The sequence below is a fragment of the Bacillus sp. MYb209 genome (assembly GCF_002975175.1).
GTDB lineage: Bacteria > Bacillota > Bacilli > Bacillales > Bacillaceae_G > Bacillus_A.
Genome location: NZ_PCNZ01000014.1, coordinates 1 through 115,343, shown reverse-complemented (window position 1 = coordinate 115,343; position 115,343 = coordinate 1). Strand labels below are relative to the sequence as shown.

General features: G+C 35.7%; 122 protein-coding genes and 10 pseudogenes (1 of these 132 running past the window's edge). 93 read left to right on the top strand and 39 right to left on the bottom strand.

The genetic code is table 11. From position 1 onward, the window contains the following. Positions 1-666 carry the 3' portion of a VanW family protein gene (locus tag CQZ94_RS19600; RefSeq protein WP_016119196.1) on the top strand. The gene continues 168 nt to the left of window position 1, outside the view, so the window shows 666 of its 834 coding nt (coding positions 169-834); its start codon lies beyond the left edge, outside the window; the stop codon is at positions 664-666. Between the two features lie 352 nt (positions 667-1,018). Here the strand turns inward: CQZ94_RS19600 and CQZ94_RS19595 are convergent, their stop codons facing one another. Continuing rightward, positions 1,019-1,381 carry a MerR family transcriptional regulator gene (locus CQZ94_RS19595; RefSeq protein ID WP_105586708.1) on the bottom strand — a complete coding sequence of 121 codons (363 nt, stop codon included), beginning with the start codon at positions 1,379-1,381 and terminating at the stop codon, positions 1,019-1,021. A 111-nt stretch (positions 1,382-1,492) separates the two neighbouring features. Between CQZ94_RS19595 and CQZ94_RS19590 the strand changes: the two genes are divergently transcribed. From CQZ94_RS19590 to CQZ94_RS19575, 4 genes and pseudogenes are all read left to right on the top strand, one after another. Next, a complete protein-coding gene (locus tag CQZ94_RS19590; RefSeq protein ID WP_105586707.1) occupies positions 1,493-2,254 on the top strand; it encodes an SDR family NAD(P)-dependent oxidoreductase in 762 nt (253 codons plus the stop codon). A 49-nt stretch (positions 2,255-2,303) separates the two neighbouring features. Beyond that, the gene (locus CQZ94_RS19585) at positions 2,304-3,149 is read left to right on the top strand and encodes a hypothetical protein (RefSeq protein WP_105586706.1); all 846 of its coding nucleotides are present in this window, start codon (positions 2,304-2,306) and stop codon (positions 3,147-3,149) included. Between the two features lie 190 nt (positions 3,150-3,339). Then, positions 3,340-3,837, top strand: coding sequence for a DinB family protein (locus CQZ94_RS19580; protein WP_105586705.1), 498 nt, complete (start codon positions 3,340-3,342; stop codon positions 3,835-3,837). 230 nt (positions 3,838-4,067) lie between these two features. Next, positions 4,068-5,155, top strand: a pseudogene (locus CQZ94_RS19575) (MBL fold metallo-hydrolase). 299 nt (positions 5,156-5,454) lie between these two features. On the opposite strand, the pseudogene CQZ94_RS32410 reads toward CQZ94_RS19575, so the two are convergent. Next, a pseudogene (locus tag CQZ94_RS32410) lies at positions 5,455-5,592 on the bottom strand (recombinase); the annotation flags it as partial. A 163-nt stretch (positions 5,593-5,755) separates the two neighbouring features. Here CQZ94_RS32410 and CQZ94_RS19565 point away from each other — a divergent pair. The 6 genes from CQZ94_RS19565 to CQZ94_RS19540 all read left to right on the top strand — a co-directional run bounded on the left by CQZ94_RS19565 (position 5,756) and on the right by CQZ94_RS19540 (position 10,622). After that, the gene (locus CQZ94_RS19565) at positions 5,756-6,208 is read left to right on the top strand and encodes a methylated-DNA--[protein]-cysteine S-methyltransferase (protein WP_105586703.1); all 453 of its coding nucleotides are present in this window, start codon (positions 5,756-5,758) and stop codon (positions 6,206-6,208) included. Between the two features lie 25 nt (positions 6,209-6,233). Then, a complete protein-coding gene (locus CQZ94_RS19560; protein WP_105586702.1) occupies positions 6,234-7,229 on the top strand; it encodes a DUF2628 domain-containing protein in 996 nt (331 codons plus the stop codon). 76 nt (positions 7,230-7,305) lie between these two features. Continuing rightward, complete coding sequence (locus CQZ94_RS19555) at positions 7,306-8,964, top strand: peptide ABC transporter substrate-binding protein (RefSeq protein ID WP_105586701.1); 1,659 nt, start codon at positions 7,306-7,308, stop codon at positions 8,962-8,964. Positions 8,965-9,024: 60 nt separating this feature from the next. After that, positions 9,025-9,441, top strand: coding sequence for a FosBx1 family fosfomycin resistance bacillithiol transferase (gene fosB / locus CQZ94_RS19550; RefSeq protein WP_105586700.1), 417 nt, complete (start codon positions 9,025-9,027; stop codon positions 9,439-9,441). Between the two features lie 11 nt (positions 9,442-9,452). Further along, the gene (locus CQZ94_RS19545) at positions 9,453-9,998 is read left to right on the top strand and encodes a short-chain dehydrogenase (RefSeq protein ID WP_105586699.1); all 546 of its coding nucleotides are present in this window, start codon (positions 9,453-9,455) and stop codon (positions 9,996-9,998) included. A gap of 12 nt (positions 9,999-10,010) precedes the next feature. Next, positions 10,011-10,622 carry a phosphoserine phosphatase 1 gene (locus tag CQZ94_RS19540; RefSeq protein ID WP_105586698.1) on the top strand — a complete coding sequence of 204 codons (612 nt, stop codon included), beginning with the start codon at positions 10,011-10,013 and terminating at the stop codon, positions 10,620-10,622. 46 nt (positions 10,623-10,668) lie between these two features. Here the strand turns inward: CQZ94_RS19540 and exsB are convergent, their stop codons facing one another. Further along, the gene (gene exsB / locus CQZ94_RS19535; protein ID WP_105586697.1) at positions 10,669-11,286 is read right to left on the bottom strand and encodes an exosporium protein ExsB; all 618 of its coding nucleotides are present in this window, start codon (positions 11,284-11,286) and stop codon (positions 10,669-10,671) included. 180 nt (positions 11,287-11,466) lie between these two features. Between exsB and cotH the strand changes: the two genes are divergently transcribed. From cotH to CQZ94_RS19495, 8 genes are all read left to right on the top strand, one after another. Beyond that, on the top strand, positions 11,467-12,543 hold the full coding sequence (cotH, locus tag CQZ94_RS19530) for a spore coat protein CotH (RefSeq protein WP_105586696.1): 1,077 nt from the start codon (positions 11,467-11,469) through the stop codon (positions 12,541-12,543). Positions 12,544-12,648: 105 nt separating this feature from the next. Then, positions 12,649-13,266 carry an NUDIX hydrolase N-terminal domain-containing protein gene (locus CQZ94_RS19525; RefSeq protein ID WP_105586695.1) on the top strand — a complete coding sequence of 206 codons (618 nt, stop codon included), beginning with the start codon at positions 12,649-12,651 and terminating at the stop codon, positions 13,264-13,266. A 264-nt stretch (positions 13,267-13,530) separates the two neighbouring features. Next, positions 13,531-14,133 carry an undecaprenyl phosphate transporter UptA gene (gene uptA / locus CQZ94_RS19520; RefSeq protein WP_105586694.1) on the top strand — a complete coding sequence of 201 codons (603 nt, stop codon included), beginning with the start codon at positions 13,531-13,533 and terminating at the stop codon, positions 14,131-14,133. A 97-nt stretch (positions 14,134-14,230) separates the two neighbouring features. Next, on the top strand, positions 14,231-15,610 hold the full coding sequence (locus CQZ94_RS19515; RefSeq protein ID WP_105586693.1) for a putative polysaccharide biosynthesis protein: 1,380 nt from the start codon (positions 14,231-14,233) through the stop codon (positions 15,608-15,610). A 185-nt stretch (positions 15,611-15,795) separates the two neighbouring features. Further along, positions 15,796-16,737: a magnesium transporter CorA family protein gene (locus CQZ94_RS19510; RefSeq protein ID WP_000932386.1), complete on the top strand. Its 942-nt coding sequence runs from the start codon at positions 15,796-15,798 to the stop codon at positions 16,735-16,737. 198 nt (positions 16,738-16,935) lie between these two features. Then, positions 16,936-17,832 (top strand): permease, encoded by an 897-nt coding sequence (locus CQZ94_RS19505; protein ID WP_105586692.1) that lies wholly within the window; start codon positions 16,936-16,938, stop codon positions 17,830-17,832. Positions 17,833-17,835: 3 nt separating this feature from the next. After that, positions 17,836-18,705, top strand: a complete 870-nt coding sequence (locus CQZ94_RS19500) for a TIGR03943 family putative permease subunit (RefSeq protein ID WP_105586691.1) — start codon at positions 17,836-17,838, stop codon at positions 18,703-18,705. Positions 18,706-18,824: 119 nt separating this feature from the next. Further along, positions 18,825-19,331, top strand: coding sequence for an acyl-CoA thioesterase (locus CQZ94_RS19495; protein WP_000141174.1), 507 nt, complete (start codon positions 18,825-18,827; stop codon positions 19,329-19,331). A gap of 131 nt (positions 19,332-19,462) precedes the next feature. Here CQZ94_RS19495 and CQZ94_RS19490 read toward each other — a convergent pair whose 3' ends face one another. Beyond that, the gene (locus CQZ94_RS19490) at positions 19,463-19,549 is read right to left on the bottom strand and encodes a YjcZ family sporulation protein (RefSeq protein ID WP_000505094.1); all 87 of its coding nucleotides are present in this window, start codon (positions 19,547-19,549) and stop codon (positions 19,463-19,465) included. Between the two features lie 159 nt (positions 19,550-19,708). On the opposite strand from CQZ94_RS19490, the gene cls reads away from it, so the two are divergent. From cls to CQZ94_RS19465, 4 genes are all read left to right on the top strand, one after another. Beyond that, on the top strand, positions 19,709-20,893 hold the full coding sequence (cls, locus tag CQZ94_RS19485; protein WP_142395875.1) for a cardiolipin synthase: 1,185 nt from the start codon (positions 19,709-19,711) through the stop codon (positions 20,891-20,893). Positions 20,894-20,927: 34 nt separating this feature from the next. Beyond that, positions 20,928-21,386: a spore coat protein gene (locus tag CQZ94_RS19480; protein ID WP_002118593.1), complete on the top strand. Its 459-nt coding sequence runs from the start codon at positions 20,928-20,930 to the stop codon at positions 21,384-21,386. A gap of 188 nt (positions 21,387-21,574) precedes the next feature. Continuing rightward, positions 21,575-21,754, top strand: a complete 180-nt coding sequence (locus tag CQZ94_RS19475; protein ID WP_105586690.1) for a hypothetical protein — start codon at positions 21,575-21,577, stop codon at positions 21,752-21,754. A gap of 102 nt (positions 21,755-21,856) precedes the next feature. Further along, positions 21,857-22,477, top strand: a complete 621-nt coding sequence (locus tag CQZ94_RS19465; RefSeq protein ID WP_105586689.1) for an NAD(P)-dependent oxidoreductase — start codon at positions 21,857-21,859, stop codon at positions 22,475-22,477. Between the two features lie 24 nt (positions 22,478-22,501). Here the strand turns inward: CQZ94_RS19465 and CQZ94_RS19460 are convergent, their stop codons facing one another. The 3 genes from CQZ94_RS19460 to CQZ94_RS19450 form a co-directional block, all read right to left on the bottom strand. Beyond that, entirely contained in the window at positions 22,502-22,984 is a 483-nt protein-coding gene (locus CQZ94_RS19460) for a DUF456 domain-containing protein (RefSeq protein ID WP_105586688.1), read from the bottom strand. A 1-nt stretch (position 22,985) separates the two neighbouring features. Further along, on the bottom strand, positions 22,986-24,293 hold the full coding sequence (locus tag CQZ94_RS19455) for a hemolysin family protein (protein ID WP_105586687.1): 1,308 nt from the start codon (positions 24,291-24,293) through the stop codon (positions 22,986-22,988). Positions 24,294-24,502: 209 nt separating this feature from the next. Then, the gene (locus CQZ94_RS19450; protein WP_105586686.1) at positions 24,503-25,390 is read right to left on the bottom strand and encodes a hypothetical protein; all 888 of its coding nucleotides are present in this window, start codon (positions 25,388-25,390) and stop codon (positions 24,503-24,505) included. A gap of 327 nt (positions 25,391-25,717) precedes the next feature. Between CQZ94_RS19450 and cbpA the strand changes: the two genes are divergently transcribed. The 4 genes from cbpA to CQZ94_RS19430 all read left to right on the top strand — a co-directional run bounded on the left by cbpA (position 25,718) and on the right by CQZ94_RS19430 (position 29,116). Beyond that, positions 25,718-26,365: a cyclic di-AMP binding protein CbpA gene (gene cbpA, locus CQZ94_RS19445; protein WP_105586685.1), complete on the top strand. Its 648-nt coding sequence runs from the start codon at positions 25,718-25,720 to the stop codon at positions 26,363-26,365. Positions 26,366-26,808: 443 nt separating this feature from the next. After that, positions 26,809-28,146: a branched-chain amino acid transport system II carrier protein BrnQ4 gene (gene brnQ4, locus CQZ94_RS19440; RefSeq protein ID WP_105586714.1), complete on the top strand. Its 1,338-nt coding sequence runs from the start codon at positions 26,809-26,811 to the stop codon at positions 28,144-28,146. A gap of 66 nt (positions 28,147-28,212) precedes the next feature. Beyond that, the gene (gene csaA, locus CQZ94_RS19435) at positions 28,213-28,542 is read left to right on the top strand and encodes a chaperone CsaA (protein WP_105586684.1); all 330 of its coding nucleotides are present in this window, start codon (positions 28,213-28,215) and stop codon (positions 28,540-28,542) included. Continuing rightward, positions 28,523-29,116: a DUF1572 domain-containing protein gene (locus CQZ94_RS19430; RefSeq protein ID WP_105586683.1), complete on the top strand. Its 594-nt coding sequence runs from the start codon at positions 28,523-28,525 to the stop codon at positions 29,114-29,116. Before csaA ends, CQZ94_RS19430 begins: the two co-directional genes overlap by 20 nt. On the opposite strand, the gene CQZ94_RS31805 is transcribed toward CQZ94_RS19430, so the two are convergent. Continuing rightward, positions 29,055-29,366 (bottom strand): permease, encoded by a 312-nt coding sequence (locus CQZ94_RS31805; RefSeq protein ID WP_105586682.1) that lies wholly within the window; start codon positions 29,364-29,366, stop codon positions 29,055-29,057. The genes CQZ94_RS19430 and CQZ94_RS31805 overlap by 62 nt on opposite strands. Positions 29,367-29,370: 4 nt before the next feature. Beyond that, complete coding sequence (locus tag CQZ94_RS19420) at positions 29,371-29,676, bottom strand: hypothetical protein (RefSeq protein ID WP_105586681.1); 306 nt, start codon at positions 29,674-29,676, stop codon at positions 29,371-29,373. Positions 29,677-29,765: 89 nt separating this feature from the next. On the opposite strand from CQZ94_RS19420, the gene spoIIP reads away from it, so the two are divergent. The 5 genes and pseudogenes from spoIIP to CQZ94_RS19395 all read left to right on the top strand — a co-directional run bounded on the left by spoIIP (position 29,766) and on the right by CQZ94_RS19395 (position 34,514). Further along, positions 29,766-30,920 carry a stage II sporulation protein SpoIIP gene (gene spoIIP, locus CQZ94_RS19415; protein ID WP_105586680.1) on the top strand — a complete coding sequence of 385 codons (1,155 nt, stop codon included), beginning with the start codon at positions 29,766-29,768 and terminating at the stop codon, positions 30,918-30,920. 210 nt (positions 30,921-31,130) lie between these two features. Further along, positions 31,131-31,628, top strand: coding sequence for a GNAT family N-acetyltransferase (locus tag CQZ94_RS19410; protein ID WP_105586713.1), 498 nt, complete (start codon positions 31,131-31,133; stop codon positions 31,626-31,628). Positions 31,629-31,639: 11 nt separating this feature from the next. Continuing rightward, positions 31,640-32,380 carry a M15 family metallopeptidase gene (locus CQZ94_RS19405; protein WP_105586679.1) on the top strand — a complete coding sequence of 247 codons (741 nt, stop codon included), beginning with the start codon at positions 31,640-31,642 and terminating at the stop codon, positions 32,378-32,380. A 23-nt stretch (positions 32,381-32,403) separates the two neighbouring features. Further along, positions 32,404-32,850 carry an NUDIX hydrolase gene (locus CQZ94_RS19400; protein ID WP_105586678.1) on the top strand — a complete coding sequence of 149 codons (447 nt, stop codon included), beginning with the start codon at positions 32,404-32,406 and terminating at the stop codon, positions 32,848-32,850. A 188-nt stretch (positions 32,851-33,038) separates the two neighbouring features. Next, positions 33,039-34,514, top strand: a pseudogene (locus CQZ94_RS19395) (amidase family protein). Positions 34,515-34,563: 49 nt separating this feature from the next. On the opposite strand, the gene CQZ94_RS19390 reads toward CQZ94_RS19395, so the two are convergent. Then, complete coding sequence (locus tag CQZ94_RS19390; protein WP_105586677.1) at positions 34,564-35,781, bottom strand: MFS transporter; 1,218 nt, start codon at positions 35,779-35,781, stop codon at positions 34,564-34,566. Between the two features lie 277 nt (positions 35,782-36,058). Between CQZ94_RS19390 and CQZ94_RS19385 the strand changes: the two genes are divergently transcribed. The 17 genes and pseudogenes from CQZ94_RS19385 (at position 36,059) to CQZ94_RS19305 (ending at position 49,903) form a co-directional block, all read left to right on the top strand. After that, on the top strand, positions 36,059-36,487 hold the full coding sequence (locus tag CQZ94_RS19385) for an NfeD family protein (protein WP_105586676.1): 429 nt from the start codon (positions 36,059-36,061) through the stop codon (positions 36,485-36,487). A 2-nt stretch (positions 36,488-36,489) separates the two neighbouring features. After that, complete coding sequence (locus CQZ94_RS19380; protein WP_105586675.1) at positions 36,490-37,452, top strand: SPFH domain-containing protein; 963 nt, start codon at positions 36,490-36,492, stop codon at positions 37,450-37,452. Positions 37,453-37,478: 26 nt separating this feature from the next. Further along, positions 37,479-37,872: pseudogene (locus CQZ94_RS19375) on the top strand (stage II sporulation protein P); the annotation flags it as partial. A gap of 247 nt (positions 37,873-38,119) precedes the next feature. After that, a complete protein-coding gene (locus CQZ94_RS19370) occupies positions 38,120-39,592 on the top strand; it encodes a 4-hydroxyphenylacetate 3-hydroxylase family protein (RefSeq protein WP_105586674.1) in 1,473 nt (490 codons plus the stop codon). A 149-nt stretch (positions 39,593-39,741) separates the two neighbouring features. Then, a complete protein-coding gene (locus CQZ94_RS19365) occupies positions 39,742-40,488 on the top strand; it encodes an IclR family transcriptional regulator (protein ID WP_105586673.1) in 747 nt (248 codons plus the stop codon). Between the two features lie 16 nt (positions 40,489-40,504). Beyond that, complete coding sequence (locus tag CQZ94_RS19360) at positions 40,505-41,053, top strand: FAD synthetase family protein (protein ID WP_105586672.1); 549 nt, start codon at positions 40,505-40,507, stop codon at positions 41,051-41,053. 28 nt (positions 41,054-41,081) lie between these two features. Next, positions 41,082-41,621 (top strand): 3-hydroxyanthranilate 3,4-dioxygenase, encoded by a 540-nt coding sequence (nbaC, locus tag CQZ94_RS19355; protein ID WP_105586671.1) that lies wholly within the window; start codon positions 41,082-41,084, stop codon positions 41,619-41,621. Beyond that, positions 41,606-42,643 (top strand): amidohydrolase family protein, encoded by a 1,038-nt coding sequence (locus CQZ94_RS19350; RefSeq protein ID WP_105586670.1) that lies wholly within the window; start codon positions 41,606-41,608, stop codon positions 42,641-42,643. The genes nbaC and CQZ94_RS19350 overlap by 16 nt, the downstream gene beginning before the upstream one ends. Further along, complete coding sequence (locus tag CQZ94_RS19345) at positions 42,621-43,079, top strand: RidA family protein (protein WP_105586669.1); 459 nt, start codon at positions 42,621-42,623, stop codon at positions 43,077-43,079. The genes CQZ94_RS19350 and CQZ94_RS19345 overlap by 23 nt, the downstream gene beginning before the upstream one ends. Positions 43,080-43,091: 12 nt before the next feature. Next, on the top strand, positions 43,092-44,561 hold the full coding sequence (locus tag CQZ94_RS19340; RefSeq protein WP_105586668.1) for an aldehyde dehydrogenase: 1,470 nt from the start codon (positions 43,092-43,094) through the stop codon (positions 44,559-44,561). 127 nt (positions 44,562-44,688) lie between these two features. Then, positions 44,689-45,462, top strand: a complete 774-nt coding sequence (locus tag CQZ94_RS19335; protein ID WP_105586667.1) for a 2-keto-4-pentenoate hydratase — start codon at positions 44,689-44,691, stop codon at positions 45,460-45,462. 29 nt (positions 45,463-45,491) lie between these two features. Then, on the top strand, positions 45,492-46,391 hold the full coding sequence (locus CQZ94_RS19330; RefSeq protein ID WP_105586666.1) for an acetaldehyde dehydrogenase (acetylating): 900 nt from the start codon (positions 45,492-45,494) through the stop codon (positions 46,389-46,391). Then, the gene (gene dmpG, locus CQZ94_RS19325; protein WP_105586665.1) at positions 46,378-47,403 is read left to right on the top strand and encodes a 4-hydroxy-2-oxovalerate aldolase; all 1,026 of its coding nucleotides are present in this window, start codon (positions 46,378-46,380) and stop codon (positions 47,401-47,403) included. The genes CQZ94_RS19330 and dmpG overlap by 14 nt, the downstream gene beginning before the upstream one ends. Before the next feature lie 3 nt (positions 47,404-47,406). Continuing rightward, positions 47,407-48,195, top strand: a complete 789-nt coding sequence (locus CQZ94_RS19320) for a 2-keto-4-pentenoate hydratase (RefSeq protein ID WP_105586664.1) — start codon at positions 47,407-47,409, stop codon at positions 48,193-48,195. 21 nt (positions 48,196-48,216) lie between these two features. Continuing rightward, positions 48,217-48,411 (top strand): 4-oxalocrotonate tautomerase, encoded by a 195-nt coding sequence (locus CQZ94_RS19315; protein WP_105586663.1) that lies wholly within the window; start codon positions 48,217-48,219, stop codon positions 48,409-48,411. A gap of 118 nt (positions 48,412-48,529) precedes the next feature. Next, on the top strand, positions 48,530-49,120 hold the full coding sequence (locus tag CQZ94_RS19310) for a histidine phosphatase family protein (RefSeq protein ID WP_105586662.1): 591 nt from the start codon (positions 48,530-48,532) through the stop codon (positions 49,118-49,120). 6 nt (positions 49,121-49,126) lie between these two features. Next, positions 49,127-49,903, top strand: coding sequence for a Cof-type HAD-IIB family hydrolase (locus CQZ94_RS19305; RefSeq protein WP_105586661.1), 777 nt, complete (start codon positions 49,127-49,129; stop codon positions 49,901-49,903). Positions 49,904-49,913: 10 nt separating this feature from the next. Here CQZ94_RS19305 and CQZ94_RS19300 read toward each other — a convergent pair whose 3' ends face one another. Continuing rightward, positions 49,914-50,375 (bottom strand): DinB family protein, encoded by a 462-nt coding sequence (locus CQZ94_RS19300; protein WP_105586660.1) that lies wholly within the window; start codon positions 50,373-50,375, stop codon positions 49,914-49,916. A gap of 171 nt (positions 50,376-50,546) precedes the next feature. Between CQZ94_RS19300 and alr the strand changes: the two genes are divergently transcribed. Continuing rightward, the gene (alr, locus tag CQZ94_RS19295) at positions 50,547-51,722 is read left to right on the top strand and encodes an alanine racemase (RefSeq protein ID WP_105586712.1); all 1,176 of its coding nucleotides are present in this window, start codon (positions 50,547-50,549) and stop codon (positions 51,720-51,722) included. Positions 51,723-51,757: 35 nt separating this feature from the next. Here alr and CQZ94_RS19290 read toward each other — a convergent pair. From CQZ94_RS19290 to CQZ94_RS19280, 3 genes and pseudogenes are all read right to left on the bottom strand, one after another. After that, positions 51,758-52,463: pseudogene (locus CQZ94_RS19290) on the bottom strand (class I SAM-dependent methyltransferase). Continuing rightward, positions 52,456-53,343, bottom strand: coding sequence for a GNAT family N-acetyltransferase (locus tag CQZ94_RS19285; RefSeq protein ID WP_105586659.1), 888 nt, complete (start codon positions 53,341-53,343; stop codon positions 52,456-52,458). Before CQZ94_RS19285 ends, CQZ94_RS19290 begins: the two are co-directional and overlap by 8 nt. Before the next feature lie 23 nt (positions 53,344-53,366). Next, positions 53,367-54,245 (bottom strand): aminoglycoside phosphotransferase family protein, encoded by an 879-nt coding sequence (locus CQZ94_RS19280; RefSeq protein ID WP_105586658.1) that lies wholly within the window; start codon positions 54,243-54,245, stop codon positions 53,367-53,369. Positions 54,246-54,653: 408 nt separating this feature from the next. Here CQZ94_RS19280 and CQZ94_RS19275 point away from each other — a divergent pair, with 408 nt between their 5' ends. Continuing rightward, positions 54,654-55,862 carry a macrolide family glycosyltransferase gene (locus tag CQZ94_RS19275; RefSeq protein ID WP_105586657.1) on the top strand — a complete coding sequence of 403 codons (1,209 nt, stop codon included), beginning with the start codon at positions 54,654-54,656 and terminating at the stop codon, positions 55,860-55,862. Positions 55,863-56,195: 333 nt separating this feature from the next. Then, complete coding sequence (locus CQZ94_RS19270) at positions 56,196-57,053, top strand: YitT family protein (RefSeq protein ID WP_002148483.1); 858 nt, start codon at positions 56,196-56,198, stop codon at positions 57,051-57,053. Between the two features lie 46 nt (positions 57,054-57,099). Here CQZ94_RS19270 and pdxR read toward each other — a convergent pair whose 3' ends face one another. Beyond that, positions 57,100-58,500, bottom strand: a complete 1,401-nt coding sequence (pdxR, locus tag CQZ94_RS19265) for a MocR-like pyridoxine biosynthesis transcription factor PdxR (protein WP_105586656.1) — start codon at positions 58,498-58,500, stop codon at positions 57,100-57,102. Between the two features lie 284 nt (positions 58,501-58,784). Here pdxR and CQZ94_RS19260 point away from each other — a divergent pair, with 284 nt between their 5' ends. Together CQZ94_RS19260 and CQZ94_RS19255 are read left to right on the top strand one after the other, a co-directional pair. After that, entirely contained in the window at positions 58,785-59,207 is a 423-nt protein-coding gene (locus tag CQZ94_RS19260; protein WP_105586655.1) for a GNAT family N-acetyltransferase, read from the top strand. Positions 59,208-59,357: 150 nt separating this feature from the next. Continuing rightward, the gene (locus CQZ94_RS19255; RefSeq protein WP_105586654.1) at positions 59,358-60,485 is read left to right on the top strand and encodes a metallophosphoesterase; all 1,128 of its coding nucleotides are present in this window, start codon (positions 59,358-59,360) and stop codon (positions 60,483-60,485) included. A 58-nt stretch (positions 60,486-60,543) separates the two neighbouring features. Here CQZ94_RS19255 and CQZ94_RS19250 read toward each other — a convergent pair whose 3' ends face one another. Beyond that, complete coding sequence (locus CQZ94_RS19250; protein ID WP_105586653.1) at positions 60,544-61,170, bottom strand: DUF1648 domain-containing protein; 627 nt, start codon at positions 61,168-61,170, stop codon at positions 60,544-60,546. 136 nt (positions 61,171-61,306) lie between these two features. Between CQZ94_RS19250 and CQZ94_RS19245 the strand changes: the two genes are divergently transcribed. The 5 genes from CQZ94_RS19245 to CQZ94_RS19225 are packed head-to-tail and all read left to right on the top strand — an operon-like array spanning position 61,307 to position 63,732. Further along, a complete protein-coding gene (locus CQZ94_RS19245; protein ID WP_105586652.1) occupies positions 61,307-61,873 on the top strand; it encodes a GNAT family N-acetyltransferase in 567 nt (188 codons plus the stop codon). Positions 61,874-61,879: 6 nt separating this feature from the next. Then, a complete protein-coding gene (locus CQZ94_RS19240; protein WP_105586651.1) occupies positions 61,880-62,440 on the top strand; it encodes a 2'-5' RNA ligase family protein in 561 nt (186 codons plus the stop codon). Further along, a complete protein-coding gene (locus tag CQZ94_RS19235; protein ID WP_105586650.1) occupies positions 62,437-62,922 on the top strand; it encodes a GNAT family N-acetyltransferase in 486 nt (161 codons plus the stop codon). Before CQZ94_RS19240 ends, CQZ94_RS19235 begins: the two co-directional genes overlap by 4 nt. A 12-nt stretch (positions 62,923-62,934) precedes the next feature. Next, positions 62,935-63,300, top strand: coding sequence for a cupin domain-containing protein (locus CQZ94_RS19230; RefSeq protein ID WP_105586649.1), 366 nt, complete (start codon positions 62,935-62,937; stop codon positions 63,298-63,300). A 3-nt stretch (positions 63,301-63,303) separates the two neighbouring features. Then, the gene (locus CQZ94_RS19225; RefSeq protein ID WP_105586648.1) at positions 63,304-63,732 is read left to right on the top strand and encodes a GNAT family N-acetyltransferase; all 429 of its coding nucleotides are present in this window, start codon (positions 63,304-63,306) and stop codon (positions 63,730-63,732) included. A 64-nt stretch (positions 63,733-63,796) separates the two neighbouring features. On the opposite strand, the pseudogene CQZ94_RS19220 reads toward CQZ94_RS19225, so the two are convergent. After that, positions 63,797-64,030, bottom strand: a pseudogene (locus tag CQZ94_RS19220) (GNAT family N-acetyltransferase); the annotation flags it as partial. A gap of 223 nt (positions 64,031-64,253) precedes the next feature. On the opposite strand from CQZ94_RS19220, the gene CQZ94_RS19215 reads away from it, so the two are divergent. From CQZ94_RS19215 to CQZ94_RS19155, 11 genes and pseudogenes are all read left to right on the top strand, one after another. Beyond that, a complete protein-coding gene (locus tag CQZ94_RS19215; protein WP_105586647.1) occupies positions 64,254-64,502 on the top strand; it encodes a polyprotein in 249 nt (82 codons plus the stop codon). Positions 64,503-66,280: 1,778 nt separating this feature from the next. Next, positions 66,281-66,475 (top strand): hypothetical protein, encoded by a 195-nt coding sequence (locus CQZ94_RS19205; RefSeq protein ID WP_105586646.1) that lies wholly within the window; start codon positions 66,281-66,283, stop codon positions 66,473-66,475. Beyond that, entirely contained in the window at positions 66,475-67,305 is an 831-nt protein-coding gene (locus CQZ94_RS19200) for a hypothetical protein (protein ID WP_105586645.1), read from the top strand. Before CQZ94_RS19205 ends, CQZ94_RS19200 begins: the two co-directional genes overlap by 1 nt. 60 nt (positions 67,306-67,365) lie before the next feature. Next, positions 67,366-67,593 carry a hypothetical protein gene (locus CQZ94_RS19195; RefSeq protein WP_105586644.1) on the top strand — a complete coding sequence of 76 codons (228 nt, stop codon included), beginning with the start codon at positions 67,366-67,368 and terminating at the stop codon, positions 67,591-67,593. Then, positions 67,578-67,886 carry a hypothetical protein gene (locus CQZ94_RS19190; RefSeq protein ID WP_105586643.1) on the top strand — a complete coding sequence of 103 codons (309 nt, stop codon included), beginning with the start codon at positions 67,578-67,580 and terminating at the stop codon, positions 67,884-67,886. Before CQZ94_RS19195 ends, CQZ94_RS19190 begins: the two co-directional genes overlap by 16 nt. Before the next feature lie 483 nt (positions 67,887-68,369). Continuing rightward, complete coding sequence (locus CQZ94_RS19185; protein WP_105586642.1) at positions 68,370-68,615, top strand: hypothetical protein; 246 nt, start codon at positions 68,370-68,372, stop codon at positions 68,613-68,615. Positions 68,616-68,864: 249 nt separating this feature from the next. After that, positions 68,865-69,766, top strand: a pseudogene (locus CQZ94_RS19180) (phage major capsid protein). A gap of 69 nt (positions 69,767-69,835) precedes the next feature. Then, positions 69,836-70,396, top strand: a complete 561-nt coding sequence (locus tag CQZ94_RS19175; protein WP_105586641.1) for a hypothetical protein — start codon at positions 69,836-69,838, stop codon at positions 70,394-70,396. A gap of 14 nt (positions 70,397-70,410) precedes the next feature. Further along, the gene (locus CQZ94_RS19170) at positions 70,411-70,608 is read left to right on the top strand and encodes a hypothetical protein (protein ID WP_105586640.1); all 198 of its coding nucleotides are present in this window, start codon (positions 70,411-70,413) and stop codon (positions 70,606-70,608) included. A gap of 1 nt (position 70,609) precedes the next feature. Beyond that, positions 70,610-71,029, top strand: a complete 420-nt coding sequence (locus tag CQZ94_RS19165) for a hypothetical protein (RefSeq protein ID WP_105586639.1) — start codon at positions 70,610-70,612, stop codon at positions 71,027-71,029. 510 nt (positions 71,030-71,539) lie between these two features. After that, positions 71,540-71,878: a hypothetical protein gene (locus CQZ94_RS19155; RefSeq protein WP_105586637.1), complete on the top strand. Its 339-nt coding sequence runs from the start codon at positions 71,540-71,542 to the stop codon at positions 71,876-71,878. A gap of 84 nt (positions 71,879-71,962) precedes the next feature. Here the strand turns inward: CQZ94_RS19155 and CQZ94_RS19150 are convergent, their stop codons facing one another. The 5 genes and pseudogenes from CQZ94_RS19150 to CQZ94_RS19130 all read right to left on the bottom strand — a co-directional run. Next, on the bottom strand, positions 71,963-72,184 hold the full coding sequence (locus CQZ94_RS19150; RefSeq protein WP_088009087.1) for a hypothetical protein: 222 nt from the start codon (positions 72,182-72,184) through the stop codon (positions 71,963-71,965). A gap of 303 nt (positions 72,185-72,487) precedes the next feature. Beyond that, the gene (locus tag CQZ94_RS19145; protein ID WP_232308403.1) at positions 72,488-72,685 is read right to left on the bottom strand and encodes a hypothetical protein; all 198 of its coding nucleotides are present in this window, start codon (positions 72,683-72,685) and stop codon (positions 72,488-72,490) included. 446 nt (positions 72,686-73,131) lie between these two features. Further along, positions 73,132-73,831: pseudogene (locus CQZ94_RS19140) on the bottom strand (helix-turn-helix domain-containing protein). Positions 73,832-73,989: 158 nt separating this feature from the next. Continuing rightward, positions 73,990-74,907, bottom strand: a complete 918-nt coding sequence (locus CQZ94_RS19135) for a tyrosine-type recombinase/integrase (protein WP_105586636.1) — start codon at positions 74,905-74,907, stop codon at positions 73,990-73,992. Positions 74,908-75,069: 162 nt separating this feature from the next. Beyond that, positions 75,070-75,669, bottom strand: a pseudogene (locus tag CQZ94_RS19130) (GNAT family N-acetyltransferase); the annotation flags it as partial. Positions 75,670-75,802: 133 nt separating this feature from the next. Between CQZ94_RS19130 and ytfJ the strand changes: the two are divergent. The 4 genes from ytfJ (at position 75,803) to CQZ94_RS19110 (ending at position 77,819) form a co-directional block, all read left to right on the top strand. Next, positions 75,803-76,228, top strand: a complete 426-nt coding sequence (gene ytfJ, locus CQZ94_RS19125; protein WP_070142179.1) for a GerW family sporulation protein — start codon at positions 75,803-75,805, stop codon at positions 76,226-76,228. A 160-nt stretch (positions 76,229-76,388) separates the two neighbouring features. Next, the gene (locus CQZ94_RS19120) at positions 76,389-77,165 is read left to right on the top strand and encodes an oxalate:formate antiporter (RefSeq protein ID WP_105586634.1); all 777 of its coding nucleotides are present in this window, start codon (positions 76,389-76,391) and stop codon (positions 77,163-77,165) included. Positions 77,166-77,216: 51 nt separating this feature from the next. Next, on the top strand, positions 77,217-77,537 hold the full coding sequence (locus tag CQZ94_RS19115; RefSeq protein WP_105586633.1) for a hypothetical protein: 321 nt from the start codon (positions 77,217-77,219) through the stop codon (positions 77,535-77,537). A 69-nt stretch (positions 77,538-77,606) separates the two neighbouring features. Then, positions 77,607-77,819 (top strand): hypothetical protein, encoded by a 213-nt coding sequence (locus tag CQZ94_RS19110; protein WP_002012518.1) that lies wholly within the window; start codon positions 77,607-77,609, stop codon positions 77,817-77,819. Between the two features lie 31 nt (positions 77,820-77,850). On the opposite strand, the gene CQZ94_RS19105 is transcribed toward CQZ94_RS19110, so the two are convergent. Continuing rightward, a complete protein-coding gene (locus CQZ94_RS19105; protein WP_001253195.1) occupies positions 77,851-78,189 on the bottom strand; it encodes a hypothetical protein in 339 nt (112 codons plus the stop codon). Between the two features lie 360 nt (positions 78,190-78,549). On the opposite strand from CQZ94_RS19105, the gene CQZ94_RS19100 reads away from it, so the two are divergent. From CQZ94_RS19100 to CQZ94_RS19080, 5 genes are all read left to right on the top strand, one after another. Beyond that, complete coding sequence (locus CQZ94_RS19100) at positions 78,550-79,230, top strand: class I SAM-dependent methyltransferase (RefSeq protein WP_105586632.1); 681 nt, start codon at positions 78,550-78,552, stop codon at positions 79,228-79,230. A 94-nt stretch (positions 79,231-79,324) separates the two neighbouring features. Continuing rightward, positions 79,325-81,013 carry a formate--tetrahydrofolate ligase gene (locus CQZ94_RS19095; RefSeq protein ID WP_105586711.1) on the top strand — a complete coding sequence of 563 codons (1,689 nt, stop codon included), beginning with the start codon at positions 79,325-79,327 and terminating at the stop codon, positions 81,011-81,013. A 90-nt stretch (positions 81,014-81,103) separates the two neighbouring features. Next, the gene (locus tag CQZ94_RS19090) at positions 81,104-81,631 is read left to right on the top strand and encodes a hypothetical protein (protein WP_142395873.1); all 528 of its coding nucleotides are present in this window, start codon (positions 81,104-81,106) and stop codon (positions 81,629-81,631) included. A 19-nt stretch (positions 81,632-81,650) separates the two neighbouring features. Then, positions 81,651-82,820 (top strand): DEAD/DEAH box helicase, encoded by a 1,170-nt coding sequence (locus CQZ94_RS19085; RefSeq protein ID WP_105586630.1) that lies wholly within the window; start codon positions 81,651-81,653, stop codon positions 82,818-82,820. 170 nt (positions 82,821-82,990) lie between these two features. Continuing rightward, positions 82,991-83,374, top strand: coding sequence for a VOC family protein (locus CQZ94_RS19080; protein ID WP_105586629.1), 384 nt, complete (start codon positions 82,991-82,993; stop codon positions 83,372-83,374). A gap of 44 nt (positions 83,375-83,418) precedes the next feature. Here CQZ94_RS19080 and CQZ94_RS19075 read toward each other — a convergent pair whose 3' ends face one another. Both CQZ94_RS19075 and CQZ94_RS19070 read right to left on the bottom strand, forming a co-directional pair. Then, positions 83,419-84,057 (bottom strand): zinc dependent phospholipase C family protein, encoded by a 639-nt coding sequence (locus tag CQZ94_RS19075; protein WP_105586628.1) that lies wholly within the window; start codon positions 84,055-84,057, stop codon positions 83,419-83,421. Positions 84,058-84,086: 29 nt separating this feature from the next. Then, entirely contained in the window at positions 84,087-85,073 is a 987-nt protein-coding gene (locus tag CQZ94_RS19070; protein ID WP_105586627.1) for a quinone oxidoreductase family protein, read from the bottom strand. 206 nt (positions 85,074-85,279) lie between these two features. Between CQZ94_RS19070 and CQZ94_RS19065 the strand changes: the two genes are divergently transcribed. Next, entirely contained in the window at positions 85,280-85,858 is a 579-nt protein-coding gene (locus CQZ94_RS19065; RefSeq protein ID WP_105586626.1) for a sigma-70 family RNA polymerase sigma factor, read from the top strand. Beyond that, positions 85,855-86,535 carry a DUF3600 domain-containing protein gene (locus CQZ94_RS19060; protein WP_105586625.1) on the top strand — a complete coding sequence of 227 codons (681 nt, stop codon included), beginning with the start codon at positions 85,855-85,857 and terminating at the stop codon, positions 86,533-86,535. Before CQZ94_RS19065 ends, CQZ94_RS19060 begins: the two co-directional genes overlap by 4 nt. Positions 86,536-86,642: 107 nt before the next feature. Here CQZ94_RS19060 and CQZ94_RS19055 read toward each other — a convergent pair whose 3' ends face one another. The 3 genes from CQZ94_RS19055 to CQZ94_RS19045 all read right to left on the bottom strand — a co-directional run bounded on the left by CQZ94_RS19055 (position 86,643) and on the right by CQZ94_RS19045 (position 88,434). Then, the gene (locus CQZ94_RS19055; RefSeq protein ID WP_105586624.1) at positions 86,643-87,077 is read right to left on the bottom strand and encodes a hypothetical protein; all 435 of its coding nucleotides are present in this window, start codon (positions 87,075-87,077) and stop codon (positions 86,643-86,645) included. A gap of 85 nt (positions 87,078-87,162) precedes the next feature. Further along, on the bottom strand, positions 87,163-88,128 hold the full coding sequence (locus CQZ94_RS19050; RefSeq protein WP_142395872.1) for an MBL fold metallo-hydrolase: 966 nt from the start codon (positions 88,126-88,128) through the stop codon (positions 87,163-87,165). Positions 88,129-88,224: 96 nt separating this feature from the next. After that, a complete protein-coding gene (locus CQZ94_RS19045; protein WP_002085972.1) occupies positions 88,225-88,434 on the bottom strand; it encodes a DUF3925 family protein in 210 nt (69 codons plus the stop codon). A gap of 224 nt (positions 88,435-88,658) precedes the next feature. Here CQZ94_RS19045 and bsaA point away from each other — a divergent pair, with 224 nt between their 5' ends. Next, positions 88,659-89,141, top strand: a complete 483-nt coding sequence (gene bsaA, locus CQZ94_RS19040; protein ID WP_105586622.1) for a glutathione peroxidase — start codon at positions 88,659-88,661, stop codon at positions 89,139-89,141. Here the strand turns inward: bsaA and CQZ94_RS32580 are convergent. The 4 genes and pseudogenes from CQZ94_RS32580 to CQZ94_RS19025 all read right to left on the bottom strand — a co-directional run. Further along, a pseudogene (locus CQZ94_RS32580) lies at positions 89,142-89,276 on the bottom strand (site-specific integrase); the annotation flags it as partial. A 126-nt stretch (positions 89,277-89,402) separates the two neighbouring features. Continuing rightward, positions 89,403-91,631 carry a transglutaminase TgpA family protein gene (locus CQZ94_RS19035; RefSeq protein ID WP_105586621.1) on the bottom strand — a complete coding sequence of 743 codons (2,229 nt, stop codon included), beginning with the start codon at positions 91,629-91,631 and terminating at the stop codon, positions 89,403-89,405. Further along, positions 91,628-92,842 carry a DUF58 domain-containing protein gene (locus CQZ94_RS19030; protein ID WP_105586620.1) on the bottom strand — a complete coding sequence of 405 codons (1,215 nt, stop codon included), beginning with the start codon at positions 92,840-92,842 and terminating at the stop codon, positions 91,628-91,630. The genes CQZ94_RS19035 and CQZ94_RS19030 overlap by 4 nt, the downstream gene beginning before the upstream one ends. After that, positions 92,842-93,804: an AAA family ATPase gene (locus CQZ94_RS19025; protein ID WP_105586619.1), complete on the bottom strand. Its 963-nt coding sequence runs from the start codon at positions 93,802-93,804 to the stop codon at positions 92,842-92,844. Before CQZ94_RS19025 ends, CQZ94_RS19030 begins: the two co-directional genes overlap by 1 nt. A gap of 853 nt (positions 93,805-94,657) precedes the next feature. Here CQZ94_RS19025 and CQZ94_RS19020 point away from each other — a divergent pair. The 4 genes from CQZ94_RS19020 to narI are packed head-to-tail and all read left to right on the top strand — an operon-like array spanning position 94,658 to position 101,063. Further along, positions 94,658-98,341, top strand: coding sequence for a nitrate reductase subunit alpha (locus tag CQZ94_RS19020; protein WP_105586618.1), 3,684 nt, complete (start codon positions 94,658-94,660; stop codon positions 98,339-98,341). Beyond that, positions 98,331-99,806 carry a nitrate reductase subunit beta gene (narH, locus tag CQZ94_RS19015; protein ID WP_105586617.1) on the top strand — a complete coding sequence of 492 codons (1,476 nt, stop codon included), beginning with the start codon at positions 98,331-98,333 and terminating at the stop codon, positions 99,804-99,806. Before CQZ94_RS19020 ends, narH begins: the two co-directional genes overlap by 11 nt. Before the next feature lie 19 nt (positions 99,807-99,825). Beyond that, the gene (gene narJ / locus CQZ94_RS19010) at positions 99,826-100,356 is read left to right on the top strand and encodes a nitrate reductase molybdenum cofactor assembly chaperone (RefSeq protein ID WP_105586616.1); all 531 of its coding nucleotides are present in this window, start codon (positions 99,826-99,828) and stop codon (positions 100,354-100,356) included. A gap of 17 nt (positions 100,357-100,373) precedes the next feature. Further along, a complete protein-coding gene (narI, locus tag CQZ94_RS19005; protein WP_105586615.1) occupies positions 100,374-101,063 on the top strand; it encodes a respiratory nitrate reductase subunit gamma in 690 nt (229 codons plus the stop codon). Positions 101,064-101,213: 150 nt separating this feature from the next. Here the strand turns inward: narI and CQZ94_RS19000 are convergent, their stop codons facing one another. After that, positions 101,214-101,906 (bottom strand): Crp/Fnr family transcriptional regulator, encoded by a 693-nt coding sequence (locus tag CQZ94_RS19000; protein WP_105586614.1) that lies wholly within the window; start codon positions 101,904-101,906, stop codon positions 101,214-101,216. 395 nt (positions 101,907-102,301) lie between these two features. Between CQZ94_RS19000 and moaA the strand changes: the two genes are divergently transcribed. The 7 genes from moaA (at position 102,302) to CQZ94_RS18965 (ending at position 108,250) form a co-directional block, all read left to right on the top strand. After that, a complete protein-coding gene (gene moaA / locus CQZ94_RS18995; protein ID WP_105586613.1) occupies positions 102,302-103,315 on the top strand; it encodes a GTP 3',8-cyclase MoaA in 1,014 nt (337 codons plus the stop codon). A 17-nt stretch (positions 103,316-103,332) separates the two neighbouring features. Next, the gene (locus CQZ94_RS18990; protein ID WP_105586612.1) at positions 103,333-104,346 is read left to right on the top strand and encodes a molybdopterin-synthase adenylyltransferase MoeB; all 1,014 of its coding nucleotides are present in this window, start codon (positions 103,333-103,335) and stop codon (positions 104,344-104,346) included. 42 nt (positions 104,347-104,388) lie between these two features. Next, a complete protein-coding gene (locus CQZ94_RS18985) occupies positions 104,389-105,678 on the top strand; it encodes a molybdopterin molybdotransferase MoeA (RefSeq protein ID WP_105586611.1) in 1,290 nt (429 codons plus the stop codon). A gap of 62 nt (positions 105,679-105,740) precedes the next feature. Further along, positions 105,741-106,211 carry a molybdenum cofactor biosynthesis protein MoaE gene (locus tag CQZ94_RS18980; RefSeq protein ID WP_105586610.1) on the top strand — a complete coding sequence of 157 codons (471 nt, stop codon included), beginning with the start codon at positions 105,741-105,743 and terminating at the stop codon, positions 106,209-106,211. Further along, positions 106,208-106,441 (top strand): molybdopterin converting factor subunit 1, encoded by a 234-nt coding sequence (gene moaD, locus CQZ94_RS18975; protein ID WP_105586609.1) that lies wholly within the window; start codon positions 106,208-106,210, stop codon positions 106,439-106,441. The genes CQZ94_RS18980 and moaD overlap by 4 nt, the downstream gene beginning before the upstream one ends. Positions 106,442-106,521: 80 nt before the next feature. Then, positions 106,522-107,691, top strand: coding sequence for a nitrate transporter NarK (narK, locus tag CQZ94_RS18970; RefSeq protein ID WP_105586608.1), 1,170 nt, complete (start codon positions 106,522-106,524; stop codon positions 107,689-107,691). Between the two features lie 151 nt (positions 107,692-107,842). Beyond that, positions 107,843-108,250 carry an STAS/SEC14 domain-containing protein gene (locus CQZ94_RS18965; protein ID WP_258166033.1) on the top strand — a complete coding sequence of 136 codons (408 nt, stop codon included), beginning with the start codon at positions 107,843-107,845 and terminating at the stop codon, positions 108,248-108,250. A gap of 226 nt (positions 108,251-108,476) precedes the next feature. Here CQZ94_RS18965 and CQZ94_RS18955 read toward each other — a convergent pair whose 3' ends face one another. From CQZ94_RS18955 to ric, 6 genes are all read right to left on the bottom strand, one after another. Then, the gene (locus tag CQZ94_RS18955; RefSeq protein ID WP_105586607.1) at positions 108,477-108,950 is read right to left on the bottom strand and encodes a precorrin-2 dehydrogenase; all 474 of its coding nucleotides are present in this window, start codon (positions 108,948-108,950) and stop codon (positions 108,477-108,479) included. Beyond that, positions 108,943-109,653 (bottom strand): sirohydrochlorin chelatase, encoded by a 711-nt coding sequence (locus CQZ94_RS18950; RefSeq protein WP_105586606.1) that lies wholly within the window; start codon positions 109,651-109,653, stop codon positions 108,943-108,945. The genes CQZ94_RS18955 and CQZ94_RS18950 overlap by 8 nt, the downstream gene beginning before the upstream one ends. After that, entirely contained in the window at positions 109,650-111,074 is a 1,425-nt protein-coding gene (locus tag CQZ94_RS18945) for a uroporphyrin-III C-methyltransferase (RefSeq protein ID WP_105586605.1), read from the bottom strand. Before CQZ94_RS18945 ends, CQZ94_RS18950 begins: the two co-directional genes overlap by 4 nt. Positions 111,075-111,133: 59 nt before the next feature. Continuing rightward, positions 111,134-111,451, bottom strand: coding sequence for a nitrite reductase small subunit NirD (nirD, locus tag CQZ94_RS18940; RefSeq protein WP_105586604.1), 318 nt, complete (start codon positions 111,449-111,451; stop codon positions 111,134-111,136). 14 nt (positions 111,452-111,465) lie between these two features. Continuing rightward, a complete protein-coding gene (nirB, locus tag CQZ94_RS18935) occupies positions 111,466-113,871 on the bottom strand; it encodes an NADPH-nitrite reductase large subunit (RefSeq protein ID WP_105586603.1) in 2,406 nt (801 codons plus the stop codon). A 524-nt stretch (positions 113,872-114,395) separates the two neighbouring features. Then, the gene (ric, locus tag CQZ94_RS18930; RefSeq protein ID WP_105586602.1) at positions 114,396-115,103 is read right to left on the bottom strand and encodes an iron-sulfur cluster repair di-iron protein; all 708 of its coding nucleotides are present in this window, start codon (positions 115,101-115,103) and stop codon (positions 114,396-114,398) included. Positions 115,104-115,343: the final 240 nt, after the last annotated feature.

Below are 115,343 nucleotides of genomic sequence, written 5' to 3'. Positions count from 1 at the left end.
ATACTACTTCGTAAGCTCAAGGATGTAGATATGTGGTATCAACAGAATAAAGTTGTTAATTTAAAGATTGCCATTAAACAGCTAGATGGTATCGTCATTAGACCGGGAGAAACATTCTCTTACTGGCGTTTAATAGGTAAGCCTACTAGGAGAAAAGGGTATGTAGAAGGTATGATATTACACTATGGATCTTTTCAAGCAGGCATTGGAGGGGGACTTTGTCAGCTTTCAAATTTAATATATTGGATGACCTTACATACACCACTGACAGTAACAGAGCGATATCGTCATAGCTTTGATGTCTTTCCTGATTCCAAGCGGACCCAGCCGTTTGGAAGCGGAGCGACTTGTTCCTATAACTATTTGGACTTGCAAATTAAAAATGAAACGGACCAATCGTATCAACTTCACCTTTATATCACAGATAAACATTTAGTTGGTGAATGGAGAACAGCCTATCCGCAGCTTTATCAATATGAAGTTTATGAAAAAGAACACTCAATCCAATCTGCATACTGGGGTGGTTATATACGACACAATGTTATTCAACGTAGAGTATATAGCCAACAGAAACAGTTTGTAGAAGATCAATATGTAACGGAGAATCACGCTATAATGATGTACGAACCATTATTAGCTTGTAATAACGAGGAAAGTGGAGATTAATATAGCACACCAGTAGTTTATCCGGTTCTGGTGCAAAAAATAATGTCATTGTGTACACTGAAATTATGCATAAAAAGTACGTCACTCTTTCTCGTTAATATAAAAGAATAGTAACGTGCTTTTAACGTCAAGAATAGTCTAAATCCTTAAGTTGATGGATGTGGGGTCACCATATCAAAAAAAGAAAATTGTACGTTTAGACACAATTTAGACACAAAACAACCGATTCCTTGTACGTTAAGGAATCGGTTGTTTTTATTTTTATATTTATTGGACAGATGATTACTCCAAAATTGACGGATGCCCATTCTACCCCATGGAGATGTGGCGATCGCCCTTATAGAGCCTGCATCTAATCTCGTTTACTGATGAAATCTTTGTAAGCCGCAATTTTATATTCAAGCATCTCATCCGCAGCTTTTAACGTTCTGATTTGTTTCTTAATAGAGTGTTTATGTTCTTCTAAAAGGCTTAACCGCTCTAGTGCGGTATGTTCTCCTTCTAAAACTAATGAAGCATACTTCTTTATTTTCGCAATAGGCATTTGTGTTTCTTTTAACTTGATAACAAATTGCAGCCATTTAATATGAGAATCGTTATATCGTCTGTCTCCGCTGGCATTACGACCAGGAATTATAATTTTTTCCTTTTCGTAATACCGCAATGTATGTGTACTTATCTCTAAAATTTTAGCCACTTCACCAATGGTGTGCATAAGAAACCTCCACATTAATTTTTCTTGACTTAGAGTTTACTCTAATCATTATAATCAACTCATAGTTCATTCACAATCAAATCAATTGGATAAAATTCAGGAGGAATTTATATGAAATATACAGTTATTACAGGTGCCAGTTCAGGAATTGGGTATGAAACGGCTCTTGCTTTTGCGGCTCGCGGAAAAAACTTAATCGTAGCAGCTCGCAGAACGGAGGAATTGGAAAAGCTAAAATCAAAAGTGGCTGACATTAACGCAGACCTGGATGTTGTCATTCGGAACGTAGACTTATCTGTTACTGCAAATGTTTATGAATTCTACGAAAGTCTTCATGATTATCAAATTGAGACCTGGATTAACAATGCTGGGTTTGGAAACTTTGCTTCGGTTGGGGAACAAAATTTAAATAAAATTGAGACGATGCTTCACTTGAATATTGAAGCATTAACCGTTCTGTCCTCTCTTTATGTACGTGACTATGCAAATGTTGAAGGAACGCAAATTATCAATATTTCTTCAGGAGGAGGATACCTGATTGTTGCCGATGCTGTGACATACTGCGCGACAAAGTTCTATGTAAGTGCCTTTACAGAAGGTCTAGCACAAGAATTGACAGGAAAAGGGGCAGCAATGCAAGCAAAAGTCTTGGCTCCTGCTGCAACTGAAACGGAATTTGCTAAACGTTCTGTGGATGCAGAGGAATTCCAATATGAAGGTGTAATTCCTAAATTTCATACGGCAAAAGAAATGGCTGGATTTATGTTAGATCTGTATGATAGCGAGAAGGTTGTTGGAATTGTGAATGGAGAAACGTATGAGTTCCAATTAAGAGATCCAATTTTTCCGTATGTGACGAGAACAAGAAAATAATTTTGTGTACCCAACTTGAAATTTTAGACCTTAAAGGAGCGTAAAAAACATGGGGAAATTTAAAGACATTCAAAATAATCATTTGGCATTCACACAATACTATCGTTGGTATCAAGTATATGAAGTCCCATTTAACAAAGCTCGTCTAGAAAACCAGTTAGACATTTTAGGGGATGAAATTGAAATTTCATCTCAAGCTGGAACTACTAAAGGTAAAATTGGTTTAGAAGATAGATTAAAAATGTTTGAAGGATGGCAAAATGCGCATCATGTTGAAAACACATCAATCAAACAGTTGAACGATGAAGAACTTTCATTAGAAGCAGATATTCTTTATCAAAATATACGCCCAGATGATAGTAGATACAGCTACAGAATTCATTATTCGACAATCCTGAAACTTAGGGGGAATGACTTACCTCTTTTTACAAAGGTCCATATAGAGCCAATCGGTAATGTAGAAAATCCACAATTTACATCTGCCTATGTAGACAATAGAGCCAAATCATTTATGCATTATTGGTTATATTTAATGGAAACAGCATGTGTGAACGGTGACAAATTCAAAGAATTACTAGCAGAACAATTTGAGTTGAATTTAAGTACAGGTTCTAAAATCGATACATTAGAAGGATTTAACGAATGGTTGGTAACTGCTTCGAATCAAGTGAAACAAAGTGGACATTATCCGAAAAATCTCTCAGTTACAGAAAATGCGGATAATACAATAAATGTTTCCGTAGATTTTGAATGGGAAGGTATTTCTGTTGATGATAAGCCGATGGTTGCAGAAACACATCATGAATGGGTACTTGAAAATAATTTAGATGAGCGATTTGCTCGTATGAAAATGATGAAAGTATCTCAAACAAAGCCATTTCAAATAGTAGAATAATTTAAAACATAGCCTTTTTCTTTTATGATAGATAAAAGAAAAAGGCTATAGGCTTGATACGAATAAAAAAAGAAAATTGTACGTTAAGAAATCGGTGATTCTTGATATTTTTTTCTCGTAATGTTCATAAAAGAAACGGAGCAATTAACTAAGCAAATTAGAAAATAAAACAGGATGTGAGTCGATTATTATGGAGCAATCAAATAAAGCGTTTAGCGCGGCATTAGTAAAATCGTTAAGGGGAGAACGAGGACATCTTCCCATCAAGAATGCTTTGTCGGATATAGACGTGGTTCTTGCGGGAAAACACAGAGTGGAGCTGCCTTATTCTATTTATCAATTAGTGAAACACATGACCTATTGGCAAGATTTTCTCTTATTAGCCGCTCAGGACAAAAAACCTACACTGCCTGTCCATGTGAGAGAGAGCTGGCCTGAAGAAGAATGTCCTAGCAGTGAGGAAGAGTGGAAACAGACTATTCAGTATTTCCTTCAGGGGATTGAACAGGCATGCACGATTGCCCAAACTGTTCAAGTGGACAAACCATTGGAGAGCTGGCCTGGTGAAACCCCAGGCGGTGTGCTACGCAATATTGCATCTCACAACTCCTACCATTTAGGAGAAATTGTACTGATTCGCAGATTATTTAGTGCTTGGCCACCGCCAACAGGCGGATATCCGGTCTAAACAAGGTTATGGATTGAACCCTTTCCTTTGAATTGATTCACTAGGTGACACATGTAACTCTTTATGATATAACAAAATATGTTGACCAAGCGGTGGAAAGGTTAACATATTTTTCCGCTAAAAATTTGTAATCGGTTGAACCCAATAGCTTTTTATATTAAGAGTGGGAACGTGAGGGTCAGTTCCCACTCAACATTACCCCAAAAGGGAAGGAATTCATAAAGAAAAAAATGATTAATTTATTCATATTTTTAGGTGTAGTATGTATTACAGTTTCATTGTTTTTAAACTTATATCCCTTATTTGGCGGAAACCCAAGTAAAGAGCAAAAAGAAGTATATAAAAAAACAAATAATTATGTTAATGGGAAATTTGTCAATCAAGTACCAACAAAGAGGAACATGAGTGCAGCTGATATTTTCTCCATGATTAAAGATTCTATTTCAGGTGGTAAAGACCGCAGTCCAGTTAGAAACATTCCTCTTTCTCAGATTGAATGGAACAAAATCAAAAATGAGGAAGATAGTTTAACTTGGTTTGGGCATTCTGCTTTTTTACTTAGTATCGATAATAACAAGATACTCGTAGATCCCATGCTAGGTTCAATTGCTTCGCCTGTTTCTGCAAACGCTATAGTGCAGATGTGTTGGACATTATTAATGAAATGCCGCCTATTGATGCTGTCCTTATTACACATGATCATTACGATTACTTAGATTATCTATCCATACTAAAGCTAAAGAGTAAGGTCGGTCATTTCTTCGTTCCTTACGGTGTAAGTGCCCACTTGATTCGATGGGGAGTTACAAAAGAAAAAATTACAGAACTAAATTGGTGGGATGAAACGGAGTTCCAAGGTTCTACCATTGTATTGACTCCATCCAAACATTTCGCTGGAAGAGGGATTTTTAATCGAAATACGACCTTATGGGGTGGTTGGGTCATTCTTGGAAAACATACACGTTTCTATACCAGCGGAGATGGTGGTCATGGTGCACATTTTAAGGAAATTGGAAAAAAATACGGACCTTTTGATATCACTTTAATTGAAGGCGGTCAATATGATAGACGCTGGTCTTGGGTCCATATGACACCAGAAGAAGCTGTACAGGCTCATTTAGATGTAAATGGGAAGAATATGATGTTAATTCATTGGGGAGCCTTTACCCTTGCTTATCATGGTTGGAAAGAACCTGTAGAACGATCATTAATAGAGGCAAAGAAAACAGGTGTGAACTTAATCACTCCTAAAATTGGTGAAACTGTTCCATTAAGTGGAGAGTTAGCAATTCCTATTTCTTCATGGTGGAAAATGTAAGTTAGAAAAACCAAAACACTGTATATGCACTATGGTACATATACAGATGTCGGATTGGTAGTGAGTGTTTGTGCTGGCTTGAAAACCCTCATTATGCTTGTGCTAGGTGCCTTGGGTAGAAAGATATCGAACCATCCCTGATAATTATCGGATGCTTTATCGCGACTATCTACTACATCACCTACCTTCGTTTCCTATATAGGGTACCGCCCATATTTTAACGAAAAATATAGGCTAAGCAAATTTCGATATAAAGTGAGCCGAATTTCCTACTCTAAGGAACATTCGGCTCATATTCTTTATTTAGTTTGTAATTTATTCTCTTCATATTCTTTCATTATCTTATAAAAAGTATTTTTCTTAAGTTCTAGCAGTTCCATAAATTTAGCGCCCGTTATTTCTCTTTTTTTCCACTTTGGATAAGTTTCTTCTATAATTGTATAAGATGAAAAAAGTTAAAACTCCATCAAATATCCCCCTTGATTGAATTTTCTTACATTGTATCATTCTCTTTTTTGTTTCTCTAATAAAACGCTTATACGAAAAATTTCGTCTATTCGTGTTACAATAAATAATATGTAATGAATTGGAGGATGACATATGTACCAGGCTTATTATGATAGTGAATTAGGTTTGTTAGAAATTACAGCGAACGAAGAAGGAATTACGTCTGTTATATTTGTTGATGAAAGACAAGAAGAAAATACAAATGGAATGATAGATCAATGCATAAATGAGCTGGATGAATATTTTAAAGGAAAAAGAAAAGAGTTTACTGTACCACTGTCTGCTGAAGGAACACCATTCCAAAAGAATGTATGGGATGCACTTTACACTGTACCATATGGCGTAAGTGCTTCATATTTAGATATTGCGGAGAAGGTTGGGAATACGAAAGCTGTACGGGCGATAGGAGGGGCAAATAGCCGGAATCCAATTTCAATTATCGTTCCATGTCATCGTGTAATAGGAAAGAGTGGAAAACTTGTTGGGTATGCGGGTGGTTTATGGAGGAAAGAGTGGTTATTGAAGCATGAAGGCATTTTAAAATGAAGTATGGATGGAAAGAGGGATTGTTTTGAAATGTATAAATTGTGGGCGACCTTGTATTAATGATCAGCTGAATTGTGCAAATTGTCAACGAAACTTGCATAACGAACAAGGTGAAGAAAGCTCGCTAATAGACAAAGAATTAGAAGTATATGTAGGGAGACAATATCCATATTACAAAAGAAAATGGGAGCTTGAGAATAAGCGAATTGCTAGGTGGAGCTGGAATGGCTTGGCTGCTATTTTCAATGTAGGTTGGCTTGGATATCGTAAGTATTATTTACCTGCTGCTTTATTTATACTGTTATTAGTAGCATGTGATGCATTTTCTTATTATATGGGGTTCAACGTAGCATTGCCAATCATTAATATGGTGCCTCTCACGTTTTTATTACTTGTTTTCATTCTATTTGGGATGGGGATTTTTGCAAATGGATTATTTTATCAATTTGCAGAAAGGCGTATATATCGAATAAAAGCACGGGGAATTAAAGATGAATCGGTTGAAAATTATCTCATCCGTGATAGTGGTGGAACGAGTAAAATGGGAGCAACAATCGTTACTATTTTAGCAGTTGCTAGTATTTTTTTCAGTCATTTCTTTTTTCCGACTGATCGAGATATTATACAAAAAGTACGTACAAGTTCGCTTTATGAATATCCGTTCTTTTCGATTGGTGAATCGTTTGAAAGCTATTTTCAAAATTCAGGGTGGATATATTATCGTGGTTCGGAAGGTATGGAATTAGTAGAATTTCAAGGATACAGCCCAGGGATGCCAAGACAAAAAGTTACAATTCAATTTATTGTTGATTATAAATTGAGTGAAATTGAGCCATACTCCCTTACGATTAATGGTGAATTTAAAAATGAAGAAGAGTTTTTGAAGATGATGGAAGAAATATTCAAGGTTCAAAATCCGTTTGAAATAGAGGATGGATTGCAAGTAAAAGTGATAGAAAAAGAAGCGGATGGAAAGAACTCTCTATCTGCTTCTTTTTTGTGTGTAAAAAATAATATTTGAAATAATCTGAATCTTTTGTATAATGATATATATTATACTGGATTTCATTTATACATATAGATTGGGGGAAGGAAGAATGAAGAGAAAGGTAACAACGATTGCTGCATTTGCATTATCGACTAGTGTGTTAGTTGCAGGTTGCGGAAATGGGGAGAAGGCATCTACAACGAAAAAAGAAGCAGGTAAGGGAGTAGCAGATAAGCAAGTATTAAACTTACTAGAAACAGCAGAAATTCCTTCAATGGATACATCAAAATCAACGGACTCTGTATCATTCCGGGCCTTTGTAAATGCAATGGAAGGGTTATATCGTTTAGATAAGGATAATAAGCCAACGCCAGGTATGGCAAAAGATGTGAAGATTAGTGAAAATAAAACAACATATACATTTGAATTACGAGATGCAAAGTGGTCTAACGGAGATCCAGTTCGAGCACAAGACTTTGTATATGCTTGGCAACGCGCATTAGATAAAGCAACCGCTGCTGAGTATGCATTTATTTTATTCGATGTGAAAAATGCACAGAAAGTAAATAAGGGAGAATTACCGTTAGATCAATTAGGAGTTAAAGCAAAAGATGATAAAACGTTAGTGGTAGAATTAGAACAACCAGCGCCGTATTTCCTAGAGCTTACTTCGTTCGCAACATTTTTCCCTTTAAATGAAAAATATGTGAGAGAACAAGGAGATAAATACGCATTAGAAGCAGATAAACTATTGTACAATGGACCATTTACAATGAGTGAATGGAAACATGAACAAAGTTATCAGTTAAAGAAAAATCCTAATTATTGGGATAAAGATACTGTTAAGCTAGAAGAAATTAATGTAAGTGTTGTGAAAGAAACGAGCACAGGAGTTAATTTATACGACAGTGGTCAAGCGGATCGAGTTATTTTAAGCTCTGAATTTGTTGATAAATATAAAAAGAGTAAGCCAAATGAATTTAAAACGAAGCTAGATCCACGTATGTATTTCTTACGATTTAATCAACAAAATGCAACATTTAAAAATCAAAAAGTTCGTGAAGCAATTGATTTAGCATATGATAAAAAGGGAATTGCAAATGTTATTCTAAATGATGGCTCATTACCAGCATATTTCTTAGTACCTGAAAAGTTTACGACAGGACCAGATGGAAAAGACTTCCGTTCTGTAAATAAAAATTTCCGTGATAGTAAAGATAATGTAACGAAAGCAAAAAAATTATGGGAAGAAGCGAAGAAAGAACTTGGTCAAGATACAATAACAGTGGAATTCCTAAATGATGATAACGGTAGCCGTAAAAAAGTAGGCGACTTTATTAAAGAAGAGTTAGAGAAAAATTTACCGGGTATAAAGGTGAATTTAAAACAACAACCATACAAACAAAAACTAGATTTAGAGAAAAAGTTACAATATGAATTCTCGTTATCTGCATGGAGCCCAGACTATCCAGATCCAATGACATACATCGATATGTTCGTTACAGAAAGCTCATTTAATGAAATGGCCTATTCTAACCCGAAATATGATGATTTAGTAGCAAAATCAAAAGGAGAACTATTAAAAGATGACGCTGCACGCTGGAAAGCACTTGGAGAAGCTGAAAAAATCTTGATCGGTCAAGATGCTGCAATCTCACCTGCGTATCAGCAAAGTACAGCTTATTTAGAGCAGCCGAATGTAAAAGGCATCGCCAACCATACGTTTGGTGGGGACTTCAGTTATAAATGGGCATATATTACAAAATAATAGTATAATAAAAGATGAGTGAATTTTCGCTCATCTTTTTTGTATAAGGGGGAACTATAGTTGTTAAGGGGAATCAATCATCTTTGTTTTTCAGTTTCAGATTTAGAAAAATCTATTATGTTCTACGAAAAAGTACTAGAAGGGGAATTATTAGTTAAAGGGAGAAAACTTGCATATTTTAATATATGTGGAGTATGGGTAGCACTTAATGAAGAGGTAGATATTCAAAGAAATGAAATTCATCAATCTTATACGCACATTGCATTTTCTGTGGAAAAAGAAGACTTTGAACGTTTGTTAAAGCGGTTAGAAGAAAATGATGTTCATATTTTAACGGGTAGAGAACGTGATGTGAGAGATTGTGAATCTATATATTTTCTAGATCCAGATGGTCATAAATTTGAATTTCATTCAGGGACGTTACAAGATCGTCTAAATTATTATAGGGAAGAGAAACCTTATATGACATTTTACTAGGGGGGAAGGGTTTGCATGCACTTGTAATTGGTGGAACAGGGATGCTAAAGAAAGTATCTATGTGGCTGTGTGAGCAAGGATTTCATGTTTCAATTGTCGGGCGAGATAGTGCGAAATTAGAAAATGTTAAGCAAGCATGTAGTGTACGAGAAAAAATTACGAGTATTTCTTTAGATTATCATAATGAAGAAGATGTAAAGAAATCTATTAAAGAGTCAATTGAACACAATGGTCCGATCACGCTAGTTATTGCATGGATACATTCGACTGCTGAACGTGCACTTCCGATAATTTGTGAAGAGATTGAATTATCATCTAAGAAATATAGTGTATTTCATATATTAGGTAGTGGTGCATCACGTATGAAGGCACAAAAAATAAGTGGGGAATTATGTAGCTACTATAGAATAATATTAGGGTTTATTTTAGAAGGTACATATGCAAGGTGGCTTACTCATGAAGAGATAGCTGATGGGGTTATAAAGGGGATTGAAAGTAAATGTATGGAATGGATTGTAGGGAGAGTAGAACCGTGGGAATCACGGCTAAAATGGTGAGGAGGAATTGAAATGAAGACAACGGTATATGTAACAAGGCATGGTGAGACGGAATGGAATGTAGCAAAGCGGATGCAAGGACGAAAAAACTCTGCTCTAACTGAAAATGGTATGCAACAAGCAAAACAATTAGGTGACCATATGAAGAATTTACCACTTCATGCTATCTATAGTAGTCCAAGTGAAAGAACGCTTCATACTGCTGAATTGATTAAAGGAGAACGAGATATACCAATTATAGCAGATGAACGTTTCTATGAAATAAATATGGGGACATGGGAAGGGCAAACAATTGCTGATTTGGAAATGCAATATCCAGAAGAAGTGCATTTATTTTGGAATGAACCACATCTTTTTCAATCAACATCAGGGGAAAACTTTGCGGCCGTTCATAAAAGAGTAATTGAAGGGATACACTTTCTTTTAGAAAAGCATAAAGGTGAAAATATTTTAATTGTCTCTCATGCTGCAGCAGCGAAATTACTTGTAGGGCATTTTGCAGGTGTTGAAATTGAACATGTATGGGGAGAGCCATTTATGCATAGCGCGAGTCTTAGTGTGATTGAATTTGATGAAGATCTTGGTAAAGTAAAACAATTTGCAGATATAAGTCATTTTCAGTAAACGTAAAAAAGGCCGCAATGCGGCCTTTTTTGGTAGGCATAAAAAACTAGCAATTACGCTTTTTATACCAGAAGTGATCGAATTTTTTATTTTTGCAAGATGAGGACTTGTGTCCGCTACCTTTGCAATCGTCCCATTTGTGTCCATCATCATGACAGTCTTTACCATGATCCCACGAATCATCACAAGACCCATGATGGCTATGAGGGAAAAATACACATTTTTTACAGAAACATCGTTTTGTCCAGAAACATTTCTTTTCAAAGCGAACGCATTTTGTAACGAAAGTACATTTTTTCACTCGAGTACGTTTTGTAACTATAACGCATTCTTTTCTACGAGTAACCTTTGTAACGAATGTCCATTTTTGAACGCGTACACGCGTACATTTTGTAACGAATGTCCATTTTTTTACATGAGTACATTTTGTAACGAAAGTACAATGTTTCACGCGAGTACATCTTGTTCTTGTACATTTACGCCCTGTTGTACATTTACGCCCTGTTGTACATTTACGCCCTGTTGTACATTTACACCCTGTTGTACAGTTATGATGAGAGAATTTATCATCATCACACTCAAAAGTACTTGGATCTTGGTGTAAGAAATCCTTCATACCAGCACTTTTGATTTCTTCAACAGCTTTTCTAATATCACGTTTCATAGAAATCCTCCTTATCGAGTTTTAAATTGAAAAGGTATTCTTTTTCCTTAACATGATATGAGATTCGGTTTCTTTCTGAACAGGACAAGAGTGTAATTTTATATAAATAGATGAAGCGGATGTATGGACAAGACAAGGCGCATACATTGAATGAAGAGAACAGAGAAGGGATGAGAATATATGCTACCTTCATATGAATTTTTTATTCATCCAATGTACTTAGTGGAATTGAAAAAAGATATTTGGTCAGATAGTCCAGTGCCAGCAAAGTTAACATATGGAAAAAAGAAGTATGATATTGATATCGTTTATCGGGGTGCTCATATTCGTGAGTTTGAGAAAAAGTCTTATCATGTTCAGTTTTATAAACCGAAAAAATTTCAAGGGGTGAAGGAATTTCATTTAAACTCTGAATTTATGGATCCATCTCTTATTCGTAACAAATTATCACTAGACTTTTTTAATGAAATCGGGGTACTTTCACCGAAGTCACAGCATGTATTTATAAAAATAAATGGTCAAATCCAAGGCGTATATTTACAGTTAGAATCGGTTGATGAAAACTTTTTAAAAAGTAGAGGGTTGCCGAGTGGTTCTATTTATTATGCGATAGATGATGACGCGAATTTTTCTTTAATGAGCGAGAGAGATAAAGATGTTAAAACTGAGCTTTTTGCAGGGTATGAATTTAAATGCTCGAATAAAAATAGTGAAGAGCAACTGAGTGAATTTGTATTTCAAGCGAATACTTTGTCGAGGGAAGATTATGAAAAAGAAATTGGGAAGTTTCTAAATGTAGATAAATATTTACGATGGTTAGCTGGAGTTATTTTTACGCAAAACTTTGATGGTTTCGTTCATAACTATGCACTATATCATAACGATGAAACAAATTTATTTGAAGTCATACCGTGGGATTATGATGCGACTTGGGGGCGAGATGTACAAGGGAGACCGCTTAATCATGAATATATTCGCATTCAAGGGTATAACACGTTAAGTGCAAGGCTGTTAGATATACCTGTATTTAGAAAGCAATATCGAAGTATTTTAGAAGAAATATTAGAAGAACAATTTACAGTTTCATTTATGAGGCCGAAAGTAGAAGGAATGTGTGAATCGATTCGTCCGTATTTACTACAAGATCCATATATGAAAGAAAAATTAGAAACATTTGATCAAGAGGCTGATATGATTTATGAATATATAAATAAAAGAAGAAAGTATATACAAGACCACTTACATGAATTGGATTAATTTTGAAAGAGATTGGAACATTATCAATCTCTTTTTTTGTATAATAAAGATGTACCAAAAAAAGTAAAATAATATTTATTTGATAGAGAATGGGGTTGTGTAGAGATGACGGTTAAATGGATTGATTGGGTAAAACAAATACAATCTATAGCCCAAGCGGGTTTAACGTATTCTAAGGATGTGTATGATATAGAACGTTTCCAACAATTACGAGACATTTCGATTTCGATGATGTCACATTACACAAAAACAGATTGGGAAGTAGTAGAGAAATTATTTGCAAGTGAGACAGGCTATCAAACTCCTAAAGTTGATATTCGAGCGGTAGTATTTCAAAATGAGAAATTATTATTTGTGAAAGAAAAAAGTGATGGTAAATGGGCATTACCAGGTGGATGGGCTGATGTTGGTTATACTCCAACAGAAGTTACTACTAAAGAAGTTTTAGAAGAGACAGGATATGAGGTAGATCATTTTAGGTTACTAGCTATATTCGATAAAGAAAAACATCAACCATCTCCATCAGCTACGCATGTATATAAAATTTTTATAGGCTGTGAGATTGTTGGCGGAGAAAAGAAATTAAGTATTGAAACAGAGGATGTGGAGTTTTTTGGTGAGAATGAATTGCCTAATTTATCGATTGCTAGAAATACAGAATGGCAAATTAAAGAAATGTTTGCGTATATGAAAGATAGAAATAAAGAAAGACTACTGGACTAATAATTAATCGGTCTCGTCTGTTACATTTACGTTGATTATTAGTCGACATGCCCGTAAATAGCGGGATATTAATGTTAATTTTGTATCTTGCTAAGGGTATATTGAAAAAAGGTTGTACATATTCATTTAATAAAAAATAAGAAGGAGTATTCCTCTTCAAAGTCTATGATTCAGATGAAGAGGTTCACATGATCATATTGGCAGATGGCAATCTTTATGTGATAATGGGAGGGTATGTGAAGAAAAAAGGAGATAGAAAAGAATATGTTAGCGAATATAATAGATCAGTTATTGCAATTCTTTGCAAGTCTAGGATACTTCGGAGTAGCACTAGGTTTAATGATTGAAATTATCCCAAGTGAGATTGTACTTTCGTATGCTGGATTTTTAGTGGCAGAAGGGAAAATTAGTTTTGTCGGTGCTGTTATTGCCGGAACAATTGGTGGTACTTTAGCGCAAATCTTTTTATACTGGCTTGGATACTACGGAGGGCGTCCGGTTGTCGAGAAATACGGGAAGTATCTGCTTATTAATAAACATCATTTAGACATAGCAGAAAATTGGTTTAAGCGTTACGGAGCGGGAGTAATATTTTCGGCACGTTTTATCCCAGTAGTACGTCATGCAATCTCAATTCCAGCAGGACTAGCTAAGATGCCATTAAAACTTTTCACACTGTATACAGTTGTAGCGATCATTCCATGGTCAATTCTATTTATATACTTAGGTGAAAAGCTTGGTGGAAATTGGCGACATATTAAAGAATATGCATCTGATTACACACATTACATAATTATAGGAGCAGTCCTATTTATAGCTCTTTACTTCGGTTTAAAGTATTTGAAAAAGAAAAAAACAACTCGTTAAAGTCAATGATGATTCATTGACTTTTTTTATTTGTTCTAGTTCTAAAAAAAAGAAGTTGTCCATAATGTGTAATAATAAAGCGTAGCGGGGGAATGTGATGAAAGGATCACCGTTTTTACGTGGAACGATATTTTTAACGATGGCAACGATGATATCTAAAATGTTAGGGTTTATATATGTTATACCGTTTACTGCAATGGTGGGTACGAGTGGGTATGTATTATATACATATGCATACCGCCCTTATACAATTATGCTCAGTATTGCAACGATGGGATTACCACTTGCCGTTTCGAAGATGGTTTCAAAGTACGATCAACTCAATGATTATCACACTGTTAAGAGAGTGCTAAAGAGTGGTATCGTTTTTATGGTCATTATGGGCGTTATTTCTTGTTTAGCGTTATATATGTTAGCACCACATTTAGCTAAACTTGTGATTGATGGAAATGATCAGTCGGGGAATAGTGTGGTAGCTGTCACGCACAATATTCAAATTGTAAGTTTTGCGTTAATACTTGTACCAGTAATGAGTTTATTGAGGGGATTCTTTCAAGGATTCCAATCGATGGGACCGTCGGCATTGAGTGTTGTTGTCGAACAGTTTTTTCGTGTTTTAACGATTTTGATAGGGAGTTTTGTTGTTTTATATGTTTTAAAAGAATCAGTGTCGTTAGCGGTGGGTATTTCGACTTTTGGAGCATTTATGGGTGCAGTAGGTGGATTAATTATTTTGAGTGCTTATTATATGAAAAGGCGAAAATACTTGAAACAAAAGGAGATAGCAAGTATTTCCCAGACGACGAAATCTTTTTTTTCATTATATAAAGAGTTATTTACATATTCCATCCCATTTGTTGTAGTCGGTTTGGCAATTCCGTTGTATCAGACGATTGATACATTTACAATTAATAAGCTACTTATACAAGTAGGATATATGCAAGGAGAAGCCGAAAAGATTAATGCGATAATTGGCCTTGTTCAGATGGTTGTGTTAATCCCTGTTTCTGTTGCTACTGCTTTTAGTATGTCTCTCGTACCAGAGATGACGAAAGCTTATACAGCGGGAAATGAGAAGCTACTGTATAAACATTTTACGAGGACGAATTTATTAGTGGTGGGGATCACGGTACCAGCGGCAATCGGAATGATGGTATTAGCAAAGCCAGCATATACTCTATTATTTGGTGCTGGAAATGATCCGGAGATGGGGAGTGTCATTTTACAATATTATGCTCCTGCTTGTATACTATTTTCACTATTTACGGTAACTGCTGCGATGTTACAAGGAATTAATCAACAGCAGAAAACAGTGCTAGGATTAGTAATCGGAATTATTGTAAAGATAGTATTAAATATTGTATTGCTACCTTATTTTGATTTTGTAAGTTTTATCATTTCAACATATGCTGGTTATACGATTTCAGTCGGTTTTAACTTGTGGATGCTTTCTAAATATGTTATAAAGGCAACATAAGCTTTTTAAAGGCAGAGAACACTCTGTCTTTTTCTATGTTTACAAGATTTTTCTTAAAAAAACGTTTTCAAAATAATTTTTCTATTGAAATTTAATCGTTTGTTTCATATGCTGAAAATAGCGGTTCAAAAACTGTTGTTTAAGTGAGGTAGATTCCTACATGTAAAAAGAATCGGGGTGATAGTATGTTAAATATTTATTTAACAGACCGAAACGGAAAACTACAAGAGATTGAGGAAATGCAAAAGGGTTGCTGGATTAATGTACTTCATCCAACTGAAGAAGAAATTCAGTATCTAGTCCAAACTTTAAATGTAGACTTAGATTTCATTAAAGACCCTTTGGATGATGAAGAACGCTCTCGTATTGAAAAGGAAGACAATAATACTTTAATTATCGTGGATATTCCGACAGTGAGACATGATGAAGAAGGAAATTCGATTTATGACACGATTCCAATAGGTATGATTGTAATGCCAGATTGTTTTGTTACAATTTGTCTAGAAGAGAATCCAATTTTTGAACGCTTTATTAATCAACGTATTAAAGAATTTTATACGTTTAAAAAGACGCGATTCGCACTTCAGCTCTTATATACAATTTCTACTTATTATTTAAGATACTTAAAGCAAATTAATCGAAAAACAATCGATTTAGAGCATCAATTAAATAAATCGATGAAAAATAAAGAGATTTTCACATTGCTAGGCCTTGAAAAAAGTTTAGTTTACTTTACAACTTCATTAAAGGCTAATAAAATTGTTATTCAAAAATTAATGCGTAACAGTACATTTTTAAAAATGTATGAAGACGATCAAGATTTATTAGAAGATGTATTAATTGAAAATAAACAGGCTATTGAAATGGCGGAAATATATAGTCACATTTTAAGCGGAATGATGAATACATTTAGTTCGGTTATTTCTAATAATTTAAATAGTGTTATGAAACTGTTAACGTCTATTACAATTATTTTATCTTTACCAACAATGGTTTCTAGCTTCTTTGGAATGAATGTAAAGGTTCCGTTTGAAGGTGAAGCACATGGGTTTGTAATTGTACTCATAATATGTGTAACATTATCTTTCACTTTAGCATTTGTTTTTTGGAAGAAACGTTACTTTTAACGATAAGAAAGCTGCTCTAGCATAGTTGTAAAACTGCGCTAGAGCAGCTTTTTTGCTATGAAATCTCGATTTTGGAATAGAATATAACTTGTAAAATGTAATGTGTATGAAGGTTATGAATTCCGTATAACTCTTGTTCAAATAATAAAATGGGGTTAAAATTACATATTGTTAATGAAAAGTTGGAGGAAATACATCATGGAATTGTTTCAATTACCGAAAGCATTCCTGCAAATGAATACAATCTTTATTTCGATATTAATCGAAGCACTTCCGTTTGTGCTAATTGGTGTATTTATTTCAGGATTTATTCAAATGTTTGTGACAGAAGATATGGTGGCAAAGTGGATGCCTAAGAATCGATTTCTGTCTGTTCTATTAGCCACTTTTTTAGGAATGATGTTTCCTGGATGTGAATGTGGAATTGTTCCGATTGTAAGACGATTAATCGGAAAAGGGGTTCCACCCTATGCAGGAATTGCATTTATGTTAACTGGACCGATTATTAATCCAGTTGTATTATTTGCAACATATGTTGCTTTTGGAAGTAGTATGCACATAGTATGGTATCGTTCTATTGTAGCGATTATCGTAGCAATTATCGTTGGAATTATATTATCATTTATGTTTAAAGAACATCAATTAAGAGATGATCACTTTCCAGAAGTGAATCATAAGCGTCCGTTACGTAAAAAAATGTGGGATGTATGTACACATGCTGTTGAGGAATTCTTCTCAATGGGAAAATATTTAGTGTTAGGTGCGTTAATTGCAGCTGCGGTTCAAACATTTGTACAAACTTCAACATTGCTTGCAATTGGACAAGGTCCGTTTTCTTCATCAGCTGTTATGATGGGACTTGCTTTTATTTTATCACTTTGTTCAGAGGCGGATGCATTTATTGCTTCTTCGTTCCAAAGTACATTTTCAACAGCGTCACTTGTCGCGTTCCTCGTATATGGACCGATGGTGGATATTAAAAATATGTTTATGATGCTTGCGACATTTAAAACAAAATTTGTAATTGTTGTGACGGTTACAGTTACACTTGTTGTCTATGCAAGCTCACTACTCATTTATGCGATGGGGTGGTAGGTTATGTTTCGAGCATATATATTATTAGGTTTTACAATTTTAATTGGACAGCTTCATATTTCCGGTAACATTACGAAGTATATAAATATGAAGTACGCCTATTTATCAAAAACTGCAGCTATTATTTTAGGTTTCTTAACGATTGTACAAATTATTATCGTTTTCCAAAAAGAGCACCAAAAGGAAAAAGAGAAACATGATTGTAGTTGTGATCATAGTCATTGCGGGCATGATCATTCGAAAGATGAAAATACATGGTGGAAACGAACGTTTTCTTATACTCTGTTCTGTTTTCCGATTATTTCAGGATTATTTTTCCCGATTGCAACATTAGATTCGGACATTGTTAAGACGAAGGGGTTTCACTTTCCTGTTGCACAAGCGGAAAGTAAAGATCCATTTATGACAAGACAATTCTTAAGACCGGATACGAGTATTTATTACGGGAAAGAAGGATATCGTGGTGTAATGGAAAAAGGGAAGAAAGAGTTTGTTACGAAAGACAATATCACTTTAAAAGATGAAGATTTCTTAAAGGGTATGGAGACAATTTATAATTATCCTGGTGAATTTACTGGTAAAACCCTGTCTTATAAAGGATTTGTTTTTCGAGATGATTCTTCTAAAAAGGAACAATATTTCTTATTCCGTTTCGGCATTATACATTGTGTTGCGGATTCAGGTGTATATGGTATGTTAGTTAAAAAACCAGAAGGTGTAGAGTGGAAAAATGATGATTGGATTCAGGTAGAGGGAGAAATTTCAACTGAATTTTATCAGCCGTTTCATGCGAATATTCCAGTGTTAGAAGTAACGAAATGGAATAAAGTTGAACAGCCGAAAGAACAATATGTATTTAGAGGAGCCGATTGATAAAATCGGTTCTTTTTTGTGGACTAAAAGTTCTAAAAATTGTTAATATTAAACGTGTAGTTCATGAGGTGTAGTGTATATTGGGATATTAGGGATAAATAATTAAAGGGGTGATAACAATGACTGAAGTAAAGGGTAAAACAGCTAATGAATCAAGAGTGTTTAAAACGAGTCGAGTATTTCCAACGGATTTAAATGATCATAACACGCTATTTGGTGGAAAGATATTGGCGGAGATGGATATGGTTGCTTCAATTTCAGCAACGAGACACTCGAGAATGGAATGTGTTACAGCGTCTATGGATTGGGTAGATTTCTTACATCCAGTACGTTCTTCAGATTGTGTTAGTTATGAATCTTTCGTAATTTGGACGGGAAGAACTTCTATGGAGATATTTGTGAAAGTAGTAGCAGAAGATTTAATTTCAGGTGAAAAACGTGTAGCGGCAACTTCATTCGTTACTTTTGTTGCGCTTAGTAAGGAGAATAATCCAGTTCCTGTACCGCGTGTTATCCCTGAGACAGAAGAGGAGAAAGAATTGCATCGAATTGCTGTGTTACGTGCAGAACAGCGTCATATTCGTAAGGCGGAGAGTAAGAAGGTAGCTACACTGCTAACTTTTTGATGAGAAATACTTTCCTAGTGGTACTATTTTTGTAATAGGCTAGGGGATTTTTTGAAATGAAAAGCGGACACCTAAAAATAGGTGTCCGCTTTTATAGTTTTTTCATCCCCATATCGTATTACAATAACTGCTTAGCAGAAGCAAGCAGCACCGACGATAATTAAGAGGATAAATAATACGACTAGTAGCGCAAATCCATTACCATGTGCGAAGCCCATTGTTATTTCCTCCTTTTATTTTAAGATACAACATACAATATGCAGATGAGCTCCTGTTTGATATGGACGTATATCATGCAATGACATATTTTTTGTATGATAATGTTTAAAAAAAGGAAAGATATAGGAATAACAGTAGTTAGAGAAAGGAACGTATCCATGAAGCACTTTTTAATTGTAATAATTTGTTTTATAGGTGTATTCGTATGGATGAACGTTGATGTGGAAATGGGGAAGAAAATGGCTAGTGGATATGAATTAGAAAAAATTCGATCAGGGGATTTTCAATTATATACGAACGGTGATGAGTTATATAGAAGTTTATTTGAGGATATAAATCGTGCAGAAAAGAATGTATATATTCATTTTTATATTGTAGGTAAAGATGAGGTAAGTAAAGAATTCTTACAATTATTAGAAAAAAAAGCATCTAGCGGAGTAGATGTGAAATTGTCAGTAGACCGCATTGGCGGATATAAGCTTAAGAAAAAGATAATTAATCAATTAAAAGAAAAAGGCGTGAAGTTTACATTTAGTAAAAAACCTAAATTAAAAAACTTATTTTATTCTTTGCATCAACGTAATCATAGACGCATTGTTACTATAGATGGGAAAGTTTCGTACATTGGTGGCTTCAATATCGGAAAGGAATATCTTGGACAGGATCCTAAATTTGGTCCGTGGCGTGATTATCATGTACGCATCGAAGGGAATGGAGCTACTGATATGGAACGGAAGTTTGCGGAAGATTGGCAAGAAGATACGGGAGAGAAATTCCTTATACATCAAGAGTTACCGGTACAAGGAAATGTAAAATATCAATATATATTTTCGAATGGAAAAGGCTTATGGCAGAAGTACGGGGCACTATTAAAGAAGGCAAAACACTCCTTAATTATTGCTACACCATATTTTGTACCGAGTAAAGAGATGGTAAAAGGACTGAAAGATGCATTAAATCGTGGTGTCCGTGTGAAAATTCTCGTCCCATTTAAAAGTGATGCCGTATTGCTAAAACAAGCTGCCTATCCTCATTTGAAAGATATGTTAGATGCTGGCGCGGAGATTTATCAATATCGAAACGGATTTTTTCATGGGAAAGTGACAATCATTGATGAGGAAATCGTCGATATTGGTACAGCGAATTTTGATAATAGAAGCTTTTATTTAAATAACGAATCAAACTGTGTCATATATGATAATACAGTCGTTGCTGACGTCTGGAATCGACTAAAAGAAGACTTTCATAAGTTAAAACGATTTTCAGAAGAAGATTTTGAGAAAATTAGTCGCTGGGATTGGTTTCTAGCAAGAATAGCGAATGTTATCGCATCATATTTATAGTATATAGATGAAAAATAGGAAGGGAGGCGCTTTAATGGATTGTATGAAAGAATTGATGACATATAGTTACACACTTATATATAAAGTTGGAGAGTACACGGGCAAGGTTCGAGATGAAGAATTAAAGGATATTTTACAGCATCATTTGCCGTATATGTTACAAGCATATAATGAACAAGTGAATTTTCAAGAAGGAGAAAATGTACAGCATATAACTTGTAAACAAATGTGGCCGGAATTTACTGAAATGGATAGGGAAACAGATAATGAATATACAGGGGATATTGGGATTGCTATTTGTTATATTACACATTTGAAACGATTAGCATTAAAGTTTGCTCAAGTGGCAGTAGAAGTTGCGAACCCGGAGTTTCGTTCTTTTTTGGAGAATTGTTTTGTGAAAATGAATCGTTACGCATATAATGTTTGGCAATATGTTGTGAAGAAGGAATATAAGATTAAACATGTATATGAAAATGAAAAATTTGCGTGAAAAGCTAAGGTGGAATGAAAGGCGCCTTAGTTTTTTTTATGTCTAATTAGGGTGGGAGGATTTAAGATTGGATATGTTATCCGAAAATTTACAAAAGTTTACTGTATCTTTACTATTTTTAAATCTTTCCTTTAAAAATAAAGAGTAATATGGGATTGTACATATTCTATCAAAGGGAGGAAACGCAAATGAACAAATGGGTTAAGTCATTAACTGCTATGGCACTTGCAAGTTCTTTATTAATGGTAGGTTGTAGTAAAGATGAGGATAAAAAGAAAGAGGATGACACAACTTCGCAGCAAGATGAAAAGAAAGATAAAGAAACAAGCGGAACAGATAAGTCTTCTGATTCGAAAGAAAAGGAATAAATGGATAATAGAGCTTCCTCACATAAACGAGGAAGCTTTTTTGTTGTATATTTGTATGTATTACAGAAAAATAGAGAGAAAGAACTGAAGAGGGGATAATATATGAAAGTATGCATATTAGGAGCGACAGGTAGAGTAGGATCACACATTATGAAATTGGCATTACAAGATTCATATGAAGTAACGGTATTAGTTCGTGATTTGAGTAGAGTGGAAATAGAGTATGAAAGGTTGCATGTTATTAAGGGAAATGTATTAAACGGAGACGATATAAAGGAAGCGATTAAAGGATGTGATATTGTAATTAGTACTCTTGGAACTGATCGGAATGGGACGTTAGGGAAGAGTTTACCGCTTATTATAAAGCAAATGGAAGAAGAGGGCATAAAGAAAATTGTTACAATAGGAACGGCTGGTATTTTACAGTCGCGAACAAACCCAAGTATATATCGTTTTCAATCAAAAGAATCGAAAAGAAAAACAACAACAGCTGCGGAAGACCACTTAGCTGCTTATAAAGCACTACATAACAGTAATTTATGTTGGACTGTTGTTTGTCCGACGCATTTAATAGACGGTGATGTAACTGGGGTATATCGAACTGAAAAAGATATGTTGCCAGCAGATGGATCCAAAATTACAGTTGGTGATACAGCTCATTTTACATGGAGATTACGTAATAAAAGCTTATACGAGAAAAGCCGAGTAGGTATTTCATATTAAAAAACCATCCCTAAATAGGGATGGCTAAAAAATGATATAGCATACAAAGATGATAATCATAATGATTTGGAGAATGGCTTTGGCTACTGTGCTACTTAAAAAACCGACTACAGTTGCAATTCCGACTAAAAAGGCGTCTTTTGGCGCCTTTTTATGCATTAGTTCTGTTATAAATACCGATAAAAACGGTATGATAATAAGACCAAATGGCGGGAAGAAGAACGATCCGACAATGATAGAAATCATGCCGACACGTTCACCCCACTTAGAACTTCCGTATTTTTTCAAGAAATATCCATTTGCTATAAAATCAGCACCGAAAATGAAAAGTGTAAAAATGACTTGAATAATCCAAAAAGAAATTGTTAGTTCTCCACCATTTATACCAAAATGATAAATGAAATAGCCAGCCCATACTGCAAGAATGCCAGGAATAATGGGGTAAATAAAGGAAAGAAATGAAACAATGAAACAAGCGATGATACTAATTGTTAATAATACAGTCACTTTATACCTCCTTAATAGAATCTAACTTATGTACAGCAATCTTTTTAATTTGATGTCCGTCTAGTTCTAATGCCTTAAATTGAAAACCATCATATTCAACTGAATATCCAGCTTCAATATTTAAGTCAATAGCTTGGGAGAGAAGCCAGCCCCCAATTGTATCTAAATCACTATCATCAATATGTAACCCAAACATATCATTTACTTCAGAAATAAGTACTTTTCCATCTAATACAGTAAGTTTAGGTGTGCGTTTTTCAATCATTGGTGATTCATCTGCATCAAATTCGTCTTGAATCTCACCAATAATTTCTTCAAGAATATCCTCCATCGTTAAAAGTCCAGCGGTGCCCCCATATTCGTCCATTACAATCGCCATTTGTACACGGTTCTTTTGAAGATGTATTAACGTTTTACGAATGGGAACTGTTTCAAAGACCGTTAAAACTGGATGTATGTAAGATTCAAGTGGTTTATAAATATTCTTTGTTTGATCGTGAAATACTTCTTTCGTATTTATCATCCCGATAATGTCATCTTTGTCTTTTTCAATAATAGGGTAGCGTGTATACTTTTCAGTTGCGACGATATCCATATTTTCTTCTAACGTATTTTCAGTAGATAGGCAAATCATTTCGGTACGAGGAACCATGATTTCTTTCGCAACTCGATCATCAAATTCAAAAATATTATTTACATATTTATATTCGGTTTGATTAATTTCTCCGCTTTTATAACTTTCACCTAAAATGAGCCGTAGTTCTTCTTCAGAATGGGCAAGTTCGTTTTCTTTTGCAGGTTCTAAACCGAATAATTTTGTAAAAAATACAGCTGAACTATTAAGCACCCAGATGAATGGATACATAATTTTATCAAATAAAATAAGTGGTTTTGCAAATTTTAATGTGATTGCCTCTGCTTTTTGGATTGCGAAAGATTTAGGAACTAACTCTCCTAATACAACATGGAAAAAAGTAATCACACTAAAAGCAATAATAAAGGATAGCGTGTTAGCCATTGTTCCAGTAATATTGATTCTTTCAAATAGTGGTCGTAATAAATGCTCTACAGTTGGTTCACCAAGCCAACCAAGCCCTAAAGAAGTGATAGTAATACCGAGCTGACAAGCAGATAAATAAACATCTAAGTTAGATACAACGCTTCTTGCAGCTAATGCTTGTTTGTTACCTTCATTAGCAAGCTGGTCAATTCGACTTTTTCGTACTTTTACGACAGCGAATTCTGAAGCAACGAAAAAACCAGAAATAAGGATAAGTATAAAGATGAGAAAAATATTTAATATGTCCAAGTGTGTTCTTTATTCCTAATTTGGAATAAAGATGTCACCTCCTGCAATTATGTTATACTTTTATAATAAATCCAAATGAAAAGATTAGTCAAAGAAAATGGGTAAATAATGGTAGGTTTTAATAGTAGTTTTTTAATTTGCTGTTATTTTGTCCTCTATATAATAGGAATAACCGTCTACTTTTAATTTAAGTAGACGGTTATTCTATGTTATGGTTTCGAAATACTTCTAGTTAAAGTATACGTGTTCTGTTTAGGGTAGTTTGTTGTCCATAAAGCTTGGAGAAACGATAAGATGCTATATGGAATATAAAGTAGTAATAAACCAATCGTGACAACTATAGGTGCATTTCCGCCAAATTGGACAATAAATTGTAATAGTCCGTTTGTATGAAAAATACATTCCATAAAAACGAATGAAAGAATAATGGAACTCAAAATGGATTTATGATTAGAAGTAAGCGCAATAAATAACGTATCAACAAGGAAAGATGAATTTTTTATTTCGTATTCATTAGTAGTATTTAAGAACGGTAGCCATTTTTTAATTGCTTGCATAACGATTATCATAGAAGTGCTACATACGATGATAAAAGAGGAGAAGAAAGGAAACTTTATGAATTTCGCGATGTAGAGAAGTGATAATAGGACTAAACATTGTAATATCACAGTGCCAAAAGAATACGGTATCCAGCGAAATAAAGAACTACACTTTTTTAATGAGTTTGGTGCTTTTAAAAATAGATGGCCAATTCCTAGACTTATAAAGAAACCGATTACAAGAGTGAATGTGAAACGAACGATCGATAAAAAATATATTTCCCATATGTAGGGGAACAGTGGTGACGAATGGTTAGAGGTATGTATTATATTTTGTGTATGTATAAGCTGATTTGCTGAGAAAAGGATAGGTTCATGCATCCAATCAATTGTTGGAATTGAAATGGAAGAAGGCTGTGCTAAATTATGAAAAATGCTTACAAATCCATTTAAGTAGGAGTAATTATGTGTAATGAATAATGCTGGAAGAGGACTTATGACAAAAACAATCAAAACACCGGCTATAAATTTACATATATGTGAGCGCAATAAGGACATACAATCACCTACTCTTTGAATATTCAGAAAATTCTTATTCTTATTTTAGCTTTTTTCTGAGGAAGTTACAATATATTTTTCTAAAAGTAACTGTGAGAGAATGTTCCATATTGAAGATTTGCCGGATTGGTAGGGGCTAATTAACCAGTGGGCATGGACAAAATCCCTACTGATAAAAATTTCACTTAATAAAAGTGTATGATTAATGAATAAATTATGACAGAAAAATGAATAATTTTCAGAAAAATAAAATAATATATTTATTTTTTTCTGAAAATATAATATAGTTATGGCACAGAAAGTATTTTAGCATAAGGAGGCTTTTTTATGAGGATTAAAGGGAATTATGTGCCAAAGAGGGAAGTTTTGTTTTGCCCAAGTTCAATTACGATAGGGGAAGCGCTGGAGCATTTAAATAAAACGGGGTATCGTTGTGTACCAGTTTTAGATGAAAAAAAAGAGAAGTTTTTAGGGAATGTATACAAAGTAGATATTTTAGAATATAAAGGTTCATTTGAAGATAATGTATTACAATTATTGAACGATAAGAATGGGTACGTGAGAGAAGACTCTTCCTTCTTTAAAGTATTTTTTACAATTAAAAAACTACCGTATTTATCAGTAGTTGATGAAAAAGGGGTCTTCCTTGGTATTTTAACTCATAAAAAAGTTTTTGAACTATTAGAAGATGCATGGGGAGTCCATTCTAGTAAATATTCTGTCATGATTGGAACACAAGATTATAATGGGGCCATTCAAAAATTATCGACAGTGCTAAAGAAATACACTGGTATTCAAAGCTTAATGACTTTTGATAATGATGCTTTATTAGTACGTAGAATTATGTTTACATTGGGAGAAGAGTTTGAAGATAGTGAATTAGAAACATTGTTAAAGGATTTAGAAAATCATGGATTTAGAGTTGTGTATGTTGAAGAGATGAATAATCCACGTGAAGTTGAAACGATAGAGTAACAAGTAAAAGCCATCTTATTTTTTGATGGCTTTCACTTTCTTTCGCATAAAAATATTCAAATATAATAAAATATAAAAATCGTAAATTTCTAAAAAAAATTGTGTAATAGAATAAATAAAGGAGGTATGTGTGGATAATTTCGATTTTCAAAAAATTCTATTTAAAAATATGTTTTTATTTTTCAACCAAATATGTTACTATATGTGTGATAAAAACAAAGAGGTCTGACAACTAAACTCCACGTTATAACACTCTAATGACTTAAATATTCAAAAAAATCAAAATTTATTATTTAGAGTAATTAAAAGGGGAATGGAGAAATTATGGAGAAAGACATTGCTTTGTAAGGGGTATATTTTATCATCATGAGCAGAGAGGAGGATGCATAGCATATTGTGAAAATATAGATAAACAATGAAAAAGTGCTATGCAAATTAAAGAAATGAAGGGACGATTAAGGCCAGGTGATACTGTAGCAATTGGTTTAATGCTATTTGCATTATTTTTAGGAGCAGGAAATTTAATTTTCCCACCAGTTTTAGGGCAACAAGCAGGAGAGAATGTTTGGGTTGCTACTATTGGATTCCTTGTAACGGGAGTCGGATTACCCCTATTAGCTGTAACAGCTGTCGCGTTTGTAGAGGGGGACTTGAAAGCGCTATCTTCTAGAGTTCACCCTATATTCGCGTTTATTTTTCCACTGATTAGTTATTTAGCAATTGGACCATTCTTTGCGATCCCGCGTACTGGAGCTGTTTCATTTGAAATGGGAATGAAGCCGTTTTTATCAGAAGCAATGGTTTCGGAATGGTACATGCTATTTCTTTATACTATAGTCTTCTTCGGAATAACGTGGTATTTATCATTAAATCCATCTAAATTAGTCGATTGGTTTGGAAAGTTTCTAACACCATTGTTAGTATTAATTGTTGCTGTTATTGTCGGAAAGGCAATTATTGATCCGATTGGAGCACCGTCTGCACCGTTAGCCGCATATAAAGAGAATGCTTTCTTTGGTGGGTTTATTCAAGGGTATTTAACGATGGATGCAATTAGTGCTCTTGTATTTGGAATTGTTGTTGTACAAGTTATTCGTTCAAAAGGGATAAAAGAAAGCGGACAAATCGCAAAAATAACAATTGTATCAGGAATTATTGCTGTATTAGGCTTAACGTTAATTTATTTATCACTTGCTTATCTAGGTTCAACAAGTACTTCACTTGGTGTTTCAGAGAACGGTGGTCTTATTTTAACGAATGTTGTAAATGAGTTATATGGAACGAGTGGGAAAATTTTATTAGGACTTGTTATTACACTTGCTTGTTTAACAACTTCGGTTGGATTAACATCTGCATGTGCAGGGTTCTTTACAAACTTATTCCCGAAATTTTCGCATAAAACGATTGTAACAATAGTGTGTGTATTTAGTTTAATTGTATCTAACTTAGGATTGACACAACTAATCGCAGTAACTTTACCAGTGTTAATGATCATTTATCCAGTTGCAATTGTATTAATCGTACTTTCATATTTCCATAAATGGATTGGAAAGCGTAATACAATTTATATTGGTGCAATATTAGGTGCATTGTCAATTAGTTTATTTAATGGCTTAGAAAGTGCGAACATAAAGATTGACGTAATTTCAAATGTACTTCAAATGCTACCTTTATATAAAGAAGGAATAGGATGGTTAATCCCAGCATGTATTGGCGGGGTTCTCGGTTTCTTCTTCTATAAATCAAATGAATCAAGTGAATTACAAAAGAAAGGTGCTTAGGCGCCTTTCTTTTTTTGAAGGGGATTTTTATGTTTTGTCTAAGTAATAATTGAGAGGAATGATAAAATGGCTAGTTTTGAAGATTTTTTAACTTTGGATTTACGTATTGGGACGGTAAGAAAAGCGGAGGAATTCAAAGAAGCAAGAGTTCCGGCAATTAAGCTAGAAATTGATTTTGGAGAGTTAGGGATTAAGCAGTCAAGTGCTCAAATTACGAAGAGATACGATCCAGAAGATTTAATTGGTCAACAAGTCGTTGCTGTTGTGAACTTTCCACCAAAGCGTGTGGCAGGATTTAAATCGGAAGTGCTTGTACTGGGTGGTGTTCCTGAAGCTGACGATGTTGTTTTACTTCAGCCGAATATGGAACTGCCGAATGGAACGAAAATTAGTTAGTGTGAAGGTAGGGGTTAATTTGGATATCGGACGAGAATATTTACAATGTGCAATTTCGAATTTCAAAGCAACACAAAAACAAGGAGAACGAGTGCTTTCTCAATTATCTTATGAACAAATAATGTGGTCTTCTCATGAAGAGACAAATAGTATTGCGATTATCATTAAGCATTTACATGGTAATATGCGTTCAAGATGGACGGATTTTTTAACGTCTGATGGTGAAAAAGCAGATCGTAATCGAGATGTTGAATTTGAGGGGGGCTACAATTCAAAACAAGAAGCTCTTACTGCGTGGAAAGAAGGGTGGGAGTATGTTTTTAAAGCGATGGATACTTTAACACCAGAGCAGATTTTGCAGAAAGTATATATTCGCAGAGAAGCACACACTGTAATGCAAGCGATAGAAAGACAAATTTCTCATTATGCTTTGCATATTGGACAAATCATTTACATTGGTAAAATGTTAAAAGAAAATGAGTGGGAGAGTTTAAGTATTCCTAGAGGTCAGTCTAATCTTTATTTAGAAAAAAACGTTCAACATAATAATATGAAAGAAAACGATAAACAATAGGCGCTGAAAAAATAAGCCAAATGATTGATGGTTCTGTGATCATAAGAATGCTGCCAGCAATAAGCCCGTATATAATAAGAAAGAAACAAAAGAGTGTATTAATAGGGACAAAACGTGAGGCAAACAGTTGCTGCTGGTAAAAACAAATGTTGTGAAATAAATAAAAACGGAAGTACCAAGTAGCGATAGTAAGATCTTTCTTTCCTACTATTTTTTTTTTGCATTTATGACAGATGAACGGTGGCTTCATTTCACTACGCTCCATTTTTTATTTTCATTAGTTTCATAAAAATTTGAGACAGTACTAGGTACAAAGTGTATATTCCTATATATGCTCCTGCAATAAGGAAAAATGGATTTAGTAAAACTCCATGAATGCTTGTCATGAAAACAAGACCTTGTATTAAAACATCATATATATTAATAGAAATAATTGTCCCGAGCACATATAATGCTATGTACGCAGAAATATGTAGTGCAATGCGAATTTTAGGGTGTATAGCAAGTAAATAAAAAATAATTGATAGAACGATTGGTAATATTCCCATTAGTAGCTTCAATTCATTTCACCTCATTAACAATATAGCCGAAATTTAAGCGGTCTATTCTCTAGAGCTTGTACATAACTTGAAATAGAGAGGGTGATAGTATGAATCGAGGCTTTTTTTACGTGAAATTAACAAGTGTACGCAAGTTAATTTTATTTGTTATTACTACGGTATTAGCGACTTTTTTTCTTATTAGTATGATGGTTACTTCTATGAAAGAGACGAAGTCAACGTATTTATATAATTGGTTAAATGAGTTATCAATGAATGGTTACATGTACGTTATTGGGAAAGAGAATCATTATTTTACACAGGAGTACCGGAATTTGAATCAAGACTTTTCTATTTCTTCATTCCTATTTTCGATGGCTACGAATATTCGTTTTGATGATGTACGTAGTTTTGTCGGGAAAGAACTTCCGGGATTTGGGAAATATGATACAGAAATCGTTATAGCAGGTGAAGGGACAAATTACTCCAATTTACCGATAGAGTCGAGCGTCCCTCTTGAAGAAGTAGTGAAGGAACGGACTGGAGAAACTGGACAAGTTCCTAAGTCTGATCCGAATAAAGAGAAGAAACAACCATCTCAAACAACGGGGAAAAGACAAGTTGCATTTATTTATCATTCACATAGTTGGGAATCTTATTTGCCGTTACTGAACTTAACGAATGACCCAGATCCGAATAAAGCAACGAGTTCTGTAACGAATATTTCAATAGTTGGAGATCGTTTTCGTGAACAACTGGAAAGCGAAGGGATAGGTGCTACTAACGATACGACTGATGTCGGCCAAAAATTAATAAGTAAAGGATTAAACAGTAATAGTTCTTATAAAATGTCCCGAGAAATTGTACAACAAGCTATGACTGGAAATAAAGAACTCCAATACTTTTTTGATTTGCACCGTGATAGTGCACGCAAAAACGTCACGACAAAAACAATTGGGGATAAATCATATGCGAAGCTTGCTTTTGTAATTGGGAAAGGTAACAAAAACTATGAAAAAAACTTACAATTAGCAACGGCTTTACATGAGACAATTAGTAAAAAATATCCGGGAGTAAGCCGAGGTGTTATTCAAAAAGGCTTCCAAACAGGGAATGGTGTTTATAATCAAGACTTATCAGGACAGGCGATTTTAATTGAAGTTGGTGGCGTAGATAATACAGATGAAGAATTGAATCGATCAATTGATGCTCTTGCTAAAGCATTTGGAGAATATTTTTGGCAAGCTGAAAAAGTGAATGGATAAACGTAAGTGAGAAGCTTACGTTTATTTTTTTTTGAGCATAAGTTATGGTCAATAAGACATGTCACATTATAGACATAATTTCCTATCATTATAGCAATATCGAAATTTGTCTATTTATAGTAAGGAATTTAGAAAGGAATTTTCGGAATAGTGGAGAAAATCTTTTTACAAGGAAAATTTTTAACTAACAAAATGGGTAGGGTGATCAAGGTGATTCGGGAGATTAGAGCAGAAGATGCAGCACCATTTTTACAATTAAGTAAGCAATTAGACGAAGAAACGAAATTTATGTTATACGAACCAGGAGAACGAAAAACTACAATAGAGCAACAAGAAAAAATGGTTCATCGATTTATAGAAAACGAAAATGCAAACATATTTGTATCTGTTGAAGAAGATAGAATAGTAGGGTTTATTTTAGTTAACGGAAATAATATTCAAAGAAAGAGACATGTTGCGACAATTGTCATTGGTATTTTGCAAGAATATAGTGGCCGAGGTATTGGAACGAGTTTGTTTAAAGAAGTAGAGAAGTGGGCAAGATTACATGATGTATGGCGTTTAGAATTAACGGTAATGGCCCACAATACAAGAGCTCAGGCACTATATAGTAAAATTGGATTTGAACAAGAAGGTGTTAAAAAATCTGCTCTTATCATCGATGGAAAAGGTATCGATGAATATGAAATGGCCAAATTATTAAAATAAGAGGTCGTTATATGAAAAAAAGATGGGCACTACTTGGTACCGTAGCAATGATACTGATTGTTGGAGTAGCAGGAATGAATTATAAGATGTACAAGGAGCAAGAGGCGCGGGAAGTAAATGTAAACAATATATTTCCGAAAGCTAAAGAAACGATTGCTAATATGGATGGGGATATCGCAGTCATTAGTAATCCAAATTCGATGCTTGTACTTGTGAATAAAAATAGGCGTTTACCAGATGGGTATAGACCGCCAGATTTAGTTGTTCCGAAAGTACGTTACTCTAGTGAAGGTGATCAAGAGAAGAAAAAGATGAGGAAAGAGGCAGCGGTGGCACTTGAGGAAATGATTCAGCAAGCCGATAATGAGCGGATTTTCCTTTTTGCAGTCTCTGGATTTAGATCTTTTGATCGACAAAAAGCATTAAATACGATGTATAAAAAACAAGATGGTGAAGCAAAAACAGCAATGTCCAGTGCAGTTCCTGGTACGAGTGAACATCAAACAGGGTTAGCTATGGATATTACATCTCAATCTGCTAAATTTCAATTAGAAACAGTCTTTGGAGAGACGAAAGAAGGAAAGTGGCTTTCTGAAAATGCACATAAGTTTGGTTTCGTTATTCGGTATACGAAAGAGAAAGAAGGGATTACCGGTTATCGATATGAACCGTGGCACGTACGATATGTGGGGAATCCGCAGGCTACATATTTATATGAAAACCAACTGACGCTTGAAGAAGTAACGCAGTAATGAATTGAGGGGAGAGGGCTAAGATGACGATGTTATATAATAAAAAGGTACACGCATATGTTACGAGAGAAAAAGAAGGGGTTATGCAACTACTCGTTTTTAAACATCGTGATATACGAGAGGCTGGTATCCAAGTGCCAGGTGGGACTGTCGATGAAGGAGAAACGTTAGAAACAGCAATTTTACGTGAAGTACAAGAAGAGTCAGGACTACGCCATTTCTGTATCGAGCGCTTCCTTTCTGATTACATTATTTATGTAAAAGAAAAAAAGGAATATCAAAAACGTCATTTTTTCCACATTTCATTATTAACAGATGTGAAAGATACGTGGGAACATATAGTAAGTGCTGGTGAGGAAGACAAAGGTTTAGTATTTTGTTATGAATGGGTTGATATTAACAAATGCCCTGAATTAGCAGGTAAACAAGGAGAGTTTTTACACTTGTTAGAAGATGTATATGTGAAATGATAAAAAAGGGTCTGAGGCGACAATGTATTCGCTTCAGACTCTTTTTATTTCTCTGGAAATTAAAGGTTTTTAAATAGGTGAGTTGAATTCCTGTATAGGGATAGTAGTTGTTAATGCGAGGAGCGGAGAAAATGAAAAAGTAATAGATATACGTCATAAATAAAAGGGCTTATAAAAGGAGAATGAAAATGGAAATTCAGTTCAATACATTATTGCAAAAAGAATTAACAATTCATGATATACAAATAGCGATGAAGGATGGGAAGTTAACTTCAAAAGAATTAGTCATGTATTATCTTCATAGAATCGCAAAATATGACCAAGATGGTCCGAAACTCAATTCTATTTTAGAAATCAACCCAGATGCTATCTTTATTGCAGAAGCGCTAGATCATGAAAGAAAGACAAAAGGTGTAAGAGGTCTATTACATGGTATACCTGTTTTACTTAAAGACAATATTGAAACGAATGACTCAATGCATACAAGTGCAGGTACGATTGCCCTGGAACAAAATATAAGTAGTGAAGATGCATTTCTTGTTAAAAAGCTCCGAGAAGCAGGTGCGATTATAATAGGGAAAGCGAATATGACAGAGTTGGCAAACGGAATGTCTTTTGAAATGTGGGCTGGATATAGCGCTAGGGGCGGTCAAACAATAAATCCATATGGAACGGGCAAGGATGATATGTTCGTTGGTGGCTCAAGTACAGGGTCTGCCATAGCGGTTGCAGCGAACTTAACAGTATTATCTGTTGGAACAGAAACAGATGCTTCTATTTTAAGCCCAGCCGTTCAAAACTCTGTAGTTGGCGTTAAACCAACAGTTGGTTTAATTAGCCGTAGAGGAATTATTCCTTTCACGTATTCACAAGATACAGCCGGTCCGTTTGCTAGAACGGTAACAGATGCTGCTATTTTATTAGGGAGCTTAACGGGAGTGGATGAGGTGGATGCAGCTACTCTCAAAAGTGAAGGAAGGACAGAGCAAGATTATACAACTTATCTTGATGTAAATGGATTAACGGGAGCGAAGATTGGCGTATTTAACAATGCACCAGAAGATTATTTCGAATCTGGTGAGTATGATGAAAAATTGTTTGAAGAATCGATTCAAGTGTTACGTAATGAAGGAGCGACAGTAATAGAAGATATCGATATTCCATTTTTTCATAGAGAATGGAGCTGGGGAGTACCGCTTTACGAACTGAAGCATAGCTTGGATAACTATCTTTCTAAATTACCTTCTAATATTCCAGTGCATTCGATTTCAGAACTAATCGATTTTAATAGTTAGATAGAAGAAAGGGCATTAAAATACGGACAAAATAAATTAGAAAGAAGAAAAGATTTTCCTAATACGTTAAGAACTCCTGAATATTTGAATGCAAGATTAGAAGATATATACTTTTCACAAGAACAAGGAATTGATTTTGCATTAAATAAATACAATCTGGATGCAATTCTGTTTCCTTCCTATATAGGTTCTACTATATGCGCGAAAGCAGGTTATCCATCTATAGCGATACCAGCTGGATATATGAAGAGCGGGAGACCTTTTGGAATTACACTTGCAAGTACTGCTTTTAGTGAAGGGACATTAATTAAACTAGCATACGCTTTTGAACAAGCGACAAAACATAGAAAGATACCAAACTTATCATGAATAGAGAATACAAAAGGACAGGTGAACCCTGTCCTTTTTGCTTTATAGATTAAAATGAAATATCTTTCTTCTCTGTCTTCTGATATTTTAATAAGCTAAAAGATAAACAAGCAGAACATAAAATAAGAAAAGAAGCGATAATATAAATAGTACGAACACCGAAAATGTCAGTAATAATTCCAACACTTAGCATAGAGAGACCAGAAGCTGTTGAGAGAAGGGTGCCGTGAGCTGTATACATTTTCGATAATAAAGAAGTAGCGACGCTGGATTGTAAAACAGTTGTTTGAGAAATATCTCTAATTTGATAGCATGGTCCCATTAGAACGCAAAGAAATAGGGCAATAAATCCGCTACTCGTAATACCATATAGAAATGTAAGGATGCTACATATAAGAGAGCCTAGTGCCATGGAGCGTATTAAATTGTTTTGAATGTATGAACTCATTCTCCATGCTAAGAGCCCGCCAATTAATGTTCCGAAATAATAACTTGTATTAATATATCCCCACCATTCTTCGCCTTTATGTAAAGCAGTCGTTACATATGCCATCGTAATAGCACCGATCCATATCGTTCCTGCGAAAGTTTCAATTAAGTCCATAAGTGTAACAATGCGTAGAGATGGGTGTTGAAATAACAGTTTCCATCCTTCTAATAATGCAGTAGTTTTCGAAGAAGTGGGTTCTGCTACTCGTTCAGCTTGTATAGATTGTAATGAAAGGTGTAATGTAATACATCCGAAAATCATTAATAGGTTATTAATCATGAGTGTCGAAGTAACTCCAATGAGAAGAACAATTATACTTGTAAATGAGTAAGTGGCGGCTTGTATAATTTGTGTTGAAAAGGAAAAGACACTATTTACTTTTACTAATTTTTCTTGTGTTGTTAAGCGTGGGATAACGGCGTATAGTAAAGGCGCACTCCAGCCACTACATAATGAAATGAAAATAACAAAAGTTAAAAGAGCAGAAATGCTTGTTGATAGAATAGGAAATAATATCATTAACAATATTAAAAGAGCTGTTTTAATCCATTGTAGAGTATATAGCAATGCATAAGATGGAAAACGATTCATTATAAGTGGTGCAGATGTGTTCGCGATAAGATTTGTGATAACTTGTAATAATGGAAAAAGAGCAGTAATTGTAGCTGATTTAGTTGTGATATAGATGTGAGTGGTAATAATCATTATGTATACAATGTCAGCGAGGGTAATACACATTTTGGAGCCTAAATAGTAAGTTAGTAAACGTTTCGGCAATAAGAATACCACCTTCCAAATCAATAATACCTTTTAATTATAATTATTATAATCTGAAAATTATGTTTTTGAAAGAATTAAATTTTTTGTCATTTTTTGAAAGGAATTTTCATGTATAATGAAGAATATATTAATATAGTATTTTATTAATACTTGTTGTAACAGCGAATATGTATAATAACGTGTAGCAAAACGCCCCCCCGTGTTAGATAGGGCGGATAAACCATTCTTTTCTTCATATACATATAGAAAATGAGAAAGAAAGTGAGGGTTGCATATGGCTGGATGGGTGATTTGGTTTATAATAGCTGGTATTTTATTTATCGCAGAAATGTTGTCGATTACGTTTTACATGCTGTGGCTTGGAATTGGGGCTGTTGTCGGAGGTCTTATTGCTTTGTTTGCTCCTGATGCACTGTTTTTACAATTGGTTGTCGGGGCAATTGTAAGTTTAACATTGACCTTCTTTACGAAAAGAATTTCAAAAAACTTTCGAGAAGCACGAGGTTTTACTGATACAGTAGATAAACTTGTTGGTAAAAAAGGGATTGTCATGCAAGCGATTACAAGTGAAGTGAACGGTATTGTGAAAGTGGATGGAGATACTTGGACAGCTATTTCAGATGTTCCTATTGATGCCGGAGAAAAAGTCGTTGTTATAAAGAGGCATAGTACTGTGTTACAAGTGAAAAAGGAGAGTGAATAAATATGGTAGCATTAACATTAACGATTATTTTTGCTTTAATTGTCGTTGTATTTATTGCGTTAACAATTAAAATTATTCCACAGCAAAAGGTTGGGGTTGTTGAGAGATTTGGTAAATTCCAACGTATTATGCACCCAGGATTAAATATTTTAATTCCAATTGTAGACCGCGTACGTGTATATCACGATCTACGTATTCAACAAACGAATGTACCACCGCAAAAGGTAATTACGAAAGATAATGTGCAAGTAGAAATTGATACAATTATTTTCTATCAAATTGTTGAGCCAGAACTTGCGACATATGGTATTTCAAACTATGAATATGGTGTTCGTAATATTACATCTGCAACGATGCGTCAAATTATTGGTAACATGGAACTTGATGAAACATTATCAGGCCGTGAAAAAATTTCAATGGAAATCCGTTTAGCGCTTGACGAAGCGACGGAGAAATGGGGCGTTCGTATTGAACGTGTTGAAATAGTTGATATTAACCCGCCGAAAGATGTGCAAGTATCGATGGAAAAACAAATGAAAGCAGAGCGTAATAAACGTGCGATCATTTTGGAAGCAGAAGCAGCTAAACAAGATAAAGTCCTTCGTGCTGAAGGGGAAAAACAAAGTAAGATTTTAATGGCTGAAGGGGATAAAGAAGCTCGTATCCGCGAGGCTGAAGGTATAAAAGAAGCAAAAGAATTAGAAGCGCAAGGGGAAGCAAGAGCGATTGAGGAAATCGCAAAAGCAGAACAAAACCGAATTGAATTACTTCGCGCAGCAGATTTAGACGAACGTGTACTTGCTTATAAATCATTTGAATCATTAATTGAGGTTGCAAAAGGCCCAGCAAATAAAGTCTTTATTCCGTCTAATGCAATTGAAACACTGGGTACTCTTGGTGCAATTGGAGAAATCTTTAAAGAAAAACAAGCGAAGAAATTACCTTCGTCAGATACAGAAAAATAACTATAAGAGTGGGGAAGAGAAATGGGATGCCATTTCTCTTTTTTGTGCGTATATTACATAAGGCTTGTACATATCCATGTATAAAGAAACTAATCTCGTTACTCTTTCTATATGCACTAGTAGTAATTATTATTGCGTCGATTGTGACGTCACTTTTACATACAATGAAATCTTATTATGCAAATCAATGGTTTGGAAAAGTATTGATGCGAGGTTTTGTTCAAATGATAGAAAGTGAGAATCATTATTATGGATCTGTTTATTTTAAGCAAAATAAACGAGAGTCAATTGGAAATTTATTATTCTCTATCGCGACGGATTTGAAAATTAAAGACTTAAGAACATTTGTCGGTAAAGAAAGTACCAGGTATGTCAAAGTATTATTCTAACATTATCGTAGCTGGTGAAGGGACAAACTATATAATACTATCGATGTGTTAACGGAAGCGTTTAGTAAGTATTATAGGAATGATGCAGAGAAAGTGAATGGGTGAGGAACGGGGAACCGGTCCTTTTTTGTGTTGCTTAAAAAATTATTAAGATTTCATAATGTGAAATAAGAGAGAAATTGTATCTATTAAAATTGATATAATGATTGAAAATTCAGTCATCTAATAGGGTTTCTAAACTTATTAGTATATTATTATGAGAAATTGGAGGGGAAAGAATGGCAATTAGAACAGGGGAACAGTATATTGAAGGATTAAGAAAAAGAAATCCTGAAATTTGGATTGGCGGAAGAAGAGTAACGGATGTAGTAAATGAAGATGTTTTTCGCGAACCTATTTTACAAATTGCTAACTTATATGATATGCAGCACAATCCAGAATATCAGGATAAGATTACTCATATATGCGAAGAGACAGGGGAAAGGGTCTCAAATGCCTTTTTAGTGCCAAAAAATTATGAGGACTTAAAAGCACGTCGTGAATTATTTGAAGTATGGGCAAAAACTACCTTTGGTTTAATGGGAAGAACACCAGATTTTTTAAATGTAACAGTTACTTCAATGGCAAGTAATTCGTGGTTTTTTGAGAAGTTCAATTCAGAATGGGGAGCGAATATAAAAAATTATTATAAGCATATACGAGATAATGATTTGTTTTTAACACATGCGATTATTAATCCGCAAAATGATCGGAGTAAGGCTTCTCATCAACAAGAAGATGAAACGATGCATTTAGGTGTGGTAAGTGAAACAGCGGAAGGGATGTATGTTAGTGGTGCTAAAATGTTAGCGACACTTGCTCCGATTACAGACGAAGTAATTATATATTCTTATCCGAGTTTTAAACCAGGTGATGAACGTCATGCAATCTCTTTTGCAGTTCCAATTGATGCACCAGGACTAAGAATTCTTTGTCGTGAGCCAATGCAAGATGGAAAACGTTCTCTATTTGATCATCCACTTGCATCAAGGTTTGAGGAAATGGATGCATTACTAGTATTTCATAATGTGTTTATCCCATGGGATAAAGTATTTATTTATCAAAATATAGAAGCTGGGAATCAACTGTATCCTAAAACGGGAATTGGTCATCAACCAGCGCATCAATCTGGGGTAAGAGGATTAGTTAAGCTTTCTTTCGCTGCTGAAGTAGCTATGAAATTAGCAGATTCGATAGGAGTAGATGGATTTTTGAATGTACAAAACCAGTTAGCAGAGCTTATGCAAGATGTAGAAACGATACGTGCGCTCTTACAAGTAGCTGAGTATGAATATGAAACGAATCCATATGGAGAAGTTGTTCCTGCAAGGTTGCCACTTGATACAATACGCAGTTTATTACCTAAAATGTATCCGCGTGCAATTGAGATTATTCAAACTATTGGTGCTGGTGGATTATTAATGTCACCGACAGGTGCAGATTTTATGAATCCCGAAATTCAAGACGATATGGAAAAATACTATATTGGGCGTGAAGGAGTATCTTCTGAAGAACGAGTTCGTTTATTTAAATTAGCATGGGATTTATGTGGAGAAGCTTTTGGACAACGGTTATTACAATATGAGCGTTATTATTCGGGAGATCCGGTGCGTAAAATGGGAATGTTTTATAATGCGTACAAAAAACAACAAACGTTTTCCCTAGTAAACAATGCTTTGCAATCAAGTTCATCTGAAGGTGCTTTAAGCTAAGTGAAAATGTTTGCGCTTACAATTTTATTTAAAAAAGGAAGGAGCAACAGATGATAACAAGAATTTTACTGTTAGGATGTAAATCTTCTTATATTTTTAACACCATCTAAAACTAGAGAACTGTAACTGGAATAGGGGAGGTAAATGATTTGATCGCTTCTATCAGTAAAATTTGCAAGATTCTAAATTGCTTTACTAGTGATGAACCGGTACTAGGAAATTCTGAAATAGCGGAAAAACTAAATATGAATGCAAGTACGGTTCATCACCTTGTCCGTACGTTGTGTGCTGAAGGAATGCTCATACAAGATGAGCAAAGAAAATATAGACTGGGCTGGAAATTGTTAGAGTGGGGAAACCAAGTAATGTTTCAGCAAGAAATATATAGTGGGGCAATACCGCTTGTAGAAGAGCTTGTAAGGAATTTTAATGGAACTGTGCATATTGGTATGTTTGATCGTGGTGATGTTGTATTTATTTTGAAAGTTTCATCAAAGGAAACCGTTCAAATTTCAACACATGTTGGATCAAGAGAGCCTGCATATTGTACAAGTACAGGGAAAGTCCTTCTTTCATTTAATCCTTCGCCCCTAGAATATACTTCAGGAGAAGGGTTTTTACCACGAGCACCCAATACAATTACTTGCGTGAAACAATTCCAGACAGAGTTACAGACGATTCGTAAGCAAGGTTATTCAATTAGTGATAATGAAAATGAACATGGACTATATGGAATTGCTGCTCCTATTCGATCCTATACTGGCAGAACTATTGCGGCACTTAATATTGTTGGACCTATATCGTATATGCAGGGAAGTAATCGTGAAATCATAATTCAAAGTGTGATGAATACAGCAAATTTGATTTCGAAGGAATTTGGCTATTTGGAAATTTAACTCTAGAAGAAGAGAGATGAGAGTCATTTATATACATGAGCAGTGTATACCTGAATTAACGAAATCCATTGTCTCAATTGGTGCTTTTGATGGTGTACATAAAGGCCATCAAGCTGTTATTAAAAATGCGGTTGAAAAGGCAAAGGAATTAAAGATAACAAATGTTGTGTATACATTTGATCCACCACCACGTTCTTATTTTCAAGGGGCTCAAGTATTAACGTCTATTGATGAGAAAGTGAAACGTCTTCAAAATCTCGGTGTTGAACATGTAATTGTAATTCGGTTTGATGAGTCATATATAACAAAAAGTGCGAGTTGTTTTGTTCAAGATTTAAAAAGGCTAAGCCCTGTAGAAATTTATATTGGCCAAGATTTTAGGTTCGGAAAAAATCGAGAGGGCAATATAGAGTTGCTAAAAGAACACTTCAATATCTCTATAGTGAAAGATGTTTGCTGTGAAGAAGGTGAGCGAATATCTTCAACGAGAATTAGAAATTATGTATGTCATGGAGAGGTGCAAAAGTCTAGCTCTTTACTCGGTTGGTCTTTTAAAACGATATAAATAAAAGGAATAATGAGGAGGAAAAAATATGTCTAAAACACTACACTCTTTTAATTTATTAAAATGGATCGATGAAAATAAAGATTTGCTAAAGCCCCCAGTAAATAACAAGGTGATTTGGCAAGATTCAGAGTTTATTGCCATGATTTTAGGTGGTCCAAATAGAAGACGTGATTTCCATGTGGATCCTTCAGACGAGTTTTTCTACCAAATTAAAGGTGAATGTTATGTGGAATGTATTACAGAGGAAGGTAAGCGAGAAGTCGTCACAGTAAAAGAAGGGGATGTATTTATGCTACCAGCTATGGTACCTCATTCACCACATCGCGTTGCTAACACATATGGGCTAGTAATTGAAAGAAAACGTAACCAAGGAGAACTTGAGGATTTCGTTTGGTTCTGTGACGAGTGTAATCATGAAATGCATCGTGTACGTGTTCAATTAAATGATATTGAAAAACAAGTAAAAGAAGCAATTCATAGTTTTAATTCAAATAAGGAAATTCGAGCATGTAAAAACTGCGGTCACATTATGCCAGAAGAAGTGGAGGAATGGAAGTGCGAATAGATTTTCATACACATATTATTCCTGAAACTTTTCCGGATTTTGAAGAGAAGTTTGGTGGCGGTCGTTGGCCAATATTAAATCGGACTTGTACATGTGGTGCAAGTATTATGGTTGGAGGTAAAAACTTTCGTGACGTGACAGACCAAGTATGGTGCCCTAAGAAAAGAATTGAAGATATGGACCGTGAGGGTGTTGATATTCAAGTTTTATCACCAATCCCTGTTACATTTTCGTATTGGGCAAAACCAGAGGATGCCGAAAGTATGGCACGTATTCAAAATGATTTTATTGCAGAAACAGTTTTAGCATATCCAAATCGTTTTGTAGGGTTAGGAACGGTTCCGATGCAAGATGGAGAAACTGCGATTCGTGAAATGGAGCGTTGTATAACGGAATTAAATTTACATGGTATTGAAATTGGCACAAACGTAAATGGTAAAAATTTAGATGACCCATCGTTTATTGAATTCTTTCGAATGGCTGAAAAGTGGCAAGTTCCAATTTTTATTCATCCATGGGAAACATTAGGGCGCGATAGAATGCCTCACCATAATTTTATGTATACAGTCGGGATGCCGAGTGAAACGGCTCTAGCGGCAGCTACACTTATATGTAGTGGGATAATGGAGAAATTTCCAAGGTTAAAGGTTTGTTTTGCGCATGGGGGAGGGTCTTTCCCATATATTTTGCCAAGATTAGATCAAGGATGGAAAGTATGGCCACATTTACGGTTGACTACACACCCTCCTAGTTATTATGCAAAGAAATTTTATTTTGATTCTTTAAATTATGATCCTATTAATTTGAAATATATGATTGAAAGATTTGGACATGAAAAGATTTTTATGGGATCGGATTATCCATTTTTATTGCGAGAAGTTGATCCGGGCAAAGTGATTGATGAAACAGTCGGTTTATCGGAGGAACAAAAAGCAGCAATGCTTGGGGGAAATGCTGCGGAATTTTTAAATATTGATATAAAAAAACGAGGTGTAGCATATGCAGAGAGTACAAACACCTGAGGACAAACTAAGTGAGTTAGGAATCACACTACCAGCTATTCGCCCAGCAGTTGGAAATTATGTTAGTTGTGTAAAAGTAGGTAACTTATTGTTTACTGCTGGACAAGGTGTAGATGAGTATCACGGGAAATTAGGAAAGGATATTTCAATTGATGAAGGATATAAAGCAGCAAGACAATCAATGTTGAATTTATTAAGTGTTGTGAGAAACGAATTAGGTGATTTAAATAAGGTGAAACGAGTTGTAAAGCTGCTTGGTTTTGTAAATAGTACGGAAGATTTTATCAATCAGCCAAAAGTAATGAACGGGGCATCGGATGTATTAGTAGATATTTTTGGGGAAAAGGGAAAACACGCTCGCTCTGCAGTCGGTATGGCTCAATTACCTAATAACACAACAATTGAAATTGAGATGGTTTTAGAAATTGAGGAGTAGGAGGTAAGGAAGGTGAACAAAGAATTATTAGCTGACAAAATGAAAGTAAAAGATGCGAAATTGTTTATTGATGGACAATATGTGGATTCCATATCTGGCGAAACGTTTGATACGTTCAATCCAGCGACGAATAGAAAGCTGGCTTCTATTGCAAAGGCAAATGAAGAGGACACAAAAAGAGCAATTGATGTGGCAGAACGTACATTTAAAAGCGGCATTTGGAGTAAAATGCCTGTGGAAGAGCGATCGAATATTTTATGCAAAATGTCGGATTTGATTATGGAAAGAGTGGATGAACTAGCGTATATAGAAACTCTTGATGTTGGAAAACCAATTAAAGAAAGTAAAGGATTCGATATACCACGTTCGGCTCATAATTTTCGCTTCTTTGCTGAAATGGCTAAATATATGGTGCATGAGCATTATGACAAACATAACTTTATGTCATATGCAAAGTATGCTCCCGCGGGAGTGACTAGTTTAATCATTCCTTGGAATTTGCCATTTATGCAAATGACGTGGAAAGCATCAGCTGCACTTGCTTCTGGTAATACTGTTGTTGTCAAACCAGCCTCCTATACTCCTTTAAGTGCAGTTATGCTCGGTGAAATTGCAAATGATGCAGGACTACCTCCAGGTGTACTTAATATTATTACAGGTCCAGGAAATACTGTTGGGACAACAATGACAACACATCAAGCTGTAAGAAGAATTTCATTTGTTGGAGAAAGTAATACAGGAAAAACAATTATGCGTAATGCATCAGAAAACTTAATACCTGTTTCATTAGAATTAGGGGGTAAATCAGCAAATGTCGTATTTGAAGATGCAGATTTAGATGAAGCGGTACAAGGATCGATTGAAGCTATTTATCGGAACCAAGGAGAAATTTGTTTAGCTGGTTCAAGATTACTTGTGCAAGAAAGTGTATATGAACAGTTTTTAGAGAAATTTGTAGCGGCTGTAAAAAGAATAAAAGTTGGAGATCCTCTTTCTGAAGATACAGATATGGGAGCGCTTGTATCAAAATCTCATTTAGAAACAGTTGATCGTTACGTAGAAATAGGAATTTCGGAAGGCGCAAAATTAGCCTATGGTGGAAAAAGAATTGAAAGTTTAATAGAAGGGAATTTTTATGAACCTACTATTCTATATGATGTCGATAATAGTATGCGCGTAGCGCAAGAAGAGATATTTGGCCCAGTTCTAGTTGTTATTCCATTTAAAACGGAAGAGGATGCAATTCGCATCGCGAATGATTCCATTTATGGACTAGCTGGAGTTGTTTGGACAAATGACCTTAGACGAGCGCAACGAGTGGTTTCACAAATTGATTCAGGCTTACTATGGATTAATTGTTGGTATGTTCGAGATTTACGTACTCCATTTGGCGGTTCGAAGGCGAGTGGGATTGGTAGAGAAGGTGGACGGCATAGTTTCGAATTTTATACGGAAGCTAAGACGGTTACGATGAAATTATAAAGGTGATGTTTTAACTTAAAGTACAAAGCTCCCATCTGACATTTATGGAAATAAAATAGTTAGGTGGGGGCTAGTTATAATGCCATTGATTGGGGATATATAAATTTAAAAAATGAGGTGAAAGCAATTGTTAATTAAAGAATTAGCTGATGAACTATTACAAGCTGAAAATTCACGAGTAGGGATACCTCCATTTACTGAGAGATATGCTAATTTATCTGTTGAGGATGCTTATAATATTCAGCTTGAAGTAGTAGAAAGAAAGTTGGCGAATGGGCGTTGTGTAATTGGAAAGAAAGTTGGACTTACGAGTATTGCGATGCAGCAGATGCTTGGGGTAAATGAGCCAGATTATGGACATTTACTAGATGATATGAAGATAGAAAATGGTAGTGAAATTTCAATAAGTTCCTTTGTATCTCCAAAAATAGAGGCAGAAATAGGGTTTGTTTTAGCAGAAGACTTAAATGGGCCTAATATTACATATGTTGACGTACTAATGGCGACGAAATATGTAGTGCCTACACTTGAAATTATTGATAGTCGAATTGCTGATTGGAAGATTAGGCTTGCTGATACAGTGGCGGATAATGGATCGTCGGCAAAAGTTGTAATTGGTGATACATTCTCTAGCGTTGATAAAGTAGATTTACGTACAACAGGAATGACACTTTATAAGAATAATTGTTTAATTGCTACGGGAGCTGGTGCGGCTGCAATAGGGCATCCTGCTCAAGCTGTTGCTTGGTTAGCTAATAAACTTCATGAATTTAATATTGGATTAAAAGCAGGGGAGTTAATTTTACCAGGTGCGTTATCTGGTGCAGTCTCAGTAAATAGTAAAGATAGTATTCAAGCTGATTTTGGTTCACTAGGATCGGTTTCTGTTACCTTCATATAGATTAAAGGATTGAAAAAGGGGGGATAGATGTGGAGAAAGTAAAGGTAGCTATTATTGGATCAGGTAATATTGGCACGGATTTAATGTATAAATTAAGAAAAAGTGAAGTCATAGAGCTGAACGCCATGATTGGAATAGATTCGGAATCGGATGGTTTAAAGCGAGCAAAAGAAGTGGGATACGAGGTTTTTGATAATGGAATACAAGCAATTATTGATAATCCAAGTTTAGCTGATATTGTATTTGATGCAACTTCAGCTAAAGCACATAGTTATCATGCAAAAGTATTAGGAGAGCTTGGGAAAATAGTAATCGACTTAACACCTGCTGCATGTGGGCCGTTCGTTTGCCCTGCTATACAAAATAATAATTTTGTAGATAAGCAAAACGTTAATATGATTACGTGCGGGGGACAAGCAACGATTCCGATTGTTCATGCTATTAATGAAGTGGCAAATGTTACATATGCAGAGATAGTTGCTACAATTTCAAGTTTAAGTGCAGGTCCAGGTACAAGGGCAAATATTGATGAATTTACAATTACGACGAGGCGTGGAATTGAAGAAATTGGAGGGGCAGATCACGGGAAAGCACTTATTATATTAAACCCTGCAGAGCCTCCTATATTAATGAGAGATACAGTATATTGTGAAGTTAAGTATATGGATGAGGCTTCTATCCAAGAAGCGATTCAAAAGATGGTTGAAGTAGTTAGGACGTATGTTCCAGGTTATTCTTTAAAACAAGAGCCGATGTTTGATGGGAATCGTGTAACTGTATTTTTAGAGGTTGAAGGAGCTGGAGATTATTTTCCTCCTTATGCCGGTAATTTAGATATTATGACAGCGGCGGCATTAAAAGTAGGTGAAGAATTTGCAGCGCAAATCATTTCGGAGAAGAAAAGAGGTGTAATGAATGAGGCGAAATAGTGAAATGCCAATTAAAATAACGGAAGTTTGTTTACGTGATGGAAGCCATGTAATGAAACATCAATTTACAGAAGAACAAGTTCGTTCTGTAACAAGGGCATTAGATGAAGCTGGTATGCATTATATCGAAGTGAGTCATGGAGATGGTTTAGGTGGTTCTACATTACAATATGGAAAGTCATTAGTTAACGAAATGAAGCTGATTGAAGCAGCCGTAGATGAGTGTAAGCAAGCTAAAGTAGCTGTTTTGTTAATTCCTGGTATTGGAACTATCCATGAATTAAAGCAAGCTGCAAATATTGGTGCGAAACTTGTTCGTGTAGCAACTCATGTAACAGAAGCGGATGTTTCAGCACAACACATTTATTTCGCACGAGAACTAGGTATGGAAGTATGCGGTTTTTTAATGATGGCACATTCTGCACCGGTTGAAAAATTAGTAGAACAAGCAAAGCTTATGGAGGATTATGGTGCAGAAGCAATTTATGTAACTGATTCAGCTGGTGCTTTACTACCTCACGAAGTATGTGAGCGTATTCGTGCATTACGTCAATCTTTAAATATAGAAATTGGCTTCCATGGCCATAATAACCTTTCTGTTGCAGTAGCGAATACAGTGGTGGCAATTGAAGAAGGTGCGACACGTATTGACGGAAGCGTGCGGTGTCTTGGAGCAGGAGCTGGAAATGCCCAAACAGAAGTATTACTCGCTGTTTTGGATCGTATGGGATATAAGCTAGATATAGATTTATATAAGATGATGGACTTAGCTGAGGATATTGTTGCACCTTTATTGCCAGCACCGCAAGAAATTCAAAAAGGAAGTCTTGTAATGGGGTATGCTGGTGTATATTCTAGCTTTTTATTACATGCTGAAAGAGCGGCAAAGCGCTTTAATGTAGATGCCCGTGATATTTTAATAGAACTCGGGAAAAGAAAAGTAGTTGGAGGACAAGAGGATATGATTTTAGATGTAGCAGCAGAATTAGCAAAAATAAAAACGGGGGTGTGAAAAGTGAAGTTAGTAAAAGGGGCCGATATAGAAATTGTTGAATATTTACTTCAAGCTGAAAAGAATAGGAAGGAAGTAGTAAAAGTAACGGATAAGCATCCTGATTTAATGGTGGATGATGCTTATAGAGTGCAAAAATGTTTAATTGAACAAAAAATGAAGGAAGGTTCTAAAAGAGTTGGTGTAAAACTTGGATTAACGAGTAAGGCAAAACAACAAATGATGGGTATTGATGAAGCAATTTACGGATATTTGTTGGATGATATGTTAGCGTTCGAATGGGAGCCCTTGCAATACGAAACATTGATTCATCCAAAAGTAGAGCCAGAGATCGCTTTTTTAATAGGAGAGGATTTACAAGGTACGAATGTTACAGCCGATGATGTATTAAAGGCAACAAAATATGTCGCTCCAGCTTTAGAGATTATTGATAGCAGGTATTTAAATTTTAAATTTACATTACCTGATGTAATAGCAGATAATTGTTCCTCTTCAAAGTTTTTATTAGGAAGTAAATGGATTGATGTTAAAGATATAGAACTAGCTAATGTAGGGATGGTTATGTCGAAGAATGGTAAGATTGCTACAACTGGGACAGGGGCAGCTGTACTGGGACATCCAGCAACAGCAATTGCTTGGGCAGTAAATAAACTAGGTTTACAAAATGAAGGATTGAAAAAAGGTGATATCGTATTAAGTGGAGCATTATCAGAAGCCATTGCATTTAAAGCAGGAGATTCTATTATTGCACAATTTGATGGTTTAGGAAGTGTAGCGATGTTTTGTGAATAAATAGTAAAGTGAGAGATAAAAATGCCCATTATACAAATTCAAATAATAGAAGGTAGAAAGCAGGAGCAAATTCAAAATCTAATATTTGATGTTACAGAGGCGGTTGCAAAAAATTTAGATGTAGATGCTGGGCGTGTACGTGTTTTAGTAAATGAAATTCCTAGTTCGCATTGGGGAGTAGGAGGAAAAACGAAAGCTAGTTTAGAAGAAAGTTAGTTGGTAATAAAAGCAATTCTCATTCTTTTAGGAATGGGGATTGCTTTTATTATTTTGAAAAATTTTAATAATATGTTAAAATTTAACCTTGTTTAAAAGGAGATAAGGGGGAATAGACATGCAAATACTACTAATACGTCACGGAGAATCAGAAGCAGACATTTTAAATGTACATGAAGGACGAGCTGATTTTGAGTTAACTGACAAAGGGAGACGACAAGTACAAAGACTTGTACAGAAAGTGAAAAAGGATTTTGCGCCAGATTTCATTTGGGCAAGTACATTAAAACGTGCTCGCGAAACTGGTGAAACATTAGCAGAAGGAATCGGGTGTCCAATTCAATTAGAAGAGGAATTAATGGAGTTTAATAATGGGGTACAAGCAGGCTTATCATTTGAAGAAGCGAAAAAATATCCAGAGCCAAAGTTTCTTCATGACCGGTTTGAAAACGGGGAATCATTTATTGAATTTAGAATGAGAATAGAAGGAATCTTTTCTAAAATCGTGACAGAAAATACATATGACCGGATTGCAATCGTTGCACATGGTGGTGTAATAAATAGTATATTACGTGCATTTTTCCAAATGCCAATTTCAATGGACTATTATTTTAAAATGGGAGATACAGGAATTAGTTTGATTGAACTTACGGATAAACAGAAAACTGTACATTTTATAAATGAAACAAATCATTTGGATGGAATGTAAGTAGCTATGTACAAAGTTGTATTTTTCGATGTGGACGGTACGTTGTTAAGTGAGATTGATAGAAGTATGCATGAAAGCACAAAAGAAGCGATACAAAGATTAATAGATAAAGGCATTCATGTAGTTGTTACAACAGGGAGACCATATAGTTTGTGTGCACAATTTAAAGAACTAGGCATAAATACGTTTATTTCTGCAAATGGTGCACATATAAAGTGTAATGAAGAAGTTATACATAAATCGGTACTTTCTAGTGAAATTGTTCATGATATTTCAAATTTCGCTGAATTACATGGTCACAGTGTTTCTTATTTTACAGAAGAATTTGTAATGAATGGTATTGCCTCAAAAGACGAACGTGTAATACGAGCATTAAATGAAACGTTAAATTTAGAGCGGTATCCTGACAAAGTTAGAAACTTGTCAGAAGAGGTTTATTGTGTATGTCTGTATGCTGATGAAACAGAAGCTCAAAAATTCTTTGAAAGATATCCAACACTTACGTTTGAACGTTTTCATGGTTACGTTATGAATGTGTTGGAAGATAATAAAGTATCGAAGCTAACTGCAATTCAAAAGGTATTGGAACATCTGAAAATTTGTAAATCAGAAGCAATTGCTTTTGGTGACGGTGGGAATGATATCGAAATGTTACAGTATGTAGGGTTAGGGATTGCGATGGGGAACGGTGGAGAAGAGTTAAAAGCAAGAGCTGATTTTGTTACAAAGAAGGCGAGCGAAGGTGGTATTGCTTTTGCTTTAAAGGAATTTAAAATTATTTAAAAAGATATCTTTATTCGAATAAAGATATCTTAGGATCATGAATATGCTCACATAATAAAATATGAATTTGCCCACGGTGATGATAGAGATGTGCAACGATTTCAAGCAACCATTCGAATCGAGAATAAGAAATACCCCAATAGGCAGTCATAACTTCTGATAATTCTTCATTGGAATAGGATAGAAATGTTTTAGAGAGAAGATTGTATCCTTCAGTCAGCGTTTTCTGCATTTGAGCAATTGTTTTTGGTGTATGTTCTATATAAAAGGTATGTAATTCTTTTTCTGTAATGCCATTTAAAATAAGTAGATCAGCATGACAAATAAGAGAAAGATGTGTACACATTACAAATAGGGAACGTTTATCTTGAATCGGTCTTATTTTCAAATCGTTTTCATTACATTGGTTAATCATATGAATAGAACTATCGATAGCAACTTTAAGTTGATGTAACGCAGATTGTACAAACATTGTAATTCTCCTCGTCTCCGTATATAATAATTTCTTAAGGGTATTATATCATACTCAAAATTCCGAAAATTCTAGTAGTTTGACTAGCATAGTGAAAAGTATTATATTGTAAAAGGTCATATGAAACGTGAAATAGAATGGAATGTAATTATTGAGTTAGGAGTTAGACCAATGAGCTTGAAATATGGAAGAGATACAATTGTTGAAGTTGACTTAAATGCTGTAAAACATAATGTAAAAGAATTTAAAAAACGTGTGAATGATGAAAATATTGCAATGATGGCTGCTGTAAAAGCGAATGGGTATGGTCATGGGGCAGTTGAAGTTGCGAAATCGGCTATTGAAGCAGGAATAAACCAACTTGCAGTTGCATTTGTAGACGAAGCAATTGAATTAAGAGAAGCTGGAATCACTGTACCTATTTTAATTTTAGGATATACACCAGTAGCAGCTGTAGAAGATGTAATTCAATATGACGTTATGATGACTGTTTATAGAGTAGAAGATTTACATGGTATAGATGAAGTTGCAAACCATCTTCAAAAGAAAGTGCGAATTCATGTGAAAATTGATACAGGAATGAGCCGTATCGGTTTACAGGAAGAAGAAGTTAAACCGTTTTTTGAAGAGTTAGAACGTATGCGATATGTAGAAGTAGTAGGGATGTTTACACATTACTCTACCGCTGATGAAATAGATAAAACTTATACAAATATGCAAACAAGTTTGTTTGAGAAAGCTGTAAATACAGCGGAAGAATTAGGAATTCATTTTCCATATATTCATAGTTCAAACAGTGCAGGGTCAATGGAACTTAGTAACACATTTCAAAATATGGTTCGTGTCGGTATTGGAATCTATGGAATGTATCCTTCGAAAGAAGTTGATCATACTGTTGTAGTGTTAAAACCAGCGTTGTCTTTAAAATCAAAAGTAGCTCATGTTAAACATGCGAAGAAAAATTGTGGTGTTAGTTATGGAAATACGTATGTAACAACGGGCGAAGAATGGATTGCAACTGTACCAATTGGTTATGCTGATGGTTATAATCGTCAGTTATCTAATAAAGGGCATGCATTAATTAATGGAGTTAGAGTACCTGTAATTGGCCGTGTTTGTATGGATCAGCTTATGCTAGATGTTACGAAAGCAATGCCAGTGCAAGTAGGAGACGAAGTTGTATTCTACGGCAAACAAGGTGAAGAAGAAATTGCGGTGGAAGAAATAGCAGATATGTTAGGTACAATTAACTATGAAGTTACATGTATGTTAGACAGAAGAATTCCACGTGTTTATAAAGAAAATGATGAAACGACTGCGGTTGTAAATATATTAAGAAAAAAATAATACAAAAAAACTGAATCGGTATGATTCAGTTTTTTTTATTTTTGACAAATGAAAAATGTTCTACTTGTACCGTGTAATTGTATATTGTTAAAACCTACAGATTTTAAAGAAGAAATTATTTCTTCTTTAGAGTAACAAGCTTCCTCGAAAGAAAAGTCACTTCTTTTCCAAATATCATTTACGTCATGTTTAAATAGAATGAAAGTCATCTCTGCTCTATGACTTTCATTATCATAAGTGGAATCGATGGTACAAACATATTCGCGTTCTGAAATATGAAAGGAAGCACTCCAATTTTCAAGAAAGCCTTTTTCCATATTCATATCAAATGCGAATGAGCCGCCATCATATAACGCAGAGTAAACGTTATGAAAAGTATTTTTTAGTTCATCTAATTTCATAATGTGGTTTAAGCTATCGCCGGCTGAGATGACATAGTGGAACTGCTCATCTACTGCGCGCATCATCAACAATGAAGGTTGCATCTGGTGCGTTTTTGCGTGCATGTGCAATCATTTGAGCTGAACCGTCTATACCAGTTACAATGAAATTGTTATCGATTAATATTTTAGAAAGATGACCGGTTTCGCAGCAAAGATCTAATATGCGGGAGTGGGAACTGGCGTATTGTAAAATAAATTTATGATAGGCTGGATAGGAGTGTTCGGCAAAATGTCCCCAATGCTTATTATAAATAGATGCGAAGATATCATAGTCCGAATAAATGATTTTATTAGACATAATAAGTCTCCTCATTTTCCAACAATCCATAATAATCATACTTCGTCATAATTTCAAATCCACATTGTGTATAAAGTTTTAAAGCATTTTTATTTTTTGTTTCAACTTGTAATTCAATTGTTGTAGCACCATTTGTGAAGAGTGTATGTGTCATATAGCTTAAAATAGCTTTACCGTATCCTTTACCTTGATAGGAAGGATGCACAGCGAATCCTGATAATGTAGTAAAGTGCTCTTGGTGAGTTACTGTAATTGTTCCTAGCACATTGTTATCGATTAGAGCGCTGTATACTTGATGAGAAGATGAATTCATCATCTTTTGTAACCATGTAGCTGTATTTTCTACAGAATCCCCGAAAGCTTTACTAGAGATATCGATAAGATCAGGAAGTGATTTTGTAGGTGCAAGAGTAAGCTGTATATTATTCTCCGTTGTTTTGTGTGTTTTTTTTGATTTGAACTCCATACTATACTCGCTATATAAATAAGGTAGCTTCATATGTTTTGCAAATTCTTTTCCAGAAGCAGAATCCCCATTCATAATAAGGAGAGCTTCATCCGCCCCTCTTTTTTGAATTTCTTTCATTGCAGTTTGTAAAAGGTTAGTTCCGAATCGTTGTTTTCTAAAATGAGGATGTACAAAGCCTATTAATTCAAGTTTTGTTGGTCTTTCGAAATCATACATATTTAAAGTGCCAATTAATTGAGTCCCGTTATAAAGAAGAAAATCGTTTATTTGATCTTTATTTCGGTTCGTTAAAAAGTGTACATGTAAATCTGACGAGTAATCAATTTGATCGTGTTGTCCGCAAATATGAGCTAACTCTTTCATTTGCTGTATTTCATTTTCTGTTAAAGAACTCTTTTTCTGAATATCCATTTTATAATCCCTCTCATTCGTATTCAAAAATAGGATGGATGACTTAACCATTTTTCTAATTCCACACTACCTTGAACAGATAATAGTCGGTACAAATAACGGTAAGGCTGTCTACATTCATCAAGGTGAGGAATAGGCATAATTGTGTCGTAACCACTTTTAAAGGCACGAGCTTCTTTTTCGGTAAGTACATATTCTAGTCCAATAAAATCAAACTCTCGTGGAGCAACTGCGAAAGCTTCAGTATCTACTAAACCAGTAATATAGGTACCATCAGATAGAAATTGAGTTGGATCCATATCAATTAAGACGAGTGTAGATTCCTTTGGCATGGATAGGGAAGAGAGCTGTGATTCAAAAGTAGGAAATGCATTTTGTATGCTTTCATTATCGGAATAAAATCTATTCACAAGCTCTTTACTCACGTTTAAAATGTGTGATTGCAATTCATCTAGTTGAACTTGGAACGTGCCTGACGGATTTCCTATGAAATCGGCTTGAAACTTATGTATTTCTGCAAGTCCTTTTCCTAGACTGAATAAAATAGAATCTGGTTGCCCGATAAAAGATTGAACTGTGTTACCTACTAACTTTTCGGCCACAACAAATTCTCGGCCATCTAAAATATGTTTGTCTAAAATTGTTGGGATAGGAAGATTTGTATGTTTTTGCAACAATGTATGTACCGTATCCAAATGATGTACGTTTCTGGGGTCAATTCCAAATAGATTTTTGCATCCCCACCAAAAATCATTATTTGGCTCTTCATTCATTTTAGAAGAACGAACGATCACTTCTGAATCTTCTGTTTGAACAAGAAAAACGTCACTTGCATGATCTTCATAGCCTGGGTGCAATGCTTGAACAGATAGAATAGGTGAGGTGAATAGTTGTTGTAACATAAAAGAGCCCCTTTTTCTGTAAATTCTATAAATTTATTATATAACAGAATATGTACCACGTGGAGAATGATAGGGGACAATATAGAACATAAATAAATTTATAGTGAGAAATCAGCATGAAAATTATATTTTTCTATTTTTGTATGAATTATCAAAATAATATTTTTGAATGATAAACGTGTAAAAATGTTCGAATGTAAAGTTCGTATCATACAAGATATGAAGAGTAAAGGAGAATTAAACATTGATTTATAAGATTGTGTACTCGTAATAGTGCGGGCTATAGAAAATATTTCTCAATAATAAAATGAAGAGAAAGATATGAAGAAGTAGAATAGATTCCTTTATAATATAATTAATAATTAACATGATTAATTATATTGCGTTAGATAGAAAGGAGAGAATGTTATGGCGAACGTACTCGTAATAAATTTTCCTGGAGAAGGCCATATTAATCCGACGCTAGCAGTTGTTAGTGAGCTAATTCGACGTGGGGAAACAGTTGTGTCATATTGTATTGAAGATTACAGGAAAAAGGTTGAAGCAACAGGTGCTGAATTTCGAGCATTTGAAAATTTTCTCTCTCAAATTAATATTATGGAACGAGTAAATGAAGGTGGTAGTCCTTTAACGATGTTATCTCATATGATAAAAGCATCAGAACGTATTGTTACTCAAATTGTAGAAGAAACAAAAGAAGAAAAGTACGATTATTTGATATATGATAATCATTTTCCAGTAGGACGTATTATAGCGAATATCTTACAATTACCAAGCGTTTCTTCTTGTACGACTTTTGCTTTTAATCAGTACATTACTTTTAATGATGAGCAAGAATCGAGACAAATAGATGAAACTGATCCACTATACCAATCTTGTGTAGTGGGAATGGAAAAATGGAAAGAGCAGTATGGAATGAAATGTAATAGTCTGTATGATATTATGAATCATCCTGGCGATATTACGATTGTATACACTTCCCAAGAATATCAGCCACATGCGGATGTATTTGATGAAGCGTTTAAATTTGTTGGTCCATCAATTGCTACTAGAAAAGAAATGGGCAGTTTTCCTATTGAAGATTTAAAAGATGAAAAAGTGATTTTCATTTCTATGGGAACAGTTTTTAATGAACAACCTGCCCTGTATGAAAAATGTTTTGAGGCGTTTAAAGATGTAGAAGCGACAGTCGTATTAGTTGTTGGTAAGAAGACAAATATAAGTCAATTTGAAAACATTCCGAATAACTTTAAGTTGGATAATTATGTGCCGCAATTAGAAGTATTACAGCATGCTGACGTATTCGTGACACATGGTGGTATGAATAGTTCGAGTGAAGCGTTATATTACGGTGTCCCGTTAGTTGTAATTCCCGTAACGGGAGATCAGCCTTTAGTTGCGAAACGAGTGACTGAAGTAGGGGCTGGAATAAGGCTTAATCGTAAAGAATTAACTTCTGAATTGTTACGTGAGACTGTAAAGAAAGTAATGGATGATGTAACGTTTAAGGAAAATAGTCGTAAAGTTGGAGAGTCGCTTCGAAATGCTGGTGGGTATGAGAGGGCAGTTGATGAAATATTTAAAATGAAAATGAATTCATACTTAAAGCTTAAATAAAGTGAAACTTTAATCAGTGTGGGTTTTGTTCATCCACCACTGATTATTAGCTCGCACGAATCGGGCGTTTATGGGCAGCCTGATTCCCACTTAACTTCTTTGTTCCAGCCGAATTTTGAGGTGGGAATCTTATTGCCTGCAAATAGCGGGATAAACGTTTGAAACACACTTACTGTAATATGTAAGTGTGTTTCTTCTGTTAGGATTTAAATAAATTACATAAAAATCACCGTAAAGGTGAAACTTTTGTGTATATAAGCCGATTTCTTTGTATTTACAGAAAAATTACGTTAAAATAATACTAAGAAAATATATATGTTTTGGGGGTAATGAATGAAAAAAGTATTCGAATACGTATTATTAACAATTGGATCTATTATTGTAGCTGGTTCACTAGAGCTTATTTTAGCACCTAATGGACTAGTGGACGGAGGGGTAACTGCGATTGCTATTATGGCAAATAAAGTTGCAGGATTACCGCTTTACGGAGTGTTTTTAGGACTTAATATTCCTATTTTATTATTTACTGCAAAAGTAATGGGAAAGAAGTTCTTCATCCGTACTTCTTATGCAAATGTTGTTACAACACTCGGATTGATTTATTTAAAACCATTTCCAGCAATTACGACTTCGGAATTATTAATTGTACTTTACGGAGGAGTACTATTTGGTGTTGGTGTTGGGATCGTTGTAAAAATGGGCGGGGCAATTGATGGATCAGAAATGTTAGCTGTTTGGATGAACAAGCATTTTAAAGTACCAATTAGTACATTTTTACTTGCTGTAAATGCAGTTATCTTTGTATTTGTTGCTATTTTATTTTCAATTGAGCAAGCGATGTTCTCATTAGCAATTTTCTATATTGTTACGAAGATGATTGATTTCATATTAGACGGTATTAATCAAGGAAAGAGCGTCATGATTATTTCGAATAAAAATAAAGAAATTGGCGAACTGCTTATGAAAGAATTACAACTGTCTGTTACGTATCTACATGGAGAAGGTGGTTTTTTAGGAGAGCACCAGAGAATTATTTATTGTATTACAAACCGTTTCATTTATCCGAAAATGAAAGATCTCGTTCTCTCTGTAGATCCAAGTGCTATAATTGAAGCTTCTTATTCAACAGAAACAACTGGTGTAAAGCGTCCAGGAAGGACAGCGAGATCAGGGCAAGTATCAGAAAAATAGTGAATGAAAATAACTCCACGTAAGTATAACTTGCGTGGAGTTATTTTTAGTTAGGGAACCAGACTCTTTTCAGTAATTTGACAACAGTTTCGATAGAATCTTCTGGAATACTGCCGAAACCGAGTAATACAAACGACGCCTCTCTTAAATTATGAACAGAATCGTATGTTGAGAGAGGGTACAACTTAATGCGTTGTTTCGCAGCTGCATGAATAAGTTCTTGTTCGTTCATCCCATTATGAACGTGAAGTACGATATGAAGTCCTGATTGTTCACCGAGTATATGCACATTAGCTCTCATTTCGTCCGTGATAGATTTAACTAATGAAATGTGCTTTCTTTTATATAATGTACGAATTCGATTTATATGACGTTCCCAATCACCTTTTTGAATAAAGGAGGCAAAAGCGAGTTGCTGCATTGTAGAAACAGTTTGTTTAAACATGCCTCCAAGCTCTTTATAGGTTTTTAAAAGGTGAGGTGGTAAGACGATATATCCCATTCGTAAAGAAGGTAAAAAGGATTTCGAGAAAGTTCCCATATAAATAACGCGTTCATTTGAATCTAGTCCTTGTAAAGAGGGGATAGGTTTTCCTACATAGCGGAATTCCCCGTCGTAATCATCTTCAATAATATATCCTTCGCAATCATTCGCCCATTTTAATAATTCGAGCCTTCTAGATAATGGCATAATCATTCCAAGAGGAAATTGGTGTGATGGAGTGACATATGCTACATTGGAACGTGATTCACGTAAAGCTGAAATACGAATCCCTTTATCGTCTAATGAAATAGGGTGAACAGGAAGGCCAGAACTTTGAATCATAGCAGTTATACGATGAAATCCAGGGTTCTCGATTCCGTATTCTTTTTTTGAACCAAGCAGTTGAAGTAGTAGCCAAAGAAGAGGCTGCGTACCGGCTCCGATAATAATTTGATCAGGTGAAGAATGTACCCCGCGGGCATGATATAAATATTTTGAAATATGCTCTCGTAGAACGAACTCACCTTGAGGATCTTCTCTAGCAAATAATTCATTTTCATACTGGAATAAAGTTTCGTGTAATGCTCTTTTCCAGTTTGTAATTGGAAAAGCTTTTTGATCAATCAGCCCTTGGCTACAATCATAGTCATATTGTTCTTTTTTTATATTGTTAGCGCTGTTTGACACAACTTGTTGTTTATTTTGAATGACATCAATATCAACTTCTGCAACAAAAATCCCACGTTTCGGTTTACTTTCTACATAACCCTCAGCTAGTAATTGTTGATAAGCAGATTCAACAGTAATACGGCTAACATTAAGTTGTACCGCTAAATTTCTGTGAGAAGGAAGGCGTGTACCGGCAGGCAGTGATCCCTGAGAGATTTCTCGTTTCATATATTCGTAAATTTGTAAATAAATTGGTGTTTTACTTTCTAATTGCAATGGGATAGTAAGATCCATTTTATGAATTCTCCTTTACATACTGGCCTTATAAAAAATAATCAAACTGTCACTTAAGAAAGGGGCAGTTACTTCTTATAATAATGATATAACATTTAGAAAATTTTATAAAGTGAAGGCTAATAATCAGTGGGGGTTATCCATCCCCCACTGATTATTAGCCTTCACCAATCGGGCTTTTACGGGCAGTTGATCTCCCAACTAACTCCCTCGCATTCGCCGAATTTTGAGGTGGGAGTCTTACTGCTCGTTAATGCGGGATAAATAGTAAGGAGAGAATCATAATGAATATTAGAGAAGTAGTAACAGAAGCTGATTTACATGATGTATTCCTCGTATTACAGCAATTACGAACGAAACTTTCAAGAGAAGAAGCAAGTTCTTTATTTCAAAAAATGAAAGAAGAAAATTATAAACTACTCTCGTTACAGAATGAAGATGACGAAGTTGTTAGTCTAGCTGGTGTAGCGATTTGTACGAATTTTTATAATGAGAAACATGTTTTCGTATATGATCTTGTAACTGCGAAAGCTCACAGATCAAAAGGATATGGTAAGGTTCTGCTGTCATATGTAGAAAAATGGGGGGAAGAAAAAGGGTGCAGTTCTATCGTTCTTACATCAGCGTTTCCAAGAGTTGATGCCCATCGTTTTTATGAAAGAGAAGGCTACGATAAGGTAAGTTATTCTTTTTATAAAGAGTTATAATGCTAAGTAGGTTCTATGTGAGATAACATATAGAACCTACTTTTATTTAGAAGTACAAGATGAGGAGGGCTAATTGCTTATTTTGTCGAATAGCTTCTTTATAATTGAGAAGATAATATTGAATTTAAAGAAGGTTAGGGGAGTTTATACTTGGAAAAAATTCAGAAACTATTAATCCCAAAAGGTGTAAGAGTTATCGTAATATCTGATATTCATGGCGAATTAAATCTTTTAAAGGAATTATTACATAAAGTTAATTTTAAAGATGATGATTATTTAATTATAAATGGCGACCTTTGTGAGAAGGGGAACGATAGCATTGGCGTCGTAAACTATGTGATGGATCTAGTAGTTAGCAAGCCAAATGTTTATGTAGTTGAAGGGAATTGTGAAGTTGTAGTTGAAGCACTTGTAAATGAAAATCCTGCGCTAATGAATTATTTATGTACGCGAAAAAATACAATTTTTAATGAATGGCTAGGGCAATTGAACGTTACCATTAATGAAGAAAGTGATATTTGTGAAGTGAAAAACATATTGATGAACCATTTTTCAGAAGAAATAAAGTGGCTAACAGAATTGCCAACTGCTATTGAAACTGAGGATTATATCTTTGTACATGCTGGTCTTGAAGATAGAGAGGATTGGAAACAAACAGACAGGAAAAATGCAATTGCAATGCCAGAGTTTTTTAATAAGTCACACCGTGCGGATAAGTACGTAATTGTTGGACATTGGCCTGTTGTGAACTATTCCGAGGAGGCGCCATCTAATAATCCGGTTATCGATAAGAATAAAAAAATTATCGCGATTGATGGTGGTAATGCGATTAAAGAAGCAGGTCAATTAAACGCATTTATCATTCAGAGGACACCTACAGGTGATACGTTTTCTTATACACATGTAGACTATTTTCCAGAGTATGAAGTAATGGCAGATTTTAATGCGGATTCAGAAATGCAGGGCGGGGTTACATATCCGTATTATTACATAGAGCCTGTGGAGAGAATGAAAGATTTTACTATATGTAAACAAATAGAAACAAATGAACTACTTCATGTGAAAAACGAGTATATAAAGCAACTTGAATCAGGTGAGTATACAGTGAAAACGGATATTTCTTGTGCGCAAATAGGCGTTAGAAAAGGGGATATTGTTTCTCTCATTGATGGTAGCTGCATGGGATATGATTTAATAAAAAAAGATGGTGTAGAAGGCTGGATAGAGAAAGGAATTCTACTTGAGATAGAAAAGAAGGGAAATAAAATATTTAGCTAAAATAGGAGGGATATAACCTCCTATTGTTTATAAACCTTTTTACGATCTCGTATTTAAATTAACTTTTTAAATTAGTGGACTGCTTACTGTCTTTAATAAGTAAATAAATCGTACTCGGTATAATGACAAGCGTCATTCCTAAAATGATTGCTAGTATTCCGTAACCTCTGTACGGGGCAGGAATTAAAAACGGAACAATCACTAAAAAAATACCTGCTACTATCATTGAAACACTGCAAATTTTTGAAGCTCTTTTTTCAAGATGCTTATGATTCCATTCAATTGATACTGTAGATTTAGTCGTATCAATTTTGGAACTGAAATAGCCCATTAATATAAATAATAAACCTAATGCTAAAAATATTAGATGATCAAGAGGAAGTGAGAAACCAAGAGAAATGAGGGCAATTACAATATCTACAAAAAATAAAAATAGTAGTATTGTATTGCCAGTCCATAGGAAAAATTTTTGGTTACTCATTGCTTTAGATGATGCTGAAAATAGAAAGAATAGAAAAGAGCATATAATTATATTTACGATAACAAAAGTGCTTTTATCCATTGTTGATGTTGGAGTTCCATTGAAGTCCCATTTCGTTACAATGCTTGATGGTAAGAAGAAATAGAGAATAATATTAGTCGAAATAATAGTGAGAAATAGAGTGATAATAAATCGATTATTCACCGAATCACCAGCTTTCTATATCAATAATTGCTAACTAATAACAAAATTATACAATATAATAAATGATATTAGTTTTGATTTTTCTGAAAAAATATTATAATTATATATGAAATAAAGAGGGATGTAGGAGGAAATTATGCAAAACGTTATATTAAAGGGGAACAAAGTTACAATTCGTACAATAGAAGAATCAGATATAAAAACATTATGGAGTATTGTATATAAAGAAGAAAACCCAGAATGGAAGAAATGGGATGCACCATATTTTCCAATATCAATGCAAGAATACACGCCATATAAAGAAAATTCACAAAAACGTTTAAAAGAAGAACCGCTATCGAATTTAATTGTCGAAAATGACGGTCAAATCATTGGGACAGTCGGATTTTATTGGGAGCATAAACCGACGCGTTGGTTGGAGATGGGAATTGTTATTTATAATCCAACATACTGGAATGGTGGCTACGGTACAGAAGCGTTAACATTATATAGGGACTTACTATTTGAAAATATGGAGATTGGTAGAGTGGGGCTCACGACTTGGTCTGGAAATGAGCGAATGATGAAAGTAGCAGAGAAAATAGGAATGAGCTTAGAAGGTAGAATGAGAAAATGTCGTTATTATAACGGTGCATACTATGATTCTATTCGGATGGGAATGATTCGTGAAGAGTGGGAAGTGTTATGTGTAACGAAGGGGTGAGGAAGCATGTACGCAATTATTGCTACATTGGATAGTGTGTTTACTAATAAAATTAAAGAATTGCAAAATGAATTAACAAATAGAATAGGATTAAATCAATTAGCTGGAGTAGAACCCCATATTACAATTGCTGATTATAATGAGTTAGATGTTAATTTATATACTGAAAAATTAAAGGATTTTGTAGTTACTCAAGAGAACGTTGCTGCTGTGACTTTTCCTTCAGTTGGAACTTTTCCTACTAACGGAACGATCTTTCTAGCACCGACCATTACCAATGAATTATTAAGATTTCATCATTCTTATCATGATTATTTCAAAACTTTTCATGATAATCCAAACTCATATTACGTACCAGAAAAATGGGTTCCGCATTGCACGATTGCTAATCAGCTAAATTCAAATCAGTTTTTAAGTGTAATGGAGTATATATATGAAAAATTTGATGTTACAACAGCTTCGATTGAGAAGTTAAAATTAATTAAGGTGAATTATGAAAATGGTTCTGCCATTTCTTCTAGTATTTTAGCAGAGTGTAATTTAAAGAGAATGGAGACATCGAGATGACATATACGATTAGAGAAATGAAACAAGAAGATATTCGTGCTGTACAAAACGTAGCGAAAATAGCTTGGCATGATACATATGAAGAGATTATTCCGAGACCGATTCAAGACAACTTTTTAAATGAAGCGTATTCCGATGAAAAAATGAAATATCGCCTTGAAAATACACATTTATTCGTTGCAGAAGAAGAGGGCGAAGTAATTGGCTTTGCGAATTTTTCACCTATTAGATTGCAAAACGAAGCTGAATTAGGAGCAATTTATTTGTTACCAGAGCAGCAAGGAAAAGGGATAGGAAGTGCTTTATTACAAAGAGGGCTTACGGAATTAAAAGGGATTCGGAAACTGTACATACATGTAGAAGCAGCAAATGAAAAAGGAAAACGTTTTTATGAAGCGAAAGGTTTTGCAGCTTTAGAGCAATTTGAAGAAGATTTCGAAGGGCATATGCTGCAAACAGTGAGGATGGTTTTATACATATAAGGAGGATCAGAAATGAAAATATTTGATTTCAGTGAAAAAGTAGGGAAGCATATATCAGCATTTCAATCTAACTTTATAATGTCAAAAATATTAAATCATCAAGGGAATATACATATCGGTGCCATGCATTTACAAGAGAATGGAATCATCGGATATCATGAAGCAGTTGTATCTCAACTGCTTCTTATTGTGGATGGTGAAGGATATGTATGCGGGGCAGATAAAGAAAAAGTGACAGTAGAAGCTGGACAAGCTGTGTTTTGGGAGAAGGGTGAGTTTCATGAAACAAGTACAGAAAAGGGATTAATGGCAATTGTGATGGAGGCGGAGAATCTTGAACAAGCGATATTAATGCCTATTAGTGATGGGGAGTTGTGAAAAATGATAGAAAAGGCAAATCAAGAAGATACAAAAGAAATATTACATTATGCAGCTCAATCGCTTTTGGAAGGAACGAGAGGGAATTGTCAGTTAAGTACAGAGAAAGCGATTGAAATAACAAAGCCAATAGTGGAAAAGGGAGCATATTATTTAGTCATTAAAGAAGAAAATAAAGTAATGGGATGGATATTAATAGGTGAAAATACTGATTATTTTTCTCATGAAAAACTTGGATTTATATATGAACTGTACGTTTTCCCGGAATATCGCGGGAGAGGATTATCGCGAGAACTTATGGAGGCTGGTATTAAAGAATTGAAGGAGAAGTATTCAGAAATTCGTTTGAATGTATTTGCTGGAAATTTTGCAAAAGAGATGTACGAAGAATTTGGGTTCATTGAAAGACAAGTAATTATGACTTTGAAGTGAGAAAATAGTTCAAGCTGGAATAGCAAAATATAAAATAAAAGAAGTCGATGAATAAATCGGCTTTTTAACGATACATCGTCCACATTCCAATATCTTTAAACCCTAAACGTTTATAAATTCGCCCAGCAGCTGGATTGTTATAAAATAAGCAAAGCGTTCGGCCTTCATTTGTGAAGTCTTGAATCATTTTCTGTAATATGAGCGAAGCATATCCATTCCCGCGATAATTCGGATGTGTACAGACGCCAACAACCATAGCGGATAATGAATTTTCAGCGGATGTAGAGGCGGAGGTTAAGCCTGATGAGGTGTTATCTATGAGTGACCACTCTTTTAGTTATTCGTTTAGGAAAATTATAGAGGTTACAGGCTTGTGAGTCAATAACTATTCAGTTGGAACTTGTGAGTTAGTATTCGACAAAAAGAGGGTGACTAAATAGGCTAACTCAGGTGGTATTTATAGGGGAAATTTGGGAATAAATAGAATAACTATTTATGAAAACTAAGAGGAGGAATATAAAATGTTTAAGTGGTTTAAGAAGTGGGTTAACGGGCACGATAATCTAGATCAGGCAGCTATTGAGTTTTATATCGGTGACGATAGAGTCGTTCTCATAGGTGCTGATGCAATGAACTTTGTAGCTAACTTTAATAAGAAATACAAAACTCTATATGTTGAAAATAAATTAACTGGAATGAATATACGGTTCAAGGTGTACCACGTGGGTACCTACAAGAGAACAACTTATAAAGTAGCAACTGGGAGGTAGGAAACTAATGGATCTTAAACGCATCCAGCTATAATGCTTCACACTAAATAGTTTCACGCACCCCTCTCTGTGGTCGTTTCTCCCAAGTTGCAATATCGAACAGTTATGAAAGTATAACTAGTATAGGTACACATGAGCAGGAACACCTCCATAGTAAACTGCTACATATCCCCACCTCGTTAGTAATAACCCCTTTATAGAATCCTGCATAATAACTACCCACTTAGTTGATGCTACTGCATTCCCACCTCATAAGTATACACTCGCATACAACCTACTACACAGCAATAATTATGCAGTCAATACCTACTAGGGGTAGAGTATCTCACGGGTAATCTGGGGCTTCTCAGGGCTATTCCTGTTGGTCACTTTCTCGTTGGCTGACTGTCAGTAGCTCCACTGGTGGTGGCGTGCTCGGGGGGTGCTCTCACAATCAGGAGGCGTAGGGGGGTGTACGTATACGCATGTAAACATATGTAGTAGAAATTATATAGGAAAATCGGCTCCCAGTTAGTTACTAGTGAGCCAGCACCCTAGAGTTATCCACCTCAGCAGTAAATTTAAAAAGTTTTCTCCCAACATCGAACCTTAGTTGGGGACATATTGTCCCTTTCTAACAGGACACCTACAGGGTTTTATAAAATATTTATCTCCCAAAGTTGAACCTCCAGAGTCAGTCCCCAGTAGCAACCCCCTAAGTTTCACCTACAGAGATCGGCTATCTCAGGTATTACTCAGGGACTATGCTCAACATAGGTCGTCCTCATATGGTATTTAAATATATTCATATATGAGATAGTAACCCCCCTAGAGTCGGCAACCTACTTGAAGTATCCGTTAAACGGAGAGTTAGTTTTACTACCTCTTATCATATCACTACCTAAGTTAACTTGTGAGATGAGACAAACCCAGTAAGGTGTAGAAATTAACTCCTAAGTTACCGTATAGTCTACCTCAAGTGTTGATATATAGGAGTGAAATACACAGGATACGCCCCCTGAGGTAGTTGTTTTACTACAATATCTAAAAAGAGTTAACTCGATAGTTACCACTTGATAGAAATACCTAATTAGGAATAACCAATAGGTAATCATAGAGAAAGAAAAATAAAAAAGGTCTATAAGAGGAGTAACTCTAAGAGTATCCTATCAAGTAGTAACTATCCGATGAATCGGAAAGAATAACCCTGATAGGATAAACTAAGAGATGCCAGCTCATATAGGTATTAGGTATTAAATGATTTTAAAACAATAACTATGAGGAAGCAGCAATAGAGAATAACCTATCAAGTTATAATCTTCTCGTAAACGAGATAGACAAGCCTTGATAGAATAGCCTAATAGATCTCCGTCTCAGGTTTTTGTATTTATGTATTGAGAAAGTAGAATCTAATTAGGAATATCCCAGGAGGCAGCCAATCAGGTTTGTCTCCTTTTGTTATGCCTAACGAGGACGGACAAAGGAGTTTGCCTCAGGAGAGGTCCTTGCTGAGATAGCCTAGTAGGTTCCTATAAGAGTTAAGAGATGGTTTAGTCTAAAAAGTGCCTTGAGCCTTACTCTCCCAAGGGATTAGGTTAAAATAACATCGGTAGTTTCATGTGCATCCAATTATTGGACACTCCTAGCATACTCCTAGAAAAGTTAAATAAAGAAAGAATTTATACATATATCTTGTGTCTTATTTTGAAACGTAATACAATATATAGAGAAATCGAGAAAATAATAATCATATCATACAGTTAACTGTCTTGTCAAATAAAATTATTGGAGGTGGAGTTATGAAGCTAAAACGAGTAGACAAGCCTAAACCTAATTTACTCACCGAGTACGACTACCAAGTGTTAACTGATTGGCAAATACAGAAATACAAAGAGATGATCCAATTAGGATATGACGTAGAGATCCCATCTCAGAAGATACAGAAGTCTATATGGATGAAAGAAAAAGGACATAAAATTAAGGAGGAATACTAATGGTTACAGTTAAGCAAGCAAAGGAAGTTTTACACGATGCAGGTTATCAAATGGAGTCACCAGCTCAGCAACAATCTAGAAAGAATTATGCTATTAAGAAAAGCGAAATGAGTGAGAAGCGGTTTGCTATGCAAGATGTAACTAACTATGAAGCTATCAGAGATCAGCTTACTCAGGGTCAAAAAGGAGTACTTCTGTTGCTAACAACGGCTATGAGAGTTAAGAAAGGTGGACAACTCTACAAAGGACAGTTCGAACGGTTAACTGTAGAGGACGTATCCAATATGATTGGTAAGAAAGCAAAACAGACTTTTACGATATTAACCGAGCTAGAGAACTTGGGAGCTATCACCAAAGAGAAATCTGGAAAGCATGTCTACGTTAACATTGTAGAGGGATTTTACCTCTGTTGGTTTATGGATGAGAAAAGACCAATGGTTAAGATATTCAAGAAGAGACTCCAAGAAGTTGCTGGATTACTGTCACTTAACGAGATGGGATTCCTAGCAGATGTCCTGTCTCATATACACTGGACGACACATATCCTTTGTAGTAACCCTACTGAGCCTGATGTTAGTAAGCTAGAAGTCTGGAGAGCGAAAGACATTGTTGAGCTACTTGGATACTCGAGAAACTTTGTTAGTGCAACCCTGAGGAAATTCAAACGAAATGGAATAACTATGGAGATTGGAACTATCATAGATGTCATCTGTTTGGACCCTGAGCTTGTTAGTAGATCTGCTAAAGAAGTAACGCTACTTGATATCAAAGAGGTGGCTCGAAAGATTCACCTCTCCAGTTCTAATTATCGAAACGCAAACAAAAAGTAATCCCCCTACCAATAATCCACAAGTAACACCCCTAACCTATAAACCCAAGGAGGAAAACAAATGAGCATTTATTCAAAAGAAATAATCCTAGAGATATTATCTGAATTGAAATACTACGGTAAAAATATAAGCGAGGTAGCGTTCTCCAGAGATCGTCCCCAGTTGTTTGTAGCTATCGAGTCTGAATTTGGTTCTCTCGATAATGCACTGGCTCAGGTTACACCAATAAAAGTACAACCAAGGAAAATGACTAAAAAGGATAATATTTATACTTGGCTGGCTCGCTGAGAGCTGGCTTTTTTTATCTCACGGACGAAAAAACCACTCATACAATTAGTACGAACGGTTATAAAACAGAAGCTTGGTTTCTTACAGAAGATGGAATCTACGAGGTACTAATGACATCTCGTAAGCCAATTGCCAAGCAGTGGAAAAAGGAAGTAAAAGGAATAAAAGACAACTTAGTCAGGGACATTGATAATTACGTAAGTGTTTTGGGTCAAACCTCAAAATTGAGTTCTGATAAATTCTTTGTAGAAACAAACTATACAGCAGGAACTGGAAGGAAATACAAAAATTAGGTCTACTGGGTTACCTGAGAAGGGTAGCTCCTTTTTGTTTTCTATTTTAGCACTCTTCATTTTGAGTAGGGCTAAATCCTTACCACTCAAATAATTATATCCATCTGACTATTGTTATTTATAAGGGAATAAATTAGTACACACTACGGTGCATCTACTATAGTATGTAGGCATTAGCACGGTAGTAGAACTACTACTATGTTAGTGTAGGGGAACAAAAGAGTTGTCACCTTTTTAGCTTTGCGTTGTGATTACCGAGTCTCCTCTAGAGAACGTTCACTTCCTCGGTAATCACAACGGAGAGTTAATCTCCATGTCCTAGATTAAATCAGACATATGTATATAACTCTCCTGGGGTTTGGTGATGGTGATGGGGATCGCCTACATATGCACGCTCCACTGGTACGAGCTGGTGGAGTCTTTATTTAATTACAGATGAATAGACAAATAGATGAGTATAAAACTAGATAGGAGAGATGAAATATGCCATTAAAGTTAACTGAAGAGGGATTAGATATCAAGATTGCAATGAACGAAGCTACTCGAGAGCGCTACATCAAGTATAAAGAAATCACAGGTTGCTCTAACTCGGCTTTTGCTGTGAAGGTGGGATTTGGTAGATGTACGATTCAGAATTGGCTTGCTGGAAAGTTCGATTTTTCTCAGCAGAGTCTAGAGCATCTGCAGTTCATTATTGGTAGCACTCAAGAGCAACTGAGAAGCATTTAACTCCTAGATAGCTCCAAAGTAAAACGAAAGTAGCATACACGAGTTGGGATGAACGCTGAACCTGTCGACTAACAGGGGAGTTCTTCTGTCTCGTGGCTATTCTAGAGGGAATAAACAGGGCTTTCCTCCTGAGGGTTTTCCTTGTTTGTTTCTTCTAGAATAGTTTAGCTACTGAGTAGCACTTACTACACTATTACCATAACTAATGGATTCTGTCTCATAGAGACGGAACGAGGAGGAAACACGCACATGAGTGATATTATTTTAGGGCAACACCCCCTACTAAAGAAACAGTTTGTAGACACACGAATCAAGGACTTAGCAGGTCGCAAGATGATTGCTGATTTACTGATGACTAAAACCTCAGTTGATGCTCTATCAGTTAAATTCTTCAAAGATGCTGATGCAGATACTAACGGTCGTTATGCTTACGAGGAAGTACCTGAGGTAGGTGAAGGCTCAGGATTCAAACGTATTGGTATCAGCGAGAAGGCACAACTTGCTTTAATCCGTAAGTACGGCTTAGAGAGTGCGATCTCATACGAGCAACAACGTTTTGGTGCTAACAGTTACTTTGAGCGAGTGTTCAATAAGCTTGCTAACTCGGTTAGTAACATGGTTAACGCAATGACTTACGATCGAATCCTTAATGATGCAAATATTAACAAGCGTACTAAAGTAGGTACTGGTACGGATTTATACTGGAGTGATGTAACTGCTGGTCAATCAGCTAAAGGACAGACGACAAAGGGTGCTATTGCTATTCGTAGTGATTTAACGACTGCACAGGTTGAAGTTGCAAAGTTTGGCTACGTGTTAGACACGATGGTGGTCTCTCCAGCTACTTTTGGGATTATCTCAAATAATAGTGACGCTTCCCCTGACTACATTAATCAGGACTTAAAACAATTAGCTGGCTACCGTGGTAACTTCTTAGGCTTAGACCTAATTGTTGACGAAACGTTTGCTGATAAAGATGTCCTGTTAGTACAACGTGGAGCTATTGGAGATATTGCTGATGCAGTTCCATTATCTACGAGCCAGTATAACCAAGATGAGGACATGACTACAGTTGTGAGAGCGTTACGCTTCAAGAGTCATACGTGGCGGATCCTAAAGGCGTATACTTACTTAAAAATATTATTGCCTAGTACAACCTAAGAGGGAGTAGCCATTATGGGTTGCTCCCTATTTTTATTTAAACTAATGAGGTGAAATATATGCAACTTATGAAGTTTAACAATACAGGTCATTTAACGGAGTCGTTCTCCGAGGAAGGACAAGACCTACTTAAAGATGCTGAGCTTTTTTCTGTAGGTACACATAGAGGGAAAGCCTACACAAGTAAGGACTTGCATGCTTTGGCTAGCTCGTTTAACAAAGAGGACATGATACCAATCCAGTTAGACCACAGTGAGAGTGCAAAAGATACCGTTGGACTACTCGAGAGCGTGAAGGTAGTAGGTGAAAAGCTGATGGGAACCGTTCGTATTATCGAGGACTCCATTAAACAGCGTGTTCAAAAGGGATTAGCCAAGAAGGTGTCTATCTCATTCTACACTGACCAGAAAGGCAACCCCTCACGGATTCGAGAAGTAAGCCTTGTAGCATTCCCACAACTAAAAGGTGCTCAACTGTTCTCCGAGCAGGAACAACCCCTAAAGTACAGCCCTCAAGAAGTATACAAGGCTTTCTCGTTAGCTATGGATGCAAAGGCTCAAGAGGAGAAATCCTTTGAGGAAGAATACAAACAGTATGTTGCTAGTCTAGGAATCAAATAGGAGGTAGATGACTAATGAACAACGTAAAGATTGTAACCCCAACAGGTGGCACTCTAGAAGTAACTATAGATGATGGTAAGCTAGCTGAATTCATGAGCTGGATCGAACGAGAGGAGTCTGACTTGTTTCCTATCTCAGTTGATACTAACAAGACAGTATACCTGACTAGTACATCTGTATTACTATTCTCAGTTGACAAGGAGGGGAATTAATATGGCTAGACCGCATAATCCGACTGGAGGGCCACGCACTCCAGAGGGAAAAGCAAAGGCACTCAAGAATCTAACTCCAGGTAACTACATTCACGGGTTGTATCTGAAGGACTTTAAAGCAGACCTAACAGAGGAGGAGAACCAATGGTATAAAGAAACGTTCGAACACTACCAAGAGAAATACGAGTTGGACAAGCTAGATTTAGAAACACTTGACCTAGCTCTGATTAACCTCATTAAGGCTAGACGTAAGAATGTAACTATGGAGTATGCAGTCAATGAGAAGGTAAGTATGGCAGACTTCGAGAGTCGCTATATTAGGTTAATAGACGAGTTAGGACTATCTCGTAAGTACCGCTTGTCTAAGGGGAATATTGAGAATCCTAACACGTTTGATCCATCAATGTTATTTGATAACTAAACCATCTGAGGGGGAATGCTTGTGAAGTACGCTTGTATAGTTGAGTTCTATCACGGTGGCAAGAAACACATTCAGAGGTTTACTGTAGAGACCGAGCTCAGTAGTGGATCTTTGCAGCATGATATTATCAAGCAGTATCAACGCCACTTTAGATATACAATAGATGGTCGATTAATAGATGTAACTGTAGAGGTAGCCTAACTGGGCTACCTTTTTTTATGCTTATGAGGACGCCATAGAGGAGTTAATCCTCAAGGGACAACTCCTGAAAGATAGGGCTGTTTAGTTGTGCTAGCTCATGTTTTAACTCGGAGGGATACTCGATGAGAGCGAACTCTCCTCTGGTTTCTAGATATTACAAACATAGGGGAGGGTGTCCGTGTAGGATGTAGTCTTACAGAGAAAATACGTATTGGTAACATCGAGTATTACCTCAGTAGACCAATCTCACAAAAGGTATTCACACGAGGGATTGACTACTCTATAATCAAGTTAGAAAGGGGTGGTAAGATGATACCCATGCTGATATACAAAGGTATTCCAAATCAAACTCTAAAAGTAGAGCTTATCTTAGGTTCAATGTATTTTACAATTAAGGATGATGACTACGGACGTTTTATCCATTGTGTATTCTCAAGAAACAGAGCTCGTGAGTTTATGAGAATCTTAAGTAATGGAGAGATGGCTGAGTTGTTAGATCTTGGAGGAGATTTATTGAGAATTCGCCCTCTGAACGATGGTTATTTCGGTATTGAAATTGAATCAAAGGGGATGACTAGGGGGTTTGCGATAGATAAACAGCAAGCTCAAGAGTTATCTAATTGGTTTCAACGAGTGCACAAACTATAATTTCAATTACCATATTGGTAACCCTGAGGAGGAAAGCAAAAGAGCCGACTCAGGGAGCCAGCTCGTGGGTTATTACTTCTTGAGTTAAAAGTTCTCCTCAGTTACTTCATTTAAATTAAAACTAAGAGTCTTAGAGATTTTGCCAGCTCGTAAGATAACTACATACGTAAGGCCTAGTTGGAATGTATCTACTTTGCAAACTTTATTAGTGATACGAGATAGTGAGTCTTGGAAGTTAGATACTAGGGTGTCAATCTCCTCCATAACGATATCTAAATTAGTTGGTTGAATAGTATTTGTTGTCATAAAATAATCTCTCCCTTTAGTTTTTATTTGTTGACACGAGACAGGTAATACTACAGGTGTACAATCATGAGTGAAACAATGTAACCAGCTGCGTAAAGAAAGCTTATACTGCCGCCAGCTACCAAGGTTGATTTAACCCAATCTTTAAGTTTCAACTTATTCGCCTCCTGTGGAGTCGAACCTTTACAGCTATTCCTGCTCGTGATACCATAGGGAGGAAAGAGCCTTATAGGTTCGACTGAATTGCGTAGCCTTATCCAGTGAACTCGCCAAAGTTTACTACTGGGTAGGGCTATTTGTGTTTCACTTATCTACTATAGATTTTCCTTCGTTGATACGCTCAAAAGCGATCTCCACTAGTTCTTTTCGCTTACTCTGTGGTAATAACTTGAGAGCGCTAAACAGCTTGTAAAACCTTTGCGCTTCCTCAATGGAGTCTAGCGAGTAGGCATCCATAATACGTGTGAAGTACCTAAGTTGTTTCTCTTGCAAGTTTGTCACCTCCCTTGCTGTTGAATTTATCTTAACACAGCCTAAAGAAGTTGCGCAACCCTTTTGTTGAGCTTTTTCTCTGAGTGAGAAAATCTCACTTAGAAAGGGAAAACATTTCCCCATCTAACTAGACACCATACGAGGCTCATACACGAGAGATAGCCTGTATTGGTGTAAATGTATTAGTCGTCCTCCTACGAGTTCGTAAAAGCCGATTTGAGAGGTCATTTATACCGTTAACAATTTTAACGGGTAATCCATCGAGCATGCTATATCGTTTGCCAGCTCCAAGGGTCGAAACATTGTTTAGTACCTTGTACCTGCAGAGAACGGACAATAACCAGATTGAATGCTAACAGGTGTAACCCATCGAGCATTACTGGACAGATGCTACCTCTGGGGTTAACCGAGATAGGACAGCAACCAGATAGCAGGGATTATTACCTACAGTAATGCTACTGAAGGAAGTTGAAAAGTTTACACTTAAGAGATCGTTGAGCAGTAGATAACTTCTGGGCCAGAACTCCATAGAAGTAACCAGTAAAATCACGTACACGTTTAACCTTGTTGGCAAGCACACTAGCTCGTACAGATGAGACAGCGATTTCTACAGTATCCACCAAATCAGGAGCATGTTTCTTGGCAGCCATTTGTACTTTGCTCCAAAGTTTATAGACTGCTTGTACATCCAAATAAGGTAATGCTGCTATAGAGAACTGAGTAGGAACCCCGATAGCATCCAGATGATTGATATCTAACTCAGGGGTTACGTATGGTTTATTATCTTTAGGATTAGTTTTAAAAGTAATTGTATCTGTATGAGCTGGCACCTCGTCAGCACAATCAGGAGTAGGCTCTATAGCTTCCTCTTGGAGTGACAAAACAGTGTGACTCTCAAAGGGATTAATCACATTAATGAACGCTGAATGACCACCTTTGACAGGTTTAAAGCTCTCTACACGAGTAATGTACTAGATCAGCTAATGTTTGTACTTTGAGGTAGCTAACTCCTACAAATTTACAACTATAACTAGCAATCTTCCATAGTACTGTGTATTCAGACTCCTTAAGCTTGTACACTGACAGGTATTCACTAATAGAATTGTCCATCTCAGTAATTGAATTAAATGATTGATACTTTCGTAGTTCCTTCATAGTTATTCCTCCTATATAATCAAGAAGGAAGACCTCTTGAGCTAGTACCAATGAGTATGATACAATAGCAAACAAGGAAGCTCCTTCGAGTTTCTTTAGTAGTTGTAAGAGAGTCCTGTCTGGTCGCCAAACTAGAAGCAGGGCTCTTTTATATTGCCTTAAAAGTCGAACCTGTTTAGTGGGTTATACTTATCGTTAGATTCAGCTAGTGAGTTGCCGAAAGCGTGTAGGTACATCTCGGTAGTCCTTATCTGAGAGTGGTGCATGAGCTTACTCAAAGTGTAAATATCCATTCCAGCTTTCAGGGAATTACTTGCATAGGTATGTCTAAACATGTGAGCTGTAGTCTTAAAGCCTACCCTTTGAGATAGCCTAGAGAATGTAAGTTTGATAGCATTCGGTGTCAACTGTTTACCTCGGTTGTCAGTAAACACATACTCAGGTAACCTTTTGTAGAACCCCTCGCAGAATAACCTGTACTCGTATAGCTCACGAGTGACCTTCTCGGTTAACGGAGTAGACAAACTCTTACGGTTCTTTCCAAAGACTGTGATTGTCTTATTGAGTAGATCCACAGAGTCCCACCTCATGGAGATAAGCTCACCTAGTCTTATACCGGTACCAGCGAGGATAACTATGATTGTGTGTCCTCTGTAGCTATACAACGTGTTTTCTCGAGAGCGCATCCTCCTGTAGTATCTAAGCATCTGCTTTATCTGTTCATCGGAGTACACCTTGATAGTCTTGTCCGTCTTACCAGGCTTAATCTTGTTAGTGGGATTGCTGCGGATCTCTATAATGTCCTCATCCTCTAGGTACCTAAAGAATGTCTTCAAGTGTTGGAGCTTACCGTTACGAGTGACCACTGTGTTTCCTCTCTCCTTGGAACAGTAGAGGAGGTAGCTCTTAATAACTGGTGGAGTAATGTCCTCAATGTTAACGATCTCCCTCTCGGTAGTGAGCCAGCGAGAAAACTCATTAAGTGTATCTCGATAGCTCTGTATCGTTCTCGGTGCGAGTCCACTAAGTTCTTTATCCTCTAGGTAATCCTTTATCATAAATCTAAGTAGTACCATTTAGTCTCCTCCTTGAGTACGCACAAAAAGACCACCTCCATAGGCTACTTGTGAGTAACCTAGAAAGTGGTCTCTTGTGAGAATATTGTTTCTGTCATAGATAACCATTCAGCTAAACCTTGTGAGGCTTGTCCTGCCTCGGGGGGATTAACTCGCCTGTCCTACCATAGCGGATAATGAATTTTCAGCGGATGTAGAGGCGGATGCGATGAGTGCACCGTCTTTTTCAATAAAGTATGTACGTCCTGTATTTGTTTCGATAGCTTGCCTTAACATTTTCTCTGATTCAGTAGCAGCTGGGAATTCAGCGATGTTACTTCGTAATTGCATAATTCGCTCTACATCATCTAGTGAGGCAAGTTTAATAGTTTCTTGAACAGGCATGCTAGGTAAGTTGTTGTCATTTAGACATTCGCAAAAATGCATTTCATTTTTGGCACCTAGTTGTATATTTTGAACAGTTTCAAATCTTTCTACTATTGTTGACTTGCCAGAGAGTTTAAGCGGCTTATATGCGGAAAGAAGTGCCTCATAGTCAGAGACAACAAAATCTTCTTTACTGTACGGTATAAATGCATCATGGAAGCGGAGTAAAATTGATTTTAATGTCCCGTTCTCTTCGAATGTTCCCCATAATTCTTGAAAATCTGTATGATAACCGAAAGCTTCAATATCTCCAATGATAAATAAGTTAAGGGCTGCTTCTTCTTTTAGAAAAGAAAATACTTGTTCATGATCTTTCTTTGTTAATTTTCGTATCATAACGAATCGACCTCTTTTTTTATTTTTCTAAATATTATAACTTTTTTATTTTTGAAATCAATATAAAATTTTATGTTTAGTTCACAAACTTTCGGAAAAACTAGGAAAGATATGACAAAGGAGGTTATGAACGGTGGATCATCCAATTCAAGGATTAATGAAAGCAGCAATGGAAAATTTGAAGGAAATGGTCGATGTAAATACGATTGTTGGAGAGCCTGTTCAAACGGCTGACGGTGGTGTAGTGTTAACAGTTTCTAAAGTAGCGTTCGGTTTTGGAGCAGGAGGTTCTGATTTCCAGACGAATGATGGACAAAGAGCAAACGGTACCCCTGCATTTGGTGGTGGTAGTGCGGGTGGTGTGTCAATTACACCAGTAGCATTTCTAGTCGTGAATAAAGACGGGGTAAATATTCTTCATTTACAAAATGCGACACATTTAGCAGAAAAAATAATTGAATTAGCTCCACAAACAATCGATAAAATCCAATCGATGTTCCAAAAAGATGAAAAAAAAGAGGGGAATCATCACCCTCAAAATCCAGATGATATCCTTTAAAAACGCCTGCTTATGAGCAGGCGTTTTTTCTTGTAATCAGTATGTAATAAAACACATGAAATTGTAAATAGTTTTTGAAGTTTTTTCTATGTTTCTAAAATTTTTCATGTTAAAATATGCTATAGAATTGAAACATACAAAACGAAGGTGGCTAGGTGCTTTGTCTGGAGGATCTGACCAAGTAAACAATATGATATATATTAATGGTAATCGTCGGGGTCATTGTTTTATTACATCTGGAATTACGTTTAAAGAGTTTGCAAGTAACATCCCTTCACCGCTTCATCAAGTATTGCTTTTAAAGCATAATTTTGAGTGGACAGATTTTCATTATCATACTTTATTTGAATATGTTGAGGAAGAAAACATACATAAACTCATTCAAGCAGAGATTGATGAATTTGATGAATTTTGTTGGGTAGATTTCGATGATGCAAGCGATTTAGATGAGTTAGAGCCAAAAGAAATTGCAGAATTATTATATTTGGCTCACAAAAAAGAACCACTTGGAAGAACGTTCTTCCCGTTGTTGAAGAATAGATTCGTTTATTTTTCACATGATGACGGTTGGTACAACAAAGTGTATTACCGTAGAATCGGTGATTTTGTAGGAATGCTAAGTAAAGTCATTCCTTATAAACTCGGTGCTTTCGGTAAGAAACGTTTTACTTTCTTCCAAAAATCAAAAATTTTCCCAGCAATTTCAAAGGAAGTTATCCTTGGGCTTATGCCGTTAATGGAAGATGGGTTATACATTGATTTAGCGGGGAAAATTGAGTCGAGAAGAGGTCTTGAAATTCCGGTATATGTAGTAGGATCATTCGAAAGTACGGATGAGGTACTAGATAATATTGATGAATTGAAAGCGGAAGCAACAGAAACGGGTTGGCTCATTTTTGATAAGAAAGAACAAGAGTGGCAATGGGTTGTAGACTAAGAAAACTTGGCGCATGAAGTCAAGTTTTCTTGTCTTTTGAAAGGAGAACAAATGAAGAAATATTATACAATTGTGGGTATTGTAAGTATTATTCTCGTGGCGATATTACTTATAACTTGTCCGAAAGAATCAGATTTTAAATTGTATTTAGAGGATAAGTATGCATTGAAATGTGACGAGAGTAGCTTTGAATGCACGCAAAATGTAGATGGAAAAAAAGAGAAATTACAGTTTGAAAGTATTGATGCACGAAATGGTGTTTTCTTTATGACTGTAAAGCAAACGTATAAAACAGAAGCTGGTGTTACGAAAGAATATAGCGGAGTAGGTATATTCGGTACATTTCTTTTTGTTTCAGAGAAGACTTTCTAGTAATAGAAGGTCTTTTTTTTATGCTTATGTTCATATAGATGAAGTAAGACAAGCATAGGAGGGGTATTGATGAAAAAGGGATGTATCGTTTGTGGTGGTGAGGAGTTTTTTTCTTCAACATTATATGCGCGTACGAAACAAGATTGGGCATATGCGCCAAACATGTACCGATTTGAAAAGGTGTTTATTGAGCATAGAGATGAAGAAAATTATCCGGTTTTTCAAGAAATTACAGCGAAGCATTGTTGTGGATGCGGTCATATCATGTTGTATCATGAATGAACACACCAAGTATAACTTGGTGTGTTTTTTTTTAAAACGCTGATAAAGCAAGCGGATATAGTAAAGTGAATAAAACAGAAAAACTGCCAAAACCAATTGCGGTATATCCAAGTGTTCTCGCTCCAAAATTGACAGCTAATAAGCCAACTAAAATAGCAAGGGAGCCGAGTGTAACAGGATAAAAAGCAATGGAGAATAACGAAAGAAATAATGCGACATAGCCTATCATTGCACCGGTATTTGTACCTTCTATTTCATTTGCAATTTCTTTGCGCTCATGTCTAATCGGAATACCAGCTGGAGATATTTCAGCTGCATACTCTTCGTTTTTTTCACCACTTTTAAAATGATGATTTCTCTTTCTTCGCATGTACATCCCTCTCTTTCAATTGGGTGTATCTATAGTATCTTTCATAAGGAACAGAACATGAGTATGAGTTAAACCCAAGTAAAGCAAAAATTGGAGAAAATAGATTCCGTTGTTATCTTGTTCATCCCGCTTTTTGCGGGTAGTAAGACTCCCACCTCAAAATTAGGCTGGAGCAAAGAAGTTAGGTGGGAGTCAGGCTGCCCGTAAAAGCCCGATTGGTGCGGGCTAATAATCAATGGGGGACGAACAAAAACCCCCACTGATTAAAGGTTTCACTTTATCTCCTTATGAAGATAAACAGGAATTTTGGAACATGATGTAGAATGAAATGAATGATAATACGTGAAGGTAGGGGAATGTATGACGAAGTTTAATTGGCATGAATCGGCAGAGAAAAAATGGGATAACAATGCAGAGTTTTGGAATCAAAATAGTCAAGAAATGTGGGATAGTGGGAGCAGGAGTACAATCATTCCATTTTTTGAGCAGTACGTGGAAAAAGAAGTACAAGTGTTAGATGTTGGCTGTGGTGATGGGTATGGTACATATAAATTAAGTCTTACTGGGTACAAAGCGGTTGGGGTGGACTTATCGGAAGTTATGATTCAAAAGGGTAAGGAACGCGGAGAAGGTCCAAACTTATCTTTTATAAAAGGTGATCTTTCTTCATTACCATTTGAAAATGAGAAATTTGAAGCAATTATGGCAATTAATTCTTTAGAATGGACCGAGGAGCCATTACAAGCATTAAATGAAATAAAGCGTGTTTTAAAGAAAGATGGATACGCATGTATTGCAATTTTAGGACCGACAGCAAAACCGAGAGAGAACAGTTATCCTCGCCTATACGGAAAAGACGTTGTTTGCAATACGATGATGCCTTGGGAATTTGAACAGTTAGCAAAAGAACAAGGATTTGAAATTGTAGATGGTACCGGCGTATATAAGCGTGGAGTAAATGAGAAGATGTTAGGTCAACTACCTACAGAGTTACAACAATCGTTAACGTTCTTATGGGTATTTATGTTAAAAAACGTATAATGAAATCAAAGAATTTTTAGGAGGTAAATAAGTGCAGAAAATACAAAAAACTGATACAATATCATCAGAACCAATTAAAGGGGGACTAGGGTATATGACAACTACTACAACAGTTAAATCTGATATTGAAATCGCACAAGAAGCAAGTATGAAGAAGATTCAAGAAATTGCAGCTAATTTAAATATTTTAGAAGAAGAACTAGAGCCATACGGACATTATAAAGGCAAGTTATCTCTTGAAATTTTTAAGCGTTTACAAGATGAGAAAGACGGTAAAGTTGTTTTAGTAACAGCGATTAACCCAACTCCAGCAGGAGAAGGTAAATCAACAGTAACAGTTGGTTTAGGTCAAGCTTTTAATAAAATTGGTAAGAAAACAGTAATTGCACTTCGCGAACCATCTCTTGGACCAACAATGGGATTAAAAGGCGGAGCAGCAGGTGGCGGTTATTCACAAGTAGTACCGATGGAAGATATTAACCTTCACTTTACTGGAGATATTCATGCTATTACAACTGCCAACAACGCATTAGCAGCGTTTATTGATAATCACATCCAACAAGGAAATGTACTTGGAATTGATACGCGTAAAATTGTTTGGAAACGCTGTGTAGACTTAAATGACCGTGCCCTTCGTAATGTAGTAATTGGTCTTGGTGGACCGGTTCAAGGTGTACCACGTGAAGACGGTTTTGATATTACAGTAGCATCTGAAATCATGGCCGTATTCTGCCTTGCGACAGATATTCAAGATTTAAAAGCACGCCTATCTCGCATTGTGGTGGCTTATAATTTTGCAAACCAGCCTGTAACAGTTAAAGATTTAGGAGTAGAAGGTGCGTTAACACTGCTATTAAAAGATGCATTAAAACCGAACTTAGTACAAACATTAGAAAATACACCAGCTATCATTCATGGCGGGCCATTTGCAAATATCGCTCACGGTTGTAACAGTGTTATCGCTACGACAATGGCAGCGAAATTAGGCGATTATGTTATTACAGAAGCTGGATTTGGTGCTGATTTAGGTGCTGAGAAGTTTTTAGACATTAAAGCACGTGCAGCTGGTATTAAACCAGAAGCGGTAGTTATTGTTGCAACTATTCGTGCGCTTAAAATGCACGGTGGTGTGGCGAAAGATCAATTAAAAGTAGAAAATGTAGATGCGTTAGCAAAAGGAATGGAAAATTTACAGAAACATGTTGAAACAATTCAAAGCTTCGGTGTTCCATTCGTAATTGCAATTAACAAGTTTATTACAGATACAGATGTAGAAGTTGCTTACCTACAAGAATGGTGCAATGAGCGTGGCTATGCAGTATCCTTAACAGAAGTTTGGGAGAAAGGTGGCCAAGGCGGAGTTGACCTTGCTGAGAAAGTGTTAAAAGAAATTGACAAAGGTGAAAATAACTACGCGCCACTTTATGAATTAGAATTACCATTAGAAGAAAAAATTCGTACAATTGCTCAAAAAGTGTACGGCGCAAAAGATATTGAATTTGCTCCGAAAGCACGTAAGCAATTAGCTCAATTTGAAGGAGAAGGCTGGAGTAACCTACCAATATGTATGGCGAAAACACAATATTCTCTTTCTGATGATGCAACAAAACTAGGTCGTCCATCTGACTTTATTGTTACAATTCGCGAATTGAAACCATCAATTGGTGCAGGATTTATCGTTGCGTTAACAGGAACAATGTTAACAATGCCAGGTCTTCCAAAACAACCAGCTGCACTGCAAATGGACGTAAATGAAGATGGAAAAGCAGTAGGTTTATTCTAAAAGGTTGTAATTTATCCCGTTTATCTGTAAACTATATATACATCAAGTGGCGCCTTTCCATCGAAAGGCGCCTGTTTTTTGGAGGAAATTATGTTTGATCCAACTGCTTTTGAAAATTTAAAGGTAATCGTGGAAGGAGCTGTCTATGATTTCGATCTACATGGTGATATTCTTGTAACAGATCGAAAGGATGTGATGGACCTTGCTTCATTAAGTCGTATGTATAGTATTTCATTTCAACTAACAGAAACATTTAAAACGTTGGTAGAAGCAACATTTTCGCTATCTGTTGATGCAAAGAATTTATCAGGTGAAATATTAGAGGTACCTCAGTTTATACCAGGTTGTGAAATGAAGTTGGAATTTTCGTTCCCGATGGAACAACCAGAGGTAGGATGCCGCGAAATTGAAGCTGTATTGCAATCAATATGGGGAAAAGAGCGAATGATTTCGCAGAAAATTTCATACGAATATAATAAGCAAGCGATTTCATATCATAATAAGGTAGAGGTTCTATTTCAAAAAGCGATTACAGAAGACCATGTTGATGATTTAATAGCTGTTATTTCACACATGATAGAAACGGTGCGAACAATACAACATTTTCTTCAAAAATAGAGATAAAGGAGAAAAACAAATGATAAAAGATATGCAACCATTTTTACAACAAGCTTGGGAAAAGGCTGGTTTTAAAGAGTTTACTGAAATTCAAAAACAGGCGATTCCAACTATTTTAGAAGGACAAGACGTTATAGCTGAATCTCCAACTGGAACAGGAAAAACACTAGCGTACTTATTACCCCTTTTACATAAAATTAATCCTGAAGTAAAACAAGCTCAAGTTGTAATTGTAGCGCCAACTCGTGAACTTGTTATGCAAATTCATGAAGAAGTTCAAAAATTTACAGCGGGAACTGATATTTCAGGTGCATCTTTAATTGGTGGTGCAGACGTTAAGCGCCAAGTAGAAAAATTAAAGAAACATCCGAGAGTAATTGTTGGTTCACCAGGACGTATTTTAGAATTGATTCGTATGAAAAAATTAAAGATGCATGAAGTGAAAACGATTGTATTTGATGAGTTCGATCAAATTGTAAAACAAAAGATGATGGGTGCTGTACTTGATGTAATTAAATCAACGATGCGCGATCGTCAATTAGTATTCTTCTCGGCGACAATAACAAAAGCTGCAGAAGAGGCGGCACGTGATTTGGCAACTGAGCCACAATTAGTTCGTGTAACACGTGCAGAGGCACAGAGCCTAGTTGAACATACGTATATCGTTTGTGAACGTCGTGAAAAAAATGATTATATTAGAAGAGTTATGCATATGGGAAATGTAAGAGCAGTTGCCTTTTTAAATGATCCTTTCCGCTTAGATGAAATTACTCAGAAATTGAAATTCCGTAAAATGAAAGCAGCAGCTCTTCACGCAGAAGCGAACAAACAAGAACGTGAAGCAACGATGCGTGCATTCCGCAGCGGGAAATTAGAAATTTTACTTGCTACTGATATTGCAGCACGTGGATTAGATATCGATGATTTAACACACGTAATCCACTTAGAGTTACCAGACACAGTAGACCAATATATTCACCGCTCAGGACGTACGGGACGTATGGGCAAAGAAGGAACAGTCGTTTCTCTTGTAACAGAACAAGAAGAGCGTAAATTACTACAATTCGCGAAAAAATTAGGTATCGTGTTTACGAAACAAGAAATGTTCAAAGGAACATTTGTAGAATCGAAACCACCAGCACCAAAGAAAAAGAAACCAGCTTTTACTGGTAAGAAAAAACCTAGATAAATGAATGGAAAGACGTAACTATGCGTAGTTACGTCTTTTATGTTTATTGGTAAAGTAGTGAACGAGTAAGTTGATAAATTTCGTGAAGAAATACATATAAAATAAAAAGGATTAATAATAGCACCTGTAGAAAGCTACTTAGAATATAAAAAGCATTAGGAGGAAAACAAATGATTCATAAAGTTGGACAAATTATGTTATATGTAAATAATCAAGATGAGGCAGTAAATTTTTGGACTGAAAAAGTAGGGTTTCATGTAATCGCAGAGGAAGATAACAAGCAAGGAATGAGATGGATTGAAATTGCTCCAACTAATGGTGCTGAGACGAGTATCATATTACATAATAAAGAGGTTATCTCCAAAATGAGCCCGGAATTGAATCTTGGTACACCATCGTTAATGTTTTTCTCAGAAAATCTTGAAGAACTATACAAAGATTTAACAAATAAAAATGTTACAGTTGGCGAAATGGTAACTATGCCTACTGGTAAAGTGTTTAACTTTGCTGATAGTGAAGGGAATTACTTTGCAGTAATGGAAAAAAATAAATAATTATATAGTTATGTAAAAATCCCCCTTGTATATAATGAGGGGGATTAAATATTTAAAGTGAATTTTTTATTAGAGAGTTGTTCTATATTAAATGCACCTTTCTCAATAGCAGTTTCTACATAACCAACGATTTGATCAAACGTAAACACTTGTAAGTTTTCGTACAAGTGTTGCTCAGGGTATAGCATATCTTCAAAAATATATTGCCGAAAAGCTAAAACATTCTCTCTAGAAACCTCCTCGATATTCACAATGTTAGCCTCTTGATTAAGTAGGGCGAAGAGCTGTTGTTCTTTATCGTAATGATGCAACAATTGTGCGTTCAATAATTTAAAATCGTTATAGTACATAGGTGCGATAGTTTCGTCGTTCTCAATTCGGTTTTTTAGCCAAGGTAGAAAAAATCCACTTAGCCAATTATCATCGGCAATGAGGTGGCTATAATAACCTAAAATATAAGAGGAATCCATATGATCTTCATATTTATGAATAAATGAATCATAATCTATTCTTCTCGTATAGTTCTTCGTTGTACCAGCGTAAAAATGTGAAGTTCCTTTTTCTTCTTTTGAATGAACAGCATCAGGAGCTACACCTCCAAGTAAGAAAGAAGTTTTATCTTGAATAGATAGTTTCTCTGCAATACCGTTAGCGATAATGATATGCATAATTCGTGATCCCATGAATAACACCTCTATTTCAAGTATTCACTTTAGGGAGCTGTCTGAACGTTTAGTATTACTTTCCCTGTACTTTGTCTACTTTCGACCCATTCATGTGCTTTCCCTGCGTCTTGAAGAGGAAAAGATTTCGTAGCTTTAATTTGCAACCTTCCATCACGTAAATAACGGAAAACTTGATTCGCAGTTTCTTGGAGTGATTCAGGACGTTTTTTCCGTGTAGTACCAAAGCTAAAGCCGAGGATAGAACGGCAACTTGCGTGTAAATCTTTCGTTTGAAAACTACCAACTTCTCCGCTAGCATTGCCGAAATGGACGAGACGACCGTAATAAGCAAGGCATTCTAAACTTCTTTCGGACACAGTACCAGAAATAGAATCTAAAACAATATTAACGCCTTCTCTGTTTGTAATCTGAGTTACCCTCTCTACAAAATCTTCATCTTGATGACAAATAACATAATCAGCGCCAGCATCTAAAGCAATTTTTCTTTTTGCTTCATTTCCAACAGTGCCAATTACTTTTTCAGCCCCTAAAATTTTTGCGAGTTGAATCGCTGTAGTACCAATTCCACCAGCTGCTGCATGAATTAGAATAGATTCACCTTGTTGAAGTCTTGCAACATTTGCAAGTAAATTATAGCTTGTAAAAGATACGATAGGACAAGCGGCGGCGGTTTGAAAGTCGACTTCATCAGGTAAAACGAAAGTAAGATTTTCGTTCGCGACAACATATTCAGCGTAAGAGCCATTTTGAGGAAAAGCAATGACACGCTGACCAGGATAAATGTTTTTTACATGAGAACCTACGTGTTCTACAACACCAGCTACATCTATCCCTGGGATAAAAGGTAAGGCTTTGTTTCCTTTTTTGCCATAACGTGATTTAATATCAGCAAAATTAACACTAGTAGCAACAACGCGAATTAAAACTTGGTGATCTGAAATTGTAGGAATATCCATGTCCGTATATTCCAACGCTTCAGGGCCACCGAATGAAGTTACAACGATAGCTTTCATATACATCCTCCTAAATTTGACTATATATATCATTTTAAATCTTCATTAGGAATTGGAAAATTATATAATTGTTATGCACAGTTATAAGTGAAGCTTATGAAGTTGCTAAATCATCATATCAATTTATACAGAAAACTTTTGAAAAAAATCGAACGAAATATCGTTTGATTGCCAATATATAGTGTAAGACAAAGGAGGGATGGTATATGAAGGATGAAACAGTGTATACAGATCTAATTAAATTAACTCTATCAGGCAATAAAGAAGCGTATAGCGAATTGTATGATAGAACGATACAAGAAGTATATAAGGCAGCACATTTTTTAATAGAAGATAAAACAGATGTAGATGATGTCGTTCAGGAAATATACATACAGCTATATGAATCGCTTCGTAAATATGATAGTGAGAAGCCATTTCGCCCTTGGCTAATTGGACTTGCGATTAAACAAATTCATTCTTATAGAAGAAAGAGGTGGATGCGACTGCGAATTGTCAAAAAAGCAGAAGAGCAAAGAAAACCAGTACAAATTGATTTTTCTAGCGATGTTGTAAGTAAAATATCAAACCAAAAATTAATTGAACTCATTCATAAATTACCATATAAATTGAAGCAAGTTATTATCTTAAGATACTTACACGATTACTCACAAGAAGAAGTAGCACATATATTACATATTCCAATCGGTACCGTGAAATCTAGAATTCATGCGGCCTTAAAGAAACTACGTCAAAAAGAGCAAGTAGAAGAAATCTTTTTAGGAGAGGTAGGGAATGTGAAATGAATTTAGATTATAGGGTTAGAGAATCTATACAAGAAGAAGCGAAGGGGATTGTTGCCCCGCCTGAGTTAAAAGAAAAAGTAATCGTTCAAATTAAAATGAAGAGCGGTGGAAGTAAAAGGAAGAAGCGTCTTATCGCAGGAGTGCTTGCAGCAGCATTTTTAATCCCAACGACTGGCTTTACGTATCAATCTATTATGGCAGATGGTATATACGGCTCTTTTGAAAATTTAGAGAAGCATGCCGGAAGTTTAACATTAGAAGGATACATGCACTTTAGTGCGAAATTGTCACAAGCGAAAGATGAAATAGGCGCAAAGGAATATGAGGAGTTTACAAAAGAACTAAAGAAATTAACAAATGCAAAGCTTGAGTATGGGGATTCGAACGGTAATATTGATTATGGTCAATTATCACCAGCAAAAAGGGAAGAAATGAAAAAGGTAAGTATGGGACTTCAACCCTACTTTGATAAATTAAATGGCCGTAAATCTAGTAAAGAAGTATTAACTCCTGAAGAGTATGAACAATATATGGAGGCATTAATGGCATATCAAACTGTATTAGTAAAAACGAAATCAAGTGGTGGGATAACGGTAGACGAAGTACCTGAAGCGTACAAAGAAAAATTTATTAAAGCGGAGCAGTTTATGGAATATGTAGATGAAAGGGTGAGATAAATAAAAAGCTCATAGCTTTAGCTTTGAGCTTTTCTTATTGAAATGTAAATATATTAACCACTTATTCCTTTTGCTATCAATAGGAAATATACAACAAAATAGAGTGTTTAATTATATTTTTTCATGTTCGCATTGTCTTTTTGTATAAAACAATCTAAAAGTGAGTAACCAGCTATTAAACTAATAATGGTAACGAAAGTTGTATTCACAAGAATAATATTAGTTAAATAAGGTAGGTATTCACCAACTGGTGAAAAGAGTAGAGCTGGAGAAAAGGAAATGAATAGTGTAGGCAACGTAATAGCGATAAATTTATCCGGCTGAAAGTTCCAGTTTTGTTTACTCGTTTCACGATTAATGGATTGAAGGAATCGTAATAAAATGCCGACCAAAAGAGGGAAGAGTGTAAAGTAGAATAATCTTGGATAAACGTTAAAGTTCATTTGCGAGTCTGTATCTAAATAAAATTGAATTTTAACACCTACAACTAATAATAAGATGATAAATAATGTAAAGCAGAGGTATAGTATCACTTTTTGCATTCCATTCCACCATCCTTTATTAAAAAATATATTCAAGGAGCGAAGATATATACGATAATGACGTTGTATATATCTTCGTTTTCTATTAGTTAATTGTGGATTTTGTTTGCTTCGTGAAATAATCAATAATGCCCATTGCGCTAATTTCTATATCTAGATGTAAAATGTTATAAACGGAATGATTTGATGGGACGTTTAATTTTGTAAGGTGAGTGGAGACTTTCTCCATTAGTAAAGATTGTAATGCCTTAGTAGCCTCATCAAAATCAGTATGTTTTTGAAAAACTTCATTTCCAGTATTAACGAAAATAGGTAACCAATGTTCAAGTTGGCTATATACTTCTGTAACATTGGCAGATGCGCCGTAATGACCGAAATAAATAGTATCTACATTCATACTTTGAATATGATTTTTCGAAGCGATCATCGCCTCTGGCTGGAATTGTGAAGGTGAAGTTGACGGTAGATATAACTCTACACCAAGGTCTGCGAGCTCTCTATAATAAATTCCAATTGTATCGCCAGTGAAAATACCGTTAGTTAATGAATCATGAATGCTAATATGGTGCTTTGCATGTCCCGGTGTATCATAAAATGTAAGGATGCGGTCTTCTGCAATTTTTAATGTATCACCATTTTGTACAATATGAACACGTTCTTCCTCTATAGGAAGAATTGGATCAAAAAGTTTATCGAAATCTTCTTTGTACACAGCTTTTGCACCTAGAATGAGTTTTGTAGGATCAATCATATGACGAGCCCCGCGAGGATGCACATATAAAGTAGCATTTGGGCACTTTTCCATCATTAAACCTGCTGCGCCTGCGTGATCTAAATGGACATGCGTAACGATAATGTTTTTTACATCGTTTAAATCAATATGTAATTGTTGTAAGCCGTCTAAAATATAGGAAAGAGAAGGGGCCGCACAAGTTTCAATTAAAGTAATATCATCACCTAATAAAACGTACGTACCTGTTCGTTCATTATGTTGTAAGTCGAAATCATCAATAAGATATAGGTGAGAAGATAATTGCTCTACTTTTTTCATCTTTACCACTCCTTATATACGGTATGTATCTATTATACGCTAAAAATACAAAAAGGCAGAAAACGAAACCTCGTCTTCTGCCTTTTTGTAATGTTGTTATTTCGTTTGTTCTTTATTGATAGACATAACGAACAGTCCAACAATGCCACCAACTAATGGAAGCATAATCTCTCCTGCTAAATTAAAGTAGGAGCTTAAGAATAAACCATTTACATCGATTACCCAACCAATAACATACAATAACATCATATATAGTACGAAATAAAACTCGCGATTTGAAATCGTTTCATGTTGTGCAGTTTTCATAATGAACACCATCCTTTTCTTTTATAATGGAATATAAACTGTCACATTTTGTTCACAATTTAATTGTAAAACTTTCCATCACAAAAGTCTAGTAGTTTGTGTCGAATTTTTGAACGAAAATAAAACGCTTTCATTTTTAGGGAGAAATATGTAATTAGAGCTGTATATTCACTAATGTAGTATAGTATAAACATAGAATGATAGTGAAGAGAGGGGTAGGAACAATGACAGTTTATGATTTTTCAGCGAAAACAATAACAGGAGAAGATAAATCGTTAAAAGATTACGAAGGAAAAGTACTTCTCATTGTAAATGTAGCTAGTAAATGTGGATTTACACCTCAATATAAAGGGTTACAAGAAGTATATGATAAATATAAAGACCAAGGACTAGAAATACTAGGTTTCCCTTGTAATCAATTCGGGGGACAAGAACCTGGTACAGAAACGGATATTACAAGTTTTTGTGAATTGAACTACGGTGTAAACTTTCCGATGTTTGCAAAGATTGATGTGAAAGGTGATAAAGCGCATCCTCTATATACATACATGACAGAACAAGCGCCAGGTTTACTAGGTATGAAGGCAGTGAAGTGGAACTTTACTAAGTTTCTAATTGGAAAAGATGGTAAGGTAGTAGGACGTTTTGCACCGCAGACGAAACCGGTGGATTTAGAGATAGAGATTGAGAAAGTACTTGGGGAATAATTAGGAGTCAATGTTTTGGTCACTTTTGTTAAATAGTTTGTTCAACTTTTCTGCTACCGATTTTTGCATGTTTGGTAGTAGGTGACTGTAAGTATTTAGTGTTGTACCGATACCCGTATGTGGCAGTTTAGGAGATGGCGGAGGCGATTAGGAGTTAGCTATCTTTTATTATGTTTATTAAAAAACACCTCAAAGAACACCTCAAAGAACAAAGTAGCTCTTAGTCTTTGAGGTGTTTTCTTTAAACTCACATTATCAAGATTAAATTACTGCATCGAAGTCATTTGATTTAGGCAGAGAAGCTGCTTTTTTCATAAGCACTTCCCATAAGTGTACGGATTTCTTCCATTCGGCTGCGGCCTGTCCCTTTTGATACATAGCGTTCTCATAACTGAAAGTAAGTTGTTGCATATCAGTCGAGTTGTAAAGTGTATCGATGTGGAGAGCGTATTCTCGGAATGTTTGACTTTCACCCCGCTGTATGCCGATTCTCGCAAATTGATTTAAAAGTGCACCGTAAGCTTTTTGATAAACAGCATCATCTTTTCGGTATTTATAGAAAAGAATAATAAAAAATGTAATCCATTTCATTCTAGTGGTGAAGAGAATGTATCCCATGATACTAATCGGTATCGTAGAGAGGAATACGTACCACCAAGAAAACCTATTTTTAGAATTTGTGATCTTTTTAGTAGAGGCTTCTTCTGTAGTTTCTATTAAACTTTTGAGCTTTGCTTCATTGTTCCGTTGATATATTTGCTCGTTTTTAGAATTATTTTCTTCGCTAATTTGTGAAGTAGAAGCAGGAGTATTATTTATAAAATTATAGGGATTGGTAAATCCTTTTGTTGGTTCGAATGGAATCCATCCGTATCCTGGAAAATATACTTCGACCCAAGAGTGTGCGTTATTGTTCGCGATTTTATAAACATTCTCACCTTCTGTGCCAGCAAATGTATTCTCAAGAGTTCCTTCTGTATAGCCTTTTACCCAGCGAGCGGGAATCCCGACAGAACGAAGTAACACGATCATAGACGTCGAAAAATTATTACAGTAGCCGCTTTTTGTATCGAAAAGGAATTGATCTACATAATCTTGGTTTTTGGCAGGGAACAAGACATTCATTGTTTCGTATACAAAAGAATTGTCTGTGAAGTGATTTTCAATAGCTAATACTTTATCATATCGGTTGTCTTTATCACTTGTAAGATTGACAGCCAAGTCTTTTACTCGCTGCGGTAATGATTCGGGAAGTTGTGTGTACTTTGTCATGAAATAAGAACTTGTTTCATGACCTTCATTCGATTTTACAGCTTTCAAGTTTTCTATGGGAAACTCCGGGATCTCATATGTTACTTTATACGAATTTAAAGTAGTAGAAGAGTCTCCGTGCATCGTATAGATTTTTTCTGAAAATGGGTCAACACTGTATGATACATCAGAAGAAGCCTCTACTGATACTAATCCTGCTGGATAGGTAAGGTGAGGATAAATTTTTTGCATGGTGATTGTTGCTTCGGTTGTCTCCGTTTTTGTATTTTGTTCGTACCAACTCACGACGTCGTTTTTATTTTTAAAAGAAACCTTTTTCGGCTTTTCAGAAACCTCCCAGCCTTTTCCTGTATAAAAATCTTTTGTTTCTACTCTCCAATATTGTTTGTTTTGCGTTTGTGCTGTAAAAACAATTGTATTATCCGCCTTAAAAGGACCGCCTAATTGCGAGTCATCTAAACCATACCCAATTTTAGAAATCTCTTGTTTTTTACTTGCTTCGGATGTGTTGAATTTTAAAAAATTCATTGGGTTTGGCCATTGAGGGCCAAATTTTGGAGCAAAGTATGCGATCGTTGCTGACAATACAATAAATATTGTAAGAGGTCTAAGTAATTTTGAGATTTCTCTAGCATAATTTTGTAAGTGTTCAATCTCTTTTATTCGTTCTATTTGAAGAAGACTAAGCATAAAAAAGCCGATGACAACAGTACGAATAATAGCGTAGTTTGCATTGTATAAATGTAAGTTATGAAAAGTTGTGATATAAATAATAGTCAATACAAGAAATAACAACCCACATTTTTTATGAATCACCCAAAAAGAGCTGAAAGAACTCAAAAACCAAAATGATAGAAAAAATAATAATGTTGGAAAAACTGGAGAAATATCTAGCAAATTCCCCTGGAAAAACAGGGAGGAATTTCGAGAAATATCAGAAAAAAAATTTGTTAGCCAAAATGGATTTATAAAAGCATTTTTATAATACAGGGAATGGATGATGAATAAGATCGTGACGATCTTTATTGGAATCTGCCACCTTGTTTGAAAAAAAGAGAGAGTGAAGCAAATTCCGATAAATATTACAAAAATATCTAATCTACCTACGTTTGTAATACCTATAAGGGGGCTTAGCCATTCTAGTAAAAGAAGAAGTACACATACATGCATGAAGAATCTGCTCATATCCCATTGGTATTTTGTTTGTAATGTTATCATTTGCTCACCTCAAAAAACACGTTTGTATACCGGTTTTCATAAACTGCGTTTACAAATATTTTTCGTTTTTGTAGAGTTTCTAGTATACTTAGTTCTCGATGTGAGAGTTGATTCGCTTTTTCTTTCACGACAAACACCATTAATTTTCTATTTTTTATAGCAGCACAATCAGCCGCCTTTTGAATATCGGGAGAAAGATCGCTTGTCACGAGTATAATCGTTACGGGCTCATAAATTTTTCTTAATTCCAGTTCTACACTTCGAGAGAGCGGGAATACACTGTCTGCTTGTACTTTCGCTAAATGACAAAAGATTTGTTGCAACTGAGTATCTCCATTGTCTAAAGGGAAAATAGTTCGTTCTTTTCCGACAGACACGAATGACGCTGGTGAATTTTGCTTCAAGACAGCCCTCACAATAGAGGCAGTAAACGTTACGACTGATTCGAATAGAGCGGATGGGGTTCTGTCCATGAATATCATGATATTATGGCTGCGCTGTTGTTCAAACTCTTTCGTCATAATATTGTTTGTTCGTGCAGTTGCTTTCCAATCAATCCATGAAAAGCGGTCACCAGGTTTATAGTCTCTGACACCGACAGAGACTGTAGAGTCTTTTGCTAAATTTATATTTGCTGAAAGCGCTCCTTGTTCGAAATGATTTTCCAATTGTCGATACGTTATATCTACATACTGGGGATAGACTAAAAATGTATCTGGAACTGAAAAAGTTACTTCTTTCTCCATCATACCGAATAAATCGCCAGTTTTGACACGTACGCTTGAAAAAGTGTGCTCTCCTCTAGGGGTTGTGTCAATGACATATTGAAACGAAATATTTCGTTTTAATCCTGGAAAGAGTATTACCTTATTCATCTTTGTTTGTCTACAACTTGTAAATTGTGGTGGCAGTTCATCTTCTATAACTAAATAAAGTAAGGGAAAAGGAAATTTTCTTTTTATTGTAATAGTGCTTAAAAATTGTTCTCCTGCTACATATTCATTTTGGTTTGTTATTCGTTTTACTTCAGCGTCCCGTAAAGCGTAGAAGGGGAGTAGTAGTGAATAAAGGCCAATAGGAATCGTACTGTAAAACAAAAACCAACTTACAAATCCTCCTTGAAGCATAGCGTACACAAATGTTAAGACTAGGCATAAAGGGATTAGCAATAACTTGGTAACGTGATATAGTGCTCGTAGTAGTCGTTTCATCAAAGGTTCATCGTCCTTTGAGTCGGCACGGTAGTTCGTGCAACGATTTTGGTGATAACTTGTTCTCCTGTTATTCCTTCAAATTTTGCTTCCATTTTTAGAATGAGTCTGTGAGCTAAAACGTAAGGAGCTAAAAATTTAACATCGTCTGGAATAACATAATTTCTGCCATGGATGAATGCATAAGCCTGTGAAGCTTTCATTAAAGCAATTGAGCCGCGTGGACTTGCACCTAGCTGTATAGAACTATAAGAACGGGTCTGATTAACAAGCTTTACAATGTAATGCTTGATTGCTTTGTCTATGCTTACTTCCCGTACGCTTTGTTGTAAATAAAGTAATTCTTCTATTGTAGTAATAGCTTGTAAATGGGAGAGGGGATTTGTTTTTTCCATCCGGTTTAAAATTTCAAATTCTTCTTCTGGTGTAGGATATCCCATTTTTAGCTTCAACAAGAAACGATCGAGCTGAGCTTCTGGTAAAGGGTATGTTCCTTCATATTCGACCGGATTTTGTGTAGCCATTACAAAGAACGGTTTTGGTAACGGTCTTGTAATGCCATCTATTGTGATATTGCCTTCTTCCATACTTTCAAGTAAGGCAGATTGTGTCTTTGGAGATGTACGATTAATTTCATCAGCAAGTACAAAATTCCCCACAATTGGTCCAGGCTTGAACTCAAATTGGAGCTCTTTTGGATTGTAAATAGAAACACCTGTTACATCTGACGGCAGTAAATCAGGTGTGAATTGAATTCGCTTGTAATCGGCATCAATTGATTTAGAAAGAGCACGTACTAGCATTGTTTTCCCGACACCGGGAACATCTTCTAATAGTACATGACCTTCAGCTAAGAGAGCTGTCAAGGCTAAAATCGTTTCTTTTCGTTTTCCGACCATTAATTTTTCAATATTGTTAATTATTTTTTCTACAATGGGATGTAATGAATCAAGCTGGGGCATTGTAATCCTCCTAATTTTATTATTGTTTTCTAATTCATTTAGTGGAAAATAGAATTTATCCAGCTATTTGCCGGCAGTAAGACTCCCACCTCAAAATTCGGCTGGAGCAAAGAAGTTAGGTGGGAGTCGGGCTACTCGTAAACGCCCGATTGGTGAAGGCTAATAATCAGTGGGCGATGAACAAAACCCCCACTGATTAAAGTTTCACTTTATGTTAAAGAAAAGGAGTTCCTTCATTTTATTGCAGTATGATAGTAATCAAAGAGGTAATTCGTAATGGTATTATATAAGTTCATATTGAGAACTTATATGTTAAAAAATCAGGGTGATATACTTTATAATTTCTATGTCCTCAAAGGAAATCCTACTCTTAATTTCAGGAATATTCAGATTATTAATTCGGATTACATCTAGTATAATTGTTGCCGTAACCAAGGGCAATACAGTAAATAATGATTTCTAATTTTATGTAAAATATGTCTTGTATAAAATAGTATCGTTGAAAAAATAAATTCCTTACATACAATTTATAATCTTTTTCTTATAGCATTATTGAAATAATATCAAAACTCTTTTTAATATATTTATAAAGAAAAACGTAGGAACTTTTCCTACGTTTTTTCTTTTGCAAAAAAAGGTGATTCCGCAAATTCCTATTCTAATAATAATCACGGTTGACCATAAAACCTCATAACGAAAGAAAGTAACCATTGTTTACAAATACTTTCTCTCAAATTTATTTTCCACTGAATTTTTGACAATCTCTTGAACTGTGCGAAATGTCACATCTGTATTTTACAACCTCTCTTATAGTAAGGGTATGTAAGAGAGACGTATTAAAGGAGTGAACAGTATGAAGAAGAAACCTTCAGCACTAATGAGACGTTTAAAATATTTTTCACCAATAGATCGTTATAACGATAATCATACACAAGAAACATATGAAGATCGTGAATGGGAGAATGTGTACAGAAAGCGTTGGCAGCATGATAAAGTAATCCGTTCTACACATGGTGTGAACTGTACTGGTTCTTGTAGTTGGAATATTTATGTGAAAGATGGAATTGTAACTTGGGAAGGGCAAGAGCTTAATTATCCAACAACAGGTCCTGATATGCCTGATTTTGAACCACGAGGATGTCCGCGTGGAGCGAGTTTTTCTTGGTACATTTATAGTCCACTTCGTGTTAAATATCCATATGTACGTGGTGTTCTTTGGAATATGTGGCAAGAAGAACTACAAAATAACGAGTCACCACTAGACGCTTGGAAAAGTATTGTGGAAAACCCTGAAAAAGCGCGTACGTATAAGCAGGCGCGTGGTAAAGGCGGATTTATTCGTGCGAATTGGGATGAAGTATTACAACTTATTTCTGCTTCATTACTTTACACAGTAATTAAATACGGTCCAGACCGAAATGTTGGTTTTTCACCAATTCCAGCTATGTCGATGTTAAGTCATGCTGCTGGTAGTCGCTTTATGCAACTTATGGGTGGGCCAATGCTTAGCTTCTATGATTGGTACGCTGATTTACCACCAGCTTCTCCGCAAATTTGGGGTGATCAAACAGATGTACCAGAAAGTAGTGACTGGTACAATTCTGGCTACATTATGACATGGGGTTCAAATGTACCGATGACGAGAACACCAGATGCTCACTTTTTAGCAGAGGTTCGATATAAAGGAACGAAAGTTGTTTCTGTAAGTCCTGACTTTGCTGAATCTACTAAGTTTGCTGATGATTGGATTAGTGTGAAGCAAGGTACAGACGGTGCACTTGCGATGGCAATGGGGCACGTGATCTTACAAGAATTTTACGTAAATAATCAAGTGGAATACTTCACAAAGTATGCGAAGCAATATACAGACTTTCCTTTCTTTGTCACATTGAAACAAAAAGGAGATCAATTCGTTGCTGATCGTTTCTTAAATGCTTCTGATATTGGACGCGAAACAAAGTTAGGCGAATGGAAACCTGTACTTTGGAATGAGAACACGAAAGATTTTGCAACACCTCATGGCACAATGGGGTCACGATGGGATAACGAAAAGAAATGGAATTTGCGTTTAGAAGATGAACAAACAGGTGAAAAGATAGATCCACGTCTTTCTTTACTTGGAATGGAAGATGCTGTTGGAACGGTGCAAATTCCGTACTTCTCAGATGATGGAAATACAATATTAGAACGTACAATTCCAGTGAAAAAAATTACGACAGAAGAAGGCGAAATATTCGTTACAACTGTATACGACTTAACGTTAGCAAATTACGGTGTAAACCGAGGACTTGGTGGGCAGGAACCGAAAGATTTCAATGATGATGTACCATTTACACCTGCATGGCAAGAGAAAATGACAGGAGTGAAACGAGAGCTTATTATTCAAATCGCTCGTGAGTTTGCACAAAATGCTGTTGATACAAATGGTCGCTCGATGATTATTGTCGGAGCTGGAATTAACCATTGGTTTAATTCTGATACGATTTATCGCGCAGTTTTAAACCTTGTTCTTCTCGTTGGGGCACAAGGTGTCAACGGCGGTGGTTGGGCACATTATGTTGGTCAAGAAAAATTACGACCAGCAGAAGGATGGCAAACAATCGCGATGGCAAAAGATTGGCAAGGGCCACCGAAATTACAAAACGGTACATCTTTCTTCTATTTTGTAACGGATCAATGGCGCTATGAAGATACACCTGTTGGGCATTTAGCATCACCAGTTGAGGGCAACTCTCGTTATCAACATCACGGTGATTACAATGTATTAGCAGCACGACTTGGCTGGTTACCTTCATATCCGACATTCGAGAAAAATGGAATTGAATTATATAAAGAAGCTGTTGCTTCTGGTGCAACAACGCAAGAAGAAATCGGAAAATACGTTGCACAAAAACTAAAAGAAAAAGAACTGAAATTTGCAATTGAAGATCCAGATAACAAAAATAACTTCCCGCGTAACTTGTTCGTATGGCGTGCAAACTTAATTTCAAGTTCCGGTAAAGGACACGAATACTTCTTAAAACATTTATTAGGTACAACAAATGGATTAATGAATGACGATAGCGATTCATTACGACCAGAAGAAATTAAATGGCATGAAGACGCACCTGAAGGGAAGTTAGATTTACTCATTAATTTAGATTTCCGTATGGCTGGAACAGCACTTTATTCTGATATCGTCTTACCTGCTTCAACTTGGTATGAAAAACACGATTTAAGTAGTACAGATATGCATCCATTTGTACATCCATTTAATCCAGCAATCGGTTCACCGTGGGAAGCACGCTCTGACTGGGATATTTTCTGCGCTCTTTCTAAAGCTGTTTCGGATTTAGCGAAGAAAATTGATCTTGAGCCAATGAAAGAAGTTGTTGCAACACCACTTCTTCACGATACACCGCAAGAATTAGCACAACCACTTGGCAAGATTAAAGACTGGAGCAGAGGTGAGTGTGAACCGATCCCAGGCAAAACAATGCCGCAAATTCATATTGTCGAACGAGATTATAAAACGATTTATGACAAAATGACAGCGCTTGGACCAAATACCGGAAAACAACCGATTGGTACGAAAGGGATTTCTTGGTCGGCAGAAAAAGAATATGAGCAATTAAAGAGTCGATTAGGAGTTATTCGAACGGATTCTATTGCGAAAGGGTGCCCAGACATAAAAGAAGCAATCAATGCTGCTGAGGCGGTATTAACACTTTCTTCTACAACAAACGGTCATATGGCTGTAAAAGCATGGGAAGCACTTGAAAAACAAACCGATTTAAAACTACGTGATTTAGCAGAAGAACGTGAAGAAGAATGCTTCACATTTGAACAAATTACAGCGCAACCTAAAACAGTAATTACTTCTCCAGCCTTTACGGGTTCTGAAAAAGGTGGACGCCGTTACTCACCATTTACAACAAATGTTGAGCGTCTCATCCCTTGGAGAACGATAACTGGTCGACAATCTTTCTACTTAGATCACGACATGATGAAAGAGTTTGGTGAAACGATGGCAACATTTAAACCAATTCTGCAACATAAACCGTTTCGTAAATCACGCCCTGAAGTAGAAGGGAAAGAAATTACACTAAACTATTTAACACCGCATAATAAGTGGTCGATTCATAGTATGTACTTCGATTCATTGCCGATGTTAACGCTGTTTAGAGGTGGTCCAACTGTTTGGATGAATAAAGATGATGCTAATGAAGCTGGAGTTGCTGATAATGATTGGATTGAGTGCTTTAACCGTAACGGCGTTGTCGTAGCACGTGCCGTTGTAACGCACCGTATACCGAGGGGAATGGCATTTATGCACCATGCGCAAGATCGTCACATTAACGTGCCTGGTACGAAATTAACAAGCACCCGCGGGGGAACGCATAATAGTCCAACCCGTATTCATGTTAAGCCAACACATATGATTGGTGGATATGGTCAATTAAGCTATGGATTTAACTACTATGGTCCGACTGGGAATCAGCGTGACTTAAATGTCGTAATCCGTAAACTGAAGGAGGTAGATTGGCTTGAAGATTAAAGCGCAAGTCGGAATGGTAATGAACCTAGATAAATGCATCGGCTGCCACACTTGTAGCGTAACATGCAAAAACACCTGGACAAATCGTCCAGGTGCTGAATATATGTACTTCAATAACGTAGAAACGAAACCTGGAATTGGTTATCCGAAACAATGGGAAAATCAGGAGAAATACAAAGGCGGCTGGGAATTGAAAAATGGTGAAATTCAGCTGAAATCCGGTTCGAAAATGAAGCGTCTTATGAACATTTTCCACAATCCAGATCAACCAACAATTGATGATTACTTTGAACCTTGGAATTATGATTATGAAACGTTAACAAATAGCCCGCAGCGTAAGCATCAGCCAGTTGCTCGACCAAAATCAGCAATTACGGGCGAATTTATCGACAAAATTGAATGGGGTCCAAACTGGGAAGATGATTTAGCAGGCGGACATATAACAGGATTACAAGATCCAAACGTCAAGAAAATGGAAGAAGGAATTAAAACAGATTTTGAAAATGTCTTTATGATGTATTTACCACGTATTTGCGAACATTGTATGAATCCATCTTGCGTTTCTTCTTGTCCATCTGGCGCGATGTATAAACGTGAAGAAGATGGGATTGTTCTTGTGGATCAAAATGCATGTCGTGCTTGGAGATTTTGTGTATCGTCTTGTCCGTATAAAAAAGTGTATTTTAACTGGCAAACAAATAAAGCAGAAAAATGCACAATGTGTTTCCCGCGTATTGAAGCTGGTATGCCAACAATTTGCTCTGAAACATGTGTAGGACGTATTCGCTATATAGGGGTAATGCTATATGACGCTGACAAAGTAAAAGAAGCGGCTTCTGTTGAAAATGAAAAAGATTTATATGAATCTCAGCTTACTGTTTTCCTAAATCCAAATGATCCAGAAGTAGCAGCTGAAGCAAAAAAACAAGGCATTCCTGATGAATGGATGAAAGCGGCACAAGAGTCACCAATCTATAAAATGATTATCGATTGGAAAATTGCTCTGCCTCTTCATCCAGAGTACCGTACAATGCCAATGGTTTGGTATATTCCACCGCTTAGCCCAATTATGAATATGGTGGAGGGGAAAGGAAGTAACTGGCAAGCAGAAGAGATTTTCCCTGCTATCGATAATATGCGTATTCCAATTCAATATTTAGCGAATTTACTCACTGCAGGAGATGAATCACACATTCGTCTTACATTGAAAAAAATGGCTGTCATGCGAACACATATGAGAGCATTGCAAATTAATAAAGAACCAAATGAAGCAGTATTAAAAGAAATTGGTTTAACGAAAGAGGATGTAGAAGATATGTATCGTCTTCTTGCTATCGCAAAATATAAAGATCGCTTCGTCATCCCGACATCTCACCGCGAACAAGTTGCAGATTTATATAGCGAACAAGGAAGTTGTGGTCTTTCCTTCACAGGTGGCCCAGGCTCTTGTATGACAATTTCTTAAATAAAGGGGGCAGAAAATTATGAAACAAAGTTTACAAACTGCTTTTTCTTGTTCTTCTTTTCTTCTCTCCTACCCGGAACTAGGGTGGAGAGAAGCTTTAACTGAATTACAAGAAGAGATTGAAGCAATTGAACAGGAAGACGTTAAAGCATCACTTACAACATTTATAAAACGAGCGCTAGATAAAACAGACAATCAACTCATTGATTCTTACGTATATACATTCGACTTTGGAAAGAAGACAAATATGTATCTTACCTACATGAAAACAGGTGAACAAAGAGAGCGTGGAATTGAATTATTAGAGTTAAAACAGCATTATAAAAAATCTGGTTTTAACGTAACAGATAAAGAACTACCTGATTATTTACCGCTTCTACTTGAGTTTCTTGCAAACGCGAATGAAAAAGATAGCAAACCAATTATGAGTAAATACACAGAAAATATACAAGCATTGCACGGGCAATTAAAAGAAGCAAACTGTATGTACGAACCAATTCTTGCAGCTGTTCTCCTCGCTATCGATGCTTGGGGAGTACAGACGAATTAGAAAGGAGCGTTGTCAAAATGATGGATCAATTTCTATGGGTATTGTTTCCCTATATCATTTTTGCAATATTTATCGGCGGCCACATTTTCAGATACAACTATGATCAATTTGGCTGGACATCAAAATCTAGCGAACTATTAGAGAAGAAAATGCTCCGAATGGGAAGTCTATTATTCCACTTTGGGATAATGTTCGTAATTGGCGGTCATGTTATGGGGATTTTAATTCCAGAGTCCTTATACCGTTCAATAGGTATTTCTGAGCATATGTATCATATAGTAGCGATTAGTTTCGGACTTCCGGCAGGTGTTGCTTCTATCATCGGTTTAATTATATTAATGTATCGTCGTGTAACGGTAAAACGTATCATCGCGACGAGTACAACGGGAGATTATATAGCGCTTATTTTATTACTTATTGTAATGCTGGCAGGACTTTCTTCAACATTTTTAAATATCGATTCAAAAGGGTTTGATTATCGTATAACGATTGGTCCTTGGTTCCGAAGTCTCTTTATTTTCCAACCAAAGGTCGAATATATGACGGAAGTACCTGTATGGTTCAAAATTCATATTATTGCAGCGATGGGGCTGTTCGCAGTATGGCCATTTACAAGACTTGTACATGTATTTAGTGCCCCAATTAAATATTTAAGCCGCAGTTATGTAATTTACAGAAGACGTATTCCTAATGAATTAAAAAAATAATGCCGCTGTAAACGGATAGGAGCTAGCAGCTAAAACGAAACGAGGTCTAATATGGAAGGCCTCGTTTTTGTTAATATAAGGGCACAGCCGTGTACGTGAAAATTAATAAGTAGCTTAATATGAAAAAAAGAGTAGCATCTAAATAAGATGCTACTCTATGCTACAAACAGAGGCAGAACAATCTTCACAAGCAATTTCATATTTTAAAAATTGTAAATCATGGATTGTAATCTTTCCTTTATTAATAGAAATCGTACCTTTTTTTTTCAAATCATTTAACATTCGATTTACGCTTTCACGCGAAGTTGCACAGAAGTTTGCAAGTTCTTGATTTGTTAATGGTAAATCGATGAGAATCCCATTTTCTTTTAACACACCATAACTATTTGTCATTCGAATGAGAGTAGAATATAGGGCACCTTTTTTGCCGTGTAATACTAAATCTCGGAACTTCGTTTGCATTCTTCTTAAATGTTCACTAATCCATTTCATAAATTCAAATACAAGAGCAGGTTTTTGGAGTAATGCTTTTTCTAAGGCTTCACGCTTTATAACGCCTACTTCAACATCTTCAAGGCATTTTGAATTTAATAAATACTTCGCATTGTCCGTGAACAATGTTAGTTCTCCAATAATGTCATATTGCGAACAAATACGGAGTGTTAATTCTTGCCCGTCAGCACTTAGTTTACTAATTTGTACTTTTCCTGAGTGGATGATATAGAGATCTGTTGCTTCCATACCTTCTTGAAAAATAAAACTTCCTTTTTTAATCTGCATTTTATATTCAACAGATGCAAGTAATTCTTTTAAATCTTGAGATAATGTCATACTGTTTGCCACAGCGATCACCTTTCTTCTTATAAGCAATACATTTCCTATTTTGAGTGTAAGTATGATGAAAATGCAAGAGCTATTTTGAAAATAAAGAAAAATTTCAATGACCGTAGGGGAAAACAACATTAAATTTCTAAAAAGCTACTTGAAGTAAAGGATTATATGACTATAAATTTTTTATTTTAAGAAAAGAGAAAAAGAAACACAATAAGGAATTTCAATATGTAAAGAGAATGGGACTAGAGATGTGAACAAAATTCGAACGGATTTGTGAAGAATTTTTGAATGGGGAAAGTAATGTGAGAAAAGTCACATTGAATATGTAGCTTCTTTTTTATAATGAAGGCAAATAAAAAATTTGAAAGCTTACTAGTGATTTGAGTAGAAAAGAAGGGATATAGATGCACGAGAAGATGAGAGATTCTTTAGAGCGGCCACTTCAAGATTTACGTATTTCAGTTATTGACCGTTGTAATTTTAGGTGCACGTACTGTATGCCGGCGGAAGTGTTCGGACCTGATTACGCTTTTTTACAGGAAGAGTTTTTATTAACGTTCGATGAGATAGAAAGATTAGCGAGATTATTTATAAGTATGGGAGTTGAAAAAATTAGGCTTACTGGCGGTGAACCTTTATTGCGTAAAGACTTATCGAAGTTAATCGCAAGGCTTGCAAAGCTAGAAGGTTTAACGGATATTGGACTCACAACAAACGGTATTCATTTAGCAAAACAAGCAAAGGCATTAAAAGAAGCGGGATTAAAACGTGTAAATATTAGTTTAGATGCGATAGAGGATCATGTCTTCAAAAAAATTAATGGACGAAATGTAAGTACAAAACCTGTATTGAAAGGAATTGAAGCAGCAAAGGCAGCTGGATTAGAAGTAAAGGTAAATATGGTTGTAAAAAAAGGGATGAATGATAGTCAAATTCTTCTTATGGCTCGTTATTTTAAAGAACAAGAAATTCAGCTCCGTTTTATCGAGTTTATGGATGTTGGCAGTACGAACGGATGGAACTTTGAACAAGTCATTACGAAGGAACAATTAATAGAGAAAATTAATCGTGTATATCCTATTGAGCCTGTTAAGCCTCGTTACTTTGGAGAAGTAGCTAAAGTGTATCGATATGTAGGGAGCAATGCAGAAGTTGGATTTATTACTTCTGTCTCTGAGTCGTTTTGTTCTTCTTGTACGAGAGCTCGTATTTCGGCAGACGGTAAGTTTTTTACATGCTTATTCGGAGCAACTGGAACGGATTTGCGAACGCTTCTTCGAGAAAATATTTCTGATGCATCACTATTAAAAATTCTCCAACATACATGGGAGTTTAGAAAAGATCGGTATTCAGATGAAAGAACAGCTGAAAGTACAAATAAACGTCCAAAAGTAGAAATGTCTTACATTGGTGGATAACGAAAGGAGAGTTCCCTATGCAAGATCGTTATTCAAGGCAAGTATTGTTTTCTGGAATTGGTGAAATGGGACAAAGAAAAATCAGAGAAAAGCATGTGCTCCTAATCGGTGCGGGTGCACTAGGAGCTGCAAATGCGGAAGCGCTCGTTAGGATGGGAATTGGGAAATTGACAATTGCTGACCGTGACTACGTCGAATGGAGTAATTTACAGCGGCAACAGCTATATACAGAAGAAGATGCACAGCAGTGTAAACCAAAAGCAATTGCAGCGGCAGAACATTTAAGAAAGATTAATTCTGAAGTGGAAATTGTACCAGTTGTAACGGATGTTACAATGCAAGAAATGGAAGAGTTAGTAAAAGAAGTGGATCTCATTTTAGATGCGACTGATAATTTCGATACGCGCCTACTTATAAATGACATGTCACAAAAAGAAAATATACCTTGGATATATGGTGGATGTATTGGGAGTTACGGTGTAACGTATACAATTCTTCCGGGGGAAACGCCATGTTTTCGCTGCCTAATGGATCATCCTATGGGCGGTGCAACATGCGATACAGCAGGAATTATTCAGCCAGCTGTACAAATGGTAGTTGCTCACCAAGTAACTGAAGCAATGAAGATATTGGTGGATGATTTTCAGTCGTTACGAGGGACAATGTTATCATTTGATATTTGGAACAATCAATGTATCTCATTAAAAGTAAACAGGCAGAAAAAAAGTACATGTCCATCTTGTGGGAAATCACGAACGTATCCAAGTTTAACATTTGAAGCACAGACAAAAACAGAAGTGTTATGTGGGCGGAATACAGTTCAAATCCGTCCAGGGATAAAGCGAGTTCTTAATTTAGAAGAAATTCAAAAGCGCTTACAAAAAAGCGTGAGTGTCAAAGAAACTCCATATTTACTATCGTTTCTAGTAGATGAATATCGTTTTGTTTTATTTACAGACGGCAGAGCGTTTATTCATGGGACTAATGATATGAAAATGGCAAAACGGTTATACGCAAAGTATATAGGATGAACAGAAAGAAAGTTTCTCCTTATCAAAACGAGGTGAAAAAGAATGTTAGAAAAACGTATACCAATTCCAGTGGCAGAAGCAGTTGCACGTGTAATGGAATATGCCTATCTAGGTGAAACGGAAAAAGTTTCTCTTATAGAAAGCTATGGAAGAACTCTAGGAGAAGATGTTGTTGCAGATTATGATGTTCCGCATTTTGATCGATCTCCATACGACGGGTTTGCAATTAGAGCGGAAGATACAAAAGAAGCAAGTAGCAGTAACCCAATTCAGTTCGAAGTGATTGGTGAAATCGGAGCAGGTTTTGTTTTTACAGAAGAAGTGAAACCATTTCAAGCTGTACGTATTATGACAGGGGCCGCGATTCCAGCGGGGTGTAATGCTGTTGTTATGTTAGAACTAACGGAAGGGTTTGAGGAAAACGAAAAGACTTATATGAAATTAAAACGCTCTTTCGCTTCTGGTGATAACATTTCTTTTAAAGGGGAATATGTAAAACAAAATGCCATCCTTGTGAAAAAAGGAACTTTTATTAACCCTGGAGTAGCAGCGCTTCTTGCTACGTTTGGTTATAGTTCAGTAAATGTTGTTAAGCAGCCGATTATTGGGGTTGTAACAACAGGAAGTGAACTTTTAGAAGTACATGAACCACTAAAACAAGGGAAGATTCGAAACAGTAACTCTTATATGATTGCTGCTCAAATTGAAAGAGTAGGTGGAGTTGTACGGTATTATGGGCAATTCGTTGATGATTTAGAGACGTGTTATAAGACTGTAAAAAAGGCGATGAAAGAAGTCGATATTTTAATTACAACTGGTGGCGTTTCGGTAGGAGATTATGATTATTTACCTGCTATTTATGAGAGATTACAAGCTAATGTACTTTTCAATAAAATAGCGATGCGACCAGGAAGCGTGACTACTGTAGCTGAGCTAGAAGGAAAACTATTATTCGGTCTATCTGGTAATCCTTCTGCTTGTTATGTCGGATGTGAATTATATGTTAGACCAGTTATTCGAACATATTTGCATAGAAAAGATCCGCACGTATATCGTGCAGAGGCGATTTTACAGAAAGACTTTTCGAAAGCAAACCCATTTACCCGTTTTGTACGAGGAAGCGTAAAGATTGTAAATGGTCAATTGCAAGTTACACCAGTTGGCTTAGATAAATCAAGTGCAATTTCTTCACTTGCAGAAGCGAATGCATTTATCGTTTTACCAGGCGGAACAAGAGGATTTGAAGCAGGGATAACTGTTTCGGTACTGTTATTAGAATCAAACGTAGGAAGCGAGTGGCCATGGGAAGAACCGCTTCGATCGTACAAGTAATAGAAAAATAGATTGATGGCTTCTCCGCGGATTATGATTTATACAAAGATAAGAGGTGCAAGATGACACATACGTATTATGAAGTAATTGATACACCTATTTCAATTGAAGATGTTACAAGTAAAGTAATTCGGCGTGAGTGTGGTGCTGTTACTACTTTTATTGGTACTGTTAGAGAATTTACGAAAGGACGCCGTACGCTATATTTAGAGTATGTAGCTTATAAGACAATGGCGGAAAAACAGCTTGAGAAAATTGGTACCGAAGTAGAAGAGAAATGGCCAGGTACATATGTGGCAATTACACATCGCATTGGTACATTGCAAATTTCTGATCTTGCTGTTGTTGTCGCTGTTGCTACACCACATCGGAAAGCGGCCTATGAGGCGAATGAATATATTATGGAGCGTATAAAACAAATTGTTCCGATTTGGAAGAAAGAGTTTTGGGAAGATGGTGAGTCATGGATAGGTGATCAGTTAGAGAAAACAGCATATGTAAATGGTGAACCTGAAAAGGAGATGAGAACATGATTGAAGTACTATTATTTGCACATTTGCAAGAAGAAGCAAGTAAGCCGGCCTTGCAAATAGATTGTGAAAAGATGACGGTTGCTGAGCTAAAGGATGTTCTTATAAAGAAATACAACGTAGCAATTTCAAACGAGATTATGGTCGCTATAAATGAAGAATACGCAAATGAGGACGACATCATTCAAACTGGCGATGTAGTAGCAATGATTCCGCCAGTAAGTGGTGGTTGATTCTTTTCAGTCTAATCATGTGAGTACGTGATTAGACTGGAGGGAATTAATATAACTATGCATACATAGGAGGGAACAGGATGAAAAGTCCTAATTTTCAATTAAGTTTACAAACTTCTAATCTAGTTATCGGTTTTATGGTATGGGTCATTTTATCATCATTAATGCCATATATTAAAGCGGATATTCCATTAACTGCGGGAGAAATTTCTATGGTCACAGCAGTACCGGTTATTTTAGGTTCTATTCTTCGCATTCCAATTGGTTATTGGACAAATCGTTACGGAGCAAGAAAATTATTCTTTATTAGTTTTATTCTATTATTATTCCCTGTCTTTTATATTAGTGTTGCCAATTCTATGAGGGATTTAATTATTGGTGGCTTATTTGTAGGGATTGGTGGGGCTGTATTCTCTGTAGGGGTAACTTCTTTACCGAAATACTTCCCGAAAGAGAGTCACGGTTTTGTAAATGGTATTTACGGTGTTGGTAACGCCGGAACAGCAATTACTTCATTTTTAGCACCTGTCATTGCAACTTCATTTGGCTGGAGAACGACAGTACAGTGTTATTTAGTTTTACTTGCAGCATTTGCACTTATGAACTTTTTATTAGGCGATCGTAAGGAAAAAAAGGTGAATACACCATTAATGGAACAAATAAAAGGTGTATATAAAAATGAAAAACTTTGGTTTCTATGTATCTTTTACTTTTTAACATTTGGATCATTTGTTGCATTTACAGTATATTTACCAAACTTTTTAGTATCTCACTTCGGATTAGAGAAAGTAGATGCAGGTATGCGTACAGCTGGATTCATCGTATTAGCAACAATAATGCGCCCAATTGGTGGTTGGCTTGGTGATAAATTTAATCCATTTAAAATATTAATCTTTGTATTTATCGGTTTAACACTTTCAGGTATTATTTTATCATTTATGCCTAGTATGAACGTGTATACATTTGGTTGCCTACTAGTTGCATTCTGTGCAGGCATTGGAAATGGAACAATCTTTAAGCTTGTTCCAATGTACTTCTCTGAGCAAGCAGGGATTGTAAATGGAGTTGTATCAGCTTTAGGTGGACTAGGAGGGTTTTTCCCGCCATTAATTTTAACATTACTATTCCAACTGACAGGTCATTATGCGATTGGATTTATGGCGTTATCAGAAGTAGCACTTGCTTGTTTAATCATTACAGTGTGGATGTATAGCCAAGAGAAGCTGTTAGTGATGTTAAAGGATCATTAATAAGAAAAAAGGATGTCTAGTAGAGACATCCTTTTTTCTACTTGAACAAAAGAGAATGAATTGTTTTATTAATAACAAGACTCTTTTCGTAAATAATGTTGCTTTATTGCATAAGAATTTTATCCTTATTGATTTTATGTGATTTTTACGCATAATTGTAACTAAGGGAGATGATGTCAGGTTGAGTAAACAGAATATCAGCACAACAGTTTCAGGAGATATAATTGTTACCCATTTAATTGGCAAGATTAAAACAGATGATGTTTATGAATGGTTTAATGGCTTCGAGCAGGTTTGTCATCAATTCATTTCCGAGGGTCGGAAATACAAATTGTTGGTGGATAGAAAAGGATACACGCCAAATCATTTTTCTGTTCAAAAAGCATGGAAAGATAAGTTCTTCAATGAAACCATTTTGAATCACAGTAAGGCAATGGCGTTTCTCCTTGAAGAAGGGGAGATAATGAATTATTTACAACACTCCAATACAAAAGAATCTGTGAAATTTTTTGATGATTATGAACAAGCGCTAATTTGGTTGAATGAATATCCAATATAAAACCTTTATTGAACCAGTTGCTCTCAAGCAACTGTTTTTTTATGCTCGTAATGTTGAAGTTGTCATAAAATTCACTTGCTTACAAGTTTTCAACACCATTATTTTTCTTCGCAGATTCTTGTCCAATTGCCTGTGCGATTCTAAAAAACGAAACCAAAACAAAAAGAACAAACGCCTCTAAAAAACGTTTGTCCAAAGTTAATTCATATTTTAGCTAAGAGATAGATTACAATTTCTGAGTACGAGAAAGTTTTTTTATAAGTTTAGGAAGGACAGATGATAATTCTTGTTTCATACGTTTTGTAAACGATGGATCTTTACCTGAAGTTGAAATAGTGAAAACATGCTCATCATTTCGGATGACACCAGGTGTGTGAAATGATGATTCTGTACCGTCACTTACAACGTTAACCCATTGAAAATCATGAGCGGCCTGTTTGACCATCATATTTACAGTATGTTGATTTGTTGCCGCATAAATAAGATGGGCATCTTTAATATCATCATTAGTAAAAGTTTTTTGCTTCCATGTAATATAAGGAAGCTCCTTCATTTCCTCACAAATCTCTGGGCTAACAACGGTGACAAAAGCGCCTGTATCCTTTAATCCAGCTGCTTTTCGATATGCAATTTTACCTCCACCAACTATAACGACCACTTTTTTATTTAAATTAAACATAAGAGGGTACATGTTATACATACACACATTCCTCCATTCGTTCTAATAATGCTAACTTCATGTATGTATCAAATTGAAGACAATTACAAGTCGTAACGTGATTATATTTTTTTGTATGTAATTTAATTTTTTGAAGCAATAATCCGGTAAAGAGAAGGTACGGCATGACATATACACGGGAAGCATTCAATGTTATATTTTTAAGTTCAGCAGTAAAAGAGGGGGTTCCTTTTGTTAAAAAGGAACAAGATACCGGCATATCGAGTTCTCGTTCGACAGCTGCTCCAATTTGCTGTAATTCATAAATAGGCTGAGGGTCACTACTACCTCGTCCTACGAGTAGAATTTTACTACCTTGCATTGGCATAGTTTCACGTATTCTTTTCACTACAAGTTCAACCATATGTGGATGCGTACTAAAAGGTGGTGCAACTGAAAATGTTATATGTGAATATTTCTTTTGCATTTGCTCTATTTCAAAAGGAATATCACGTTTATAATGAGCAGCCGCAAATAATAAAACAGGTACAATCATTATGTCAGTCGCTCCCTCTATTACTGCTTCTGTAACTGCATCATGAATGGTAGGTGTTGTTAGTTCAAGAAAAGCTATTTTTTGAATCCTTTCGTTACGTTCTTTCATAACAGATTGAATAAAGTGAATGAATTGTTCGTTACCTTCTTGCAGTCGGCTACCGTGTCCAACATATATAATTCCTTTCATTGTCTCACCCTGTCTTTCTTCATAACAATTTCTTGTAATTGATGATCTACGTTTTGAAACCCGACTTTATTTGCATACTGTAAAGTTGGAACATCGGTATATGAGAAGGGAAGAGTAAGAGTATGCATAAAGCCAAGGCGTTTTACTTCTGATAAAAACGTATCAATTGAAGCACGTCCTTCAAATACAATGCTATCCCATGAGAATTCAGAAAGCATACGTGAATGAATTTCATCGAATCGATGATCAATTTTATACTCATGAGTCATCATATAGGAGCCTGCACCAATTTTTTCTTGAATGAAAGCAATTCGATTAATGTTCCGGCCTAAATAAACAGTTGTATCGGAAGAGAATATTGCTTGTTTACTTAATAGTCCATAGTGCATCATTTTTTCTTGAGTGGCACCGTTCATATACTGCAGTTCCGCCTGTAAGGAACGAATATCTTTATGATGTTTACTGCATGATTGCATCAAGATTTCTACACTTTCAGCTGAACAAAATACAAGGCGATTTGCTTTGAAAATTTCATGGATTTGTTCAGAAGTTAATGCGTATTCTTCTTTTTTGAAGGTTGGAATTTGATATATTTCTGCACCGGATTCTTGTAATAGTTGTTTTATTGAACTTTCTTTATTTGTTGCAGATGCAAATAATACTTTTTTACCATGCAATGGTTTACGTTCTTTCCAAGCAATTTGGTTACGCAAGGAAACGACATCACCAACAATCGTCATTGAAGGGTTAGAAATATTTTCGTTTTTGACGTTATGAACAATTGTTGATAGTGTCCCTGTGACAACGCGCTGTTTTCCAGTTGTACCCCATTCAATGACTGCTACAGGCGTATCTGTTTTCTTTCCTGATTGTAGTAAGCTTTCACAAATTGTAGGTAAGTTTTTTATACCCATGTAGTAGGCGATCGTGTCGCTATTGTGGGATGAATTGTATTTTCCATGATCGGTTAAAGGACCTTTTGAATGTCCAGTTAGTAAAGTAACGCTATTACTGTAGTCACGGTGGGTGAGGGGGATACCTGCATAGCTACTAGCGGCGATGCTAGATGTAATACCTGGTACAATTTCATATGGAATGTTCGCTGCCGCTAAAGTTTCTGCTTCTTCACCAACTCTGCCGAAAATAGATGGATCTCCGCCTTTTAAGCGGACAACGATTTTCCCTTCTTTCGCAAATTGAAGTAGGTGGGCATTAATCATTTCTTGTCGCATAGTATGATTCTTTGGCATTTTTCCGCAATAAATAAGTTCGCATGTTCCTTTCGTATAACTAAGAAAGGTAGGGTTCAATAAGCGGTCATATAAGACAATATCTGCACGCTTTAAGCAATCTATCGCTTTTTTTGTAATTAGCCCCTCATCACCTGGTCCTGCACCAACTAAATATATATATCCGTTCATATTCGCACCTCATTTAGTTTTTATTTAAAAGGAAGCCAGGGTAGGCTTCCTTTTGTAAATTACATGTATATATAAATATCCTCGTCAATTACTTCTACTTCGTACGTTTGAATACAACCGTCATCCGGCTTTTGAACTTCACCTGTTATTAATGAAATTTTCCAATCATGTAGTGGACAAAAGACGAATTCCCCAGATACAATTCCTTCTGCTAACGGTCCATTTTTATGAGGGCAACGATTTTCTACAGCTCGAATATCGCCATTTGAGAGACGAAATAGGGCGATAGACATACCTTTCATTTGCACCTCTTTACCAATTTGAATAGGAAGGTCTTCCGCACGCATAATTTTTATTTTTTCTTTCGTTTGTAACATATAGTGCACGCTCCTTATTTTACAGTTTCTACTTCATACATCGCTTTTTGTGATTTCGTTTCTAGTGCTTGTCCCCATGCTTCCGTATATGTGCTACGAGCTTTTTGGAAACGCTCATTTAACATAGTGACCATGTTTGCCTCTTGTAGTATTTCTTTTATGTGATCGAAGCCTAATCGTTCTGTCCAGTAGGCAGTGCGCTCTCCGTAAATACCAGTTTCACGATAATATTGTACGTAAGCTGTAGCGATGTGAAGTACATCATCTTCAGTAGGGACAATCATTACAAAGTCAGCTTCACGTACTTCCGTACCACCATTTCCGCCGATATAAAGTTGGAATCCATTTTCGACACAAACAACACCAAAATCTTTCGTAAGTACTTCCGCACAGTTACGTGGACAACCCGTTACACCCATCTTCATTTTATGAGGTGTATCTACCATTTCTAATGATTGTTCAAGTAGCATACCAAGTCCTAATGAATCTTTCGTACCGAAACGGCAGAAGCGGGAACCAACACATGATTTTACATTACGAAGAGATTTTGAATACGCATATCCAGAAGTCATATTTAAATCGGCCCATACGTTAGGTAAGTCTTGTTTCTTAACACCATATAAGCCGATTCGACTTGCACCTGTAATTTTCACGAGAGGGACGTCATATTTTTTCGCAACTTCAGCAATTTTCATTAAATCATCTGCGGTTGTAACGCCTCCGTACATACGTGGAATAACAGAAAATGTACCATCATGCTGGATGTTACCATTCATTCTTTCATTAACGTAACGGGATGATTTATCATCTGTATATTCTTCTGGAATCGCCATACGTAAATAGTAATTTAAAGCAGGACGACATTTCGAACAGCCGTCTTCATGTGCAAAACCGAGTACATTTCGTACTTCTTTTGGCGATTTTAAACCTTTCTCATGAATTGCCGCTACAACTTCATCACGTGATAAAGTTGTACATCCACACATACCGGCAGATTGTGCTGAGGCATCAAAAGCATCTCCAAGTGTATGAGATAAAATTTGTTCAACAAGTGGGCGACATTTACCACAAGATCCTGCGGCTTTCGTGCAGCCTTTTACTTCTTCAAAAGTAGTTAATTCTTGTTCTAAAATGGCATGAACGATTGTGCCTTTCGTAACACCATTACATCCGCACACAGTGTCATCCGCACTCATAGTAGCAACGTTAAGTTCACTTTCTTCACCAGCTTTGTGAAGAAGGGAAGCTGGTGTATATTCTTGTATATCTTCTTCTTTTTTTAACATGCTAAAGAGGCGTGTACCATCAGCAGTATCACCATATAAAACGATACCAACGACTTTATTGTCACGAATTAATACTTTTTTATAGGAACGTTTACATTCATCAAATATTGAAATTGCTTTCGTTTGATCATCTTCATAAATTTGACCAGCAGAGAATAAATCACAACCTGCAACTTTTAATTGTGTACCGACGATACTACCCACATATCCATCAGTTTGTAAATTTGTTATATGTTTTGCTAATATTGCACCTTGTTCATAAAGAGGAGCAACAAGTCCATATGCGATACCGTCATGTTCTGCACATTCACCAACTGCATAAATGGATTCATCATTTGTTTGCATATAGTCGTTGACTGCAATACCGCGATTTACAATTAAGTCAGCATCTTTTGCTATTTGAGTATTCGGACGTATTCCGACAGCCATTACGATTAAATCACAATTTAAAATTTCACCATCTTCAAATTGAATACCCTCAACATAATCTGTACCAAGAATCTTTACAGTTTTCTTTTCTATGAGAAATTTCATGCCTTGCGCTTCTAAATCTTCACGCAATAGAGAAGCGGCTTTAGCATCTAGTTGTTGCTCCATTAAGTTCGGCATTAAATGAACAACATGTACGTCCATTCCTAAGTCAATGAGGCCTCTTGCGGCTTCTAAACCAAGTAATCCACCACCAATGACAACGGCCTTTTTCTTTTCTTTAGCAGTATTAATCATAAATTGTGTATCTTCAATTGTTCGAAATCCAGTCACACCAGGAAGGATGGAACCTTCAACAGGTAATATAAAAGCACTAGATCCCGTTGCGATAATGAGTTTGTCATATGTAAGAGTACGATTTTTTTCTGTGACAATGACTTTTTCTTCTCGGTCAATACTTTGAACTCTTTCGTTTGTATATAAAGTTATTTCGTTTTCTTCGTACCAACTATATTCATTCATAATGATATTTTGCATATTTGTTTTTCCTTGCAGAACATGAGAGAGCATAATGCGATTATAGTTTGGATGTGGTTCATCTCCAAAAATAGTAATCTCATATGAATCACTATCATGTTTTAATATTTCTTCTATACAGCGTATTCCAGCCATACCATTTCCGATCATAACTAAACGTGTTTTCATATTCATTTCCCCTTTTATGTGAAAAGTTGAACAAAGTATATTATGTTTCCATTATAGAAAATTAAAAAAGAGGGAGATGTGATATTTATCACATTTTTATAATGATTCACAAATTGTTAAAATTCGGACGTATGTGAAGGGAGAAGCGAAAGGATAGACGGATGCTTAATAGTCTGTAGGGGAATGAATAAACTCCCATTGATTAGAAGTTTTATTTAATGAGAGAATATGTTTTTTAGTGGAATGAAAGAAGGGAGTAAGGAGGAATAATCAGTTTGAAATGAAGAACCCTCCATAGCAGGCTGTAGTTCTTCTTCTGAAAGGTCTTTAAAGAGGAAGATCTCTCGTAAATGTTTTTTATCATCTTTTCTTTCATAAATACAACTCCTTAATGCTACCTGATATGTACCTTCGATAAATTAAATTATATCAAGCTGTCCAGTGAAACGGTGGGGGAAAGTGTGAATGTTTTTACAAAATGAAAAGCAGGACATGAGTAAAAATGCTCATGTCCTGCGCTGTATTTAAGCTTTTGCGATAGCACGTGGAAATAAAATGTTATTTTCTAAATGAATATGTTCAAATAAGTCAGATTCAAGAGCTTCAAGGCGCTGGTAAACAAGGCGATAAGTGCCACAAGCTCCTTCTGGTGGAGTAAAGTCATTTGTCACCTTACGAAGTTCTTTAATAATATTGCCAGCGTGGTCATGCTCACTTTCTAATTCTTCTACTACTATACGTAATTTTGCATAATTTTCATCAGTCGGATTTTGTTCGAATTCTAAAATTAATGGGAACTCTTCCGTTTCTTCTTTAATTAAATGCTGTTCTAATTCAATCTTAAGTTCATGAAATAGCTTATGAATTTGAGCTAAATGAGGCTGACTTGCCCCATGAACGCGTAATACTTTCGTCACATATGGACTTAACTGTGGCAATTCTTCATTTAAATAGCGATGATGCTTATTTACAACATAATCAATCAATTCTTGATAAGAAGCATTTTTCCAATCAATTTCAGATTTGTTTAATAGTTTTGTTTTATGATAAAGCGTGTTTAATTCTGTGATTACCTCTGATGCTGATAAATTTCTTTCATTAATTGCATCAATAAGTGGTCTATTACCACCACAACAAAAGTCTATTCTATATGATTTAAAAAGATCACTAGCTTTCGGAAATTGTGTTACAATCTCACCGATAATTGAAGTTTCAGTAAATGTATGTTTCATATGAATGCCTCCATAAAGTTTAAATGTAATATCTAAATCAAGAATAGCGATAAATTCAAATCAATGTGGTGATTTAAATCACTTATTATGTGTCATTTTTGAGAATAATAAAAGGAGTTTTATTTAAGCAAGAGGAAGCGTAATTAGTCGCAATAATTTACGATAATAAAAAAAGAAGCTTAGTATAAAATGTACCCTATAGAATAGACACTTAAAAAAAGTCTATTCTATAGGGTATTT

What these genes read in the sequence shown, in the direction of transcription:
- CQZ94_RS19595 (WP_105586708.1), bottom strand. Translation starts at nt 1,381, where the DNA reads ATGCACACCATTGGTGAAGTGGCTAAAATTTTAGAGATAAGTACACAT.
- CQZ94_RS19590 (WP_105586707.1), top strand. Translation starts at nt 1,493, where the DNA reads ATGAAATATACAGTTATTACAGGTGCCAGTTCAGGAATTGGGTATGAA.
- CQZ94_RS19585 (WP_105586706.1), top strand. Translation starts at nt 2,304, where the DNA reads ATGGGGAAATTTAAAGACATTCAAAATAATCATTTGGCATTCACACAA.
- CQZ94_RS19580 (WP_105586705.1), top strand. Translation starts at nt 3,340, where the DNA reads ATGGAGCAATCAAATAAAGCGTTTAGCGCGGCATTAGTAAAATCGTTA.
- CQZ94_RS19565 (WP_105586703.1), top strand. Translation starts at nt 5,756, where the DNA reads ATGTACCAGGCTTATTATGATAGTGAATTAGGTTTGTTAGAAATTACA.
- CQZ94_RS19555 (WP_105586701.1), top strand. Translation starts at nt 7,306, where the DNA reads ATGAAGAGAAAGGTAACAACGATTGCTGCATTTGCATTATCGACTAGT.
- CQZ94_RS19540 (WP_105586698.1), top strand. Translation starts at nt 10,011, where the DNA reads ATGAAGACAACGGTATATGTAACAAGGCATGGTGAGACGGAATGGAAT.
- exsB (WP_105586697.1), bottom strand. Translation starts at nt 11,286, where the DNA reads ATGAAACGTGATATTAGAAAAGCTGTTGAAGAAATCAAAAGTGCTGGT.
- cotH (WP_105586696.1), top strand. Translation starts at nt 11,467, where the DNA reads ATGCTACCTTCATATGAATTTTTTATTCATCCAATGTACTTAGTGGAA.
- CQZ94_RS19525 (WP_105586695.1), top strand. Translation starts at nt 12,649, where the DNA reads ATGACGGTTAAATGGATTGATTGGGTAAAACAAATACAATCTATAGCC.
- uptA (WP_105586694.1), top strand. Translation starts at nt 13,531, where the DNA reads ATGTTAGCGAATATAATAGATCAGTTATTGCAATTCTTTGCAAGTCTA.
- CQZ94_RS19515 (WP_105586693.1), top strand. Translation starts at nt 14,231, where the DNA reads ATGAAAGGATCACCGTTTTTACGTGGAACGATATTTTTAACGATGGCA.
- CQZ94_RS19510 (WP_000932386.1), top strand. Translation starts at nt 15,796, where the DNA reads ATGTTAAATATTTATTTAACAGACCGAAACGGAAAACTACAAGAGATT.
- CQZ94_RS19505 (WP_105586692.1), top strand. Translation starts at nt 16,936, where the DNA reads ATGGAATTGTTTCAATTACCGAAAGCATTCCTGCAAATGAATACAATC.
- CQZ94_RS19500 (WP_105586691.1), top strand. Translation starts at nt 17,836, where the DNA reads ATGTTTCGAGCATATATATTATTAGGTTTTACAATTTTAATTGGACAG.
- CQZ94_RS19495 (WP_000141174.1), top strand. Translation starts at nt 18,825, where the DNA reads ATGACTGAAGTAAAGGGTAAAACAGCTAATGAATCAAGAGTGTTTAAA.
- CQZ94_RS19490 (WP_000505094.1), bottom strand. Translation starts at nt 19,549, where the DNA reads ATGGGCTTCGCACATGGTAATGGATTTGCGCTACTAGTCGTATTATTT.
- cls (WP_142395875.1), top strand. Translation starts at nt 19,709, where the DNA reads ATGAAGCACTTTTTAATTGTAATAATTTGTTTTATAGGTGTATTCGTA.
- CQZ94_RS19480 (WP_002118593.1), top strand. Translation starts at nt 20,928, where the DNA reads ATGGATTGTATGAAAGAATTGATGACATATAGTTACACACTTATATAT.
- CQZ94_RS19475 (WP_105586690.1), top strand. Translation starts at nt 21,575, where the DNA reads ATGAACAAATGGGTTAAGTCATTAACTGCTATGGCACTTGCAAGTTCT.
- CQZ94_RS19465 (WP_105586689.1), top strand. Translation starts at nt 21,857, where the DNA reads ATGAAAGTATGCATATTAGGAGCGACAGGTAGAGTAGGATCACACATT.
- CQZ94_RS19450 (WP_105586686.1), bottom strand. Translation starts at nt 25,390, where the DNA reads ATGTCCTTATTGCGCTCACATATATGTAAATTTATAGCCGGTGTTTTG.
- cbpA (WP_105586685.1), top strand. Translation starts at nt 25,718, where the DNA reads ATGAGGATTAAAGGGAATTATGTGCCAAAGAGGGAAGTTTTGTTTTGC.
- brnQ4 (WP_105586714.1), top strand. Translation starts at nt 26,809, where the DNA reads ATGAAGGGACGATTAAGGCCAGGTGATACTGTAGCAATTGGTTTAATG.
- csaA (WP_105586684.1), top strand. Translation starts at nt 28,213, where the DNA reads ATGGCTAGTTTTGAAGATTTTTTAACTTTGGATTTACGTATTGGGACG.
- CQZ94_RS19430 (WP_105586683.1), top strand. Translation starts at nt 28,523, where the DNA reads ATGGAACGAAAATTAGTTAGTGTGAAGGTAGGGGTTAATTTGGATATC.
- CQZ94_RS31805 (WP_105586682.1), bottom strand. Translation starts at nt 29,366, where the DNA reads ATGAAGCCACCGTTCATCTGTCATAAATGCAAAAAAAAAATAGTAGGA.
- spoIIP (WP_105586680.1), top strand. Translation starts at nt 29,766, where the DNA reads ATGAATCGAGGCTTTTTTTACGTGAAATTAACAAGTGTACGCAAGTTA.
- CQZ94_RS19405 (WP_105586679.1), top strand. Translation starts at nt 31,640, where the DNA reads ATGAAAAAAAGATGGGCACTACTTGGTACCGTAGCAATGATACTGATT.
- CQZ94_RS19400 (WP_105586678.1), top strand. Translation starts at nt 32,404, where the DNA reads ATGACGATGTTATATAATAAAAAGGTACACGCATATGTTACGAGAGAA.
- CQZ94_RS19385 (WP_105586676.1), top strand. Translation starts at nt 36,059, where the DNA reads ATGGCTGGATGGGTGATTTGGTTTATAATAGCTGGTATTTTATTTATC.
- CQZ94_RS19380 (WP_105586675.1), top strand. Translation starts at nt 36,490, where the DNA reads ATGGTAGCATTAACATTAACGATTATTTTTGCTTTAATTGTCGTTGTA.
- CQZ94_RS19370 (WP_105586674.1), top strand. Translation starts at nt 38,120, where the DNA reads ATGGCAATTAGAACAGGGGAACAGTATATTGAAGGATTAAGAAAAAGA.
- CQZ94_RS19360 (WP_105586672.1), top strand. Translation starts at nt 40,505, where the DNA reads ATGAGAGTCATTTATATACATGAGCAGTGTATACCTGAATTAACGAAA.
- nbaC (WP_105586671.1), top strand. Translation starts at nt 41,082, where the DNA reads ATGTCTAAAACACTACACTCTTTTAATTTATTAAAATGGATCGATGAA.
- CQZ94_RS19350 (WP_105586670.1), top strand. Translation starts at nt 41,606, where the DNA reads ATGGAAGTGCGAATAGATTTTCATACACATATTATTCCTGAAACTTTT.
- CQZ94_RS19345 (WP_105586669.1), top strand. Translation starts at nt 42,621, where the DNA reads ATGCAGAGAGTACAAACACCTGAGGACAAACTAAGTGAGTTAGGAATC.
- dmpG (WP_105586665.1), top strand. Translation starts at nt 46,378, where the DNA reads ATGAGGCGAAATAGTGAAATGCCAATTAAAATAACGGAAGTTTGTTTA.
- CQZ94_RS19315 (WP_105586663.1), top strand. Translation starts at nt 48,217, where the DNA reads ATGCCCATTATACAAATTCAAATAATAGAAGGTAGAAAGCAGGAGCAA.
- CQZ94_RS19310 (WP_105586662.1), top strand. Translation starts at nt 48,530, where the DNA reads ATGCAAATACTACTAATACGTCACGGAGAATCAGAAGCAGACATTTTA.
- CQZ94_RS19305 (WP_105586661.1), top strand. Translation starts at nt 49,127, where the DNA reads ATGTACAAAGTTGTATTTTTCGATGTGGACGGTACGTTGTTAAGTGAG.
- CQZ94_RS19300 (WP_105586660.1), bottom strand. Translation starts at nt 50,375, where the DNA reads ATGTTTGTACAATCTGCGTTACATCAACTTAAAGTTGCTATCGATAGT.
- alr (WP_105586712.1), top strand. Translation starts at nt 50,547, where the DNA reads ATGAGCTTGAAATATGGAAGAGATACAATTGTTGAAGTTGACTTAAAT.
- CQZ94_RS19285 (WP_105586659.1), bottom strand. Translation starts at nt 53,343, where the DNA reads ATGGATATTCAGAAAAAGAGTTCTTTAACAGAAAATGAAATACAGCAA.
- CQZ94_RS19280 (WP_105586658.1), bottom strand. Translation starts at nt 54,245, where the DNA reads ATGTTACAACAACTATTCACCTCACCTATTCTATCTGTTCAAGCATTG.
- CQZ94_RS19275 (WP_105586657.1), top strand. Translation starts at nt 54,654, where the DNA reads ATGGCGAACGTACTCGTAATAAATTTTCCTGGAGAAGGCCATATTAAT.
- CQZ94_RS19270 (WP_002148483.1), top strand. Translation starts at nt 56,196, where the DNA reads ATGAAAAAAGTATTCGAATACGTATTATTAACAATTGGATCTATTATT.
- pdxR (WP_105586656.1), bottom strand. Translation starts at nt 58,500, where the DNA reads ATGGATCTTACTATCCCATTGCAATTAGAAAGTAAAACACCAATTTAT.
- CQZ94_RS19260 (WP_105586655.1), top strand. Translation starts at nt 58,785, where the DNA reads ATGAATATTAGAGAAGTAGTAACAGAAGCTGATTTACATGATGTATTC.
- CQZ94_RS19245 (WP_105586652.1), top strand. Translation starts at nt 61,307, where the DNA reads ATGCAAAACGTTATATTAAAGGGGAACAAAGTTACAATTCGTACAATA.
- CQZ94_RS19240 (WP_105586651.1), top strand. Translation starts at nt 61,880, where the DNA reads ATGTACGCAATTATTGCTACATTGGATAGTGTGTTTACTAATAAAATT.
- CQZ94_RS19235 (WP_105586650.1), top strand. Translation starts at nt 62,437, where the DNA reads ATGACATATACGATTAGAGAAATGAAACAAGAAGATATTCGTGCTGTA.
- CQZ94_RS19230 (WP_105586649.1), top strand. Translation starts at nt 62,935, where the DNA reads ATGAAAATATTTGATTTCAGTGAAAAAGTAGGGAAGCATATATCAGCA.
- CQZ94_RS19225 (WP_105586648.1), top strand. Translation starts at nt 63,304, where the DNA reads ATGATAGAAAAGGCAAATCAAGAAGATACAAAAGAAATATTACATTAT.
- CQZ94_RS19215 (WP_105586647.1), top strand. Translation starts at nt 64,254, where the DNA reads ATGTTTAAGTGGTTTAAGAAGTGGGTTAACGGGCACGATAATCTAGAT.
- CQZ94_RS19205 (WP_105586646.1), top strand. Translation starts at nt 66,281, where the DNA reads ATGAAGCTAAAACGAGTAGACAAGCCTAAACCTAATTTACTCACCGAG.
- CQZ94_RS19200 (WP_105586645.1), top strand. Translation starts at nt 66,475, where the DNA reads ATGGTTACAGTTAAGCAAGCAAAGGAAGTTTTACACGATGCAGGTTAT.
- CQZ94_RS19195 (WP_105586644.1), top strand. Translation starts at nt 67,366, where the DNA reads ATGAGCATTTATTCAAAAGAAATAATCCTAGAGATATTATCTGAATTG.
- CQZ94_RS19185 (WP_105586642.1), top strand. Translation starts at nt 68,370, where the DNA reads ATGCCATTAAAGTTAACTGAAGAGGGATTAGATATCAAGATTGCAATG.
- CQZ94_RS19175 (WP_105586641.1), top strand. Translation starts at nt 69,836, where the DNA reads ATGCAACTTATGAAGTTTAACAATACAGGTCATTTAACGGAGTCGTTC.
- CQZ94_RS19170 (WP_105586640.1), top strand. Translation starts at nt 70,411, where the DNA reads ATGAACAACGTAAAGATTGTAACCCCAACAGGTGGCACTCTAGAAGTA.
- CQZ94_RS19165 (WP_105586639.1), top strand. Translation starts at nt 70,610, where the DNA reads ATGGCTAGACCGCATAATCCGACTGGAGGGCCACGCACTCCAGAGGGA.
- CQZ94_RS19155 (WP_105586637.1), top strand. Translation starts at nt 71,540, where the DNA reads ATGATACCCATGCTGATATACAAAGGTATTCCAAATCAAACTCTAAAA.
- CQZ94_RS19150 (WP_088009087.1), bottom strand. Translation starts at nt 72,184, where the DNA reads ATGACAACAAATACTATTCAACCAACTAATTTAGATATCGTTATGGAG.
- CQZ94_RS19135 (WP_105586636.1), bottom strand. Translation starts at nt 74,907, where the DNA reads ATGGTACTACTTAGATTTATGATAAAGGATTACCTAGAGGATAAAGAA.
- CQZ94_RS19115 (WP_105586633.1), top strand. Translation starts at nt 77,217, where the DNA reads ATGAAGAAATATTATACAATTGTGGGTATTGTAAGTATTATTCTCGTG.
- CQZ94_RS19110 (WP_002012518.1), top strand. Translation starts at nt 77,607, where the DNA reads ATGAAAAAGGGATGTATCGTTTGTGGTGGTGAGGAGTTTTTTTCTTCA.
- CQZ94_RS19105 (WP_001253195.1), bottom strand. Translation starts at nt 78,189, where the DNA reads ATGCGAAGAAAGAGAAATCATCATTTTAAAAGTGGTGAAAAAAACGAA.
- CQZ94_RS19100 (WP_105586632.1), top strand. Translation starts at nt 78,550, where the DNA reads ATGACGAAGTTTAATTGGCATGAATCGGCAGAGAAAAAATGGGATAAC.
- CQZ94_RS19095 (WP_105586711.1), top strand. Translation starts at nt 79,325, where the DNA reads ATGACAACTACTACAACAGTTAAATCTGATATTGAAATCGCACAAGAA.
- CQZ94_RS19090 (WP_142395873.1), top strand. Translation starts at nt 81,104, where the DNA reads ATGTTTGATCCAACTGCTTTTGAAAATTTAAAGGTAATCGTGGAAGGA.
- CQZ94_RS19085 (WP_105586630.1), top strand. Translation starts at nt 81,651, where the DNA reads ATGATAAAAGATATGCAACCATTTTTACAACAAGCTTGGGAAAAGGCT.
- CQZ94_RS19080 (WP_105586629.1), top strand. Translation starts at nt 82,991, where the DNA reads ATGATTCATAAAGTTGGACAAATTATGTTATATGTAAATAATCAAGAT.
- CQZ94_RS19075 (WP_105586628.1), bottom strand. Translation starts at nt 84,057, where the DNA reads ATGGGATCACGAATTATGCATATCATTATCGCTAACGGTATTGCAGAG.
- CQZ94_RS19070 (WP_105586627.1), bottom strand. Translation starts at nt 85,073, where the DNA reads ATGAAAGCTATCGTTGTAACTTCATTCGGTGGCCCTGAAGCGTTGGAA.
- CQZ94_RS19065 (WP_105586626.1), top strand. Translation starts at nt 85,280, where the DNA reads ATGAAGGATGAAACAGTGTATACAGATCTAATTAAATTAACTCTATCA.
- CQZ94_RS19060 (WP_105586625.1), top strand. Translation starts at nt 85,855, where the DNA reads ATGAATTTAGATTATAGGGTTAGAGAATCTATACAAGAAGAAGCGAAG.
- CQZ94_RS19055 (WP_105586624.1), bottom strand. Translation starts at nt 87,077, where the DNA reads ATGCAAAAAGTGATACTATACCTCTGCTTTACATTATTTATCATCTTA.
- CQZ94_RS19050 (WP_142395872.1), bottom strand. Translation starts at nt 88,128, where the DNA reads ATGAAAAAAGTAGAGCAATTATCTTCTCACCTATATCTTATTGATGAT.
- CQZ94_RS19045 (WP_002085972.1), bottom strand. Translation starts at nt 88,434, where the DNA reads ATGAAAACTGCACAACATGAAACGATTTCAAATCGCGAGTTTTATTTC.
- bsaA (WP_105586622.1), top strand. Translation starts at nt 88,659, where the DNA reads ATGACAGTTTATGATTTTTCAGCGAAAACAATAACAGGAGAAGATAAA.
- CQZ94_RS19035 (WP_105586621.1), bottom strand. Translation starts at nt 91,631, where the DNA reads ATGATAACATTACAAACAAAATACCAATGGGATATGAGCAGATTCTTC.
- CQZ94_RS19030 (WP_105586620.1), bottom strand. Translation starts at nt 92,842, where the DNA reads ATGAAACGACTACTACGAGCACTATATCACGTTACCAAGTTATTGCTA.
- CQZ94_RS19025 (WP_105586619.1), bottom strand. Translation starts at nt 93,804, where the DNA reads ATGCCCCAGCTTGATTCATTACATCCCATTGTAGAAAAAATAATTAAC.
- CQZ94_RS19020 (WP_105586618.1), top strand. Translation starts at nt 94,658, where the DNA reads ATGAAGAAGAAACCTTCAGCACTAATGAGACGTTTAAAATATTTTTCA.
- narJ (WP_105586616.1), top strand. Translation starts at nt 99,826, where the DNA reads ATGAAACAAAGTTTACAAACTGCTTTTTCTTGTTCTTCTTTTCTTCTC.
- narI (WP_105586615.1), top strand. Translation starts at nt 100,374, where the DNA reads ATGATGGATCAATTTCTATGGGTATTGTTTCCCTATATCATTTTTGCA.
- moaA (WP_105586613.1), top strand. Translation starts at nt 102,302, where the DNA reads ATGCACGAGAAGATGAGAGATTCTTTAGAGCGGCCACTTCAAGATTTA.
- CQZ94_RS18990 (WP_105586612.1), top strand. Translation starts at nt 103,333, where the DNA reads ATGCAAGATCGTTATTCAAGGCAAGTATTGTTTTCTGGAATTGGTGAA.
- CQZ94_RS18985 (WP_105586611.1), top strand. Translation starts at nt 104,389, where the DNA reads ATGTTAGAAAAACGTATACCAATTCCAGTGGCAGAAGCAGTTGCACGT.
- CQZ94_RS18980 (WP_105586610.1), top strand. Translation starts at nt 105,741, where the DNA reads ATGACACATACGTATTATGAAGTAATTGATACACCTATTTCAATTGAA.
- moaD (WP_105586609.1), top strand. Translation starts at nt 106,208, where the DNA reads ATGATTGAAGTACTATTATTTGCACATTTGCAAGAAGAAGCAAGTAAG.
- narK (WP_105586608.1), top strand. Translation starts at nt 106,522, where the DNA reads ATGAAAAGTCCTAATTTTCAATTAAGTTTACAAACTTCTAATCTAGTT.
- CQZ94_RS18955 (WP_105586607.1), bottom strand. Translation starts at nt 108,950, where the DNA reads ATGTATAACATGTACCCTCTTATGTTTAATTTAAATAAAAAAGTGGTC.
- CQZ94_RS18950 (WP_105586606.1), bottom strand. Translation starts at nt 109,653, where the DNA reads ATGAAAGGAATTATATATGTTGGACACGGTAGCCGACTGCAAGAAGGT.
- CQZ94_RS18945 (WP_105586605.1), bottom strand. Translation starts at nt 111,074, where the DNA reads ATGAACGGATATATATATTTAGTTGGTGCAGGACCAGGTGATGAGGGG.
- nirD (WP_105586604.1), bottom strand. Translation starts at nt 111,451, where the DNA reads ATGTTACAAACGAAAGAAAAAATAAAAATTATGCGTGCGGAAGACCTT.
- nirB (WP_105586603.1), bottom strand. Translation starts at nt 113,871, where the DNA reads ATGAAAACACGTTTAGTTATGATCGGAAATGGTATGGCTGGAATACGC.
- ric (WP_105586602.1), bottom strand. Translation starts at nt 115,103, where the DNA reads ATGAAACATACATTTACTGAAACTTCAATTATCGGTGAGATTGTAACA.